Consider the following 115,343-nt stretch of genomic DNA (forward strand, 5'->3'; position numbering starts at 1 on the left):
AGACTACGGCGCTTACGCAATGGGAAATGAAATCGTTGGGATAGAGGCTGCTGTATATGGCGGCCAGCCGCATTTCGTCTGTAGTGAAGGAACCTTCCCAGCCCCGCTCATTGATGACGAGTACAAACTTATGGCCGATGTTTCGCTGAGTTGCTTGCGATCTCTCGGCCTTGGCTGGGGGCCAACCAGTATCCAATTCCGATGGACGACACGTGGTCCAGTCGTTATTGAAGTCAACCCGCGGCTTGGTGGTGGTCCTCAACCGGTTCATCTGGCTTACGGAGTCGACCTCGTCACCGAACACATCAAGCTTGTCATCGGTCGCGAATGTAACCTGCGCAAAAGCCATTCACATATCGCGGCCTGGCGCTCATTGTTTCCTGATCGCGATGGCATCCTCGATTGGATCCATGGCGGCAGTCAGGCTGCTGCTGTACCGGGTGTCGCCGAAGTCAAATTTTATGTTGAGCCCAAGACGCCGATCATCAGGAAGGGCGATTACCGAGACTCCATGGGGTACATTATCGCCGTTTCATCCAACCGTTCTCGGACAAAGTCGATACTCCAGCAAGCCATCGACCTAATCGACTGGTCGATCACACCATTTCCGACTGAACAGGAACAATAATCGGTTCCTCGTCTCTCCGCACCAGCGCAGATGTCCCAGCCAAAGAGTGATCGTTGCCGAACATTGGTGCGATTGAGAGCACGAAAGAGATGCGGAGCCATAGCTATACTTTGCGATCCGTGGCGAATCGCGATCGGTTGATTTTTGCTGATTCACAGAAGCCTCGTGCTTTGCTTTCCGCGACACGATCGTGAGTGGCGACTGATTACCTGCGCTCCAAAGGGGCTTTGCGCGAGCTAGGCTTCGCTTGATCAGGCGGCCGCCACCTGCTGAACAAGTCTCTCGGAGACATCTTGCAGCCAGATGACGTCGATATGGAAACTGCATTTGACCATGGCCGCTGGGCGTTCAATCGTCTGACTTCTCTAGCCGCGAGTTGAACAACAAGCACAGGACGATCAAGCCTCAGCGACCGGATTGTGCTGGCCAGTCTTAGCGGAGGCTGTGTCATTGTTGCGCGAATGCAAACCTCAAAAATCAATGGAGTAGACTCATGACGATCCCAAAGGGTGTACAGGCATTTCCACGCACTGAATACCTGCGCCGGCTGTCCGCCGTGAAGGCTGAAATGGAGGGACGCGACGTGGACGTACTGCTCGTTTTGGACGCTTCCAATATCACTTATCTTTCAGGCTATACCACGCCGTCCGGATATGTTCCTCAGGCGCTTGTGATTGACGGGGTGGCTGAGGAGCCGACATTCATCCTTCGTCGTTGCGATGCGCCGGCGGCCATGTACGAATGTTTCATGGAACAGGATAAGATCATCGGCTACCCGGAAGCGCTCATTGGCAATCTAGCCAACGACGGATACGATGCCGTCATCGACTTCCTGAATGAAGCTGGTCTCGCGAAACGGGGGCTGGGTATCGAGATGTCGAGCCTGCCTGCAGCGACATCGGAAAAGTTCAAGTCACGGCTGCCTGAGGCTCGCGTTGTAGACTGCACCAAGCTTGTCAGCTGGCTCCGCCTAGTCAAATCCGATCTCGAAATAGAAGTCATGCGGGAAGCCGCCGCCATTTCCGACGCCGCGATGAAGCGCGCCAGCGAAGTCATACGTGCCGGTGTAGCGGAAGCCGACGCGGCGGCAGAGATCGCGGCGGCGTTAATCCGGGGAGCGAATGGAAAGCCGGGAACGGCGCTGAAGGCCTTCTATCTCTGCGCCTCGCCTCGGATAGGTACCTGTCACATTCCGTGGACGGGGGACGTGTTCCGCGACGGGTCCCAGATCAATCTCGAACTCGGCGGCACTCGCCATGGATATTCCGCGGGCCTCATGCGTACTTTCTCGATCGGCGCCCCGTCCGAACGCCTGCGCCGCATTCATGAGGCCCAGGTCGAAGGCCTTGAGGCGGCACTCGCCGCAGTCCGGCCGGGATCAACGTGCAGCGAAGTGGCCAACGCGTTCTACAAGACGCTCCGCAAACACGGTTTCGAAAAGGAAACGCGCTGCGGCTACGCGCACGGCATTGGCTGGCTCGAACCGACTGCAAGCCTCCGGGATGGCGACACGACTGAGCTGAAGCCGAACATGACCTTTCATTTGATGCTGGGCAACTGGATTGAGGACGACTTCGGTTACGTGATCAGCGAGACATTCCGGGTCGCCGGCACCGGCGCTGAGGTAATCACAAACACGCCGCGGAAGATCTTCGAAATCTGAACGGGCAATCGTGTCCGGTCGCCTATCTATTCGATCGTGTTGATGTCAGGCGCTTCTAAGTTGTCCGAATCGCCGGCGTTTTGATGTCCTCCGGAGGGTCTTGCTTCTCTCCGGATTGGCTCTTGGGATTAGAAGAATGGCGGAAAGATCTGTTCGGCGTCTGATTCAATGATGCGATCAGCACGTGGACCGTAGCGAACTCCCTCCGAAGGACTTCTGTCCGCCAGTTGGCGGATTTGAGGTGACACTAGTTGCGATGGCTTCTGGAGCGATTGCGGTCAAGCTTGTTAGTGCTTCATGTCCTATTCGATTGTTCGATCGGTTGGCGACCATCTCCTCGTCCTGACTTGGCTTCGGCTGTGCCGCGGGGGACTGGCCGGTCGTGTTGGCCGGCAGGTCATCGCGTGCGCGACGTGGCTTTGATGGAGCTACGAGCCCGATGGCTGCGATCGCGGCTGGTCTCGCGGCGCACCGCGACGATTTCCAGATCCGTGCCTTCCTCATCGAACAGGCGCATGGCTTGGCCTCGTGCCACGGCAATACAGTACCGGAGGGAAGCCGACTGTCCGCCGCATCTCAAAACCAGGAAGCCGCTTATCTGCGAATTCTGTTAATCCAGGCGGCCAGCTTCGGCGCATGGCTGCAGAATGCCGCGCCGCGGCTTCATCGCAGCAAGCTCGCCACGGCACTGGCTATCGCTGAAGCGCCAAAGTCCCGACAGCGATCGAAGGCTTCGCTGTGCCGATCGCCGCGACCAGGAGATCATCGGCGCGACGCCGGCACGCTCATCAGGCGACGGCAGTTCGCCTCGTTCTGGCTGATCTCCTCGATCTCCTGGCTGACCGTTTCGATGAGCTCGTCGAGCCACAGCCAGTCCTCGTAGAGTCCAACGATCGGATCGCTCATGCGCGGCGATATCTCGTCGGCACGGTTCTCCAGGATTGCGAACTGCGAGTTGCGAAGTGCTCTCGCGCCGGGCAGCACGGCAATACCGTGCTGCGCAATGGCTGGACATTCGGCAGCACCGAAACGAGGTGACGGCCATCTAAACCGCCACCCCCCAGTGCGCGAGAAGCATGGAGCGAATATGAACGCACCCGGAATCTGTTTGACCCAAATGGTTGCCTGGCAACCTATCCGCTAATGAGATTAACGGTGCGTGCGAATTCCCCATCAAGGCCATGACACGCGAGCCGACCAAAAGGGCCGGATACATATGAGCGACTTCCGCTATCCTCCACGCCTCACTTGCGATCAGCAGCCGGTCCATACAATTGGGTCAGGTGGCCGCAAGCATGGTGTCTTGCCGTTTCCAGCGAAGTTCGGTGGCGTCCAGCCACGTGCGAGGCATGATCACCGCCAGTCTTCTGGCAAGCGCGACAATGGCTTTTTGCGTCCCTCGCCGATTGGCGACGTTCTTCGCCCCGGCCTTAAACCACGACCAATTTGCCAACGCGTCAGCGGGACTGGGCGGCCTCGAAGGCAACGACCTCTTCATGCCTAGGCCCGCAGGGGGACATGCATTCAACGCGCTCCCTTTCTCCCTGCTGAAATTACCCGGTCATGGCCGACTTCATTATCTCCGGAGGGACAACCCCGGTCGCCTACGAAACAAGATCGATCACGACCAAACAATTGCCCTAGCCACCTGACGGCGATCATCGATGCTGTGATTTGCGACAATGACGCTGCTTCCCGGACCCTTTTTCGATCGCAGCCTGATTATGCTCGATGTCGGAGGGAAATCCTAGCTTCCGCCGCCCCGTGACTAGTGCCATCGCCGAGGCCGCGGTCCACGCTGTCATGGATGATCTGGTCAGAGAGGGCCTCACGATCTTAATTCGGTGGGCCGGGCCGACGCGCGAGGACGCAGACATCCAAGGGTCAGTTCCGTAACCGACTTGCCCCACGGCGACCTAGCATGTGCTGGCCGGGACCGACCTCTGTGCTGAAAAGCGAGCCTCGGGTCCATCTCGTTACTAGATGTCGATGATACACAAAAGGCATTTGACGAAATCGTGCTGCGGAATGATGCTCGCTTAAATAAGGCACTAGGACAGAAAAAGCTGGGAACTAATAGATGTACAGCGTCGACACTTTCCGACATCTCCAGGAAGAAGCCACGCAATGGCGCCGCTACCTGCACCAGAATCCGGAACTGGGATACGAGGTGCACAATACGGCGAAGTTCGTTGCTGAGAAGCTGGCCTCCTTCGGTATCAATCACATCGAGACGGGCATCGCCGAGACCGGCGTGGTTGCCCTGATCCAGGGTGAGGGCGGGGAGGGGCCGACGATCGGACTGCGCGCCGATATGGATGCCCTGCCGATCCTGGAAGCGTCGAACAAGGCCTGGTCCTCGCGGATACCCGGCAAGATGCACGCGTGCGGCCATGACGGCCACACCGCGATGCTATTGGCGGCTGCAAAACACCTCGCCGCGACGCGCAACTTCAAAGGCTCAGCGGCTTTGATCTTCCAGCCCGCCGAGGAAGATGGACGAGGTGCTTTGAAGATGGTCCAGGAAGGAATCATGGAGCGCTTCAACATCTCCCAGGTCTACGGCCTGCACAACTCACCCGGCACTGACATTGGCCAGTTCGCCATCCGGGAGGGCGGTATGATGGCGGCGCTTGACGAGTTTGACATCATCGTCAAGGGGAGGGGCGGGCATGCAGCTTCGCCCCACAGGACTGTCGACCCTGTGGTCACCGCCGCACAAATCATCGTTGCCCTCCAGACCGTGGTGTCCCGCAACACCGACCCCACTGACGCCCTCGTCGTTTCTGTCACGAAGTTCACGGCGAGCCAAGCCTACAACGTCATCGCGGACCAGGTCGAAATGGGTGGGACTGTCAGGAGTCTGACCTCCGCCGTGCGCGATCTGGCGCAGCGGCAGATCAGGTTATGCGCCGAGGGCGTGGCCCACGGGATGGGCGCGGAAATTGAGTTCAGGCATCGGCGGCTCGAACCCCTTACATTCAATCACACGGCCGGAACACATTTCGCGATCACCGCAGCCCGCGGCCTCGTGGGCCATGACGCCGTAAACGACAACGTCAAGCCTTCGATGGGATCCGAAGACTTTGCCTACATGCTGGAAGCGCGGCCGGGCGCGATCATCCTCTTGGGGAACGGCTCGACGCCGGGCTTGCACAATCCCGCTTACGATTTCGACGACGAGGCGATCCCGTATGGCGTGGGCTATTGGGTAACCCTCGTCGAGAAGATTCTGGCGGCCTGACTTGTCGGGTTACGGCTCGTGAACCGGGCTGAACGGCGAGAGATGCTTCAGTTGACCGTGAAACGCGCAGGACAGGACCGCGTCGGCACCGCCACGTAGATCACTTCGCGAAGTCTCGATTGCGGCCGTCCGCTGGGTCGGCGAAAATTGCATATTCAATTATGCTCAACATTAAAAAAGGGGAATGGCCATGAGCTTCTCTATTATCATTAACCGCAGGCGTTTCCTGCAGGCAGCATCAACCGCCTTGGCTGCCGGCGCACTTCCTTCCATTGCCAGTAACAAGGCATCGGCGCAGACTCCTGGCGAACTGCGCGTCCTTGTCTACGGTGGCGATACCGGAAAGGCGATGATTGAGGCCTATGTAAAACCATTTGAAGCCGAAACAGGCATTAAGATGACCCCGATTACCGATCAGGGCGACCGGGCATCGATCGAGATGATGGTTGCGCAGAATAACGTCACCGTCGATGTTGTCACCGCTAACCAGGGATCTTCGTTCGAGTTGTCCCAAAAGGGTCTTTTTGAGCCGATCGATTATTCTATTTACAGGAATGAAGACCTAGACGGGCTCGCCGACTTCGCAAAGCAGCCGTTTGGCGTAGCTAACGTAGTTTATGCGTTCGTCATGGTCTACAATACCGAAAAATTCCCAGCGGGTAAGCTGCGGCCGACCACATGGGCGGAATTCTGGGACGTGAACAGTTTCCCGGGTGTCCGCAGTCTTGTCAGCGGCCAATATGGTTCAGAAGGCCCTTGGGAGGAAGCCCTTCTCGCCGATGGCGTAAATCCAAAGGATATATATCCTATGGACCTAGATCGTGTTTTCAAAAGTTTGGACAGAATAAAGCCCGATATTCGCAAATGGTGGGGAACAGGGTCCGAAATCCAGCAGATGATGCATGACAAGGCAGTAGATCTTGTAAATGCCTATGATGGTAGGGCCGGCACGTTGATCAAGCAGGGAGCACCGCTTGAAATTAATCGTAACCAGGCGAAAATAACTTGGGACTACTGGCAGATTGTGAAGGGGTCTCCTAACGCGCACGCTGCGCAACAGTTTGTCGCATTTACCGCGCGCGCCGACCGTCAGGCAGCATTTTCACAACTCATGCCGTTCGGCCCGAGCAACCTCAACGCGTTCAAGGTTCTACCGGAAGATATTGGGCGCTCGCTGGCCAGCCACCCCGACTACCTGAGGTCAAGTGTGCTAATCGACTCGAAATGGTACGCCGAGAAGGGATCGGACGGGCTCACGAACACCGAAAAGCTGGTCCAGCGCTGGAACGAGTGGATCCTGCTTTAAGCCCCTGTCGGCCTTTTGCGACGGCATTTACCGATGACGTGCCGCACCGAACCAGCACGTCATCGTTCGGCTTGGAGTGACGAACATGAATGCACCAGTCAGAACGCTGCATCCGCTAGCTAAGGATAGACCATTGGAGAAACTCGCTCTTTCCGAGCAAATCGAATTTCGGAACGTCACCAAATTATACGGTCAGGTCATTGCGGTCAGGAGCCTGTCGTTGACCGTTGGGCGCGGCGAGTTCCTCACGATCCTTGGTCCGAGCGGTTCTGGCAAGACGACGACACTCATGCTGCTGGCGGGGTTCGAGGCGCCTACCGAAGGTGATATCCGCATCGCTGGGAAGTCCGTCGCCTCGGTACCTTCCTATCGGCGCGATCAGGGCGTCGTCTTCCAAAGCTATGCGCTCTTCCCGCACCTCACCGTTCGCCGCAACCTTGAATTTCCGCTCGAGATGCGCGGCATCAGGTCGGCTGAGCGGGCCGCGAGAGCCGAACGCATCCTGTCACGTGTCCATTTGGACGGCTTGGGTGACCGCATGCCATCACAGCTCAGCGGTGGGCAGCAGCAGCGCGTGGCGCTCGCCCGGGCCCTCATAGCCGACCCTCCAATCTTGTTGCTAGACGAGCCGTTGGGAGCACTAGACCGTAACTTGCGTGAGCAAATGCAGGGTGAGATCAAGGGGCTTCACAAAGAGTTCGGAATCACTACGGTGTGTGTCACACACGACCAGGAGGAGGCGCTCACGCTTTCCGATCGGATCGTGGTGATGAACGCTGGACGAATTGAGCAAACTGACACGCCTGAGGCGCTATATGACCGTCCTGTCTCCCGGTTTGTCGCGAATTTCCTTGGGGACGCCAACATCCTCGATGATCCGTCATTCGCTGTTGAGTCGGATACGCCGCAACCGGACGGCACCGTCGCGATGATCCGGCCGGAACGTATACGGATCTCCGCCCCTGGCGCCACGAAGAGTGCCGACGCCGATCAGCGCCAGCATGTCGCCGGCACCGTGACCGATATGATCTATGCCGGCCCGCTGCGAAGATACCATGTGGCTGTCGGCGATAACGACGTGGTCATACGCGAACACGTCGCCGCGGGGCGTCAGATCTTCCAGATCGGGGACACCATTCAGCTCGACTGGTTGAGATCGGACATCCGCTTCGTCACGACGTGATCTCAGGGGACTCGCAGATGTTGACTTTACAAAAGCTTACGCGGGCCTCTGTTGTGCTGACCTTTCCGGCGCTCTGCCTCCTGCTACTCGTCTTTGCCATACCGATCGTCCAGCTCTTCTTAAACAGCATCAACGCCCCCGCGCTCTCCCTCGTCAATTACGTGACGTTCTTCGTGCATCCTGCGAACGTTCGCGTCCTCATCCAGACCATCGAGGTAAGCATCGTAGCCACGGTCATCTGCGCTATCATCGGCTACCCGACGGCCTACCTGATCACGGCTGCTTCGAAGCAGGTCCGGTCTGTCTTGGTCATCCTCGTCCTGATCCCGTATCTCACGAGTTCGCTGGCCCGAACCTACGCCTGGGTCATGATCCTAGGTGACCGCGGCCTTATCAATAACCTGCTGCTCGATCTGCGCGTCATCACCAGTCCTCTGCCTCTGATTTACAACCGTATGGCCATGTATATCGGCATGGTCCACATCATGTTGCCGATCATGATCCTGCCGCTAGTGAGCGTGATGCTCGGCATCGATAAGTCGCAAGTGGCAGCCGCGCGCAGCATGGGCGCGCGTCCGTTCTCGGCCTTCTGGCGCGTGTTCTTACCGCTCAGTCTGCCCGGCTTACGCAGTGGTGCGTTGCTCGTCTTCATCCTGAGCCTCGGATTCTACATCACGCCCGCAGCCCTTGGTGGCCTGCGCGATGCCATGCTCTCGACTTTCATCGCGGCTGAGGTGCAAAGCTCATTCAATCTCGGCCGGATAGGGGCAGCGTCATTTATTCTCCTCGCGATCGCGATGACGGTGCTCGCCGTCCTCAGACTCAATCCGGCCGGCCCCAAAGGCAATGCTGCGTCGGATCGGCGAAACCGTTTTCCCGCAGCGGGGGCCTTGGTGCGACATCTCACTGAGCTCGGCACGCTTCGGCGGGCGCGTCGCTGGAACATGCATCTTTACCGCGCTGGCGACGCCACCCATGTGTGGAGGTTCATAGGGATCACGGTAGTCATATTCACCCTACTCTTTCTCCTCTTCCCGGGCGTGGTGGTGATCATCGTGTCTTTTAGCGCCGGAACGCAGTTGGAATTCCCTCCATCCGGCTTTTCCGTGCAATGGTATCGTTCGTTTTTTGCCGATCCGTCGTGGAACGGGGCCGCGCTGAGCAGTTTCGAAATTGCAATCTCGGTAACCATAATCTCGACCATACTCGGCACGCTGGCCGCCTATGGACTCAGTCGCAGCGCGCCAATGCTGCGCAACGTGCTCACGTTGGTCCTCCTAGCACCGATCACCTTTCCGGTGATCGTGGTCGGCATCGCAGCCTACCTTGGTCTGGTATCCTTCGGCCTAGTCGGATCGAAGACAGGCATCGTCTTGGCGCACAGCATTGGCGCTATGAGCTATGTCGTAGTTGTCGTCGCGGCAACGCTGGCCAACTTTGACATTAGTCTTGAGCAAGCCGCTAAGAGCATGCGGGCCGGGCCGTTCCGGACATTCATGAGGGTGACTCTGCCTTTGATCCGGCCAGGCATCCTCGGCGGGGCGGTTTTTGCGTTCCTCCATTCGTTCGACGAAGTGGTCATATCCTTGCTCGTCAGCGGTCTATCCATACGCACGCTTCCCTTAAAGATGTGGGAAAACATCCGGCATGAAATCGACCCCACCGTCGCCGCGGTGGCGTCGCTGCTGATGCTTCTGCCCGTGCTCTGGCTCGTCGCCATGTACTTCATCTGGTGGCGGTCAAGATCCAGAATGCAAGCTGCCTCAGCCCGCATGCTCGCCGCGGTCTGAATCCGCACTACTCGTTAGGGCTCCCGGGCAGTGCCAGCGTGTCAACCGCACGGCATGTTACGCGCCTTGGGGCCGCGGTCACTCTGCGCCTGACCATTCAGAACTCTATAGGAAGAAACACGATGACAGAAATCGAACCTACCGTTGCCGTAACAATCGCTCGTGCGTTGTCGCGCCACGGCGTGAAGTTCATATTCGGTCAGAGCCTTCCTTCCGCCGTGATCCTCGCTGCGGAGGAAATCGGAATCCGTCAAATCGCCTACCGCCAGGAGAATATGGGTGGTGCGATGGCCGATGGTTTCGCGAGGGCCTCGGGACAGGTCGCGGTGGTCACCGCCCAGAACGGTCCAGCAGCGGCACTGCTCGTTGCACCGCTGGCCGAGGCCCTGAAGGCCAGCATCCCCGTGGTGGCTCTCATTCAGGAGGTAGAGCGACTGCAGGTGGATAAGAATGCCTTTCAGGAACTCGATCACCTGGCGCTTTTCGCATCCTGCGCCAAGTGGACGCGCCGTATTGGCACCGCGGATCGGGTTGACGACTACGTGGACGCCGCGTTCGTGGCTGCGGCGAGTGGCCGGCCGGGGCCTGCCGTCCTTTTACTGCCGGCTGACCTGCTCCGCGAGACAGCCCAGCCCAGCGCCCACAAGCGCGAGGCATGCCTCAGCGCCTGGCCCCTCGACCGGACCCGGCCGTCGGATGCCAGCATTGCCGAAGCGGCTTTCCTAATCGCGAAAGCCCATTGCCCGGTGGTCATGGCGGGTGGGGGCGCCCTTTCCACCGGCGCGCCATCGGCTCTGGCGAACCTTCAGGAATTTGCCTCGCTCCCTGTATTCACGACGAACATGGGGAAGGGTGCCGTCAATGAATTCCACCCCCTTTCATTCGGCGTGCTCGGATCCCTCGTAGGGCCAACATCGCTTGGCCGCTTCACGCGGAGCTTGGTCGAGGATGCCGACCTGATCCTGCAAGTTGGAACACGAAACAACCAGAACGGCACCGACAGCTGGCGCCTCATTCGTCCGGGTACAAGGATCATCCAGATCGACCTTGACCCGCAGGAGATCGGGCGCAACTACGAGGCAGTCCGCCTCGTCGGGGATGCAGCAGAAACCCTCAAAGCACTCACGCAGGCCCTCAAGACCCAAGATCTCAAGGCAAGGTCACAGGCGCGCCCCGGTCTGGCCGAGCGGATTGCCGATGCCTGGCGCCAGTTCGAGACGGTCAGGGCACCCCTTCTAAAGCAGGCAACCGCAGGGATCAGGCCAGAACGCGTGATGGCGGAACTGCAGAATCTGCTCCAGCCAGAGATGATCATCACTGCTGATGCAAGCTACTCATCGATGTGGGTCGTCGGTCATCTGCGAGCGCCACGGGAAGGGACGCGCTTCCTCACACCCCGTGGGCTCGCCGGGCTCGGATGGGGCCTTCCGCTCGCCATTGGAGCAAAAGTCGCGCGGCCTTCGGCACCTGTTGTGGCGCTTGTCGGGGACGGCGGCTTTGCCCATTCCTGGGCCGAATTGGAGACGATGGTCCGCATGGGAATTCCGGTGACGGTCGTCGTCCTGAACAACGGCATCCTCGGCTTCCAGAAGGACGCAGAAACCGTGAAGTTTGGGGCCTATACCACAGCCTGCCATTTTGCAGCGGTTGATCACGCGGCGATTGCGCGCGCCTGTGGCTGCGAAGGGATAAGAGTCGAGGACGCTGCGGCTCTGCCGGAGGTCCTCAAGCGAGCCCTCGTCGCCGAGCGGCCGACACTCATCGAGGTGATGACGGATCCCGATGCGCATCCTCCGATTTCGCTGTTTGCCGGGACCCTGGATCACTGAGCGGAATGGCGTTACGTGGGCAACCGATGGAACAATAAGCCGGAAGGCGCAAACCGGGGCCTGTTCGGCGCCGACGACGAAGTCGGGCGCCTCAACCTGATCACGGATGACATCCGACTGAAAGCGGCCGCCGAGATCAGGACCGGCCGGGCTTTCTGCCTCAGCTTGCCACTGGATCTCCCCGGCGGGACTGCGCTCAATCCGAACCGCAAGCCGCCGCGTCGTCATGTGGCGATACGCAAGCAGGGACTGCCGGCGGTGAACTATCCCCTATATCTGGAGAACACTCATTACATTGACGCGTCCTGCGATGACAGCGTGACACTATTCACACAATATTCGACGCAGTGGGACGCCCTTAGCCACATCGGGCAGCATTTCAACACCGACGATGACGGCACCGCTGAGATCGTCTATTATAATGGCTTCAGGGGCGGCACGGATGTTCTTGGACCCGATGCCGAAGGCGGAGCTCGCGCGCGCCGATTAGGCATCGACAAGTTCGCCGAGACCTGCGTCCAAGGTTGGGGCGTGCTGCTTGACCTAGGCAGGATCTATGGACGGGACCGAACCCTGGTCGGCTACGATGCCCTAGTGCGTGCTATGCAGACTCAGTCCGTTAAAGTCGAGGCGGGCGACATACTGTGCGTTCACACCGGATTCGCCAAACTTGTTGTCGACATGGACGGCAGCCCGGATCCGCGTGTTCTGCACAATGCCTGCGCCGTACTAGAGGGGCGGGACGACAGGCTGCTCCGGTGGATCGACGACTGCGGTATCGCCGCGCTGGTTGCCGACAACTTCGCGGTGGAGGCGTATCCGAATCGCGTACCGGACGGCTGCGACCACTGCGCCGGCCTGCCGCTGCACCAGCATTGTCTATTCAAGCTTGGCCTTGACGAGCTCTGGTATCTATCGGACTTGGCTGCGTGGCTAAGAGATCATAACCTTAGCCGGTTTTTCCTTACCGCTCCGCCTCTGCGCCTGCCCGGCTCGTTCGGCTTGCCGCTGACACCCGTCGCCACAGTGTAGGAGAAGTAGGTCGTGGACCAGGTTTCGCACGCGACCGCATTCGCCGGCAAGGTGGCTCTGGTGACAGGCGCCGCGCGGGGCATCGGACTTTCGATCGCCACCCGGTTTCTCAACGCCGGCGCCAATGTTGTGCTGGCGGACCTCTCCGAGAGTGACCTGAACGCCAGCATTTCGACCCTGTCTTCGGACTGTACTGGGCGGGCCTTGGCGGTGCGCGTTGATGTGTCCACAGACGCTGATGTCACGCGAATGGTCCAGGCTACATCGGCTCGATTCGGGCGGGTCGACATCCTGGTCAACAACGCGGGAATCTCTCCGAAACACGGCGGACGGAAGGCAACGGTTGAGGAGATGCTCGCCGTGGAGTGGCGTCAGGTTCTCGAAGTAAATCTGACAGGCGCCTTCCTCTGCTGCCGGGCTTGTCTTCCCCACATGCGGGCGGCGAAATGGGGCCGGATCATCAACATCGCATCGGTGGCCGGCCGAACGAAAACCGAGATTGCAGGAGCACACTATGCCGCGTCAAAGGCCGGCATGATGGCCCTTGCCCGCACCCTTGCGGTTGAAGTCGGCTCAGCGAACATCACGGTGAATTCCATTGCGCCGGGTCGCATCGAAACTCCGATGGCTGCCGCGGCTGGTGCCGAACTTAACCAGGCCTACGTCGCCAGCATTCCTGTCGGCCGACTGGGCACCGGTGACGACATCGCCGCTGCGGTCGCCTACCTGGCATCTGAAGACGCTGCCTTCCTCACGGGTGTCACGCTCGACGTTAACGGCGGCTCATTCATGATCTGATCCGCCTGGCGGCTGAATACTTACAAGACTTGAAAGTGGAGCTCTGGGTATGGGTGTACTTACCATGATGCCGGAGGGACTGGCCGTTCCTTCTCTTCTGATCGAACGCGCCTATGTCGCCGGCGAATGGATTTCGGGCGGACGTCGCTTTGACATGACCAATCCCCTCGACCGGCGCGGTCGTTTCGTCGGTCCCCGATGTCGGAAGGGATACGGTGGAGCAGGCCATCGACCCCGCGCACCGCGCGTAACGGGAATGGACCCGACGCACAGGCAAGGAGAGAGCTGGGGTCCTGCGCGCCCTCCATGACCTCATGGTCGCGAATGCCAACGATCTCGCGGCCGTCCTCACCGCCGAGATGGGCAAACCGTTCGCCGAAGCGCGCAGCGAGATCCTGTACGGCGCGTCCTACGTCGAGTGGTTCGCCGAGGAAGCAAGCGTCCTACGGCGACGTCATTCCCGGACATCAGGACGACAAGCGCATTATGGTAATACGCCAGCCGGTCGGCGTGGTCGGTGCGATCACCCCGTGGAACTCCCCGGATGAGATGCTAGCGAGGAAGGTGGCGCCAGCGCTTGCTGCGGCTGCGCCATCGTCTCCAAGCCCGCCGCCCAGACACCGCTCTCGGCGCTGGCACTGGCGCTGCTCGCCGAGCGCGCGGGACTGCCGGGCGGACTGTTCTCGGTGATCACTTCGAAGGACGCGGTCATGGTGGGCAAGGCGTTCTGCGAGAACACCAAGGTTCGCAAGATCACGTTCACAGGCTCTATGCAGGTTGGCCGCACGCTGATGCGGCAGGCTTCCGGCCGGATCAAGAACCTTGGCCTCGAACTCGGCGGCAACGCCCCTTTCATCGTCTTCAACGACGCGGACCTGGATGCTGCCGTCGAAGGCGCGATCCTGTCGAAACTCCGCAATGCCGGGCAGACCTGTGTGTGCGCCAACCGCCTCTACGTGCAGTCCGGGATCAATGATGCCGCCGCGGCGGCGTTGACGAAGCGCGTCAGGAGCCTCAAGGTCGGCGACGGCTTCGAGAAAGGCGTGGCGATCGGACCGCTCATCGAGGAGAAGGCCGCCGCCAAGTGAAGGAGCACATTGCCGACGCATGTGCAATGGGTGCTCAAGTCGTCGCCGGCGGCGAACCGCACGAAAGAGGTGGGCTGTTCTTCACGCCGACGATCCTGACCGATGTAACGCAGGAGATGAAGGTCGCGCGCGAAGAGACATTTGGGCCGGTCGCGCCTCTCTTCCGATTTGATACGGAAGAAGAGGTCATCAAGCGCGCAAACGCTACCGAGTTCGGTCTCGCGTCCTACATCTACACCCGCGATGCATCCCGGATCTTCCGTGTCTCCGAGGCGCTGGAATAGGGCATGGTCGTCATCAACACGGGGCTCATCTCCACCGAGGTTGCGCCGTTCGGTGGCATCAAGCAGTCCGGCATCGGCCGCGAAGGTTCGAGTACGGCCTCGAGGACTACACCGAGTTGAAGTATCTATGCCTGTCCCTCCAGGATCCCGGGCAGAGAGTTATCTCCTGCACTAAGCCGGGTAGGGACCGCGTTGCTGCAGGTCATGAGCGGTCTGGATGATCCCAAGCTGTCGACCTCGAGCGCGGGACGCTTGTTGCCGGTCCGGCCGGATTGCGTCTCCTCGAAGATCTACTCGCAGCCGGCGCGCATCAGAGCATCAGAGCATTGCAGGTCCAAGTTCTGGCCGTCGAAACGTGCGCGTAGCCGATCTGCATGTCCGGATTGAATCACAGAATTACAGAATCGATTCCGTAAGAGCTCACGTCCGGACATACAGACGTTATTTCGGCCGGATGCCGCCAACGCGCATGACGCTCCGCAGATGCCGGGAAACGGTCGCTATGCAGATATGCGGCTGGTTTGCTGCGGGGAGACAGCCGCGACGTCGCCGGGAAAGCCATCTGGCCTCACGATGGTGCCGCCTGCATTCGATATTTGACCGGCCGGCACAAGTGCGATCACATGGGCACGTGACCACCCGCAAGGGCGGCGCTGCCTCCGATGATGATGATATAGAATACTGCTCGAGGTTCCCCGCGTGACATCACATAGACCTCCTGCCTCCTTAGGCTTTCTCGAGCTTGAGCGCGGGCTCGCGCCGGGCGAGAAACCTCCGCAAACGTATCCCGGTTCCCTGCTCAATCCAGATACTTACGACTTTCCGATCATCATCGAGACAGTGGAGGGTGCTTGGGCGGATCGCGTCATCCGAGGCGATCCGTCGCTTGAACCGGCCTACGTCACGTCAGCGCAACGCTTGGTCGAACGGGGCGCCGTTGCCGTGATCGCCAACTGTGGGTTCGCCATCCGACATCAGGCAGCGGTGGCCGCGTCGGTGAACGTACCCGTGGCGCTGTCAAGTCTCCTGCTTATACCGACCCTGCTACGTCAGCTTCCACCCGGCGCCAAGCTCGCGGTACTGACTGCCGATTCCACGCATTGCAGCGAAGGCCTATTCGGGATCGACGACCCGGCCGAGCGTGCGCGGATAGTGGTCGGCGGTATCGAAGGTGGAAAGCTCCTGGATAACGAAATGCAGCGCCCGCCGCGGCGCACGCTAGTGTCTGAAATCGAGGACGATGTCACGGCGTGCGTCACGCGACTGAGAAGGAGATATCCGCACATCGCGGCTTTTCTGTGTGAATGTACCGCATTCCCTCTGGTGTCCCCGATCATACGCCGGTTGACTGGGCTGCCTGTTTTCGACACGGTGATGCTGAGCCGAATGTTATTCACCAGCGCGGCGTGGACCGAATCATTCGAAACCAATCAGCGGACCCTCGCAGAAATAGTGAAGGACCGGGATGAAGGCGCTTATCTGGATAGGCGAGTGAAAGTCTTCACGGCGTCGCGATGGGCACCAGCGGCCGGGTCGCCAGCTCCCTCAAGCGACGCCTGTCAGTCGACGTCGACCATGAGCGATGGCAAGACATCGTAGTTATAGCGTCACCTTTAAGCGTTGGCCGTGCAGGAAAATCTGTCGGGCGAGACGCTGCACATTTGGGGGAACGGCATGACATCACCCGCACCCTGATCCTTGTCTGGATTGGCAGAGGCAGGTGGAGTGGTTCGATGAACATACGGCTTCGGCCGCTCTGATCACGGAAATGAGGCGCGAATCGCCGCAGCTGATCGGCAAGCAGGCTCAGGAGCTGGAATTTCTAGGGCGATCACGGCCTGCAACCGAAGGTCAGACGCCGGTTCGTCGCCGCGACCGACAGCATTCATAGCAGTCCGATCTACTCCAATCTGGCAAAAGGACATTGTCCCGACCTGCCAACCAACTCTAGGTCGGCGATATCACCTATGCCGCGCTACCGGCCCGCTTCGTCTACGTCGCCGTCATTCTCGACGTCTGGTCGCGCATGATCGTCGGCTACGCCATCGCCCGCGCGATCGATGCCCCCCGACGGTCGCCGTTGCGCCGCAATCGAGCGCAGAAAGCCGCCGCCAGGCCGCGTCCAGCGGCTCCCGGCCCGCAACGATCGAGGATTAACACATCCGGCAGACGAGCAAAACCGTAGCCCGATCGGTGTAACCCTAGAGCGCACTCCAGATCGCGGTCAGTTTCTGCAGTCGAGCATTGCGACCAACATCTCATGTCGACCGCCGTCATCACCGCCGCCTCGCACTCGGCGCAGCACCGAAATCGGTTGGCGACGTCTCGGCTGCCACGCTGATGGGGCACCGAGTGGGCGCCGACTCGACGCGTGACCGGCTACGGGATGCCGATCCCGAAATACCGCTTGTGGGCCACATCAAGGATGCGATTGATCAAGCTCGAATAGCTGTGCCCAGCGGCGATTGCGGCTAGGACATATTCGGATTGCATACTGAGCCCAGGCATCGTGTTGATCTCCAGCACAAAGGGTTGGCCGGAGCGGTCGATCCGGACGTCGAGGCGTGCATAGTCCCGGCACTCGCAGGCACGGAAGGTTGCAATCGAAATATCCCGCAGCAAAGTCGCAAGACTGCTCCCGACTCGCGCCGGGCAAATCGTCGACGCCTGCTCGGCAGGCAGGTACTTCGCTTCCCAAGTCAAAAGGCCAATTTCGCGTTCGCCGAAGTCGATCTCTGCGAAGGGCAACACCTCGGGTTTTCCGTTTCCCAGCAGCGCGACATGGATTTCCCGCCCATCGATGTATTCTTCCACTAGCGCATCCTGCCCATATTGCCCAATGATCATTTCGACGGCTTGCGCCAGCTGAGAGGGCTCATGCACGAGTTGCAAACCGAAGCTGTTGTCTTCACGGCGCGGCTTCACCACAAGTGGGAATCGCAAATCGCCGGTGCTGTCGGTGCCGCAGCGCATGATGCGAAAGTTCGGCGTCGGCACGCCGCAACTGCGCATGAGCGTCTTGCTGATAACTTTGTCGTCCGTCAGTCCATGCCCGAGTGGGCTCGATCCGGTGTATGGAACGCCGGCCATCTCAAGCATGCCCGGAACGTGCGTGAAACGGTAATCTCCTTGAATCCCCTCCGCCAGGTTGAAAACAAATCCTGAAGGGCGGGCTTGCGGATCGGGTGGCATGAAGCGCTCGAGCGTATTGAGCAGTCCTTTGTCGCCTTCACACAAAAGCGTTTCATGGCCGCCATCTTGCAGTGCCGCCACCGCCCTTTCGACTGTCTCGCCGGGCGGCCAAGGCTGCGGGGGCTGTGGATAAGGCTGACCGAATCGGTTGATCACGCCTGTAAAATCACGATTCCGGACGACGGCTACTCGCATGACGTACTCCTTGATGGTTCGGTTCTGCACTTCATTCGCTCGGATTTGTTTTCTCGAGGGAACAGCCCGCTTTATCCGCGCTCGCCTTCACGGAGTCCTATGCAATCCGCGTGCCACCAAGAGACGGTGCGAATAAAGGGGCAAGCGCTATGTGTCTCGCGGCGCGCCCGCGCGGGACACTTGTGCCTATGCCGCCGCTTGACTTCTGCCGAGGGACCCAGCCCGAGCCAGGCGGCGAAATCGCGACCGCACTTGAAGGGTTCCATCGGTGGCGAAAATGCCAAGGGCAGCAATAGGGCCGACACCGGGCATGGTTTGCAAGCGCCGAGATGTTGCAGCTTGCTTGGACAGCATGTCGATCGTCTTCTTCAATGCCGCGAAACGGCTGCTCAACTGTTTGATTTGGTCAAGAGCGCTGCAGATGTCGCGGACCAGATCCGGCAGGTCTGCACTCTCGTCCTCGACGATCTCTGCCAGACGTGGCAGGTGGCCGATGCCTTGCGGAACAACATAACCGAACTCCTAGAGGTGCGCGCGCAACGCATTCACCCATTCGGTTCTCTGATTCACGAACTGCTCTCTGGTGCGAAACACGATAGCCCGGGACTGCTACTCCTTGGTCTTCGGTTCGACAAAGCGCGTTGTCGGTCGTTGCGCTGCTTCGACGATCGCCTCCGCTTCGGCGACGTCGTTCTTCTGCCGCTTGACGGACGGTTTGGGACATAGGCCGGGACAATCAGTCTTGGCTCATGGCCAAGCCGAGCCATCTGACAGGTCTGTAGTGGGAGCTGCCGCACGCTTCCATTGCCACGACACATGCCGGTTGACTCGCCATGAACTTGCAAAACTGCAGGCGCGACAGCTTCTTGCGGAATACAACCGATCCATCAGCTGCCGCCCCCTGCAGCTGAATGCCGTTCTTTCCCAGATCGACCCCAATGATAGTAACTTTTCCATCGATGCCTGCCTCTCCTTTGCGTGGCGCTAACACCACCAAGTTGGCACATTGCGATGCCGTCGGAGAAGGCTGGCATCCACCCCATCAGTAAAATGGGACAGCCATGGTGCTGGTCGCGCGGCTTGGCGCAGAGCATGTTTCTTGTGCTCACGCAGATCGTCCATGTTGATCTAGCGGTTGGCGCCATCCGTTTTCGTTGGTTTCGACAGCCAATGTCCTGACGGGGGCGGCATCTCTATGTTTTGGAAAGATGAGCACGACACAGGTGCGCCGGCGGATTTCCTCGTTGAGGCCGCCCTCGTCCATCTCGGCCTCGAGCACCTCCTGCATCCGCACGGATCACTTCGTGCGGACCTGCGGGGCTGGAAGCAGAATGTCTTTGGCGGCAGCGCTGGTCGATTACCGGGGAATCAACAGGTGCGATTTTCAGAGCTGCACCGTCGACAGAAAGCGTCCATCTGGGCGGGGAGAGTCGTTAGCCATCTACTTATTAGATGGCGATTATATCGAGTCTCTATTTGCCAATTCAGCAGCTGTCGAAGAAATCTAACTTAAGACTATAAAGGGGAACCGCCACACCAATTACCTTGTGCACGCGCTGGCCATCAGTTCCAAATGGGCGCGACGAGGTGCGGGAATGCGGCGTGGCGAGGCTTAAAGGAGGACCAGAATGAATGATTGGTCTATGAATCGCCGTGCGGTCGTCAAAGCAATGCTGGTGGGATCGGTTGCCCCGTGGGTCATTAACTCAAGGGCGTTCGCTTCGTCTTGTAGCGACCATATTGTGCGTGTCGGCTCGATGGGTGCTCCCGATTCCATGAATCCATTCGCCACCTGGAGTTCGTTCTGGCCGCTTGTCTTGTCCTACGATTCGCTGGTCGGCGTTGACGCCCAGCGACACCCTGACCGGAGGGGGTTTGCGAAGGCGTGGGCCGTTGCTGATGACGGGCTCACTTGGACAATCAAGGTATGGCCCGGCATGAAGTGGTCGGACGGCCAACCCGCCACCGCCAGAGACGCCGCGTTCACCTATAATTATCTGCTTGGCTCCGTGGGCAAGCCAGACGAGCTGAATATTGGCCAAAACAGCACAGACGGCATGGAACAAGTCGCATCCGTTACGGCCATTGATGACGAAACTCTGCGGATCGTGACCAAGGCTCCTACGCGCTGGCCAATTGACAACTTCGTTCTAATGGTCCCTGAGCACGTTTGGAAGGACATCGGCTACGCGGATGCGCGCAGCACTTTTCGCAACGACCCGCCGCTGGTGGGAACTGGGCCTATGATCGTTGCGGAGTTTCAGCAAGGCCAATTTGTGCGCCTTACGCCAAACGCGTATTTTCGCACTGAGCAGCCGAAGACGGCCGGGATGATTATCCACTTCTTCACCACGCAGGATCCAATTGCCCAGGGTCTGAAGAGTGGGAGCTTCGATTGTGGGGGCGTGACAACCGCACAGTGGGCTGCCTTCTCGAAGGAGAGCGATATCGGGGTCTATGAATCTCGCGTGGAGCAGCGGGACTATCTGGCATTTAATACGGCCTCCGGGAAGGGGGCGGGCAGCACCAAGGCCCTGCAGGATCCAGCGTTTCGCGACGCGATCGGCTATGCGATCGATCAGAAAGCGATCGTGGATCGCGCCTACCGCGGGCACGCAGACCCTGGTGTCGGAATTGTGATGCCGGTAGCCGCCGACTATTACTCAGACCTAAGCGACATCAGGCGCCGCTTCGATCTAGCCGAGGCGGGTCGTCGGCTAGACGCGGCCGGATATCGGGACACGAACGGCGATGGTGTCCGGGAGGACAAGGAGGGAAAGAGCTTACAGCTTGAGCTAATCACAGGAAAGGCTTCGGGTGTGAGCGAGATTCCGATTGCAGCCGTGCAGCTTGTTGCGGGCTGGCTGGGACAAATTGGCATTCCCGTGTCGGTGACCCAGCTCGATTCCGGTGCGCTCACAGCCCGCACGACAGCGCCGACGGACGGCGGCGGAAGCTGGGATCTGCTAATCGCCAGCAACTGGCTGTCTTCCTCGCCTCACGACCTGCTCGTCTTGGGCAGTAGCAAGTCCATCGGCCTCACTAACAGATCGTACTGGACAAATGAGAAGTTCGACGCGCTCCTGACTGAGGTCGACCGTACCGTCGACCTGAAGAGGAGCCAGGAGCTGGTCGATCAGGCAGCGCGCCTCATCTATGCTGAGGCGCCGTATATCATTCTGAGTCACCCCTTAACGCTCGGTGCCTATCGTAAGGACTGCTTCCAGGGCTGGGGACCGGAGGACGCGATATCGGATTGGAGCTATTTCCCGTTCGATCGGTTGAGGCCGATCTAACGTGGCTGGCAACGCACAGGAAGGGCGAACAAGCCGCATTGGGAATGTCCTGATCAGGGCGGCCATAACTCTTTCGATGGTGGCCACACTGAACTTCGTCCTGTTCAGGGTCATTCCCGGTGACCCTGCAGCGCTTCTGCTTGGCGGTGCTCGGATGAGCGTGTCCGCTGAACGGATCGAGGCGCAGCGCCAGAACTGGGGACTCGACCGGCCGCTTTTCCCGGACCAGATACTTGACTACCTGTCGGCAACTCTACATGGCGATCTCGGCTACAGCTTCAAGTTCAGGGGTAGACTTGTCTCTGACCTTATTTGGGAGCGCTTGCCGGCCACCATCGCCCTGGTTGGCTTGGCCCAATTAATCGCCATGCTATGCGGTGTCATGCTTGGGCTCTATGCGGGTTGGCGCAGAGGAGGAGCTGTCGACCGTATCGCCATGGGAGCATCTCTAGCGCTCTATTCTACGCCGTCTTTCTGGCTTGCTATGGTACTAGTAGTCATTTTTAGCACGGCATTGGGGTGGTTTCCGGGTTATGGCATCTATTCACCCGGCGCTAGCATAGGTTCAACTGATAAGATCCTAGACTACTTGCGACATCTCGCACTTCCGGTCGCCGCGGTAGCCCTTGGGCTGATCGGGCAATACGTTGTGGTCGCGCGTGCAGCGATGAGTGACGTCGTTACTGAGGACTACATGGTGACCGCACGCGCCAAGGGACTTACCAACGGTCAGATGCTGATGCGCCATGCATTTCGTAACGCAATGCTGCCGCTCGTGACCTTGATTACTCTCAATCTTGGCTACGTGGTCGCTGGTGCGATCACCGTCGAAGCCGTCTTCGCCTGGCCGGGAATTGGTGGTCTCACGGTCGAAGCGCTCAACGCGCGGGACTACCCAGTTCTTCAAGGGATATTCCTGTTGCTTGGTGTATCGATCGTTGTCGCGAACCTCCTAGCCGATCTTGCCTACGGCATTCTTGATCCGCGAATCCGGCAATGAGTGAAAGTATCGTGCGATATTCCTCGCGTAGCCGGGCGAGAGCGATCAAGAGCTTTCTATCCAATCTTCTTGGTCACGCCGGGGCTCAGCTCGGCCTGTTGTGTCTGGTGTTTTTCCTTGTCCTCTCTGCTGTGCCCAATATCCTCGTAGGTCCACTTGAGACCGTAGCCACCGCAACTGGTGATTTCCTCGTTCCACCATCAAGCCAGCATCTGCTGGGGACCGATGAGGTGGGGCGTGACGTGCTCAATCTGGTCGTCCATGGTGCCCGGATATCGCTCACGATCGCGCTGCTGGCGACCGTCATCAGCCTCGTCGTCGGCACTACGGTTGGTATCATTGCTGGCTACTACGGTGGCAGAGTTGACGTCTGGCTGATGCGGCTGACGGATTTCTTTTTCGTCATGCCGTCCTTCGTCCTTGCGCTGGTCATCACACCCGTGGTGCTCGAAGTAATGGGGCGGGGCAGAGAAATCCTCGGCTTCCGTCCTTCCCTCTTCGTGATCCTTGTCGTCATCGGCATAACAAGCTGGGCGTTTGTCGCCCGTATCGTTCGCAGTCAGACACTATCGCTTAAGGAGCGAACATTCATTGATCGCGCACGAGTTGTGGGCAGCAGCAATTTGAGCATCATGGTGCGGCATATCCTCCCCAATCTCGTTCCGCAAATCGCAGCGAATGGTGCGCTGGTCGTCGCTGGCGCAATCTATGTCGAGACGTCGCTCTCGTTCCTCGGGCTTGGCGACCCATTGCAGCCTTCATGGGGCACTTTGCTTTCGCTCGCTCAGCGCGCCGGTGCGGCCAGTACCGGAGCTTGGTGGTACCTCGGCGCCCCCGGGCTGTGCGCCCTCGCGGTTTCCCTTAGCTTCGTCCTGGTCGGCAATGCCCTCGACGACACGTTCAATCCACGGCAGAGGGTGATCCCATGACAAACCTCTCCCAAGACAAGGCATCGCTTTTGGAAGTCGACGGGCTTTCTGTTGAGTATCGGCTCAAGGGCGTTTCATTGCGAGCGATCGACCGCGTGAGCTTCGCGCTCCAGGCTGGAGAGGCCGTTGGCCTCGTCGGTGAATCGGGCAGTGGCAAGACTACCACCGCCATGGCGATCGCTGGTCTACTATCGCCCAATGCACGGGTCAGCGGCGGCCAAGTGCGCTATCGTGGTAACCTGCTGTCGATCGACAATGATGCGGCGATGCGGCCACATCGCTGGACCGAGACGTCCGTCGTTTTCCAGGGCGCGATGAATGCGCTCAATCCCGTTCACCGCATTATCAAGCAAATCGCCGAGCCATGCATCCTGAAGCTCGGCATGTCGCGTGCCGAGGCGACCGCGCGGGCACGGGAGGTTCTAGAACTCGTCGGCATTCCGACGGATCGCGGCACTGCCTATCCCCACGAGTTGTCGGGCGGTATGCGTCAAAGAGTGATGATTGCCATGGCGCTCGCATGTCGCCCCTCGATCATCATCGGTGACGAGCCGACCACGGCGCTCGACGTCATCACACAGGCTCAGATCCTCAAGCTGTTGGGGAAGTTGCGATCGCAGCTTAACCTAGCGCTCATTTTAATCACCCACGACCTGTCTGTCGTCGCTGAGTCGTGTGATCGCGTGATGATCATGTACGCCGGCCGGATAGTCGAGGATGGAACCGTCGCGGAGATCTTCGCTAAGCCCAAACATCCCTACACTCGCCTGCTGATCGAATCGATCCCCAACCCGGCGAGCGGCATACGGATAATTCGCCCTATCCCCGGTGATCCTCCCAACTTAATGAATCGACCGTCAGGCTGCGCCTTCCATCCACGTTGCCCGTCAGCAACGGGGGTCTGCACGACCGAAGTTCCCAGCCTCGAAAAGTTCGGGTGGGGACGCGTCGCCTGTCACCTTCACCGTTCCTCGCAAGAAGGCAGGGTTGCAGTTCATGCCTGACACCTCCGACATCCTGAGTCTCGAGAGCCTGAAGGTCCATTTTCCTATCCAGGGCGGACTGTTCGACCGGGTCCTGGGGCGATCTGCCGGGGCGGTGCGTGCGGCGGATGGAGTCGACCTCAACATTGGACGAGGTGAAATCGTCGCCCTGGTTGGAGAATCCGGAAGCGGCAAGACGACAGTGGGCCGCGTCATCACCAAGCTAGCCCAGCCCACAGGAGGCAGGTTGCTGTTTGAGGGCCGCGATATGACGTCTGCAAAGGGCTTCTCGGCTCTGCGTCCCTACCGGCGACGCGTGCAAATGATCTTTCAGGATGCTTATCAGGCGCTCAACCCGCGACACACCGTGTTCGACAGTGTGGCAGAGCCGTTGCGCTCCCTGCGGCTGGTCAAGAACCATGCTCAACTCACAGAAAGGGTCAGCGAAGCGCTTTCGGCGGCCGGGCTCAATCCTCCCGGTGATTTCTTCGCCCGCTTCCCACACGAACTCTCCGGCGGCCAGCGCCAGCGCGTCGTGATTGCCGGAGCGCTTGCCGTGAAGCCGGAGCTCATCGTTGCCGACGAGCCCGTGTCGATGCTCGATGTATCGATACGCGCACAAATTCTTCAGGTCCTGGTTGACCTGCGCGCCAAGCACAACATGGCGCTACTGTTCATCACCCACGACCTGCCGCTCGCCTGGCTGATCGCCGACCGGATTGCAGTCTTATATCTTGGGAGATTGGTCGAGATCGGCAGCGCCGATGACATCACATTCAACCCCCGGCATCCCTATACGGTCGCGTTGCGCAACGCCACGCCGCAGATTCGCAGCGACGCAAGTCGCTTCGAGCTGCCGGCGTTGCAAGGAGAGGTTCCAAGCGCCGCACGCGTGCCGAAGGGCTGTCGTTTCCATCCTCGCTGCCCGCTTGCTTTCGACCGGTGCAAGGAGGAGGAGCCGCCGGCCATCGAAGTCGGGCCGCAGCATATGTCCGCATGCTGGCTGCCGACGTCAGGTGCGAAAGCAGAATTGTCGACACCCAACCTGAAAAGTGCCGACCATGGTTCCGTCTGACAGTAAGTAATAATAGGGCACTCGAAGCGCTATTCTGCCAGAACGGAATTAACGGATGTTGGTAATAACGCACCGTGGCTCGTTAAACGGTTTACACTATATCGCCTAGGAGCAACATTGATGCACAAACTGTCTGCTCGCGGACTGCCGCGCCAATTCCTTGCTCTTTTTTCCTGAGGGCCTTGTGATGGTAGACAAGCACCTGCAGCCACCGCTTCCTCGTTCCGAGGCACGGATCCGGGTCCTTCATGGCGACGTCACGATAGACTCGTATGGCTGGCTCAGGGACTGGGAGAATCCCGACGTCCGCGCGTATCTTGAAGCCGAGAACAGCTACGCGGAGCAAGCGACAGCCCACCTGGAAGGGCTCAAGGCGGAACTTATCGCCGAGATCGAAGGGCGTCACACCTGCGAGGGCGCCCCACCAACCTTCCAGGTTGGGCCTTTCGAGTACTTCGAAAGACACGGGCGGGGCCTGTCTCATCCTGCGTGGTGGCGCCGGCCGGTGACCGGAGGCTCGGCCGAGCTTGTTCTCGACCCGAACGCGATCCCGGGGGCCGAGATCTTCTATTCGCTCGGTGTCTTCGAGCCGAGTGACGACGGGCGTTACGTGGCGTTCAGCTTCGATGTCATCGGGGACGAGAACTTCGAGCTTAGGGTGCGGGACATAGAGACCGGCCATGACGTCTGGACGGGCTCGAGGCGGGCTGGGATGGTTACTTGGACCGCGGACGGCAACACGCTCTTTTTCACGCGGGAGCGGGCGGACCGGCGGCGGCAACGCCATGAGCTTATACGCCTGGACGTCAACGATTCGCACTCTGAGGTAGTGTTCGAGGAGGCGGACGAGCGACTGAACTTGCGGATTTGGCGCTCTGATAGCGGCGCCTGGCTGCTTTTGGACGTTATGGACAACGCCGGGGCGGTGGAGGTGTGGTGCCTTCCTGCCGACCAGCCGGGCGTTGGGTGGCGCCGGATTGTGGCGCGTGATCTTGGCCACCATGTCTTTGCCGAGCACTGGGGCGACAGGTTCTTGTTTCGGGTAAACGACGCTGGACCCTACTGGCGGCTCGTGTGTGCGCCGATAGGTGACCCGTCACCATCGTGCTGGGAGGAGGTCATCCCGCATCGAGCGGGCGTGACGCTTGAGGAGGTCCACGTGCTCGACCAGCACCTGGTTGTCCTGGAACGAGAGGGCCTTCGTCCTCGCCTCGTCTCGCATAACCGAAGCGGGGGGGTCGCCGCCACGATCGTTCCCGACGAGCCGAGCTGCACTCTTAAGGTCGGCTTGTCTGCAGGGGGTAGCTATTCGGTCGCACGGCATCCGTTCCGAAGCTCGAAGTTGGTCTACTCGGTTAGCTCATTCGTGACGCCCGACACGTTTGTAGAGCATGATCTCGCCGACGACCGATCGGCAGTCCTGTACCAGGCCCGCGTTCCCGGATATGACCCGGCTCAATACGTGGCGACGGTCGTCATGGCGCAGGCGGAAGACGGGGTGGATATACCAATTTCGCTCGTCGCGCGGCGCGATCGAACCACCCCAGGGCCGGTGTTATTGAATGTCTACGGCTGTTATGGAAAACCGAGATGGCCCTCGTTTTTCACTTGGCCCTCATCCATGACCAAACGTTTGAGCCTGCTCGATCGCGGAGTTGCTTTCGGCATCGTGCACGTACGGGGAGGCGGGGAGCTTGGACGTCCGTGGCACGAGGCGGCTACCCGCGATCGAAAACGTATCACCCACACAGATCTGATCGTCGCTGTCGAGGCGCTTGTTAGGCAGGGGGTCGCCACCGGCGACGGCATCGTCATTGAGGGAGCGAGCGCTGGCGGGGGTACCGTGCTTGCCACGGCCGACTTGCGGCCCGACTTGTTCCGCGCCGTACTCGCCGAGGTTCCGCTCGCCGACATCATAGATACCGAGCTGGACTTCACGATGCCGTACGCGCTGCCGGAAATAGCGGAGTACGGCGATCCCCACATAGCCGACGAATATCGGCACCTGCGCAGCTACGATCCTTACTACAACCTCAGTGCCGATCGCCCGCGCCCGCCAACTTACGTCGACGCCGCGCTCGACGACAGCCAGGTGCTCTACTACCAGCCTGCTCGGTACGTTGCCCAGCGACGTTCCTTTACGGCCGGTCGAGACCCAGGTCTTGTTTTCCACATGCGTATGGTCGGTGGCCACGGCGGCGCTTCACATGGGCCTAGTGTAGCCGAAGAAGCAGCACTTCGTATGGCTTGGATTCTAGACCAGGTCCGATGCTCGGGCAATTAGGCATTTCTATGTTACAATCGGAATCAAAGCTAGGGTCAGGACCCATAATCTATTGAGTTGATATCTGTTTGGTGATTCAGGGTGGCAGGAGGTGCTGCCTTGAGTGATTTGCTGATGTTGACGCCGGAGCAGATGCGCCGGATCGAGTCCTATTTTCCTTTGTCGCATGGTGTTCCGCGTGTGGATGACCGCCGGGTGCTGAGCGGCATCCTGTTCGTGATCCGAAATGGCCTTCGCTGGCGAGATGTCCCTTCCGACTACGGTCCGTACAAGACCATCTACAACCGCTTCATCCGCTGGAGTCGGCTGGGTGTGTTCAACCGCATCCTAGCGGAACTGGCCGCGCAGGGCGGCGAAACGGACAATCTGATGATCGATGCCACCCATCTCAAAGCGCACCGCACTGCCGCCAGCCTCCTTAAAAAACTCTATCCCGATGTATCGGACGCAGCCGAGGCGGACTGACCACCAAGGGACGTCCGCGGCTGCTGCATCTGAGCGAAGGGCAGACCAATGATCACAAGACTGCTGCGGCCGTGATCGAGGATTTGCCCGCCGCCAACGCCCTGCTGGCCGATCGGGCCTACAGTTCAGCGGCCTTCCGCCAGGCGCTCGTCGAGCGCGGTATCAGGCCATGCATCCCACCCCATGCCAAGCATCGTGTTCAGCACAGCTATGATCCTGTCCGATACCGGCAACGTCACAGGATCGAGAACATGTTCGCACGCCTCAAAGACTGGCGACGCATCCACACCAGATACGACCGATGTGCTCACACCTTCCTGTCGGCTATCGCCTTCGCTGCAGCCTTCATCTTCTGGATCAATGAGTCCTGACCTAGCTACATGTTTGATCCGGGGCTTTGATGGGGCATCCTTATCTTTCGAATCAAAGGATGCCCTATGGACCAAGTTCTCCATGGGAGCGCCATAACGAAATCAAAGGCGTGCCTTGCCATCATTCATCTCGCTGCTGCCATCAAAGTCTAACGCCTTATTCCTAGGGGTCGTAGGTAACAAGGAAGAATTCAGATACCGTCTTGTGCAACCAGCACCTAGGCGGGTTAAGACTTCGTGTGGGCTGAGGCCCACAGCTTCTGCAAGGTCATCTAAGGTAAAATCATTTCCCAGTAATTCCACAAAGTTACCTGGCCCACAAAGCGCTTCTGGAACATCTGTTATATCAATTGTCATGTTCTCCATGCATATTGTTCCGATTAGAGGGGCCGAATAACCTGCGAACCGAGCTGATATCTTGTTCGCGCAGGCCCATGGAAGGCCATGTGTGTAGCCGATCCCGACGGTCGCTACGCGGGTAGCTCGACCCGTACGAAATGTCGCACCGTAGCCAACAGCCTCCCGCCTAGCGACATTGCGCACGTCGAGTATTTTCGCTCGGAGCCTTGCAACCGCTTGCAGCGGATTTGGTCGAATGCCAGCATCGTTGAGCCCGTACAGGGCTGAGCCCACCCGTACCATGTCGAAATGATAGGATTTACCTAGCCAGATACCGGCGGACGCTGCGAGACTGCCGCAGGTGGGCTTAATCAGATCGTAGATCGCCCGGAAGCGGTTCCGTTGCAACACATTAGTTGGGTCCGCAACGGTTTCGCTGCACGCTAGATGGCTGAGTACGACCGAAGGGGGATACATGTCGAACGTACCAGAAAAATACGCGCGACGCACGTCCGCAATGGCGAGCCCAAAGCGGGAAAATCCCGTTTCCACGTTAAGAAAATATGTCTTCGTTCCTGTTGCAATAACGGCTTCCAATTCGGCGCAATTGTTCACAACCGGTATGAGGTTATTGGATTGGTAGAATCTACCAAATTTCGCGAAATCATCGCAAAAAACCGCGATTGCCTCGTCTACATGGGACGATCTTAGAAGCAGCGCTTCCTCAAGATTGCCGACGAAGAGCAGATCGCAGCCGACATGAATAAGCGCCCTTGCAATCTCTACAACACCAAGTCCATAGGCGTCGCTCTTGACGACAGCGGCGACCCTTACGCCTAACCCAACGAGGGCCGTGATGGCCCGGAAGTTCGCCTGAATAGCCCCAAGATTGATTTCAAATATAGCATTTCTGGGGCGAACTAACGGCAACATCTTTTGCTCTCCAACAGTCCCGTTTTTTATAAACCTCGCCGCCCCGCGATGCAGCCTACTATCCTAGGTAGGCGCGCGAGCTGAGATTGCCGTTTAAAAAGGGGCGCCGTCGAAGCACGGATTAGACACTGGTTAAAGCGGACTGAGACGCAAGCAGTCGCTTCGGCAGGGCACTTGCACGCAGATGACAAAGCATAGTCGTTCAACTGACTAGTAAGCTGTGTTCTGGATAGGGCAGTTGCTGCGCAGCTCTTCGTGCCAAAATCCGCCACAAGCTACTGCTGGTTTCACGCAGTCAGGGCGAAAATCTCGGCACCGGCTGCGAATACAAGGTATTGCGTAAGCTTAGATCAATCAATTTTTGTTAAGGGGTTGGCATGAGCGAACAATCTGAGATCCTTTACGTTAGTGAGCCGAACCTTGACCCGGCCGAATTCTGCCGCGTGTTGGCCGAATCCGGCTTCGGGGCGACCCATGGCGAGCTTCGGCTGCATGCGATGCTCCGCCAAGCCGACTTGGTGCTGACGGCCCGGCTCCATCGGCCGGGGCGGAAGCTGGTCGGAGTACTTCGATGCGTTACTGACTTTTCCTGGATCTGCTACGTCTCCGAGCTTGCCGTATCGGCGTCGGCGCAAGGCCTCGGCATCGGCAAGGGCCTCCTGTATGAAGCCCGCCGGCAACTCGGGCCTGCTGTGGCCATAGCTTTGATCTCTACACCCAACTCTGTCGGCTTCTATGAAGGGATTGGATTGACGCGCATTTCAGACGCATTCTGGTTAATGCGCGAATGCTAACCCAAATGAGGTGAGTACGACGTTGCAATGTCCACCTATACAATAATTCGACGTTCGTCGAATGCTTGCCGGAATACGGGGTGCATGTGTCTGACGCCGGCCATCTGAAAACGCGATGGGACCGTCCGGGACATTATGTTGGCGAACTCAAGATCAAGTGGTGCATAGTCGGCGCAGCAAATCCAACTGCCATCAACGATGTCCGAAAATCGAGCGAAGTGAAATGCAGATCAAAGACGTCCTCCTTGCGCCTGGCAATGGCGCTTTTTTCTATGACGATCAGGGTGCCATCAGGGCCGGCGCGCCCCAGGACGGTTTCGTCTATAGCGGCGAGGCGACAGCGATTGGGTTCACGTCCATCCGCGTTCCGGCATCTTCGCTCAGCATCGGGCTTGCTCTCACCGACGGGGCCGTGGTTTGGGGTGACATGATGAGCGTTCAATATTCTGGTGCTGGAGGACGAGATCCTTTGTTTGAGAGTGCTCAAATCTCGGAGTTAACCTCGCGTATAGTCGTGCCCCGGCTTCTCAATGTCGACGTATCTCGTTATCTCGATGCCTGTGCAAAGGTTTTTGAGCCTCTCCAGCACCAGCGGTTACCTCTCGCGATTGAGTATGGCGTTAGCCAGGCGCTCCTTCGCGCCTCGGCCCATCTTCAAAGTACCACGATGGCGGAAGTCGTTTGCAGTGAATTTAACCTGCCGCTGCCAATTCGCAGGGTTCCGATCTACTGCCAAAGCGGCGATGCTCGCGAAATCAACGTCGACAAAATGATCTTGAAAGCGGTAGATATACTTCCCCACGGCCTGATCAACTCACGGCAGAAATTCGGCGTCGAGGGCCAGGCCTTCATGGAGTTCGTGAAGTGGGTTGCGGCGCGGACGCGCGAAATTGGCCGCCCGGGGTATCATCCGGTGCTGCATTTCGATGTGTATGGCTGGATCGGCCAGGAAATCAGCCTGGAGCCGCAACTCATCGCCGACTTTATCTGCAGGGTCGCCGACGCTGTTCCGGGTTTCACCCTCAATGTCGAGTCCCCGGCGGATTTTGGTTCGACGCAAGCTCAAATTGAGAACTACGCCAAGATCGTATCAATTTTGGACAACCGGGGTTCCACCGCTCGCATTGTCGTGGACGAAAGGTGCAACACGCTCGAGGATATTCGGCTCTTTGCCGAAGCGAAGGCCGCGCATCTCATTCAAATCAAGACGCCTGATGTCGGCTCATTGGCTGACACGGCACGTGCAGTGCTCCTGTGTAAGGAGAACAAGGTAGGCGCGTACGTTGGAGGAAGCTGTACCGAGACAGATCTCTCTGCCCAGGCTTCCGTCCACATATCGATGGCGACCCAGGCAGACATGATGCTTGCGAAGCCTGGAATGGGAGTCGACGAGGCATTCTCGATCGTGGGCAATGAACAGAATCGGTTGCTTGCGATGCTGAATCGTCGTCGGGCTCAAAACGAAAATGTTGGATGAAGAGCGCGGTGTTGCATGCAGAACTCTCTTGAGGGGATCACTGTCGTAGCTGTGGAGCAGGCCGTTGCTGCACCGTATGCATCGTCTCGTCTTGCCGATGCAGGCGCCCGGGTGATCAAGGTTGAGAGGCCTGAGGGAGACTTTGCCCGGAAATACGATAAGTTGGTGCGGGGGCAAAGCGCCTATTTCGTTTGGCTCAACCGGGGTAAGGAGTCAGTATGCTTGGATTTGAGGTTGGAGGCGGACCGTGCTGTGCTGGACACGCTTGTTGCTGCTGCTGACGTCTTTATCCAGAATCTGAAGCCAGGCAGCATCGAAAAACTCGGCTTCGGATCTGCGGATCTGCGTCGCCGTTTTCCGCGGCTAATCACCTGCGACATTTCGGGATTTGGGGAGGGGGGGCCATTTTCTCACCTCAAGGCCTATGATCTCATCGTCCAAGCCGAAACCGGTCTGTGTGCGATCACCGGGACGCAACAGGGACCCGCCCGTGTGGGTGTGTCGGTTTGCGACATCTCGGCAGGCATGACGGCACATAGCGCCATACTTCAGGCGCTGTATCATCGCGAGGTCACTGGCGAAGGGGCTAGCATTCAGGTGTCCCTGTTCGATGCCGTCGCCGATTGGATGAACGTGCCGGTCCTGCAACACGACTACAGCAGCTACCACACGGTACGCGCGGGCGTGAAACACCCCTCGCTGGCGCCTTATGGCGCCTATCGCTGCGCCGATGGCAAGGACGTCATCTTTTCCGTGCAGAATGACCGGGAATGGGTGAATTTCTGCGAGAAATTCCTGAAGCGGCCTGAGCTCACGCGTGCACTTGGTTTCGCCGACAACATGGAGCGCCTCGGCCACCGTCCTCAACTTGATGAGATAATTGAGCTGCGGTTTTCCGAGCTGTCCTGCCACGAAGCGATGCAGGAGCTTGAGGCGGCCGGTTTGGCATATGGGCGACTGAACGAAGTGGCGGACATTTCAAAGCATCCACACGTTCGCAGGGTTGAGATTGGCACACCTGAAGGAACAGTAGAGACGATCGCCCCGGCGGCGATCTTCAACTCTGAGCGCCCCTCGCTGCGCCCAGTTCCGGGCCTTGGTGCGCATACGGAGGCTGTCCGCGAGGAGGTTCGAGCAGGTTTGCGCGCAAGAGCCGCGTCAGCATGAGCGTGCCTGTTGTCGGGAAGGAAGCGCGATCGCGATTCACAGAGTGCATGCCTAGTCCTGGCCCCTCTGGGTGCCACGGCCGCCCAGCAAACTCACTGACAGCGCCCACGCTAGAATCGACCGCAGAGGCGACTTCATGAATGACGCCGTTCAGGCCGTTGAAAGCCCGATGTCTGTTCCCCGCTGGAGATCTCTGCTCTTTGTTCCCGCTCATGTTCCGCGCTTTGTGGAGGCGGCTCATGAGCGCGGGGCAGATGGCGTCATACTCGACCTTGAGGACTCCGTTCCCCAGGATCAAAAAGGTGAGTCACGGCGCCAGCTTTCTGCATCCGTGGCAAAGGTGGGCCGCAGGGGCGCTTATGTTTTAGTTCGCGTGAATCGCGGTTTGCGTGCCTTGGCGGCCGATCTCGATGCAGCCGTAGTAGCGGGTGTTGATGCACTTGTCCTTCCGAAGACGGATTCGGCAGCGTGGGTAATAGAGATCGCAAATGCGGTATCGGAACTTGAACGAGAAAGAAATCTTGCGGTGGGTCGAATCCGGTTCCTTGCCTTGATCGAGACCCCGGCAGCATTACAAAGTCTCTCAGCCATTGCGTCGGCCCATCCCAGGATGGTTGCAATGGCGCTGGGTCCTGAAGACTTCAGTGCCTCCGTTGGCGGTGCCCCGGAACTCGACCTTCTTTTGACACCGAACCTTTCTGTTCTGTTTGCCGCTCGCGCCGCTGGCTTGCTACCGCTTGGTTTCATAGGAAGTATCAGCGAGTTCTCAGACAATGATAGACTTCGTGAGGCCGCGGCCCATGCGCGGCGGCTTGGCTTTACCGGGGCTTTGGCGATCCATCCAAATCAGGTTGCCATATTCAATGAGGCTTTCTCACCAAGCCCACAGGAACTCGAGTGGGCCCGTCGTGTCCTCGCGGCGGAAAAAGATGCGACGGCGCAAGGCAGAGGCGCGTTCGCATTGGACGGAAAGATGGTCGATCCACCGGTTATTCGAAGGGCCCGAGAAATCATCGCGACGGATCCGGGCGCCGAGTTGGCCGTTTGAGTCCTCAGCGGGTTGATCAACAAGACTGGGACGACGACAGCAAGCGTCAGCAGCTCGGCACAATTATTGCTGTCGTGCCATCACATTTTAAGATAGATTACGTCAATTGCAGTCCGCCCTCGGAAGAGTACCCGTGGAAATCAGGCAGTTAAGATACTTCGTCGGCGTGGTCGAAGCAGGCAGTTTCACGAAGGCCGCTGGCTTTCTGAATGTCGCCCAGAGTGCGCTGAGTCTGCATGTACGCCAATTGGAGGAAGGCTTCGGCACTCAGCTGCTGATACGCGACAGAACCGGCGTGAGCGTGACGGCGTCAGGAGCCAAACTGCTCGAGCGGGCGCGGGCAATTCTCAAAGAAATTCGACTTACCGAGGTGGAATTGACCAACACAGCCGCTTCCCCTGCCGGGGAGGTGACTATTGGGATTCCGTCTGGAGCTGCTCGCGTCCTGAGCGGTCCGCTGCTTGAGGCGGTGAGACACGAACTGCCCAAGGTGTCCCTCAAGATGGTCGAGGGTATGACGGGACCGCTAGAGGAATGGATGGCGGCTGGACGCTTCAATCTGGCGGTTCTGTACCGCACAGCAGACAGTGTGGGGCGAATGACGGTGCTAGCGCGCGAAGACCTTTGTCTGGTGGTTCCGTCCGGCGAGCCACCGTTTGAAGATGCGATATCGCTGGTCGACCTGCATGAATTCCCCCTGGCGGTTCCCATGCGCAACAACAATGTCAGGCGTTCGGTGGCTGATGTCGTCGCACAACACGGTTGCGCGCTGGACGTCAGGTTTGAAGTGGACTCCCTCTCAACGATCATCAACATGGTCGTAGAGGGAAAAGCGCATTCTATTCTCGCCCCGTCTGCGGTTCAGAAAGAAGCCTCCCAAGGGCTGGTCCGGACTGTCAAGATCGTCGATCCGGTGATTACTCGGTCCGTGGTGCTCGCTGTAAATCCCAAAGATGAGCGTTCTGCGGCCGTTTCTGCGGTCTGCAAGCTCATTCCGAAGGTCGCCAGAAAATTGATTGAAATCCGGGACTGGGCGGCGGTGGCGCCTGAGGCGACCTGACAAACTAACCTGTAAAGCTGGGCATGATCTTTTGCGGCCATAAGGACCAGCCCGATCTGGATTCCAGATGGATTTCGGCAATATTCGATATTTGACCCGCCGCGACCATCGCGATGAAACTGGCTCAAGCGAGTTCAGCAGTTTCGATATCGAAACTGCGCTCGTATGCAAGAATTCAGTCAAGTGGAGCCCGTGATGTCCGACGCCAAGAGCTACGAGCTCTTCATTAATGGCAAATGGCGAGCCGGTGGTAGCCGAGCCACTTTGCCGGTGATCAACCCGGCGACGGAGAAGGTATTTGCCTCAGTGGCCTCGGCTACGGTTTCAGACTTGGATGAAGCTCTTGCCTCGGCAGAACGCAGCCGCAAGGCGTGGTCCTCACGACCCGCCAAAGAGCGTGGCGAGATCCTCGTCTCTGCCGCCAGCATTCTGGCAGAGAAAGCTGGCGCCGCAGCCAGGGACCTGTCGTCCGAACAGGGAAAGACGATTGCCGAAGCGACAGGAGAATACGCGCGCGCAGTCGAAACGCTGGAATGGAATGGCCGGCATGCCGATGAGTTGTCGGCCCCGATTCCGTTGGGCTCGAACAGGATGATAGCCCCCGAGCCGCTCGGTGTCGTCGCTGCATTTACGCCATGGAACTATCCGGCCGTTCTTATCGCCCGCAAGCTCGCCCCCGCGCTGGCGGCAGGCTGCCCGGTGATCCTCAAAGGGGCCGAGGAGACGCCAAGTGTGGCTGTCCATATCGTGGAATCTTTGCGTCAAGCAGGGATACCAGAAGGCGTGGTCAACCTGGTGTTCGGTGTTCCTGTGCATATATCGCGGCATCTGCTCAGTTCGCCAATTGTGAAAGTCTTGACGTTCACGGGGTCGACGGCTGTTGGAAAACAGCTAGCCACGCTGGCCGCGAATAATCTGCAGCGTTGCATCCTTGAGCTCGGTGGACATTCCCCGGTTATTGTGTGCGAAGATGCGGATCTGGCAAGGGCGATACCGGCTATTTCGGAATACAAATTCGAGTGCGCGGGCCAGAGCTGTAATGCGCCCAGCAGGATTCTTGTCGCCCGGTCCCGCTATGAGGAACTCCTGTTCCGGATGACGGAGGCGGTCCGAAGAATCAGGATCGGACCACCGGATGACCCTGCAACGCAAATGGGGCCAATGGCAAACGCGCGGCGAATAGAGGCCATGCAGCGCCTGACCAAGGATGCGGTAGAAGGCGGCGCCCGCATCGAGACCGGTGGCATCCCCCTTGACCGACCGGGGTTTTACTGGCCGCCAACCATCCTGACGGGCGTACCGAAGCAAGCGAGAGTGCTTCATGAAGAGCCGTTCGGACCGATTCTCACCGTGGCGCCTTTCGATACGATCGAAGAGGCGATCGAGGAAGCCAACGCCACCGAGTACGGTCTGGCCGCCTACTTGTTTACTGGCGCGGCCGATACGCAACAGAAGCTTATCAATGGTCTCTCTGCGGGCGCAGTTAGTGTGAATTACCTGAAAGGGGTTTCCGCGGATGCGCCTTATGGGGGCGTCAAGCAAAGCGGCTATGGATATGAAGGCGGCGAGCAGGGGGTGCGAAGCTTCCAGATTTTGAAAATGGTCAATGGCCTCGGTTCGTTTGGATAAAATCCGGTGGGAAACAGAACACGGACCATCGCCGGTAGCGACATCACAAGGAGCGTCGCCGACGCCCTTCAGTACATCTCGTACTATCATCCTCCAGATTATATCCGGTCTCTTTCTCACGCATACACGCGAGAACAGAGCCCGTCGGCGAAGAATGCCATAGGTCAGATTCTGCTGAACTCCCGCATGGCGGCCTTTGGGCGGCGCCCGATTTGTCAGGACACCGGACTTGTGGTTGTCTTCGCAAAGGTCGGCATGGATGCCCGCATTAAGTCAACGGCCAGTTTCGCTGATCTTGTGAATGAGGGCGTACGTCAAGCCTATCTCGATCCGGACAATCCCCTTCGGGCATCGATCGTTGCGGATCCCCTCGCTAGACGGGTCAACACCCGCGACAACACACCGGCAGTTGTCCATGTCGACCTGGTGCAAGGTAACCAGATTGAGATCACCATCGCCGCGAAAGGCGGCGGGTCGGAGAACAAGGCACGTTTTACCACCCTCAATCCCAGCGCCTCCGTTTCCGACTGGGTGGTCAATACCGTTTCGACTCTTGGCAGCGGGTGGTGTCCACCTGGACTGATCTCTGTCGGCATCGGTGGTAGCGCTGAAAAGGCGATGCTGCTGGCCAAGGAGGCCATGAACGAGCCCATCGATATGGCGGAACTGATCGCAAGGGGGGCGTCAGGCGCAGAGGAGGGGCTGCGGATTGAGCTTTATGAGCGGATCAACGCGCTTGGTATCGGCGCCCAAGGCCTTGGTGGTCTGACGACAGTCGTTGACATCAAGGTTGCGACCTATCCTACTCATGCAGCGTCCAAGCCTGTGGCGCTCATCCCGCAATGCGCAGCCAACCGGCACCTGAAGTTCACTTTGGACGGCTCTGGACCCATCAGCCTCCAGCCGCCCGATTTGCGCGAATGGCCCGACATCGGAACCGACGAATTGAACCCAGCCGGCGTCCGGCGGGTCAATTTAGATACGCTGACGAAGGAAGAGACGGCATCGTGGCGCTGCGGTGAAACGCTCCTGCTGTCTGGAAAGTTGCTGACGGGCCGTGACGCTGCCCACAAACGAATGGTCGAACTGATCGATGCCGGCAAGCCGCTTCCAGTCGATCTGCGGGGACGCGTGATCTACTACGTCGGTCCCGTCCGGGCAGTGAGGAATGAAGTCGTTGGACCCGCCGGTCCAACAACCTCCAGCCGCTTGGACGATTTTACGGACAAGGTGCTCGCCGAAACCGGCCTTTTCGCGATGGTGGGCAAAGCGGAGAGGGGACCGGCGGCCATCGCGTCGATTGTAAGACACAGAACGCCATACCTTGCTGCAGTGGGTGGCGCTGCGTACCTGATTTCAAAGTCGATTAAGGCGGCGCGGATTGTCGCCTTTGAAGACCTGGGCATGGAAGCCATCTATGAATTCGATGTGCAGGACATGCCCGTCGTCATGGCTGTCGATGTTGAGGGAAACTCCATTCACAATTCCGGGCCTCTTGAGTGGCGTAAGCGTATGGCGGCCGACAGCATCGCACGCAACATCGGTGTTTGAGTCTTTCCGGTTGGGCGATTTCGGCCAGACCCGAGCGCCAAATTATCGGGCAAGCCATAAGACGAGCGGCATTTGCGGTGCCCTGCGCCTCGGCGAGCCGGCCAAGCAAGGCCTTCAATTCACCCTAATAGTTGAATGTGCGAGTGAATACTGCATTGAGTATGCCGTCCATGCGATCGAGGGTCGAATGCAGTCGCGCGTCTATCAAGTACGGCAGCGAGATTCAAGAAAATCGGTTATCTATTTATCATGGTCTCCGCCGCGGCCGGCTATCCTCTCCAGCTGCATCATTGCCCCGTTAGGCGTCGGGGCGATAGCCAAACTACTTCTGCAGCTTTTCTCAGCTGATCGCTCTCCCTCAGCTGATTTTCGTACCCCATTCTGGCACATCTCGGGCCTGGAACGGATGCCTTCCACTGCTACATTCGCTCGTTTCAATTGATGATAGAATTGATCGGCACACAACGCGATGTCGATCGCTGAGAGCATAGGTTATGAAGTCGAAACCCGATCCCGTGCAACTCGACAGTTGGGACGTCCGGATTCTCTCCGAAATTCAGGCAGACGGTCGGATTTCAAAAAGTGAGCTTGCAAAACGAGTTCATCTTTCGGCATCGGCCTGTTCGGAGCGGCTCCGAGCACTCAAGGCCGCAGGGATTATTGAGGGATTCTATGCGCGACTGAGTCCTGCCCTCATTGGCGGCATGATCTTTGTGATGGTAGAGGTCGTGCTGGATCGTCATCGTCTTGAGGACCAACGACACTTCGAAACTGCAATCCAAGAGATTCCGGAAATCCTGGACTGCTGGGCAATTGGGGGGCGCGTCGATTATCTGATGCGGGTCGCATCTCCTTCTATGGCCGCCTATCAGGATTTCATGGAGGGACTGCTGCAGGCAGGCTTGGGGATTGATCAATACTATAGCCTTGTCGTCACGAAACCAGTGAAGTCCAATTCACCGATACCTTTGTCCGCACTGAGGCAACGGTGAAACCGAAAGTTTAAGTTTCAACGGCGTTTGGCACGGATCCCGTAGATTCGTCGGCAAAAGGCGCCCATTCCGACGAAACTCAAGGGACATTTGCGGTATACTATTTGCTGGAAAAAGGTGGCCGAGCGCTATCCGCCAGTTGATGGCGAGGAAGGACGATGCGCTTGAGCAATCTGGAACCGATCATTCCAGGAGACGGATCGAAGCAGCCATCGGACGCACTTGCCCAGCACGGTTACGGCGAGAAGCCAAACCGGATCGTGCCTGGTTGAGGAGGCGTCCATATCTAAGATGCGAAGTGCCGAAAAATGCCTCTACCGCTACTTCAAGGGGGGAACTTTCGCCCTGGATTGGCGATCAGTGGCGATTGAGCTTAGTCGCGGTCAGCGCATCCGTGTAGGGGGCGAAATCTACAGCGAGGGTTTGGCAAGCCGACGGGTAGCGGGAGTGCAAGCTGGCCCGCTCGGCCTTGGCGACCAACCCGGCCCTCGACGCCTGCGGACATTCGGAGATCGCGTTTTTACGTCCTAAGTTCGTTGCTGTTCGAGATTAGGAGATCGTCTGTCCTGTTTGACATTGCTGGTCTCCGCAGCCTTCTAAGCGAGGAGCATGGCTGTGCCGGGATCGCGTAGGTGGGTGACAAGGCCGGTCACTCCTGCCACCCGACGTGGTCTTTGAGAAGGTGGAGGTTGCGCTACCGGCTGGAGAGCATGGTGCCAGTTTTCACAAGACAAGGGTCGCTTAATCGAATGGGCGTCAAGTTCATAGATTGCGAACAGATCATGGGGGGATTTGAATAGTGCTACTGACCGAGGCAGAGCTGAAAAGAGTTGCGAATGCCAGTCGAGGACATAGAGCCGCATCGATCGTTCTAAAGGAAGAGACGGCCGCAGCTACAGCCAGATCGTCATTCGACGTTTTTCTGTCACATTCTTTCAAGGACGCAGAGATCGTTCTCGGTGTGAAGCGAATTTTCGAGGAGCTTGGGTTCACTGCTTACGTAGATTGGGTCGAAGATTCACAACTGGACCGCACAAAGGTCTCCTCGGCCACCGCCGAGTTGCTGCGGACCCGTATGAGGCAGTCAAAGACGCTAATCTATGTGCATTCAAACAATTCTCCAGGATCCAGATGGATGCCTTGGGAGCTTGGCTTTTTCGATGGGTTTCGGACCGCGGTAGCGGTTCTGCCCGTGGCAAAAAATTCTTCGGAAACATTCTCCGGGCAAGAATTTTTGGGCCTATACCCTTACATTGATGGGACAGGACCTGCATTCCTGTTTATGAACAGAGGGACCGCGCCTCGCTCAAGAGTAGGCTCTGTAAGCTCGACTGCTAACCTCACGTTTGCCAAATCCTGGCTTAAAGAATTTACCGCCACAAAATAGACTGGTGTGCTTCAAAAATGAAATATCCTGGACTCTATAATAGCGCCGACGTGGCATCCAACGAGCAGCAGGCGACGTTTCTCCGCCTGATCCGGGCAGAGTACGTTCTTCTTTTTTTAGCGTCGGTGCTCTCTTTGGACTTGTCGCCATCAAAAGCCTATTTCGGTGTCTATGCTGCGGTATTTCTTTGCTCAATGGGAGTCCTCATTTTCCGGTCGGTCACAAAGCCCGAGCAGGTCTGGTATCAGGCTCGAGCTCTTGCAGAGTCGGTGAAGACATTGACTTGGCGCTTCGCGATGCGAGCACAGCCGTTCGATGACGCGCGCGCCGCTGACGCCAGAGCTGATTTTCGAAAGCTCATGGAAGGTATCCTTGATAGCAATCGTCACCTTGGTAGCGCGTTGAGCGGCACCGATTCAGCATCCCCCCAAACAACCGACCAGATGATGTCGATAAGGGACTCCCCGCTAAAAGAAAGAAAAGACCTATATCTGCAGAGACGAATCTGCGACCAACGGAAGTGGTACGAGAAGAAGGCGCGCTCGAACAAGAGGTCCGCGAAAGTCTGGATGGGCCTTGGTATTTTTGCATACGCTCTGGGATTCTCGTTCATCGTAGTACGCATCGCTGACCCCGCGATGCCTGGCTGGCCGACCGAGCCGCTAATTGTCATCGCCGCCTCGCTTATCGGGTGGACCCAGATCAAGAAATTTAACGAATTGGCATCGGCTTACACGTTGACAGCTCACGAGATCGGCTTGACTGCCGACCTTATTACGGACGCCAACTCGGATGAGGCATTCTCCGCCGCGGTGAACGAAGCCGAACTGGCTTTCTCACGGGAGCACACCCAGTGGGTTGCTCGTCAAAACAACTAAGAGACAACAATGGCATACAGCGATCCGACCTATGTAATATTTGACGGCGATGAAGACGCTTGGGCATACCGCTTTATGAAAGGGTGGAATGCCAGCGAGAATGTGAGTTTTGAATTCGCGAACGCTCACGATCTGGACAATATGACGAGCCGAGCACAGGACGAAGATTATGTTAAACGCAATCTTCGCAACAGAATGAATGGATCGAGCCAGGTACTTGTCCTGATCGGTGAGAAAACGAAAAACCTTTTTCGCTTCGTGCGCTGGGAAATGGAATTGGCCCTTGATCTAGGTCTGCCGATAATCGCAGCAAACCTTAACGGCTCGCGGCAACAAGATGCGAGCTGTCCGCCTATCATCAGGGACAAATGTGTTGTGCACGTGCCGTTCAAGATGAAGGCCATCAAGCACGCGCTAGCCAATTGGCCCAGCGAATTTCATCGGCTTTCAAACGCTCAGCGTGGCGATGGCGCCAGGAGCTATGGCGAAAGCACCTATCGCGATCTCGGCTTATAATCGCCCACCTAAAAGCACTTAGCCGCCAAAACATCCTCGCCATCCGCTGGCGGCGACTAGCCTTAGCAACGTCCCCCAGCGTGTTCCGAGCTTGCCGAGCGATGATAAGAAGAGACGTCCGATTTGCTGAGTTTGGCTGAAAGCTGCAGGTCATGTGCAACCTATTAGAGGAGCCCCGCTCGAAGCGTCGGATCGTCAGACAAGATCATGTCGCGCGAGGGCGCTGGTTTCGCGAGGAAAAGGAGCGGCTGTTCGATGTTTGAGGCTTGATCCAGCGTTTCGAGACTGCACGAGCGGCCAGCATTGATGGAGGCAGCTTTTCAGGCCGCGCAATTCTGTCGGCTCGCCCCCTCCTGCGAGCCGCAGCTCGGCTCGCCCTGCGCAGCAACCACGAATTTGCGATCGCAAGAAAGGCAACACGCTGACGATAGAACTTGGCGGCGCTGGTCGGCTGCGAATCAAGATGTCAATGGCAAGGAGCTCTCGCCGCGCGTCTTTGCCGGGCCGAACCTTCTGGCTATGCTCCTTCGAGAAGTCTGCCGAGCACCAGCCGCCGCACCGCCAAAGCGATCAATATGCGCGAGGGCACGACCTCAGCCTCTCAGCGCTGGCCAACCAGGTTGGAGCCTGTGCCGCGGCACGGAACCCGCTGCCTGCTGATCGAGGCGAATGTGCTTTGCCCCTGATCACCTGCATTACCACCCTTGGGAACGGCAAGACCGATCCGGACCGTCAGAATGTAAGGGATGACCGGCAGTTCGGCGGAACATGGCCGCCGGCGCTCTATCGTGCCTCGCGCGGCCGGCGGGAACAGCGTCCCGAGCGCTATTCATCCGTCAATATCGCCCGCTAATCGGGCACTATGCTGGGCGCATGCGCGTCGTAAGCTGTTCGTGTTTGCATGACGCGCCCCCGACCCTCGGCTAAGGCGAACGTGACGCCTTAGTTTTCACGGCAATTCGGGCCGATCCCGCGAATTTCACGGCGAATAACCTGCATTCCCGAGAAACTCAAGGGACGTTTCCGGTATGCTATTTGCTAAACAGGTGGCTGGCCGAGTGCCCTCCGCCAATTTATCGCGAGGAGAGGGACATGCGCTTGAGCAATCTGGGAACCGAGCAACTCCGGGAGAAGGATAGAAGCTTCGTCTTCCATCCTTCTACGCATTTGGCCAAGCACAGCCGAGGCGAAACGCCAAATAGGATTATGGCCGGTGCGGAAGGCGTCTATATCTGGGACACCGAAGGCCGAAGGAGCCTCGACGGTTTCGGAGGACTCTACTGCGTCAACATGGGATATGGATGCACGGAGATCGCCGAGGCCATTGCCAGGCAAGCACACGAATTGCCGTTCGCACACGTCTATGCCAGCCAAGGTACGGAGCCGGTCGCCCTGTTGGCAGAGGCCGTGGTCGAGTATTTCGGTCAGAACATGCGAAGGGTCTATTTCGGCCTCTCCGGTTCCGATGCCAACGAAACCAACATCAAGCTGGTCTGGTACTATAATAACATTCTTGGCCGGCCCGAAAAGAAAAAGATCATCTCGCGAAATCGCGGCTATCACGGGTCTGGATTGGTCACGGGTAGCCTAACTGGCCTTCCCTTCTTTCACAATTTCTTCGACCTGCCTCTGGATTTGGTGCGCCATACAACCACGCCGCACTATTACCGCCAGGCGCGTGTCGAGGAGAGCGAGGAAGCGTTCTCCCGGCGCTGTGCCGATGAGCTTGAAGCCTTGATCCTGGCCGAAGGACCGGAAACGGTTGCAGCTTTTATCGGAGAGCCGGTACTTGGGACAGGAGGTATTGTGCCGCCCCCCAAAGGGTACTGGACGTCCATTCAAGCGGTGCTCGACAAATACGATATCCTTCTAATCGCGGATGAAGTGGTCTGTGGCTTCGCGCGAACCGGCGAGAAGTTCGGTTCCCACCTGTATAACATGCGTCCGGATTTCGTGACCATCGCAAAGGGTTTGAGTTCCGCCTACCTCCCCATCTCCGGGTCAATCATTGGCGACCGTGTCTGGTCGGTTTTGGAACAAGGAACTGAGAAGCACGGCGCACTCGGCCACGGCTGGACATATTCGGGGCACACGCTTTGTGCCGCAGCCGCGCTCGCCAATATTCGACTGCTTAAAGAAAAAAATATTCTGGAGCATGTCCGCGATGTTGGACCGTATTGGCAAGACCGGATGAAGGCCGAGCTGGCGGGACATCCCATCGTTGGTGAAGTTCGCGGAGTGGGTATCCTGTCGGCCGTGGAGATGATGCGGGACCCAAAACAAAGGATACCATTCGAACCCGACCTTCAGGTCGGGGTGCGCACTGCAGCTGCTCTGTTTGAGAATGGCGTCATCGGACGGGCCATGCCGCATGGCGACATCCTCGGTTATGCCCCCCCCCTGATCATTACCCGAAAAGAGATCGACATCATTGTCGACGCGACGGTAAAGTCGGTCGATACCACCTACCGCGCGCTGAAGGCCGAGGGTGCCGTATGATTTTGCGATCGCGAAGGAGCGAGTCCGGAGGCAGGCATGTCCCTGCGCGCTACTGCGCCGAGCAGACCCAAAACTGTTGAATTCCAGATATCTGATCTTGAGCATGCTCCGGGCTATTTCAGTCACGATTTGTAACCGAATCAGTTCTGCCGCCGCTGTCCTGTTGCCCAACGACCAGGACCTCTGTGCGGCGCGCCCTGCGGGTGTACCTCCCCGCCGGCAGGGCGCCCTTTTTGACCCACGTACTCAGTATCATTATGGCCCGTGCGGAATCGAGGGTCTGGTAAAGGTCATCTGCACGTTCCGATGCAGATTGAGCTTAGACGTGCCCTTTACATCATTGCAGCGGGCCACGGTCGCCGGTTCCAAAGTGCGGCAATGCCGAAGATTATCTTCCTTCACATCACAAAGAGCAGAATAATCATTGCGGTGAATTTTATCACGTCAGGTATATAAAAGGACGATACTCACACGCTACCCCGTTCACAAGGAAAGGCATTTTAATATTGTTGAGACGATTTCCTATCAAAGAAAAGAAAGCATCGTAACACTTCTTTGCGGATCACGGCGCCCCGGGTGGGGGATGAGCGGCTATCCGAATTGTTATGCTAATGCCGACCCAAATTCCTGCAAAAGCTGGGGTCAATGATGGCTTTTGGTCAGCGCAGGATGATTTCTCCTGATTTGGTCGGTGCAGGGGCGGTCATGACTTAATGCATGGCAGCATTCTGGAGCCCGGTCAGCCCAGCGACGCCCGCGAATTCAATCGCGTTTGTCGGACATACACGACGCAGCCGGAAGGCGTGCAGAAAGAGGAAGAATCGAGCGCGACGATGACGAGGGACATGCCACTTGTTTTCGAGACATTCCTTGAAAGACTGTCACAGAGTATCGATGAGGCAGATTTCCGGGATGCCATGGCTGAGGCGGCCGGACGACTTGACCTAATCTTCTTTGCCTACCTCTCCTTGCCAGCACGGCCTTCCGGCAAACCGAGGTTAATTTCGAACTATCCAACCCGCTGGACCAGACAGTATCTGGAAAATCAGTATGAGAAACTCGATCCTGTGGTCTTGCGTGCTCGAAATGGCGGCTGCCCGTTTCACTGGGGATCGAATTTGGGAGGCGATAAAATGTCGCCGGCTCAACAGCAGCTATTCGATGAGGCGGCTCAATTCAGCATCTGCTGCGGTTTGACGATCCCAATTGTCGATCTCCGCGGCCGCATCGCTGCGGTTACTTTTGCCGCCGATGAGCCTCGTCCAGTATTTCTTCGGGTCGCTGAGCGGTACGAACAAGCTCTTCAACTGATGGCGGCCTGCTTTCATCGTTGCGTTCGCCGCAAATTGCCGAGCGATCGAACAGTGGATGGGATTTCGCTGACATCCCGCGAATATGAGTGCCTGAGGTGGGCAGCGCGGGGTAATTCAGCCTGGGTGACCGGCCGCATCTTGGGTATCAAGCCACGCACGATCGCTTTTCATTTGGACAATGCCAAGAAGAAGCTAGGCGTGCGAACCCAAAATCAGGCTATAGCCCTTTTGGGGTCCGAAGGGTCCTCAATTCTCTGAGAAGCTTTTTGATCCCCTTGTGCTCGGGCCATTCGATCGCGCGCTTTGTATCGAGCGTTGACTGGATGCCGAGATCTTCTGTTCCGCCGGCTCGGGCGATGCAGCCGTATTCTTCCAGTCCGCGCCGGTGATCATAGTCTATGGGTGCTCGAGCGGGTGTTTCGTCGCTGACGAGCTAGTCGTGCGGTTATATAGTTTCCGAGGATGGCCCGCTTGCATACCTGCCTGCCGGTAATCTCTAACCCTTGACTTAGGGCGATGGCTATCGGTTATGCGGCTTGAAAGCGAAGAGGTGGACCCTTCGTCGAGCGCCGGTACGATATGGAGTGCTGCTCCGGGCTAATACCCATCCAGACAGAGCGGAACCTTCTATCACGTCAGACGCTCGGACAATTGCCAAAACCCGATTTCCTGGGAACTGAATTGTGCTCGCCACCGGGTCCATTTTGCCGGCGCGTCTATGGTGCAGGCCCCGATCAGCCTGACCAATGGCACAGGAACTGCCTGCTTCTATGACCGAGCACTGCGAATTTGTCAGCTGGCGAACAATTCCTTGTAGCCGCTCGTCACCATCCAGTTCGCACGGTCGAGATGACTACGAAGCGCCTTCCTGGCGCGCTCCGGTTCAAGTGCCGGATCAATGCCGAGGATCAGTTGGGCCATTTCCTCTTCGGGCGCCTCATCGGCTGAGGCGTCCAGGAGCCTCATATAGATGGTAAAGTGCGCCCTGTCGTAGGCGGTAAGACGGTCAGACCAAGGGACTTCGTCGAGCAGTGTTGAGCTTTGAGTCCTATCTGTTCCCGTTGATCGATTCATGTCTGCCGCGAACCTCGCATGTTGATCGCTGGATCCAAGGCAGAATATCCCAAAATGGGATAATCCGAAACGGGGATTAGTCGCTGAGCCGGTCTCTACCTGACCGGTTCACCTAAATGCCCAAATCTCTTCGATCTCCCCGCCACCAGCGGTTTCTGGCCCAGTTGATCTCACTGCGCAATGTCAAAGGGCTGACGCAGGCGCAGGTGGCTGAGAAGCTTGGTCGTCCGCAATCTTTCGTGGCGAAATATGAGGGTGGCGAGCGGCGTCTCGATATCATTGAGTTTCTCGACGTAACTGCGGCCCTCGATGCTGATCCGTGTGAGATTCTATTGAGCCTGCGCACGTAGTGGGCGCCCGCGCCCATCACCGCGCGTGCCGTGTGCCGGTGGGTCGAGCCCCGCTTTTCTTGGCTCTGGCGTCTCGACCATTCCGCTGCGCCTCCTAGCGCGTCGTTAGACTCTCGCAATTCGCTCTATTTGTGCCTTTCCCAGCAGGTGGCGCCGCATCCTTCTAGGCCCGCCGCGGCGTCCCGCAACCCTTAGCCAGCTGTGAGCTTTCAGTAGGTTGTCCATCCGGCCCTTCGGATGCGGTGCGGCTCAGACGGCGGACCCGTTCCTGTCATGATTCGCCGACGCACCCATTCCTGGGAAGCAGCCATTGGCGAGCGGAGGACAAAATGATGAGACAGCGAAGTGCTGGGCATCCGCGCTGTGGTGATACGTCGATGCATGGTGTTACGCGACTTCGTTGCTTGAAGCGAAGCGACCGCACGGCCCATTTCGTCAACTGGCGAACAAATCCTTGTAGCCGCTCGTCACCACCCAGTTTGCACGGTCGAGATGACTGCGAAGAACGTTGCGTGCGCGCTCAGGTTCGCGTGCCGGATCAATGCCGAGGATCACTTTGGCCATTTCCTCTTCAGTGGCGTTGTCTGCCGAGGCGTCCAGGAGCCTCATATAGGTTGTAAAGTGGTCCTTGTCGTAGGCTGTAATGCGGTCCGACCAGGGGACCTCGTCGGCGAACGGCGTGTTCGATCTGGGCTGCAACATCGCTAATTCTATCTCCGGCCAATGGACCCGCGAAGCCCTGTGCCTGCTAAATGTGGATTACATATTATAGTTGATAAACTCAAGCCGCCTGATCCGCTGGCTTGCGTGCATGGATATGCGCAAGTTGGTCGGACGGAATGTGCAGAGGATCAGGCAAAGGAAGCGCCTGACGCAGGAGCAGCTTGCGGAGATTTCCGGGTTCAGTCAGCAGTACATCAGCGGCTTGGAGAAAGGCCGAAGAAATCCGACAATTATCACGATCTATGAACTGGCATTGGCCCTCGGCGTCAGCCACATGGATCTGGTTCGGCCCGACAAACAGGGCTGATGCACCCGCCCTCCAAGTAGCTGGCGGCCTGATGGCGCGCGCCGGATGCTTGTGAACCCACGCTTTTCTTAGGTCCCCCGGCAGCCCCTGCCATTTAGCTCGCCCTCGCGCGGGCGCATCCTATTGGACAGTCGGACGCTGCGTTTTTGTCAGCTTTTCCTGGGACGTGGGGTGGTCGGCATTCCCTTTTAGGCCCGCCGGCCTGCCGCAACCTTCGCTCTCGCTTCAGGGTCCTTCTCTTGTTTACGGTCCTTCGGATGCGGTCCGCCTCTTTCAGCGGGCCTAATCGCTTTCTGTTGCCCGCCCCACGGGGACAGGCACGCGAGACTAGTATGGAGCGTTGCGGTTAGCGCGCGAACAGCAAAGGAACCGAAAAAACAGGCAACTGTCGCAGTATGGCTGAACCAGCCATCGTGTCGGCATCTAGGAGCCGCGTGTTCGCCTTGCGCTGACACGAAGCTCAGACATGACGTCCGGGAGACGATGCTGGCAAATAGTCTGGCTGAAGCATTCCACCCACAATACCAAAGCCCGTCCCGATTCAAAGCGCTTCTGAGCACTCCATCTCAGGCGCGGGGCCAGCTGGCCAGTTCACCTTCTTGGTCCGCCGGAAGAGAGCCCCGCCCTCTCGACAATCGGCTTCATGAGGTCTCGCCCTGCAGTGTCGACCGTAAAAAAGGGCGCGCGAGGCGCCCTTCATTTAAACCGGCAGTCGGGAAGCAGACTTCACTCTGATATTCAAAAGCGGTAGGTGACACCTGCGCCTATCAGCCAGGGATCGAGCTCCGCCTTCCCCGTCAGCTTCGCGCCGGCCACCGTGACGTCGAAGTCCGGCTTCAGGAAAAGCTTCTTCACGTCGAAGTTGAGGCCCCAGTGCTGGTCCACCATGTAGTCGAATCCGACCTGCAGCGCCGTGCCGAACGTGTTCTTCACCTTGAGAGCATCAGCGCTGCCAGTGTCCTGGTTGTAGAAGATCGTGTAGTTCACGCCGGCGCCGACATAAGGCTTGAACGCGCCGAGATCGGTAAAATGGTACTGCAACGTGAGCGTCGGCGGCAGCAGCCAAACTTTGCCGATGTTGCCCAACCCTCCGATCGTCCCTTGGCCCGCGATGTTGGCATAAGTGGTACCGAGTATGAGTTCGGCGGCGATGTTGTCGGTGAAGAAATACGAGATATCGAGTTCCGGCGTCACCGTGTCCGAATACGAAAGACCGGAGCCGGGAAGCGTATCAACGTAGCCCAGATCTTTCGTAACGACGCCCAACGCCCGCAGGCGGACCTGCCAAGGGATTGGCGCTTCGGTGACCGAGGCTCCCGTCTCCGCCAGGACGGTCTCTGCTTGCGCAGGCTCCGCGGCGACGGCCTGCTGTCCCACCATGATCAGGGCCACCGCCGCTGCTGTTGCCCGCGCTACGCCCATTCGCGTTCTCGCCATGAGATTCACTCCTTGATGTTCAGAAAGGATGCACTGCACTATTTCGTCTCCTGCTCGAATGAATTGTTGATGGACCTCAAATGCCCCTCTTGCGTTGCAACGCGTTCCGCCGTCTCCGGAAGGTGATCGTTGAAGCCGATTGCGCTGCGGAGAAAATTGGTGCCTAGACTGATGAATGCGGCTTGCTCCCGATTGTCCTCGCCGCAGCCGTGCCCGCCTGCGCTGGCCTCGTAGAAGTAAGCGGGATAGCCAAGAGCCTGCAGTTTTGCGGCCATCTTGCGCGCATGGCCCGGATGGACGCGGTCGTCGCGTTTCGTGGTGGCGATCAGGATAGGCGGATAGGGCTGTCCCGGCGCTGCGGCGTGATAGGCGGAGATTTCCTTCAGGAAAGCCCAATCGTGAACCTTGTCCGGATCGCCATATTCGTCGATCCAGCTCGCGCCCGCCAAGAGCTTGGTGTAGCGACGCATGTCGATAAGCGGTGCTGTGCAGAACAGAGCCCCGAAATGCTCAGGATAGCGGGTCAGCATGTTTGCGATCAGCAGGCCGCCATTTGAGCCACCCTCGGCGGCAATCCGCCTCGGCAGGGTGATGCCCCTTCGCACGAGGTCGGCGGCAACGGCGGCGAAATCGTCATGGGCGAGACGCTTGCCCTCCCTGCGCCCGGCTTCGTGCCAGCGGGTGCCGAACTCGCCGCCGCCGCGGATGTTCGCCTCGACACACGTGCCGCCGCGCTCGAGCCACAGCTTGCCCAGCGGGGAGTTGTAGTAGGGCAGGAGTGATACGCCGAACCCGCCATAAGCGGAAAGGTGAATCGGAGCATCTCCGTTCCCGTTCGCCGGACCAACCTGCGTATAGGGGATCAGCTCATGATCGATAGAGACTGCCTCGTGGCGCGTGACCACCAGTCCGGATGCATCGAAATTCTCCGGGCTGCGCTTCAGGATTGCTGAAGCGCTGAGAGACGGCGCGGCATTCAGATCGAACAGCAAGAGCTGCGGCGGCGTGATCGGATCCTGAGCACAGATCAGGACCTCTCCATTGGTCTCGTGAACTGCCGCATCGAATGACCAGACGTCGACAGTACCTTCGGCGGGCAGGGTGTTCAGGACTCGGCGCGTCCATTCCTGGTGGCCGGGAGTGAACATCTCGAAACGCGGTGCGAGATTGACGAGGTAAGAGATAATGAGCTTCCCGTCATTCCAGAAGAATGACTGCATGGAGCGCCTTTCCCCTGGTTGAAACAGGGTCTCAAAACGGCGTCCGCCAGCGAGGAAAGAGGAAAGCGAGATGACGATCAGCGCGTCGGCGGGATGGGTGGTGCCTCCCACCGTCCAGGGCTTGCGCGGCCTTACCGCCAGCCAGTCGCCGAAGACCCGCCACGACGCGTCGCGAGGAAGATCGATCTGCCTCCTCGGCCCGCTCCTATCGCCGATCCAGCTGATCTTCTCGAAGAAGGCCGGCTGCTCGATGAACCAAAGGCGCTCGCTGCGGCCGGTGCGGTCCGAATGACCAGAGACTTGGAAGCTTTCGAACCCGGCCTCGAAGATTGCCGGCGTGGTGAGGGGATCCGCGTCACGCTTCCACAGTCGAACGGTGCGCGCATAGCCGGAGCGGGTGGCCATGCCATTACCAAGCGCACTGGAAAGCAGAAGCGTGTCAGGGTCCAGCCAATTAACGTAGCCTTTGGCCTCGGGGAGGTTGAAGCCGTCGGCGACAAAGCTCAGAGAGATCAGGTCGAATTCGCGATGCACGACCGCGTCGCTGCCGCCGCGCGACAGGCGCAGAACGGCTCTTTCCCGTCTCTCCGGCTCGATGGACGCGCCGTCCCAGATCCAGTCCTCTCCGTCGCTAGCCGCGAGAGCATCCAGATCGAGCAGTAGCTCCCATTGGGGATCCGCCTTCATGTAGGCGGCAAGGGTGGTCCGGCGCCACAGTCCGCGTGGATTACCGTCATCTCGCCAGTAATTGTAGAGGTACTGACTACGGCGCGCGATCAGGGGAAGATTGTCGCGATTGTCGAAAATGGCTGTCAGAGCCGCGCGGTCGCGCTCGAACTGCGTTCCACCGAAGTGCTTGAGAGTCCTTGCCGATTGGCCGGCGGCCCAGGCAAGTGCCCGCTCGCCCTCTACATCTTCAAGCCAGACATAGGGATCGTCGTCGGGAGCATCCAGCGTTGGACGGACATCAAATGCGTTCATGTCCGGACAGCCTTCAGAAAGAAGGGATAGAGGCTTCCGTCGGCTCGGGAACGCTCAGTGCTGGTAGCGGCGCCCACATGTTCGAAAAGCGTGATCATTGATGAGTTCTTTCAGTCGGTGCGGCATCGCAGTGCTTTTGCGCATAGGACCGCAACCGTCGTGCCAACTGGGAAAATCGTTTCGGAACAATGCGATCGCTCTGGAAGCGTTGTGTCACATGTCCGACATCGTCGAGAATCCGACAACGAGTGCTCCTCCTAATCACCGATCAACCTCCGGCGCCAGGCGGTGACACCGTGCAGAACTCGAGCAGTGAAGCTCATTGGTGAACCTGGTTGACGCCCAACATCTTCGCTCTGGAGCGCTTCACGCACACGGATTCATCGCAGACACCATGATGCGATCGATGCGGTTAGAGACCAAGCTGGCTGCGCCTGTGAGTTTCAGCCGCCAGCTGGAAGCAGCTGAGTTCTGAGGAGAAGGGTGGGGCACCCCTTGGGCGACCTGATGGTTGCCCAAGCCCTGCCGCAATCTTGGCCTGCACCGTCGCCTGGATTGCTGTCGATCAAGCCAGGAAGCTGCATTCGGGCGAACGCATGGGGCTGGTCCCCATGGCAACTTGGGCTGATGTGGGGCCGTCCGATATGCGATACGAGGGTCTAGGATAGGGGAGCTCGGGCTCGGTAGTATCTCAGCGAGACGGCTAATGGTCGACGAAGTCTTCCTGACGCCACGCATTGGTATGCCGCAGCAACAGGGGCAGTGCGGACGCAAGTCTGGTTGTGAAATCGGCTGCTACAGGGGCATGCCGCGCTTCATCTCCATACCGTCAGCGAAGAAAGCGCGGCGCGAGCATCACCAAAGAGAAGCGGCGCGCCTTTCGTTTTGCGGTCCACTGACCAGTCGGCTTCACCTGTACAACTACGGGCTGGCATAGCGTGAAACTTGGCCCCCAATGGCGGAAATTTCCCCCAGGAGACCTAGATGACTAAGCTTATTGCACCCGGGCTACGACAACCTGCCCACCACCAGCGTCGAAGCCACCGCCACGCCACCAAGTCTTCAGGGAACGTCCTGAACGGAACCCAGCCGGGTACTCCTATCAAAGCGACTCCCTTCGCATGCTCAGGCCGCGCTTGCTGTCGCTGCGCGGGACCGACAGCCTGCTTCTGCCCTGCACAGTGCCGACGACACATGCTTCGACGAAATGGCGTCATCGAGGTCGGGTGGCTTCGGCGCCGGTGCTTTGCCAAATTGCATGTTTGGACGTCCGTGGGGGCGGGCAAGGGGGCACAGTCGTGCCTGCAGTTCTCGTGACTGGCCCAGCAAGTCGAGTTCGCAACCGCGCACCACATTCGGTCGACGAGATGAAGGCTTTTGCCGCCAAGTTCTCTGCCTGGTCCGGCGAAAGCTATACGCTCGCCGCGTAATGGCTGGACATGATAGCCGACGCCCGTCCGAATGGCGGCGGCTTTTTCGTATTATATCGACCTGATCGGCCAGCTTCGCGGGAATGCCGGGGCTACGACTTTGAATGGTCATTTGGCGGCGGAACGGCTATGATGATCCAGATCGGCCATCGTGAAAGCCACGACATCGATATTTTCCTCGACGACCCTCAATTGCTCGGTCATCGACCATCCCAAAAGCCACCTGCACTTTGAAACGATGCCGTCCGACTATTTGGGGGACGGGCTTCGGTTCCAGAAATTCGCCTTCGAAGACGTTGGCGAAATCGACTTCATCGTTGCCGGAGCGCTAACAACGAAGCCGTTCTAGACCCGCGTGGTGGAAGGCAGGACCGTGCGGCTCGAGACCATCCCGGAAATCATCGCCAAGAAGGTCTATTACCGGGGATTTCGGAAGCCAACCCGCGCGACATCTTCGACATCGCCGCCGCAGCCCGGTCGCAATTGGACGAGGTCGTCAACGCTCTGCGTGCGCTCCCAGAACAGGTCGCTCGAACCAGACAGCGGATGGAAAAACTCACCAATGAATTCGTCGGCCGCGCCATTGCACAGCTGATGATCATGCCCTGACTACGAAGCGTCGGCCGCCGACAGTCTGGACGCAGCGTTCGCTGTGCTCGACGAGGTGTTGTCATCACTCAAAGAACCTGACCCCCACGACCTAGCGACCAACCGAGGGAGGGGAGGGGTTTCTCAGAGCCCGGACGCCTTGGTGAGGTTGGTCCGGAATCTGCCGCGCCTCCGCTGATATTTGCGGGTCATCTCGGCCGAGGCATGGCCGAGCTGCTTCTGCACGTAACGCTCCTCGACGTCGGCCGACGAGGCAAGTCCGGCGCGCAGCGACTGGCCCGAGAACAGCAGCGCCCGTTACCCTTCCGGGAGATCGGAGGGGAGGCCGGCGGCGATCGTCACCTGCTTGACCAGGCGGGCGACGTGCTTGTCGGAGAGCCGTTCGACGTCGACGGTCTTGTTGTCCTTGAAAATGCGGCGGAACAGGGGTCCACGTGCGATGCGGCCAAAGCGGATCCAGCTCTCGAGCGCGACTACGGGGTAGGTGTGGTCGCTGGAGCCGCGGCCGACCTCGACCTCGCGCCAGCCGGTCTTGCCGCGCAGGGTGACCAGCAGCCCTTGCCGTCAAAAATCTCGATCCAGCCGGCGCCATCGCTGTTGTCGTCGCGCATGACGTCGAGACCGACGATCTCGGAGCGCCGCAGGCCGCCGCCACAGCCCAGGAGCAAAATAGCGCGGTCGCGTAGGCACCTGAGGTCGTGGCCGAGCGTGGCGATCATCGCCAGGACCGCCTCTTTCTGCCGCGGTGGCTTTTGCGTGCTTGCGCGGCGAATGCCGGCAAGAACCGTATAGATATGCCGCTCCGCGTGGTCCAACGGCCGGCCGCGCTGGGTAAAGTTCCAGGCGAGGCCGGAAAGCCGCCGCTCGATGGTCGCAACCGAAAGGGCAGGGGCGCCACGCTTCGGATCGCCGGCGGCGGTGCCCAAGGCACAGGCGCTGATATTGAGCCTGATCACCTTCGAGCCCGGAGGCAGGGGATCGAAGCCAGCGCGCCGGCACCAGGAGGAAAAATGCCGCCAATCCTTGGGGTAGGCGTCGCGCGTGTTCTCCGAGGTGGCGTTGTAGCCCCTCGCGGTCTCGACCAGTTCCTGGACATGCGCCGGGACTCTTTGAGCCGGGTCTCCATCTCCTTGTAGAGCTTGTCAAGCTCGCCATCGACTGGCTTCAGGTCGTCGATTGAACATTGCGTCATCATAGGCTTTGTGCCTTGTTGTAGCAGGCATCGTCCGTTCGCGCGGCGGACACAGACATCACCGTCGCTGAGCCGAGAACGACGGTAAAAGAAAATGCACTCACTGACTTCATAACCAATCTCTTTTGCGGGTGATTTAGAAACGGACGCCGAGCTTGGCGCTGAACCCGTGTGTCTGGGCATCCGAGGCGATCTGTCCCTGATAGGCGATGCCGAACGTCGCGTTCTCGGTGATGTTTACGTCCAGCCCAGCTTCGAGCAGAGCTGCGTTCTTTGCGATCGGCACGCCCTTGATGGCGAAGGAGGAACCGCCAGCAAAGGCAAGAGCGGTATCCGGCCGAGGGTCAGTACCGTCGACGCACGCAGACCTAGCGTGGTAAACGCCGTGTCGCTCGAGCGATCCCCGCTCGACAAGGCGGCTGCGCCGCCCTTCTCGGTGAAGCCATCGGCGTCAAAATTCACATAAGCGAGATTAGCGTAGGGCTCGAAGGAAGCCGAAGCCGTATTGATACGGTAGCCGAGCTCGCCAAAGGCCTGGAACGTGCCGGCGTCGTAATCGGCCGAAAGGCTGTCGGCGAAGCCTGGAAAGACCACGGACCTGCCGGTCTCGATGCTGTGCCAGGTATAGGCAAGGCCGGAACGAAAACCGAGATTGCCGTTTTGCGTGCCGGCAACAAGACCGAGATGGTAATTCTCGCTCGAGCCCGACGACGCGCGATCGTCCGCCTCCAAGGAGGTATGGCTGTAGCCGCTGATGAGGCCGAGCCGCCAGCTTTCGCCGACAGCCGCGTCACCGCCAGCCAGAAAGCCGCCTGTCGAGTGATCGAGACCGGCGGCATTGCCGTCGCTGTCGAGATGACCCCAGGCGCCGAAGCCACGGCCCCATACGGCGAAATTCTCACTCGTTGCCGGGGCCAGTTCCAGACCACCCAGCCCATAAGTCATCACCGGAACGCTGGAGGCACCGACGCCGTCGAACGCCGCACGGATCCGTTCGCTCGCGGCATCGCGTACAGAATGACTGTCCTCGATGAGGCCGCTATGAATGGAAGCATGAACCTCGCCTGATAGCATATCGAAAGCGTTGCGGGCTTCCGGCGCCGTCAGGAACAGGATGTTGTCCTGGATCGGATTACCGCTTCCAAGCGCCTGAGCCGCTGCGGCGACCGAGCGTTGATTGAAGGTGCTGGCTACATCGGCAAATGCCGTCGATGTGCGGCTGATATCGAGATAGACATTGTTGGCATCGTAGACGAGCTGGAAATCGACGAAGGGCGTCGCGTCTGTCGCCAGAGCCCCCGTCAGCCCGCCATAGGTGCCGCTTACGCCGCCTGCTGCGGAGAGCAGAGTATATCGGGCATCGACCGATAGCGTTCCCTGCCGCAGCAGCTCGATCTGCGCGCCGCTGTCGATCGCCGCTGCTCCGCCAACATCGATGAGATCGGACGACCTTGCGAGGTCGACCTGATAGATCGATCCGGACTGCTGCGCGAAATCGCCCGTGACAGTCAGTGTGGTGACGATCCTGCTCGGATCGGTCGCACTGCCAGGAGCGACCGTGCCGCCCTCGGAAATGGTGACCGCACCGTAGGTGCCGCCGCCTGCGACGACACCGCCGCTGTTTGCGATAGCCGTGCCCCCGATCTGCCCGTCATTCCCGAGAAAGCCGGACGTGGTCGCATCATGGGAAAGCACACCTGTATCGGCAAGCAGCAATCCCGCGCCGGAACCGACCGTCGTCATGCCGGAAAAATTGTTCTTTCCGCTCAGCGTTTGCACGCCACCGGCAACGAATAGTTTGCCGCCCATATTATTGTTATCAACGTCGAGGTCGTTGATGCTGCCGGCGAAAGTGTCGTTCGAAGCCGTTAGCACCAGGGTACGCTTGCCCAGTTCGACCGTTCCGCTGCCACTCAGGCTACGAATACGGGCATCGTTGTAGGCGTCGGAGATTCCCCAATAGTCGCTGCCATTTCCATGTTCGGAGATATCGAACGTGCCGTCTGCAACGACTTTCGCTGACCGTTGGATGTTGCCGAGCCCCGCAAGCGAGAGATAGGCATCCTGAGCAATATTCGTCTCGCCGGTGTAGGTGTTGACATTCGTCATCCGGACCACCGTCTTTGTATCAAGCGTCAGCGATCCGGAGCCGGAGACGACACCCGCTATGCCGAACCCGCCCTCATTCCCCATGCTCGTCGTGATCCTGCTCAGACCGGTCCCTTCGGGTGCGGATGAATCGGTAGAGAAGTTGCTGGCAGTGACGAAATGTGACGTATAAGCGGTATACTTCTTCTCCAGATCGAAAATGACCGATCTGTTTTTGAAGAAGTCAAGACCGGCAACAAAACTGGTCTGGTCATTGGGTTGTTCCGTCGTGCCGCTGGTGTAGGTGAAGTCGATATTGTCCAGCCTTACCGGATCGCCATCCGTTCCTGCGATTGTAACGCTCGGGATGTTGCCCGATGCGCTTACGATCTCGCGTTGCTCATTTCTCCGAACATTTTTAAGTTTGACGCCCGCATCCTGAAATTGCTTCAGCATCGCATCACTGATCTCCAGACTGCCACCGCCCGGTGTGCCGGTGTCGAGCAATACCGCGGTCTTGTTGGGGTCGGTGATTGGTGGGGCTCCATCCTTAACCGTGTACTGCAGATTGTAGCTGCCTTCGTATTCGGTCGAGGCATTGGCGCCAGAGCCAGGAAAATTCTGATAAGAATCCTGATCTTTTTCCTCGGGTTCTCCCCATGGCATGGCATTAGTATATTGGGCCCGGAGGCTTGGATTGAGGTTGACAATCGTGCAGGGGGAACAGCCAGGCGTTTGGTCGCTCTCGGAATCCGGATTCACATTGGCGGAGACCACGTAGCCAGACCTGGTGACACTGCCCATCATGCCCCAGACACTTGTCTTGCCAAGAAAATCGCCGGCCCCGAATGTACCTGCGAAATCGCCGCCTTCGTCTGCCATCTTGCCAGCGGTCATTTTCGCCCGCTGCTCCTTATCGGCGTGATAAGGTTCTTGGAGATCCTGACCATACATATCTTTAAGTCCATCCGTCACGGATCCCGGCGTGCACTTAAGATTGTTGTCCTTGCAATACGCATGGGTATAGACAAAATCGAGAATGCGAGCAGCCCGGTATTTCTTATCGCTTACAGACGGCCCGTCGATTGTTATCTTTTGATCTGGATCGACATATGTAAATTTATCAATTTCCACGTTCTGAAGCTTATTACCATACGTTCCGTCCCCGTACGTATATACGTAAGGCGTGTCGGCAATCGGGCGGACCCCGGTCACCTCTGACCCGATCTGCGTGTTGAGCTGGTCCGAGCCCGTGTCGAATACGTATCGCTGCGCGTTGCCATTGTTGATCTTGGCCCAGATGCCCAGGCGGTCATGGCCTTCCCCGACATACTCCAGCGGGATCGAAATCGGGTCGTCGGCCAACGCTTCTCCAGTTGGAAATGCTACCAGACCCACCCCGAGAGACACAGCCGGCAGGAATACCGTCGTCATCGCGGTGGTTGCCGCCAGAAAGTTCTTTGTCCTGAAACAAGCCTGCATACCTGGTCCTCGAAAAAGTCTCGCAAACTGATTGATCATTGGAACGGCCTCCTGAATTGTTTAACGAGACCCTTTATGGCGGCCCTGGCTGACAACAGCCTGAAAGCTGCAAGCGGCCTGCGAGAATGGGGCGATCCTGAATGACGACAGATGCTGTCAACAATGGATGAGTGCTCGGCCTGAAAGCTGAGCACGCGTTATGCTCAGGCTGCTGACAAGGCCAAAGCAGCGTAAGTGCGGAGTGAAATCCAAGGTCCACATGGGTCGTCGCTCTTCCCGTGCGCCTGGGAAGGCGCCGGCCCGGCCAAGCTTTCCCAGATCGTCCGGATGGCGCACAAGATACCGGTTCAGGTCGATCGAGATGGAGGCCGAGGCGTATGCCAAGGCGGTCGACTGCCTGACGAAAGATCAGAATGCGTCGCTGGCGCTCTACGATTTCCGCCGGCAGCGAGCTCAGTCTCCTGCCGGGCATCCGTGTTTACTGGCGACGAGACACAAGATGTGCCCAAATTGCCACCAGACCGTCACCTGCGATGAGTTTCGGCAACTGATTTTGTCCTTTCAATCATCGCCACTTCCTGGCCGCGGCCAACATGGGCCACTCGAAGGCAGCAGACTGGCGGCTATATGGACGGGCTGTGAGCCCGAACCGGAGACATTGGCGAAATTTACGATCTCTATAGCAACGTCAAGGAGAAGCGCGAGGTGTTGCAGATGTGGTCAAATCACATCGAATGGCTGATCAAGCAGGCTGCGGATGACGCTCTGGCGGCGTAGCTGCTGGCATGGGCGGAAGATGCGGCGCAACAATCGTCAGAGCCTCATCGAATTGGAGATCATGCTTGACCAGCAAATGCGCGGCCAATGCTTCGATGGCCGACCAGTGATCGAGTACTAGCCGGGCCGTGCGATCTTCGATCCGCCCCCAATCGGGGCGGCGCGGCATCAGGAACCGCAACTCACCATAGATTCGCTTGGCATCCGCGTAGTCGCTGCTCCCCTCATTCCCATCGGACGCATTCATCGCCATATCGCGCGGGTCCAGATAGCCTTCGAATGCGGATTCTGCAAAAGGACCTGCCAGACACGCAACTATCACTTGGATCGCTTCATCGCGTTGGAAATGTCGATCCATATCGTCCTCGAAAATCGGCTTTCGCTCCGAGGTGAATCCTTGCGCTGAATAGAAAACCGTGCCTTCGACAAAACCACCGCACTCTCCGTCACCGGCGTGGGGTAAATACTAACACTTGAGAAAGCAGGGAGTTCACGGTCGTCGTCGAACATCTGACGGTGCAAAACGATGGCGGCCACCGCGGGTCCGGCTTCGTGATGCGCCACAAGCGGCAGATATTGGGAGGCTACATTCATGCGGTGCGGCTCTCAGGTCTAGTTTCCATCCAAGCCCTGATATCGGATTCAAGCCATGCGACTCGGCCGGGGGAGATGCGACGCCGCTTAGGGAACAGGCCTGCCTTCAGAGTCGCGCGGTCGCGCTCGAACTGCGTTCCACTGAAGTGCTTCAGGGTCTTTGCCGACTGGCCGGCGGCCCAGGCAAGTGCCCGCTCGCCTTCCACATCTTCAAGCCAAAGATAGAGATCGTCGTCGGGAGCATCCAGCGTTGGACGGACATCAAATGCGTTCATGTCCGGACAGCCTTCAGAAAGAAGGGATAGAGGCTTCCGTTTGATCGGGAACGCTTAGTGTTGGTAGCGGCGCCCACATGTTCGAAAAGCGTGATCATTGATGAGTTCTTCCAGTCGGTGCGGCATCGCAGTGCTTTTGCGCATAGGACCGCAATTGTCGTGCCAACTGGGAAAATCGTTTCGGAAAATGCGATCGCTCTGGCAGCGTTGTGTCAGATGTCCGACATCGTCGAGAATCCGACAACGAGTGCTCCTCCTAATCACCGGATCAACCTCCGGCGCCTGGCGGTGACACCGCATTCCTCTGTCTTTCCAGGAGACGGCGTGGACATCAATGCCGTTCCTCACCGAACCCGCCTCCTAGCCCTTCGCCTGTGTAGCATACGTCACGGCCGCCCCCCGGTTTGGCTTCAACCTGGGATTACGGCGTCCTCTTTCGCAGAGAAGATCGGGTTGTTCGTGGCGCGCGCAGCGGAGCCGAAGGAGCTTTTTCTGGGTTGCGGATACTGGCATGTCGATATTACGACCGTGTGTCCTTCGACAAGCTTGGTGGCTTCTTCAACCAGAATCTCGCCGGGGAGATCGAATCGTTATCTGCGCCGCAAAGTGCGGCCGGTGAGCGGCGTGGCCCTGCGTTCCAGTTGGCCACGGTTCTCGCTGGGACGAGCAAGTAAATGGCTTGCGCAGCAACGGTGCGATCACACCTGGAGCACGGCGTCATCAGGAAAGCGCCATCCTTGTGCGCCCACGACACCCTGGTCGCCATCGGCCGCATCGCGGGGGGGCACTGTGGGCGATAACCATTCATTGATCTGGGCGATTGAGGGTTCTGCCGGGGCGCTATTGCTGCTCGGTAGGGCTGCGGGCTGGCGAGTCTACCAAGGCGAGCAACGACAGGCGAGACGGCAGACATTACGTGACGGAACTTGATATTGCAGTGCAGCAAGCGTAGAGCACCGCGCGCTTATCGGAGTGTCGTCCATGGCCCTTACCAATGCTGGTAACGAGGCAGAACCTGTCGAACAATCGAGCCATTCTGAGGTCGAGCAGCACAGCACCAAGGCGCTGATGTTGGGCGCACTAGGTGTCGTTTATGGCGATATAGGCACCAGCCCGATCTATGCATTTCGCGAGGCGTTGCATGCATCAGCGGGTGGCAACGTCGCCAGCCGTGGCGACATCCTCGGCGTACTCTCGCTGATCATCTGGTCCCTGACGATCACCGTGACGATCAAATACATCATGTTCGTGCTCCGCGCCGACAATCGAGGCGAGGGCGGAGTGCTGTCGCTTATGGCGCTGGCGCGCAACAGTTTCCCGACCCGCTCTGCGGTGATCCTCGGCATCGGCATCGGCATCGTCGGCGCGGCGCTTTTTTTTGGCGACGCCGTCATTACGCCGGCAATCTCGGTACTGTCGGCGGTCGAAGGTATGAATGTCGTCACGCCGACGTTCCAGCCCTATGTGGTGCCGCTGACACTGGCCATCCTGGCGATCGTGTTTGCGGTACAGCGGTTTGGCACCGGCGGCGTAGGATTGGTGTTCGGACCCGTTACCGCGCTGTGGTTCCTGGCCATCGGCCTTTCCGGGCTCAACCACATCATGGACGACCCGGAAATCCTGCTGGCAATCAGCCCGCATTACATCGTGTCGTTCCTGGTCAACTCGCCTGACGTCGCCTTCGTTACGGTTGGTGCAGTCTTCCTCGCCGTCACCGGAGCCGAGGCGCTCTACGCCGACCTCGGCCATTTCGGCCGCAAGCCGATCGTGCTCGCCTGGCTGGCGATCGTGTTCCCTTGTCTGTTGCTCAATTATGTCGGGCAAGGCGCCTTCGTGCTGGCAAATGGCGGCGTTGTCGGTCATCCGTTCTTCGAGATGAACCAGGGCTGGACGCTTATTCCGATGGTCGTGCTTGCCACGGCGGCGACCGTGATCGCCTGCCAGGCGGTGATCTCCGGCGCCTTTTCGCTGACCAGGCAAGCGGTACAGCTCAACATGCTGCCGCGTTTCGTCATCCAGCACACGTCGGAAAAACAGTCGGGCCAGATCTATCTGCCGCGCATCAACCTGATGCTGGCGCTGGTGGTGATGCTGCTGGTGGTCGGCTTCGGCGAATCCAGCCGGCTGGCCTCGGCCTACGGTATTTCGGTGACCGGCAATATGCTGGTGACGAACATACTGCTTTTTGTTGTGATGACGCGCATCTGGAAATGGCCGCTCGGCGTCGCGATAGCCTTAATGGCGGTGTTCGTCTTCATCGATACCGGCTTCTTTGCAGCTAACATCGTCAAGGTATTCGAAGGCGGCTGGGCCTCGCTTGCCATTGCCGCAGTGATCGTGATGACCATGTGGACTTGGATAAGAGGCAGCAGGTATCTATTTGACAAGACGCGCAGGAACCAGATTCCGCTCGATTTCCTTGCGGGCAATCTGTTGAAGAAGAAACCGCAGCTGGTGTCCGGTACGGCCGTGTTCCTGACCAGCGATCCCGCCAGTGCGCCGACCGCGTTGATGCACAGCCTGAAGCACTACAAGGCGCTGCACGAACAGAACGTCATCCTCTCTGTGGTGACGGCGCAGCAGCCCGTGGTGCCCGACAGCGAGCGGATCAAGATGGAAACGATCAATGAGCTGTTCATGCGGGTGACACTGACCTTCGGCTACATGGAACAGCCTAACATCCCGCGTGCGCTGGCGATCTGCCGCAAGCAGGGTTGGAAGTTCGACATCATGACGACGTCCTTCTTCCTGTCGCGTCGCTCGCTCAAGGCGTCACCCAACTCCGGCATGCCGGTGTGGCAGGACAAGCTGTTCATCGGCTTGGCGCGCACGGCCGCCGACGCGACGGAGTATTTCCAGATCCCGACCGGACGTGTGGTCGAGATCGGAACGCAAGTGGCCGTTTAGGCATGCCCGGTTAAGCAGAATCAATTGGCATTTCGCGAGCCGGTGAATGCCTGACCGGGCGGAGGCCACGATGCTTGCGCCAAACTGGGGTCCGGTTCCAGGCCTGAAGCTTCCGGCCCCGAAAGCCGTCCTTTACGCCTGCGATCATTTCCGTTCCGCATTGTCTTGCCGACCCACCAGTCGAGATGCGCTGAAACGACCTCGCCGGGCAGCAACTTATCATTTGAACCTAATCGATGTGCCGCAAGTCCGACCTTCATTCTTCAGTTCACAGGCTAGCGTTGCCAAAATCGGCGTGCCGCCTAACCGGCGCCGCACCGTGACCTGTCAGGATGCTATGCAGGCGCGAGGCAGAAGCTGGCTCGAGGCCGCCGGCCTGGTGCTGGTCCGGCAGCGGCCGGGCTCGGCCAAAGGCTTCATGTTCCTCTGGAGGATGAGACGGGTGCGGCAAACGTCGTCGTCTGGGTCAAGATCTCTCGAGAAATTCCGGCGCGTGCTTCTTGCTTCGGCCATGCTCGGCGTCCGCGGACGCATCCGACGGAAGAGGAGGTGGTGCACCTCGTCGCCCACGAGCTGACCGATCTGTCGGCCGGGCTGGCCAGCGTGGGAAACCGCAAGACGCCGTTTCCGTTGCCGCACGGCCGAGGGACGAGGCTCATCACGGCGGATCGGGCATCGATCCGCGCGGCATGCCGAAGGGGCGCGACATCGTCGATGCAGTATGACCATATCGACCCTATCAAGTTCAAGACGCGTAACTTCCGGTAGCGCTTCCGGAGGCCACTTCAGCAGCATGTTGTGCACACTTTTGTCGGACCCTGTTAACTGCCGATTGGCAGCAGGTCACCCCGTGCCGGATCCCAAATGTCGTCGCTCTCAAGCGCAACGACTGCCCGCACCCTTTTTAAGTCAGCGAGCACCTCCACCGCCGGACGCCGCCCCGTTTCCTGAGCCGCGGCGTAACGGGTGTATTTGTGACTGTCCGGCTCAAACCACTTCAACGATTCCAAAGTAGCCATGGCATCGCCCTTGCGGCTGCGCGTGATGCGAATGATCGTGATCCCATCCTCAGCGCTCGCGTCGAATGGAGACACGCTGCCAACGCTTCATCTGCTCTACCCCATCTTTGTTCCAAGGCGGTCGGATCATCTCAATGAGCCCTGCCTCGGGGTGGCCAAAGCATGCATATTTATCGTTCGGCCCCGCATCGAATTATCATCTGCGATGTGGGACTCGATCTTGGGTTGGCGACGGCTTAGCTCCGGGAGTAGACGTCGGACCACTGATAAGTGCCGGACCTTCTCCACAATTTCTCGGCGGACTCATCGTGAACGCTCGATTGGACGTAAATGCGGTTCGCGGAAACGCAGGTCTGGCCGGCATTGCGGAACTTCGCCTGGACCGCACCGTCAACAGCACCGTCAATGTCGGCATCATCGAAGATGATGAAAGGTGCATTGCCGCCGGTTTCAAGGCTGACCTTCTTGATCTGGTCAGAGCACTGACGCATCAGCAGCCGTCCGGCCTCGTTCGAACCGGTAAAGCTGATCTTTTGAATCTTGAAATTGGTGCAGAGTTCACGGCCCACGCGATCACCTTCGGACGCATAGATCAGGTTGACCACGCCATCGGGAAAGCCGGCCTGATGGCGAGAGCAAACATTGCACCTAGCCACGCCACAATAAGATCGAGCGCGGCTTCGTTGCGTGCGGGTCTGTGGTCAGTGGAGGGCGGAGGAAAAGCGCTCGGCGTGCTCGCCCTCGCGATACCACTGGTTCGCGCCGGCAAGCGCCAGTTTCTGAGGCAAATCGCCGAACAGCTGGTAGAGCCTTACTCTCAGGGCTTGGCATCTATGTCGCCTACGACCGCCACATGCAGCCCGTCGCGTGCGAAAGCGGCTTTGTGGAAGGCGCTTAGATCGGAGGGCGTTACGCTAGTCAGGCTCCCTTGGGCGGTCTCGAATACGGATGCGTGCCGTAGATTCCGCGCCGCCAGGCCAGCTCGGCGATCGCATGAGGTTCGCGCTCATTGGCAATGATTTCGGAGAGAAGCTGGGCGCGTATGCGGTCGAAAAGTGCTGGTGTAGCCGGCTGCGGGTCCCGCCACCGAGAATGTCGGCCAGCAGTCGAGCGCCGCGGCCTCGCACCAGGGACCGCCCATGAATGACTCATGCGAGGCGTCTCAAGGCTGTCCGCGATCCAGCGCCAGATCTCCGCCTCGCCCGAGGGGCGCAGAGCTGGCCGGTTGTGCAGGAGCCGTAGGCAATATCCGCCTTCCTCGTTCGGATGGGTAACGCTTGCGATACGGAGTCTTGACTTTGGCAGTCGCTCTGTGACATTACCTATATAAAGTTCGAAAGAAGGCGATATGGATCATGCATAGGTCACAGAGACCCGAATGAAGGCAACGTATAAACGCACCTATTCGCGCTACGCGATGGAAGCGCTTGGCCTTTTCGGTAAGACCATCCGGCTTGGCCGGATGCAGCACCGGTTAACCGCACAGGAGTTAGCCGAGAGAATCGGTGTTTCACGCAGCACCCTGCAGCGCATCGAGAAGGGCGATCCCAAAGTCGAAATCGGACTGATGTTCGAAGCTGCTGCCATTGTCGGTGTGAAGCTGTTCGATGCCGACGGCAAGGGCATCACAGCCCTCACAGGCCGCATGGACGATCGCATCGCGCTGCTGCCGAAGCACGTCTACAAGGCCAGCAAGCAGATCGTCGATGAGTTCTAAGGTCCCCAAGTACGACGAAGCCTATGTCTGGGTCTGGCTGCCGGGCGAGACCGCGCCGGTTGTCGCCGGGCGGCTATATGCCCATGACGGACTCGTCAGCTTCAACTATGGCAGGAGCTTTCGTGAACTGGGCAGCGCGATCCCGCTTTATCTCCCGGAACTGCCCCTGAAGGCAGGCGAATTGCCTTTGCTTCCTGGCCTAACCATGCCGGGATGCATCCGCGATGCTGCCCCTGATGCCTGGGGACGACGGGTTATCCTAAACCGCAAATTCGGTGTGAAGGGCGATGAAATCGCGCGGCTCGATATTTCAGAACTGACGTTCTTGCTGGAATCAGGCTCGGACCGCATCGGCGCGCTCGATTTTCAGTTTTCGCCCACGCATTACGAGCCGCGCGCACTGGCCAATGCCACTCTCGAAGAGCTTGTCCAATCGGCGGAGCGGGTAGAGAAAGGTATTCCGCTCACCCCCGAATTAGATCAGGCGCTGCATCACGGCAGCTCGATCGGCGGCGCAAGGCCAAAGGCGCTGATCGAGGATGACGCCGTCAAGCATGTCGCGAAATTTTCCTCGTCTGCCGACCTTTACAGCGTCGTCAAAGGAGAATTCATAGCCATGCGGCTTGCCGCCTTGTGCGGCATCAGAGCGGCATCCGTCTCGCTCGTTCGCGCCGCAGGCAACGACGTGTTGCTCGTCGAGCGATTCGACCGGATCAAGGTCACGGGCGGCTGGCAACGCAAATCCATGGTCTCAGCGCTGACGATGCTCGCGCTCGATGAGATGATGGCGCGTTACGCCAGCTACCAGGATTTGGCGGAGATCATTCGCCACCGATTCACCGCGCCGTCGGAAACTCTGCGCGAGTTGTTCAGCCGCATTGTCTTCAACATACTTTGCGGCAACACCGACGATCATGCCCGCAACCATGCGGCATTCTGGGACGGGGCTAAGCTCACCCTCACGCCTGCGTACGATATTTGTCCGCAGGCCCGCAGTGGCCAGGAGGCCAGCCAGGCCATGCTCATCAGCGGCAATAACCGCATGAGCCGGATAGCGTCCTGCCTTGAAGCGGCGCATCACTTCCTGCTCAGCGCGCCGGAAGCTCTTGCGATTGTTGAAGGCCAGCTCCGATGCATTGCGGAGAATTGGCCGCGTGTCAGCGAGGAAGCTACGCTATCCGGCATAGATCGCAATCTGTTCTGGGGCCGACAGTTCCTCAATCCCTACGCTTTTACGGCGCTGGAAGGAAGCGCCGACGTTCTCCGCGCTCTGGCTGACGAACTACGCAACAGTGTTCACGCCTGATCCGGCGCTGGATTTCGGACAAGCTCGGCAAGCGCAAGACGCCACAATATGGACAACCCTTGCCGTGCCAGGACGAAGATTGAACAAACGGCTCTTCAACAGTGACAACGTGCACTGCGGAGAGATGTTGAGCTGACACCGCAAAAGACCAAGACGCGCGACTTCCCGCGATACAACTCCACATAACTGAGCGTCTACAAGCGGTGCAGCCAGCCAAACATCCAGCCATCAAAGCGATGATCGTCTGATCTTTTGCCGATGACATCACGTCGGGGAAGACTTGTTCGAGCGCTTGCCGCTTCATATCGATACCGGCCTGGGCGTAGCGCATCGTTAGTTCAGCCCGAGTGGCCTGGCCATCGACTGATGGTGGCGATGTCAACACCCGCCTTGACGAGGTGGATGGCCGTCGTGTCCCGCAAAGGGCGATGATGGATGCTCTTTTCCGCCATGGTGGTTCCTTCGCCCGCAGCCATGTGTGCGCAGCAAGTATCGAACACCGAACCGGGTGAGCAGTGTGGGGCGGTCGTTGCTTTGCTCGGCGGGACAGGGCGATACCAGACGAAGGTCACAATCGAAGATTCAGGATCCCTGAACTCGTGCATCCGTATTGAACATCAGCGAAAACAGAGCGTAATCCCGCTGTCCAGAAGGCGTGCGGCGGTCGATACGCGCCAGGACGCTCTTGATTTCCGGGCTCATCGAGATATCCGACAGGTGCCACCCACGCGCCCTCTTGAAGGGAAGTGTCACCACCAGTTGCAGCGTATCCTAATATTCGGGGTGCTCCGAAATCAGGAACCGCGCAAAGGCATGCATCGCCGCCAGCCTTGCATTGCGGGTCGCAACTGCCACGCTCGACCTCAAGTGATGTGAGAAAGCTGCCCATCCTGTCGGTATTGATGTCGGAGACCGCTTCTTTCAAGAATATCTTCCCGCTCTCCCGCGGCATGAGCCCGTGGCATGCTTCGGCCCAATGCTGTGGATTGATGTTTCTTCATGCCACAACCTCGCTGACGAGACCGCCGAAAGCCCCTTCAAAGCGGTCGGTGGCGATCTCTCGCAGCTTTGGAAGGTAGTGCATTGATTTTTCGTGGAATGGGGACCCTGTTTAAAGGGTGATTTTCGTCCAAACGGGACCCCTTAACGATGGGGTCATCAAGATGCCTCCGGCTTGATCGGAGGCATTTGTGTTTTGGATGTTGGTTTTAGAGACGATTGCAAAGATACGTCGGCTGTCGCTGGTCCAGGGGAAGTCGATCAAAGCGATCTGCCGTGAGCTGAAGATCTCGCGCAAGGTGGTGCGCAAGGTCCTGCGTTCTGAGGAGACGCAGTTCCGCTACGAGCGCAAGCACCAGCCCTATCCCCGCATGGGAGCTCGGCGTGAGACGCGGGACCGGCTGCTGTCGGCGAATGCGGCCAAGCCGCAGCGGGAGCGGCTGCCGGTCGCTTCGACGGCTTCCATTGCATTCCCCCGTCGGTGTCGAAGACCTGCACGGTGCGCTTCGACAACAACAAATACTCGGTGCTGTCGAGTGCCGTCGGTCGGCCCATCGAGATCCATGCTTATGTCGATCGGATCGCATCCGCCAGAGGATGGCGTGGTCGTGGGAGAACACGTTCGCTCCTTTGGCCGCAACGAGGTCGTCTACGATCCCTGGCACACGGCGCGCGCCGTTCCTTGGCTGGGTCGTGCGGTCGGCAATGGAGAAGGTGCGGCGCAGCTCAAGGCGGTTGATGACGTCGACCGGCAGATGGTGTTGATCCTCACCTGGGTGCTGACCGACGGATTGAGCGCGGTCGAGGCCGCCTGTCAGGAAGCCATCGAGCACGGTGCATCGTCGGCGCCGGTGATTCTCAACATCCTGGCCCGCAGCCGCGATCCGGCGCCGGGCACGATCCTTTCCATTCCCCAAGCGCTGAAGCTAGCTCACGAGCGGTCGCCGACTGCACCCGCTATGACAGTCTCAGGAGGACAAACAGCCATGGAACGCACCGAGGTACTGGAACTTTGGGAGCGCTGAAGCTCTACGGAATGCGCAGAGCCTATGACGAGATCATGGGCGCGTCGCCATCAAGCGACGGCACGAGCCGCCCAGGATTGTCGGTGATCTCTTGCAGGCCGAGATATCGGAGAAGCAGGCCCGCTCCATCAAATACCAGTTCGCTGTCGCCAAGTTGCCGCTGGCCAAGGACATCGACGACTTCGACTTCGCCGACACGCCGGTCACCCCCTGATGCGCGATCTCGCCCGGCCGCGCCTTCGTCGCCGATCAGCGCAACATCGTCCTGGTCGGCCGCCTTCACGGGTCACCCAACTCGCGCGGAAGGTCGACCGCATTGCGACGGGCGCGTGTCGACTTCCCAACAATGTCAGACAGGAGACGCAACGCTATCGGAGCGATCGCATTGCCCGAAACGATTTTCCCAGTTGGCACGACAATTGCGGTCCTATGCGCAAAAGCAAACTAGACCTGAGAGCCGCACCGCATGAATGTAGCCTCCCAATATCTGCCGCTTGTGGCGCATCACGAAGCCGGGCACGCGGTGGCCGCCATCGTTTTGCACCGTCAGACGTTCGACGACGACCGTGAACTCCCTGCTTTCTCAAGTGTTAGTATTTACCCCGACGTCGGTGACGGAGAGTGCGGTGGTGTTGTCGAAGGCGCGGTTTTTATTCAGCGCAAGGATTCACCTCGAAGCGAAAGCCGATTTTCGAGGACGATATGGATCGATGTTTGGAACGCGATGATGCGATCCGGGAGATAGTTGCGTGTCTGGCAGGTCCTTTTGCAGAATCCGCATTCGAAGGCTATCTGGACCCGCGCGATATGGCGATGAATGCGTCCGATGGGAATGAGGGGAGCAGCGACTACGCGGATGCCAAGCGAATCTATGGTGAGTTGCGGTTCCTGATGCCGCGCCGCCCCGATTGGGGGCGGATCGAAGATCGCACGGCCCGGCTAGTACTCGATCACTGGTCGGCCATCGAAGCATTGGCCGCGCATTTGCTGGTCAAGCATGATCTCCAATTCGATGAGGCTCTGACGATTGTTGCGCCGCATCTTCCGCCCATGCCAGCAGCTACGCCGCCAGAGCGTCATCCGCAGCCTGCTTGATCAGCCATTCGATGTGATTTGACCACATCTGCAACACCTCGCGCTTCTCCTTGACGTTGCTATAGAGATCGTAAATTTCGCCAATGTCTGTCAAGGACGCCGCCTTGTGATTCAGTATGTGCTCGATGACGTGTGGCAATACCTGCCGCCTGCCGAGATTTGTCGCGAGCGTCCTGCGCAGATCGTGAAGGGTCCAGTTCTCCAAAGCCACCCCGTCAGTATTGACCTTGCCGTCTAGAGCCTTCTTGCCCTTCGCGTAGCCTGAGAAGTGGCTTCTTTCGTTGCCCCTCGCAGGGAAAAAAACGTGTCATTGGTCTTCGGTACCGTCTGGGGGACCGACACCGCCAGTGTGGACAGCGGAATAAGCGTAGGCTCTTCGTTCTTCGTGCGGTCACCCGATAGTTCCATGTTCCGGCTTCAAGGTTGAGGACCAACGCATCGCGGCAACTTCCGTACGCCTCTGTCCGGTCAGAATGAGCAGCTTGACGATGGAGCCGAACGAATAGCCGATATCGCCCGGTTCGGGCTCACAGCCCGTTCATATAGCCGCCAGTTCGGCATCGTTCACCACTCGCTTGCGCTTGACGATCGGGGCCGGATCCGGATTTTCCAATCCCTCGCGGGGAAACCGCGGATGAGCCGTTGCGGCGGTTTGCGACACCAGTTGAAAAATGCCCGCATACACCAGAAGGCCGTGTTAGCCGCTTGCGGGTGACCCCCGGCGACGATCTTCTTGGTGATGTTAGCAATGTCGGTGTCGATCACATGGTGGATAGAGCGACTCCCGAGGGCAGGCACAAGATACCGGTTCAGGCTGGCCTCGACCAGTGCGGTGTTTTGAGGGTCGTTACTCGGCGGCCTGGAGGTGACCGCCATCGCCGTCCTCGGTATCGTCAGCGCTGATATGCGCCTGATCGGCAAGGAAGGCTGGCAGTTCCGATGGAGCTATGCTGGAATTTGGGTGACGAGGCTGATCAAGCGGCGCTCTGCGGCTTCGTTTCGATGACCTGGATTCCGTCCAGGAACCTGGCACCTGCGATGAGTTTCGGCAACTGATTTTGTCCTTTCAATCGTCGCCACTTCCTGGCCGCGGCCAACAGCTTGAAGACCATCAGCTGGGCGGTTTTCGAGGATAGCGAGCCCTTGGTACGCACCGTGCGATAGCGAACGGTTGCAAAGACGCTTTCGATGGGATTGGACGTTCGCAGATGATCCCAGTGTTGGGCGGGGAAATCGTAGAGCGCCAGCGACGCAATATGATCTTTCGTCAGGCAGTCGACCGCCTTGGCATACGCCTCGGCCTCCATCTCGATCGCATGCGCAAGCAATTTGCGCGCGCCGCTGCGAAGTACATCCGTCAGGGTATCATCGATTTCGTCGGGCTGACGAAGGCGAACAATGTGTTGATAGTCTCGTTCATGGCGTATCACTCTCCTTGAGAGGTACTGGCAGGCTTCATCACCCGCCTCGATACGCCGCTCTCCTCAAGCCGCCATCATCCAGTTTCCGCCATGGCTCCCCCTGATTGATCCGCTTCACCTGTGCAACTGCACAGGCTGCCCTAGCGGGGAGATTGGCCTCCAATGGCGAAAGCTTGCCGCAGGAGACCCTCCGATGACCGTGCCTATGGCGCCGCCGCTACGACAACTTGCCGACAAGCAGCGTGCGATCCACTGCCGCGCTACTGCGCCTTCAAGGGACGTCTGGATCGCGACGCAGGAGCCGATGACTGTTACGGGATCAATTCCAGGTCGCGCTGGCCGTCGCTGTGCCAGTTCGACGGTCTGGTGGCAATTTGGGCACATCTTCTGTCGCCGACAGTGGCGATGGCTGACGCTTCAACGAAACGGGGTCTTCGACGTCTGCTGCCTACGCCGATGCTTTGCGAAGTGGCATAATGTTTCGACGCACGCAGGCGCGGGCAGGGGATGTCAGTCATGAATCTCCTGACTGGCGCGGATCAGGCCGATTGGCGGGATGAAAGATCATACGACTACACCGCTGGCCTGACGCTGCGGGAGTGGGCTTGGGAGTTCTTACGCCGCAATCCAGCGTTCCAGCGCGATCTGACCGCTGCGCGCCAGCATTGCAAGACTTGGTCTCTCCAATCCTTTCTCGATATGGTCGCGTCGGCCGGCGACCTGTCACGCTGGGGTGTTCTGTTTCGCGGAGTCTTGTGGCCGCGCTTCGGTCGTATTCTGGTGTCCGCTCTGGTGCGTCCATGTGCTGCCGGTCATTGCGGAACGGTTGCCTGCCTCGTCGCCGACACCGCCGTTCGAACTCTCGGCATTGCCCTGTCGTGCAATCGTCCTGCTGGCGCCCGACAAGAGCCAGCATGTTCTTCTTCGCAATGCGGACCACGCGCTGCAGCTCGCCGTCTCGGGCGCGAATATCCTCCACCCTGTTTGCCTGCATACGCAAGCCATCTGGCCCGCGGTGCTTTTAAAGCATCGACTGAGGGGACTGGAGTGCCTCAATGCTCTCAGTCTAGGGCAACAGTTGCCCCCCCGCTTGTTTGCGCCGGAAAAGCGCGGCGTTCGTTTGTCCTTCGTTCTTCGTGCGCTCGACGGTTCGCTCGCCGGAGCACCTCATCGCGAGCTCGCCGAAGTTCTCATCGGTCAACGGCGCGTCCATGCCGACTGGGCGGATCCTCGCGATCATCTGCGCGACCGCATCCGTCGGGCCGTCTCGCGTGGCCGCGCGCTCATGAATGGTGGCTACAGAGATTTCCTAATTTGAAAAGCGACAGTCCGCGCTGTGCGTCGGTGGATGAACGTTCGCTCGCAGCTGTACCCGTCACCAACAGTTCGCCCGCCGACAGGACTGCATGGCGCCTTGCAAGTGCGCTCTGGTCTAGCTTGTCGATGCCGAAAATGAGATGGGCGAGGGTGCCAAGGCGGTGGTTCATTAGGGCCGGCCTCGACCTGGACGCACATCATTGGTCGGAAAGCGGCGTGCACCGCAATGTCGCCATAGCAGCCAAGATCCTTTGAGTCCGGACCTGCAGTCCTGTTGGACCGGCGGGTGCAACAATATGGAGGGATTTGAGGCCTCACACCGTTCCCTGGTCGACAGCTCGGTCAGACATAGCACCCACCGCTTGATTATGGAAATGGTGTGCCTGGAGTGCAGCGAGTAGCGGCTTGCTGCGCACTGTCCTAAGAATAGCAGTCATGACCCGTCTGGGGTTCTGCAACACGACGATTCAACCGCTTGGGCATTGTCGCATATCCCACAATGTAGAATGCGCAACAGGGCAAAAGCTGATCCATCGGCGGTTTATCAATGCTTTTTGGCTTGGCACGGCACATGCAACGCAATCGGCAAAAGGCGCACGAACTGAGTGGCCCATCGGCCCTAGGAGCGCTGATTTATGCCCTCCCAAGGCATGTCCGGCCCGGCAGCGAGCTCAGTCTCCTGCCGGGCATCCGTGTTTCAGGTCAACGGCGTTTGGAACTTCCAATTAGGTGGCGGCATTGACCGCAGGCCGCCCCCCGGTGGGGCGGAGAGACAGTGCAGCAGGTTTCAAATCCCGCCCATGCAAAGATATTTCATTTCCAGATAGTCCTCGAGGCCATGACGGGAACCCTCCCGCCCGATGCCGGATTGTTTGATCCCGCCAAACGGTGCCGCCTCCGAGGACATGCGTCCCGTGTTGATGCCAACCATGCCATATTCCAGAGCCTCTGCCACACGCCAGACCCGCTTCAGGTTTGAGGCATAGAAGTATGCGGCGAGGCCGTAGATCGTGTCATTGGCCTCGCGCACGACCTGATCCGCATCGTTGAAGCGAATGATCGGCGCGAGCGGCCCGAATGTCTCCTCTTGCGCGACTGCCATGACGCTGGAAATCTCGGTGAGGACCGTGGGTTCGAAAAACGTGCCATTCTTGCCGATACGCTGGCCCCCGCATCGTATTGTGCCGCCTTTCGCAATGGCATCTGCGATGTGAGACTCGATCTTGGCCAGAGCATGCTTGTCGATGAGCGGTCCGATGTCCACTCCGGCATCGAATCCGTCGCCAACCGACAAGTGCCGGATTCTTTCCACGAATTTCTTGACGAACTCATCGTGAACGCTCGATTGGACGTAAATGCGGTTCGCGGAAACGCAGGTCTGGCCGGCATTGCGGAACTTCGCCTGGACCGCACCGTCAACAGCACCGTCAATGTCGGCATCATCGAAGATGATGAAAGGTGCATTGCCGCCGAGTTCAAGGCTGACCTTCTTGATCTGGTCAGAGCACTGACGCATCAGCAGCCGTCCGACCTCCGTCGAACCGGTGAAGCTGATCTTTCGAATCTTGGAATTGGTGCAGAGTTCACGGCCCACGCGATCACCTTCGGACGCATAGATCAGGTTGACCACGCCATCGGGAAAGCCGGCCTGATGGGCGAGGGCGAACATTGCGCCAGCCACAAGCGGCGTCTGTTCAGCGGGCTTGAGCACGATTGTGCAGCCCGCAGCCAAGGCCGGCGAGATTTTGCGCGCCACCATGGAGGCCGGGAAATTCCATGGCGTGATCGTGCCAACAACGCCGATGGGCTGCTTGATCACTAGCATTCGGCGGTCTGTCGAGGGTGCCGAGATCGTCTCCCCATAGACGCGATTGGCCTCTTCGGCATACCATTGCAGATACGCCGCCGCATGCGATACCTCTGAAATGGCTTCGGCAAGCGGCTTGCCCATTTCCGCAGTCAGAATCGCGGCGAGATCGCCTGCATGGTCGATGATCAGCTGATGCCATCGCCAAAGAACGTCGCTACGTTCTCGGGCCGTCAACGCGGCCCATCCCGACTGCGCAACATAGGCCTTGTCTACCGCAGCACGTGTCTCCTCCACGCCCATATCGGGAAGCTCTGCCAAAACTTCGCCGGTCGACGGATTGACGACCTCGAACGTCTTATTGCCAACTGGTCTGCCGAGTGCCGGCAGGCGGTCGATGGCTCCAAACAGGTGCGGGGATTTCAGGCGACGGATCATCGGCAGGCACAGGGGCAATACCGGATTCCTCCTCAACGCAGCGAACATCCAGGTCGACAGGCCGTCGGTGTGTATTCTGCACCAGCGGGTTCGTCCTAGGGCCTCGGCAAAGCAGTTGGTAGACCAAACATACGACAACAGTTCCGTTAGTTTGAGTGCCCGCGGTTCATCAGTTGATGGATTGAGCAGCCGGATGTTTGCTTCATCCACCCGCTGCCTGCTGGTGGCGTGCGAGTGTATTCTGCAAAAGGCGGCATGCATGCTGAGGAGCGCCTTTTCGGCGAGAGGCCCCTGGACCGCCAATGCCGCGCAAGGCCCGCGAAACGACTCCGCGGGTCTGCATGATCTGCTTGGCCCACCGGCCTCCATATTCGCTCTTCCCACGAGAAGCCCCAAGGAAGAAGGAAGGCGAGATGAGTTTCTTTACTCATCCTTGCCGCCCAGCGGCGGGCCGACCACCAAAATGGCGGGCTCGGCCGAAAGCAGCTTCTTGGCCGCCGCCTTGACCTGTTTGAGCGTCACCCGACCGATGCTGCGGGCGCGACGCTGGTTGTAGTCGACGTCGGCATTTTGAATCTGCAAATCCAGGAGCCGGTCTGCAATCGAGCTGGTCGAGCCCAGACGGTCAATGGCATAGGTGCCGATCAGGTGCTTCTTCGCCGCCTTGAGCTCGGCCCCGGTCGGTCCTTGCTGCGCCATCTGCTTTACCACCTCTCGCACGATGCTCAGCGTTTGGGCGGCGCAATCCGAGCGTGTCTCTGTCGTAACCAGAAGCTTGTCAAGGGTCAGTTCAGAGCTGACGTGATAGGCAAGGCCGCGTTTTTGGCGTACCTCCTCGTAAAGGCGGGAAGTCAAGTATGAGCCGCCAAGGATGTCGTTCATCAGCACGGCGGCGTAGAAATTCGGCGCGCTACGCTTCACGCCAGGCCAGGCCAACGTTAGCGAAGTCTGCGGCAGGTCGTAGTTCTCCTCCACCAGTTGACCGAGTTTCGGCGCGACATCGTAGACGGGGACGAGGGTTTGTTGCTCAGGCAAATCACCAAACAGCTGGTCAAGCCTTTCCCTCAACGTGTTCGCGTCAATGTCACCCACCACGGCAATATGGAGCCCGTCGCGAGCGAAAATGGCCTGGTGGAAGGCGAGAAGGTCGGACGGCGTGATGCCGGCGAGGCTCTCTTTTGTGCCTTCTCCCGGCCTTGAACAAGGATGCGCGCCGTAGATCGCGCGCAGCCATTTGCGCTGAGCGATTGCGCCAGGGTCTCGCTCGCTGCCGACGATGCCGGAGACAATCTCGGCGCGGACGCGATCGATCGGCCCCTGGTCGAAGCGCGGCGCGTTCAGCGCGAGCCGAAGCAGGCCGAACGCGGCGTCCTGCTTTTTGGAAAGCATGCACACCGATCCGTAGATGTCGTCGCTTTGCGCGTCCAAACTCATTTCGGCGCCGGCATCGTCGAGCTTCACCTGGAAGGCATCGCTGTCGTAATGGCCAGCGCCTTCGATGAACAGGCCGGCCATCAGTTTGGCCATCCCCTCCTTCCCGACCGGGTCCTGCGTGGTGCCGCCGTTGAAGGCAAAGCCGATGTTGACGATTTCCACTGTGTGGTCCTCCACCAGCCAGGCGATGATGCCCTTTTCGGACTTCACCTCCTGGATGTTCATCGCAGCATGGGGCTGAGCGCCGAGCGTCATCTCTTGATTCTCCGTCTTGGGCAAGAGATAGCCCGTGGTCGAACGGTCGAACGCGAGATAGCGGGCGGCAACTGCTTTGATTTGCGCGGCGGTAACCCTGCGGATGCGAGACGGCCGTTCCTCGACATCTTTCACGGTGCCGCCGGTGGCCAGCGTCGAGCCGTAGATGCAGGCGAGGTCGTCCTGGTCGTCTTCGGCAAAGATCATATCGCGCACAAAGCGCTCCTTGGCCTTGCCCAGTTCCTCGCTGCTGACACCATCCTTGGCAATGCGAGCGACTTCGGCAGCGGCCGCCGCTTCGAGATCGGCCAGCTTGGCATCGCCGCGCGGCGCGCCATAGATGGCGAACCTGGTGTCGTCGAGCATGGTGCCCTGGAAATAGGCGCAGGCGCTGGAAGCGATACCTTGCTGGACAGCGAGCGCCTGGTAAAGCCGGCTGCGGTTACCGCCGCCGAGGATTTCGGACAGCAGGTCGAGCGCTTCGGCCTCGCCCGGCTTGGCGGTATGGTAAGACGGCACCACCCACTGCGTCGAAAAACTGGGCACGCTGACGCGGGCGTCGGAGAGCGTGACGGTGCGCCTGGTGTTCTGCTCGGGCTCAACCGGCCGGATGCGCGGCGGCAGGTCGGGCCCGCGCGCCACCTTGCCATAGGTCTTTTCGGCCAACGCCCGCACCGTGTCCGGCTCGACGTCGCCGGCCACGATCAGCACGGAGTTGTTGGGCCAGTAGTATTTTTCATAGAAGGCGGTGGCGTCGACGCGGTTCAGCTGCTCGATCTCCTGCATCCAGCCGATGATCGGGATGCGATAGGGCTGGTTCTGCCACAGCGTCGCGTCGATCTCCTCATGGAGCACGTCCTGCGGGTTGGTGTCGGTGCTTGAGCGGCGCTCCTCGATGACCACGTCGCGCTCGGTCTTGACGACATCGTCGGTGAGGATGAGGTTTCGCATTCGGTCGGCCTCGAAGCTCATCATCAGCTCGAGCGCCGACGGCGCCACTGTCTGATAGAAGGCGGTGTAGTCGGAGGAGGTGAAGGCGTTGTTGCAGCCGCCGATCTCGAACACTGCGCGGTCGAATTCGCCGCCCGCATGGTTGGTCGTCGCCTTGAACATCAGATGCTCGAAGAAATGGGCGATGCCGGATTTGCCCGGCGGCTCGTCGGCGCTGCCGATCTTGTACCACACCATGTGGGTGACGATCGGCGCCCGGTGGTTGGGAATGACGACCACCTCCATGCCGTTGTCGAGCACGAAATCCCTCGCCTTGCCGTCCTCCCATGCGACGGGGATCGGAGCCGGCCCCGCGCCGACCAACTCGGACGCAACGGACGTCCTGCGAAGCCCATGAGTGCGGGGCTTGCTTGGTAGTTCTGGTAGGGAGAGTGGGGTTATGGGCTGCGTTCCTGGCAAAGTGATCTGTTCCTCATTTTGAAGGATCTATGTCTCCCGAACGCCTATTGGGAGAAAGTGGATCGGCACGCGACGCCGAGCCACAGAGCCGTCAGCGTGTTGCTGGGCCTGACGCGAGCCTCATCTTTGGATGCGTCCGGGAAACTTTCGGCATGGTGAGGCCATGGGAAGTCTGCTCGTTATCCATTGGGTGTTTGCGGATACCTGAGCATGCCCCGTGCCAAGTAAGAAAGCCCCGATTCGCAAGGTTTGATCCAACCTTGATACTTGCGATATCCGACATTGTCGGGCATCCGACAGAAAGCGCCTTTCGCCGGCGCGCCGGCTATGACGCTCGCCTCCTCCGGCGTGACGACGATCCTTTGGCGGGCGCCGCGCACACCGATCTGCCCGCCTATCAGCACCGCGACATCGAAGGACAGCGCGATCGTGACTGGATGGGTCTTACGCAAACATGCAGCAGTGCCACCGCGATCAGGACTTCATCCGCCCCACAAAGACCCGAGCGCGAGGGACGACGTGTAAGGCAACATGTCATCCTCGATAATGATGCCGCGCATAAAGAGGTAAGGTCCCTCGTCGTACCGGCGAGCCCCTTCGCTGGGTCTCGCGAGGGTCTGGTTTGCGAACGTCGACCGACAGCATCACGGCATGGGCGGCCCCATCGGTAGGCAAGCATTGACCGTGCCATCAGCGTTGAGGCAGCGCAGAGCCCAATTTCCCGGTGCCAGCCGGTACGTTGGAGCTTCAACTGTGGCCAGCCAAGCGGGCCGAGGCCGTGAAACTCCTGATACCCTGGACCGTCCGGATTGCAACGCACGACGCCTTGGTCTCGCGCCAACGTCCATTGACGCTCAGCGAAGCATCATGCGGACGAGCTGGGAAAGCTTGGCCGGGCCGGCGCCTTCCCAGGCGCACGGGACGCGCGACGACCCATGTGGACCTTGGATTTCACTACGCACTTACGCTGCTTTGGCCTTGTCAGCAGCCTGAGCATAAAGCGTGCTCAGCTTTCAGGGCGAGCCTCTTTCATGTTGATAGCATCTGTCGTCATTCAGGATCGCCCCATTTTCGCATGCCGCTTGCAGCTTTCAGACTGTTGTCAGCCAGGGCCGCCATAAAGGGTCTCGTTTAACGCATTCGGGAGGCTTCATGACTCGACCACATTAATTTCGGGCGGTTCGCCGGCGCTCCGAATGGCACTTAACACCAGATCCTCTCCAAACCCGTGATGATCCAAGAGGAAAACGAAAAATCCCTAAATCAGAAAAAAGCACCGATACGGTCGGCTCCAGGCTGATGAAATTGCGGTCTCACTGGCCACGCACGATACTTGCGATGGCGATGGCCATTGCAAAGGCCGGTCAAGCACCCAAGACGCTGACAAGCACGCCTCCGACCAAAGCTCGATCGTTGGCAGCCTTTCTAGCCGTATACTTGGGGCATTTTGGGCCGGCGATCCGGACGCCGATTAAAACCTGCCGGTCGTCTAAATGGAATGGTTGGTCCGGGTCCTTACTGGACCTGCGCCAACCCGATCGGGCCGGCGCACAGGGGCACCCAGACAATTGGACACGTCGCCTTTGCGCGGCGGCTTGCACTTTCTCGGATGGCCTTTTTTCTCCCCGGGCGAAATCGAGCGAGCGGTGAGGCGGAGCCTTCGATTTTGCCGATCATGTCGTGTCGCTTCGATCGAACTGCTCAGACGATGATAGCGGCATTGATTGCCGCGGCCGAAATGCGTTGTGTGAAGTACGATTTCTACGCCGTATACATACTGCCGTACAGTTCGCCATGTCAGCAGCCTTGCCAGCAATCCGCCCTGTGTCCAAATGTCGTCGAATTCACCGGTGTCATTGAGGAATTCGTATGATCGCCTCGAAACCATCATTGCGACCGCGGGCGGGCGACGCAAGCTCTAGACTGCCACCGATCCGCTGGATAACCATGTTAGCGATATGTAGACCAAGGCCTGAGCCCGCAGCAGGAGTAGCACCACGACTAAATCGCTTTGTAAGCCCTTCGAGGTCGGGGAGGGGCACCACCGGTCCGGCGTTTGCAATAGCGATGGTTCCATCAGTTTGGACGGAAACTGTTGTCGGAACAGTGGGCAGTCCATGTATCAGCGCATTCTCGATCAGGTTACGAAGGAGGATCCCAAACGCATCGACATCCACTTTGCGCATCAAAGTGGGGCAGCCGTCGACGTTAAGATGCAGGCGTCCGGCATATTGCGGCTTTTTCCTCAGGTCGTCGATTTCCAGCCGAACCGATCGGACAAGATCGATCGCGTGATCCGCCATGCCAACCCCCGATTCGGCTTGAGCGAGCTGAAGCACTTTTTCGACAAGGCGGCCAAGGCTCGACAGCGCTTGCTCGATGCCGCGCGCACGCATTTTGGCCGACCCATTGGGAAGCTCGGCCACTAATCTCTGCATCTGAGCGATTGAACCTGCGATCGGCGTGCGCAGTTCATGCGCACTGTTTGCGGCGAACTCGCGTTCGGCCTCGAGAGCCGCCCGCAGACGATCGAGAAGCCGATTGACGGATGCCGCGATTGGAGCCAACTCTGCCGGGAAATCGCCCAAGTCCATTGGTGACAGATTGCCGCCGTCGCGCGATCCGATCTGCTGTCGCAGTACCTCGATTGGCCGCAGCGAGCGCCGGATCACGATCCACCAAACAGCTAAGCTAAAGGGCAGGAGCACGAGTGTCGGAAGGAAGACAAAAAGTGCGCCCTTCGCGATTGTGGTACGGCGGCCATGAAGCGGTTCGGCCAACTGATGATACACGCCGTCTTGGATCTCCTCTGTGTAGACGCGGTAATCAGCGTTTCCCCAAAAGCCGTTACTCAGGGGAGCATCAGGGAAGGGCTGCTGACCCTCTTCCGGTTCAGAAATAAGCACTATCCCGTACTTATTAATAACCTGCTCACGATAGGTAAAGTACTTTTTGTAAGTGGGAAAGTTGTTATTGTATTGATCAACGTGTTTTCCATTCAAGACCTTGATCAGCTCTGGTTGTCTGTACTTTGCGCTCCCCTGGAGCAAGTCATCCGAACTTTCGTTTACATAATTGCAAAAAATGAACGCAGCCATGGTTGGGGCGGCGATCCAAACCAGGAGCGTTGCCCCGCCTAACCACGATAGCAGCTTTCTCGTCATGCTGTTCGAGTTCGTCATGTGACCACGAGCCTGTATCCGGAGCCACGCACGGTTGCTATTCTATCCCCGCCGATCTTCTTGCGGAGCCGGCTGACATAAACCTCCACTGTGTTGCTCTCGAACTCCGAATTGAATGAATAAAGCGCGTGCTCGATCCTCCCCTTTGAAACGACCGAACCGGGCTGGCGTAGAAGGCAGTCGAGCACCGCCCATTCGCGTCCAGACAGGTGGACCTCCTGCCCGTCGCGGAAGAGGCGTCGCTCGGCTGCCTGTATGGAAAGCGTCCCAACCGAAAATTGCGGCTCCGGAAAATGCCCTTGGCGACGTGCCACTGCACGGATGCGTGCCGAGAGTTCCCCCAGATCGAACGGCTTGACCAAATAGTCGTCGGCGCCAGCGTTGAGCCCCTCGATGCGATGCGAAATCCGATCGCGGGCTGTCAGAATGATGACCGGCGTTGTATCAAGCCCCTTGATCAGCTCCCGCAGATAGTCGATGCCATTGCCGTCCGGCAGGTGAACGTCGAGCAAAATAACGTCGTAGCCGGCCACAGCTGCATGACCGCGCGCTCCGGACAGGCCCTCGGCCCAGTCGACCGCGTGGCCACCAGCCACCAAATGATCGTGCACAGCACTTCTAAGGTCGTCGTCGTCTTCAATGAGCAGTATTCGCATCAGGCTGCCGAGCTCCGGTATGAGGGCAAGGCTCCTGCCTTATTGATCGAAGCTGACAGTAGGCTGAACCGGCGCCAGCGAATATCTGGGGGCTTTCAGGCTGCTGTCAGCTACAATTGCAAGAAAGGGGTCGTTAACAAAGCCAAACGAAGAGCCCCTATGAAACCCCTCCTGATCTCGGCACTTTTGCTCAATGTGACCACCGGCGGCTGTACACTGGTTGGCGGGCAATTCGACGTGGCGGTCAACGAATGGCAGCCGCGCCACGCGTCAATGTCCAGGCTTGAAACTGACAGGTGTCTTAAATACGAGGGCACCGTAGCGGGTGCCTCCAGTTATCGAACAGTGCCTAGCAGGTCAGAAGTGCACTTTGACCATAGGGGTCGTCCGTATTTTCGGCGCTCGCGAACAGAGTCGACGGTCAATCGATGCGCCACTGCCAGAGTCTGGAACGGTCAAGTGTTTGTTATCCCCCGTCCGGGCCATATTCTCTGCCGAGGACCAAGAAGGCCCTATTTTCGGTGCCCACGAACAGAGCCAACGGTCAATCGATGCGCCACTGCCAGGGTCTGGAACGGTCAAGTGTTTGTGATCCCCTGTCCCGGCCGTGTTCTCTGCCGAACTCGCCCTTGTAGTCGGCACACCAAAGATCGTTAGGGCGACAGCCGTTTGAAAGTGGTGTCCCCGTCGCCCTGTTGCGCCTGCGCTTGCGGCGCTCGACCATGCCGTGGCGGTCGAGCACGGCATGCACGGTCGAGATCGCGGGCCGGTGCACATCCGGATACAGCCGGGCCAGCCGCTCGCGTATCTTCGGCGCACCCCATGTCGGCTTGTCTTGCTTGAGGCGCACAATCAGCTTCTCGATTTGAAACGGAAGCTGATTGGCGTGGCGATAGGGCCGCCGCGATCGGTCCGTCAGCCCCTCCAGGCCGCTGTCGTTGTAGCGCGTGAGGATCTTGTAGCCGGTCTTGCGCGAGATATCGAACTCCCGGCAAAGCACCGCCATCTTCTCGCCGTCCAGCAGCCGGGCGACGAACTTCAGCCGCTCTTCCATGACGTTACACTCCTTCCAAGGCACCTTGCTCTCCTTGCAAAGGGCCGAAAGTTTAACCCATCTATCCGGAATGAACTGTCACCCATCTCTCGGGAAGGGCAGTCATGGCCAAGGCAACTGGAAGCCGAATTTTCTTTTAGAGTATGAATCAGCGCCGTCTGCCGAAAAGCGCGTCCACGATCTTCCCTTTTGAAACGACCGTGCAGGGCTGGGGCAGACGGTAGTCGAGCACCGCCCATCCGCGTCAAGTCAGGTAGACCTCCTGCCCCTCGCGGAAGAGGCGTCGCTCGGCTGCCTGTATGGAAAGCGTCCCAACCGAAAATTGCGGCTCCGGAAAATGCCCATGGCGACGTGCCACTGCATGGATACGCGCTGAGAGTTCCCCCAGATCGAACGGCTTGACCAAATAGTCGTCGGCTCCAGCGTTGAAGCCCTCGATGCGATGCGAAATCCGATCGCAGGCTGTCAGAATGATGACCGGTGCCGATTCAAGTTCCTTGATCAGCTCCCGCAGATAGTCGATCCCATTGCCGTCCGGCAGGTGAACGTCGAGCAAAATAAGGTCGTAGCCGACCACAGCTGCATAATCGCGCGCTTCGGACAGGTTCTTGGCCCAGTCGACCGCGTGGCCACCAGCCACCAAATGATCGTGCATAGCACTTCCAAGGTCCTTATCGTCTTCAGTGAGCAGTATTCGCATCATGCTGCCGAGCTCCGGTATGAGGGCAAGGCTCCCATCTTATTGGTCGAAGCTGACAATAGGCTGAACCGGCGGCAGCGAATTATTTGGGGAGCTTTCAGGCTGCTGTCAGCTACAACTTGCAAGAAAGGGGTCGTTAACAAAGCCAAACGAAGAGCCCCTATGAAACCCGTCCTGACCTCGGCACTTTTGCTCAATGTGACCCCCGGCGGCTGCATCAGCAAATTGATTTGGGAAACAGGCGCGCCGGTTCTAATGACCGACGCAGGCCGAGGTCTGGAACAGCTGGACCAGCGAACGGCGTCTTCGGTTTTTCAGGCAACAGCCACATGGAAGAATATGATTGGCTCGACCATGCGCCGAGCTTTGTCGAACGGATTGGTCGCGGGCGCACCACCACAGATTATGGCAGGTTTACGCCCTGGCCTTGACACCCGGGGTGATCGTCACCGGCGGAGCCGCGGCGTACTGATCGGATATCCAACGTCGCTGAGTCTCTCGTCGGTGCAGTGGATCTCTCGGCTTAGCCATCATGCAAAAAACGACGGTTCCGCGACACCACTTTTCAGGTCCGTGACACAGGCTTTGTGAGCCGATCTGTTGTTCTTACCCCAGGCTAATGGCTGAACAGCTCTGTCGCCGGCTCGATGCGCCAGATGGCGCGATGTTTTGAACCCTTTCACGAGGCGACGGCAGCAGCCGACCGGCTCTCCTATCGCGGCTCCCGCGATCCACACACCCAACAAGGGAATCTACCATGGTAAAGAAGGCACCGGTTGCCGACGCTAGGAATGGGTCGGTAGTAGATCGGCTGGTCGGCATCGACCTCGCTCGGGGCCTGGCTGTCTTCGGGATGTATGCCGCCCATCTCGGTCCCGACCCCGGCGAAGGAGGACTAGTCGGGTTTCTGATGGAACTAACCCATGGGCGGCCGTCGGCCCTGTTTGCCGTATTGGCCGGTTTTTCAATCCTCCTGATTACAGGTCGCAAGGCGCCGAAGTCGGGGATAGCCGGTAGACAGGCCATCGCCAGAGTCGCAATTCGTGCCCTTGTTTTGCTCGCGCTTGGCTCAATCCTGGGCTGCCTCGGTACCCAGGTCGAAGTCATCCTAGAATACTACGGAATTTGCTTCTTGTTGGTATTGCCGCTCCATCGGCTCAGCGCATATCAGCTGGGCTTGATCGCTGCCGCTACGGCATTAGTTCTCCCGCAAGTCCGTTCCTCCCTTCTGTCGGTTGCCCCCAACCTCCTCGACCCGGTCTTCAACCTCATGGTCAACGGCTACTATCCCGCGGTGACCTGGGTTCCTTTCCTCATCGCTGGCATGGCCATCGCGCGCCTTAATCTTAATACGCTAGCAGCGCATTGGCGCCTTGGTCTGGCGGGGGTCGCGCTGGCCGTGTTGGGCCATGGGGGATCCTTGCTCGCGCTGAGTTCCCGCGCTTTGACTGAAACCTCCTTGTGGTGGTCTGACGTTGACGGCGCTTTTGAGCCTTCCAAGTCGTCATTTATAGTCAAGTCGTCATGGATAGCCGCACCTCATAGCGAAACGACGCTTTCGATCGTGGGCAGCACCGGTTGCGCAATGATCATCTTGGCGGCTTGCATGCTCGCTGTGGATGCGCTCCCGCGTCTGCGAAAGCTGGTCTGGCCAATAATCGCAGTCGGCTCGATGTCTTTGACGGCCTATGTGCTGCACATTGCGGGAATAGCCTATCTTATGAAGATAAACATTTTCAAAGACGAGAGCCTGTCCACGCTCTTTGGCTTCGTTGTGGTTATCAGCACTTTTGCGGTGCTTTGGCTGCGCGTCTTCCAGCGAGGACCGGTGGAAGTGCTGATGGGTAGGGTCGCAGATCTCGCGCGTCACATCCGCTGAGCACCGCCGCGCCCCGGCCTCCCGATCACATTACGGACAAGGTGGGGCTTTGTCCAAAGCTTGTTCGCGGCAGGGGAGGGTACTTCCTCCCACCCTGCCGCCTTGTTGATGGAAGCTAAAACGGTCGCGCAGGCGCTAGAGTTGAATCGGCATAATCAGCTTAAACTCGCGAAGTTAAACCCGCGGTTGGTCTATCTCGGCCCGCCTCACCTGAAAGGCTAAGGTATCCGTTTCGGTCAAGGGTTTTAGGGGCCATTTTCGCTGCGCCTTGAGGAGAGCGTTTGCTAGGATGAGGAGCTTTCGCAACAAGATGATGACCTTTGCGGGTTTGCCTGCCGCCTTTAGCGCCTGGTATTTTGCCTTGAGGTCGGGGTTGAAGCGCAGGGCGAAGGCCGGGCATGTAGAGGGCCTGGCGAACATTGGCCCGGCCGCCCCGGATGAAGGCGCGGCCGCTCCATTTTGCCGAGGCCGGCGAGGCTTGCGGCCTTTGGTTCCGAGTTCCGGCATGTCGATGGTGAGTGTGCAGGCGGTGGCATCCGATGCGCCATATGCTGGTCAGGATTTCGCGGCGCTGGACAGCGTCGGGATCGGCTTTCATGAGGGTAAGCATCGTCTGATCGATATCGCTGAGTTCACGTGGATCTGCTTCCAGCCACTCGTTGTTGTGGCGCCTGAGCAAGGCAAGCGGTCAAGGTCTGGCTCTGGTGCTGGCTGCGGTGCGATCCCCGCACGGGCCAGGTGCCGATCGTGTCGACGATCCACCTCGCCGCGACCAGAGAGCTGCTACTCTCTTCCGCTGTTCATTCTGGCCTCTTCGCAATGAATGTCATAAAATCACCTGTCGCAATTAATGGTTTTTGATTTGGCTCCAACAGCTGGCAGATATCGCCGAGAGTTCCGCAGAGAGCGTCGAAAGTTTTGGCCGCCTTCTTCCGCAGCCGCGCCTTGAGTTTTGAGCAGACCTGTCTTGATCGGGTTGAGATCGGGCGAGCATGGCGGCAGGATCAGGAGCCAGTGCCCCTTTGGCCAACCAGTGGGCGGCGCGTACCTTGCCGACAATCTGGGGTTCCGAACCCGACAGTTGGTTTTCAACCCGACAGTGGCCCGCCTCAGAGCAGGCTACCGGCAGAAGCTAATCGAGGTTCGCGGGTTCCGGTTTGAATGTGCAGGTCGCTGCGCGCCTGATCTTTCGGTCTGGCGGCACATGACAAAAACCCTCATTTTGGCCGACGATACCCGGTCAGGAGCGGGTATCGCAGTCGAGAAGCGACCCGAGCACGTCCACAAGATGTGCCGAGTTTGCAAGGTGTGTCATTGTTTCTGTCAACGTTCGAGCGACAGGGCACGACGAAACGTCTGGCATACGCCTCGTCTGGCACGCGCCTCGCATATGTTGCAGTTGCTGCTGGAGATCAGGCGATCGAGTGGGCCTTGCAATTTTCCGATTTTGATGCGCCTAAAGTCTCGTGTACAAATCAGGCTGGCGTGAATGGCCTGCCTAAGTTGCGACTTATTACAAAGGAATGGATATGGCGACTGGAACGGTGAAGTGGTTCAACAGCACGAAGGGTTTTGGTTTTATTCAGCCTGACAACGGCGGTCAGGATGTCTTTGTCCACATTTCCGCTGTTGAACGAGCGGGCCTGTCGACCCTTAATGAGGGCCAGAAGATCAACTACGAGGTGGAACAGGATCGCCGCACGGGAAAGTCCTCTGCAGGCAGCCTCAGCAAGGTTGGCTAACGGTCCGGGAAAGCCTTGGCAAGGTTCGTCATCGCCGGAACGCATTGACGGCTCGAAACCCGGGCCGGAGCATGCAAGTTAATGCCGCGGCAGGGATTGCTGGAGCCATCATGAATTACTCTGGAAATGAGGCTCTTGGACGGGAAAGGCGGGGCTCATCCCCGCCCTTTGATTCCGCGCAGATTGGGCCAACGGCTGCTGCGCGTCCGAACGACTGTTGATACGGATTTAGGCTGCGACCTTCTTGCGGGTCCGTTTCGCCGGCGCCGTGGCTGGGGCTTCCGGCTCTTTCGGTTTGCGGCCGAGTCCCATGGTCTTGGCCAAGGCGGAGCGCGCAGCGGCGTAATTCGGCGCCACCATGGGATAATCCGACGGCAGACCCCATTTGGCGCGATATTCGTCTGGGGTCAGACCATAGTGCGTCGCCAGATGGCGCTTTAGCGATTTGAATTTCTTGCCGTCTTCAAGGCTAATGATGTAGTCCGGTTCGATCGACTTTTTGATCGGGACAGCAGGTTTTTTTAAAGGCACAGGCTCTTCTGCCGGTATGAGTCCAGCCGTGCCGTTTAGAGCCCCGTGCACTTGGGCGATCAGGGCAGGAAGCTCCCCCGCCGGGACGGGGTTGTTGGAGACGTAGGCTGATACAACATCGGCAGTGAGCTCGATGAGGATGTCGGTCTTGTGGGGTTCTTCTGTCATAAACTTCTCCGGGCAGCTTGAAACACAGTTGGGCGAAGTGTCGCTTCATAGTGGCGGTTGCCGCTGAAAGCAAATGGATCGACGGGTGCGCTGCTCCTCCACCATTGAAGTCTCGGCGACGCATCCCGTCATCGTCCATCGCTAAAGGCAGCGTATTGAATAGCGTATTGAATTATGGGAGCGGTCGCGCCCGCCCCACCATAGCGATACAGCAAGACAATCAAAAAAGCCGGTCTTTGCTTGGCCCCAAATCTTTTCTCCTTTCGTGAACGCTGAGCTGCCAAGCTGCTACAGTTCACCTCGCGGGGCAACCGTGCACAACACAGGAGTCGCCCGAGCGATACATTCTTCACTTGCCGCTTATCAGCGCTGGTGATTGCACTTTGCAGCCTGCCTCCGGACCCGCAGCGCTCACGCTGTTGGTTTTGCGCCTGCAGGCGTCGGAAGTCGGATCGCCGCAGCTAATTTCCTCAGGCGGACGAATTCAACAAATCGATTGTTTGGATCGAAGGCATCCACACCATCGATGCCTCTAGAATATGATCCAGCTACAATCACCGTGCTGTAATGGCCGGGACGGCCAGCACAAGCGCGACACGATCCGGCGGGTCCATCGCTGCGTTACGTATTCATGGCTACTGCATCGGGCGCTCGGTCGACCGCCTTAAGCCAGGTCGCCGCATTGCGAGACGGTGACCGGCGAGGGAGAGGGCGCTCTGGCAACGAAGCGAGGCGGGTGGCCTTGCGGGTGGCCGCGTGATGTCATCCGGCTCTCCTGCCGATCTCTGCCGGCCAGATCTGGAGCAACTGTTTTGCATAGATATGGCTCTCTTCAGGGGGCCATCTATGATGGGAGCCGAGCGCGTGTTCGAGCCGGGGAACAGGCTGCGCATGCACTGTGCCCACCTATTGCGATCGTGCTAACCTTGGTTGTTCGGACTTGCCGTTAAAGGCAAGCGACAGATTGAAGTTATGCTGCACCATCTGATTGCCTGGCTCGTTTTCGAGAGCTCGCCGATACAGGGCCTGTGCCGCGTCATGCCGCCCCTCAATGTCCAAAATCACGCCCTTCGCATTCAATGCACGTACGTTTCCTGGGGCTGCAACCAAGACGCTGTCGAGCACCTCAACCGCTTCGTGCGGGCGCTTCTGGCCCACCAAGGCATTTGTAAGTCGTATCGCCGCATCAACATTGTCCGGGTGCTGCTTCACCTCATCCCGCAAAGCCCGCTCTTGAACATCCTGACCAACTTCGCGCAAAATGCGTTCGCGCATAGCCGGATCGATTTGATCGGCGCTGAGCAACTCGGGGGAAGATGTCTCCTGCACGGAAAGAGCCGGCTTTTGCCAGCTGGCGCAACCGCCCAAAGGCAGAATGGCGAGTACGGCAAAAAGAAGTGAGTTCCGGCGCAGAAACATAGGCGATGGAGAAACTGTATTACTATTCATGTTATCTCTCAGTTATCGGGGAGGCGCGTGGCGTTCAGTTAGGAAAGGTGGGACTACTCTAACAATCCGCTGTTCGATCCGTGCGGGAGTGTGACGGATCCTGCGGGGCGAATTGTAAAGTCGGAGGCGAGGTCTTGATACGACAGCACGGCGAGATCAACCCCGTTTCGCGTCAGAAAGCCGCGGACGAAACGTCGGACATCCATCGACGTCAACAGAATAGGGCGGGTTTGACCCGGTTCTGCGTTCGAAAGGACCTGACGTATCTGTGATAGCATCGCTTCGCTTTGCCGATCCTCCAGTGCGAGATAGGGGCCTGCATCCGAATCTCGAACCGCGCCACGCATCACATCCTCGCTCTCGCGCTCGACGACCAGGGCGGACACGATGCCCTCCGTGTTGGCATGGCGGTGGCAGATCTGTCGCTTCAAACCAGAACGGACATATTCCGTCAGCAGGGCAACGTTTTGCTCACGCTCGCTCCATTCGGCCAATGCCTCCAACACGAGACGGGTGTGGCGGATTGGGATACCTTCCTCCAGGAGGCGGCGCAGAACATCGGCAATCCGAGGAATCGGCGTCGTGCGTAGCACCTCTTTCACAAGCTCAGAATATTCCTGCTCCATTCGGCCCAGGAAATGTCGGGTCTCTTGGATGCCCACCAATCGCGGTGCGTAGCGGGTCAACGCTGCATGGACGCGCAAGGCGAGGAGTTCGCCGGGAGCCCTATGCTCCGTGCCGGCGCCCGTAAGGGCCTTTGCAGGGGTATGTTCAACCGGGAGTCTGTCCGTTTTCGGCTCACGTCTAAGGGGGACACCGCTCGAGTCGACGTGCGCTACATCGGCTCGGAGCGCCATCTGGTTTGGATCTAAGGCGTCCTGTTCGACTGGCACGCCCTCGACATCAATTCGGAATTGCGATTCAGGCAGCTGCTCGTCAACCAAGACAGGGATGCGAGGAACGATAATGCCCAGATCGGCTGTGACCAGGAGCGAAACGCGCCCAATATGTTTTTGCAATTCGGCTTGATCGACCGCCTGCATAAGATCTGGCGCTAGAAAAAATGCGATCGGGAATTCCTTCGCAGGCGCGGCTTGCTTAGGCTCCGCTGCAGTTCCACCTTTCGCATCGGCAGTGCCGGCGCCCAGCACATCAGCCTTGACAATGCTTACCGCAGCGAACACTGCGGCCAGCATCAGAAAGACGGGGAGGGGAAACCCAGGAACGAACCCCATTACAACCAGGACGCCGGCCGCCAGTCGCAAGGCTCGAGTGCTGGCCGTGAGCTGACTGACCATTTCTGTACCGAGGTTGATCCTCGCCGTCCCAGTCACACGGGTGACGATGGTCGCCGCAGTAATGGAGAGCAGAAGGGCCGGAATCTGCGATATCAATGCATCGCCTATCGTCAGCAGAGTGTAGTGATGCAGTACCTCGCCGAAGGACATGCCCTTGGAGAGCAGGCCGATCGAAATTCCACCCAGCATGTTGATGCAGATAACCACCAGCCCGGCGATGGAATCGCCCTTCACAAATTTCATCGCGCCGTCCATCGCGCCATAGAGTTGGCTTTCCTTCTCCAATTCGGCGCGCCGCCGGCGGGATTCGTTGGCATCGATGTGGCCGTTGCGTAGCTCTGCGTCGACCGCCATTTGCTTGCCCGGCAGAGCATCCAGCGTGAAACGCGCCGCCACTTCTGCCACCCGTTCGGCACCCTTCGCGAGGACCATGAATTGCACCATGGTGACGACCAGAAATATGACGAAACCCACCACGATATTGCCTGAAATGACGAAATCGCCAAAAGTATGAATAATGCTGCCGGCCTCCCCCTCGGCCAGGATCAGTCGCGTCGTTGCGACCGTGAGCGCGAGACGGAATACAGTGGAAATCAAAATAACGCCGGGCAAAGAGGAAAAATCAAGTGGAGTACTGACATACAGGGCAACCATCATCAGCAGTATGGCCAACCCCATATTGAATCCTATCAGGGCGTCGACCACCACGACCGGGATAGGCATGACCATCATCGCGACAGCCAGAAGCAGCATCAACGCAACCATTAAATCCGGGCTGGCCGGCGCACGCTTGATGAAGTCACGCAGGACGTTGGCCATCGAGACACCTTTGCAATCGGTTGAGACTTACACTGCTGTTACGCCATGAAACGTGGCTTTCGAACTCCGAAGGCGCCTCAGCCTTGGCCAGCGCGTGACCCTGCATGAGAGCCACAAGCAGGCGCGAAATGGCTGGGCAGCAAATGTTTCCAACGCAGCCAGCTTGTCAGCACCGAGCGCGGCAGGATGTTTGGCTGGCCATAGAGTGCTGCTTGATGGGGCCTGCGAGCTTTCAATATTGGAGAGCAGCAATGCGGCCATTCCTGCTCAGCAGCACACGGCTGTCCTCAATCCGTTCGACCACCCATCCATCAGCCAAAATGGCGCCGACAAAATACTTCTCGCTGTCGATGACAATATATGGTTGGACCCCATGCCACACAGCTTCGACCGCGATTGCGGATGGCGCCTTCTCCTCTTTGATGAGCACTCCGTTCACCAGTGTTAGAGTACCCTTGGTGCGACGATCGAACGATTGCTGAAGCTTCTGCCAGCTGATGACCGATTCAGACGTGACGGTGCCTTCGGCGGTCACAACACCCTTTGCTGACCCAATCTTGACGTCGAGAAGACCCGCTCGATCGACTTCCTCCTGCAGCTCTTGGGCCGCTGCCTCCGTAAGTTCATTGTCAGCGCGGTGACTGATCGTTCTGGACGCGACTTCAGCCCGAAGTGAATTGGGGCTCGATCCACTTGCATTGCCAAGATAGGAGATCGTGCCTGAAAGCGCGCCGATCCCGAGTGAGCTGATTATGACCATGGCGAGCACACCGATCGGTAGGCGCGGTATGCCGGTCGAACCAGGCGGCTCTGCATCCTGCACGGACAAAGCAATGGACATCTCGCCTACGAGCAGGACGACAGGAAGGGGCACAACAACGGACTGGCCTGCGGCCATATTCCGGTTGCCCTCGATACTGATTCCGGGTGCAAGCGCCTCCAGTTCGATCGACTTGCCAAGAAGAGTTACACGAAGGTGATGCGGTGCCAGTCCCTGCTCGACAAAGACCAAATCGGCATCGAAGCCGCTGCCGATTAAACACTTTTGAAGATCCGTCTTGCCGGTCAGACCGCAATAGTGCCCCGAACGCACTTCGAAACGGAGGGAAACGGCGTCATCCACAGAGCATCTCTCAAACAGGATAGAAGCCGCATGGCAATTGCCATGCGGCTCATTTCGGGACTACGTCGCGTCAATAAGGAGACGCGCTAAGGGGCAGTCTAAAACCCGCCTCCGACATTACGAAACGCGTTCGTCGGCGGCCTTCTTGATGGTCTGGAGATTGGTCGTTAGAGTGCGCAACTGGACACTCCTTTTCGTCGCCTCCAAGCTAACATTGGTTAGTTCCTGCACTTGCGCCTGAAAAGCAGTAGCATCAGCTCCGCTTGTATTGCCGGGAGTGCCACTGTTAGTTTTATCGGTATTGCCGGCGCTACTGGTATTGGTATTGCCTGATTTTTTATTATTATCAACTGCAGCCATGATCATTCCTTTTTCTGTTGGAGTTGTGCCGTCAATAACGGCCTGTATGACCTCACGCCGGATTTTCCCGCGTCAGGCATCTTCTGTGTCATCCAAAGCTTCATCGGCCTCAGCCATCGCATCGTTCGCGAATTGGAACGCGAACGATCGCAGGATACTTTGGAAGGCTTCACTTTGTGCTGCAGACTGTGAGTTGTCTTGAAGTTGATCATTTGAAACGGTTCGGTTATCCGCCCGATCGTTCCCGCCAGCTGCCTTGCCATCATTCCCACCAGCTGGCTTGCCATCATTGCCATCAGCCGGCTTGCCATCACCAGAATGCTCGGATTTCGAATCCCCATGGCCCTTTCGGATCAAGGAAGTCCCGAGGTTGCCAACTCCACTCCCAATTGCTGCTATCATCAGGTACTCCGGCATTTGCCATTGGCGGCGACGTGTTAAAGGTTAACCTCGATCAAGCTAAGCGCGGGAGCTTTCGAGAACCTGACGGCTTTTGACAAAAACCGGCCAGCGCAAAAACCGTATGCTCTGCAGGATGTTGCTCTCGCATCGAACAGTCGACCACGATCTCGGCTGTTCGGCCAATCCCGCCGTCCACGCATGCCGCGACCGAATGGCAGCCGCAGCAGCTCGTTTGCATCTCGATGCTGTGGTGTCGAACAGGAGACGCGGTCCACGTGCTGCATGACCGCAATGACCGTATTCTTGCTGGCTCCACGGGCGCACGCAACGAGCAGGAACTCGGTCTTTGCATCACCATTCTCTCGCCTGCACATCACGGCCCGGCGCGGTGAGCTCATTGGCCTCGAGAAGGTCGGCGACCGTACGAACATGGGATGGTCTGCCGGCTTTGGGAGGCCGGTGCGGATCCTCTTCTCACCATATCGAAAGCTTGAAGCGGTCGGATTTTCTTGCCCTGTTCGTGAGAACTCCCATCGTCAGCTAATCGTCAGCCAAGCGGTCTATCTAGGCCGGCCGTGCCTGACCTTCGGATCCAAAGGTCCCGTCTCGACACTTTTTGTAACTATAGATCGAAATGGTTTCCCGCGCGATACGCAACGCACACGCTTCTCTGAAGCAAATGTGTGACTTTTTCGGTGGCGAACGAGAGGAGTGACGCATCAATAAAATCGTCAGGCACGTGTCTAGGAAGGGCAGCTGGCCGAGTTGGTCTGATTTCATTCGCTGTTCCTGGAAATCGGCGGACTGAAGCGCTGATAATCTCAGGACATCGATGGCAACGTTGCGAAAGTCCTGTGAGCTCGGGCCAATCTTGGCCTGCTACTGAGAAGCACTTTGGCGGGAACATTACGCCGTCGCGGGTCTGGCTGACCGTGACGTTAACCGAAAGATGCCGCTGGTCTCGTCAGCCGCCAGCACAATAGCAGCACATTCTCGCCTACTACGGAGACGCAATATGAAGGGCATTGGCCGACCACGGAAATCGCAGGCTGAAACTGGAGCCAGCCGCGCGGGGCGGGCGAGCAGTTCCCTTTCGCAATCAAGTCTTGCTGCGGGAGAAGGTGGACAGTCATTCGATTCCGTTGTGGAGCAGATGCGCTCTGGGGACGCCGATAGGAGGCCCTCCTCCCTTCCAGTTGCGCGCGGTCCAGGCGATGCCCGCGAAAGTCTGCCAGGCGCCTCGATTGGCGAAGATCAAATCCTGAACACACCGCCACGTGGAGCCGCTGCGCCACCACGCGGAACCGTAGCGCCACGTGGCGCAGCCGCAAGGCGGCGCGGTTCTCCCTCCATGTCTGAGGGCGAAGCCATGGCGCCGGTCGGTAGCCAACTATCAACCGCGCAGGTGGAAGGCACCAGCTCATCGTCAAATGAAGATATCAGTCCGACACAGCTCAGAATGAACAGTCTTGTTCAACAACTGACTGATTGCGAGGCTGCGGCCAGGAAAACCGACGTCCCCGAGGAGGCGGTGGAGCTGATCAGTCGGGTCGTCGGTGCAGCCTCAGCAATTCTGGAGTACCGCGCTAGCCTGCCTGCGGCTGAGGCGCAGACAATTATGCCAGACGACAAGGTGCGTAGATGTTGCCAGATCGTGTGCGACGCCGCGAATGAAGTAGACCAACTTGGCCTGTCGACGATCACGAAATTGGACGAAAAGACCAAGATAGCGGCAGGTATGGTCGATAGACTCTACTCCTACTCCCAGGCGGACCGGCAGGAGCTGTTGATTTTAAATGTGGAGAACCACCATACGGCGGCAATTAAGTGGTGGGAAAAAAAGGCATGGCGCTCCGAACGACAGCGATCCGCCTGCGCTGCCACCGCTAGCCTATCCAGTGGAACGCCCGTGATGCGGGAAGCCGAGCGGTGCGCACTGCGGCTGCGTGCCGGCTCGGTACTGAGTGTCAGGATCTGGCTGGTCCGTGAGCGGATCGGTCTTGCGCGGGCCAAGATTGAACTGCGGGCGAGCAGGTTCGAGCCAGATTTGAAGGAACTCCTCGTCGGTCGAAATGGAGTGGTGCAGCTGATGGCAAGCGCCGCTCAAGAAGCTCTTCGCGCCCTCTCTTTGGCGAAGGGCATAATGGATGGCAAAACACTCAACGCTCATGATTGCGCGGTTGTAGAAAAAATCATGGAGCGGCTTTCGGATTTTGGATTGGCGTTGCACGAGGTGCATACCAAGCTAAGCCATACCTACCCAGATGCCGGCCTCCCATTGAAACTGTTCGAACGGATCGTGGACGATGCATGGATCACTGCGCACGATGCCATGCACTTGTTGAACCTGCAGTCTCCGCCGTCAGCCATCATGGCGCCACAGACCCAGGCGGGCGCTGCGATGCCGGCCAGGGCAGGCGCTGCGATACCGGCTGACACTGCTGGTACGGCTGCAGTGTCAGAAGGCACTACAGCGCGAAGGAAAGGGAAGTCAAAGCATAAGTCGGCAGCTCGCGCCGGGACTTCTGCCGCCGGGCAGCCATCAACACCAGTCGCTGCGAACGCCGGCACAGTGCCAGCAGCCAAGGTTCTCGCGCGCTCGGATCAAGTTGCGAGTACACAGGTGAGAGCGCAAGAGGTGGCTGCGAGTTCGTCGGGGGCAGGCTCGACAATCGGGGGCGCCGCGTTGTCAATGGAGGTATTGACGGAGCGGCTCAAACGATTGGACGAACTTTTGCAGTTCGATCTGGCCGGTCAGCAAAGCGTCGTCTCCCAAGTGCGCCAGATGAAGCCTGAGGAGGCCGGTAAGGTCGTGGACGATGTGGCCCAGTACCTGCGAGCCCAGGCCATTGAGATGCAAACCTGTCTCGCCGGGTTGCAGGGGCGTAATGTACGCCTGCTACTCACCTCCACCCAGCTACCCAAAGTGCACGAACGCACAGACCAGCTCAAAGGGTTGCTGAACATGGTGCTGGGACAGGCCAACGCATTGAATGAAGGAAAAGCCGGCATTACGACTGATTGCATGAAGACCTACGCATTTCCGGCGCAAAAATACCTGGAACATTTGTGCAATGCCGACGAATTGATGCCGCCGGAGGCACCGGTCGCGCTGCGTGGCGAGCCAGGAAAGCTGTTTGAGATGAAGCTGCAGCCCAAGATGCTGGTCAATGGTGCGATGCCGAGCCCGATGTGGGTGCACATCCACACGAGTCGCCCCGTCTTGGCCAGAAACTTAGAAGGGCTGGCTGATTCCGAATTCACCGCTTGCCACGTTAAATCCAACGAACAGCGCGGCTACAATCGAGAGCGAGAGGAAGCCGATGCTAGGTCCGGTCGCGAGAAGGTCATAATTCATCGCGGCAAACTCACCCCCGCTTTCTGTAAGTCTTTGTTGACCTCGGGGCTTGGCCGCCAACCACGCAATTCGCGTGCCGAGCTCCCGTCGGCGCAGGCTGCATGACAGGGCACGTACTTTGGGGTCTAGGGCAGAATGCGGCCGGCCACGCTGTGAGTCAGCGAGCATTTCTCCTGGCCAAACCGCGAATGCCGCTGCGCGAGTTGCGGTCCGGCGATTGGAGTCGATCGGCTACCGTCAGGGCCGATTTGCGATGTCGCGTTACCTGCTGTTGACGTGGCGGCGTATCTTGCCTCCCATCCAACTTATCGCCGAGATCGCGCCGCCAAGATCGAGGCGGAAGGTCTTCCTGCGAGCGCGGAGCAGGCATAGCCGATCCGATCGGGATCGGCGCATCGCAACGACCCAACGGTGTGGTGGAGAAAATTGGATTCGGGAGAGCTCGTATCCAAGAGGCGGAGTTCCGGCCCGAATACAATCCGCTCGCAAGCACCCACGATGCGCATCCGCAGTTTATTGTCTGGGAGATGGGCTGGATTGCTCGGCGGCGCTGGCGCTAAGGCGGGGCTGTCGCCGGACAATTAGCATTCACTGCCAACAGCCTTGCAACCGTCACCAGTTGCAAGGCTCGGCGGCGGGTCGACAAATCACATGAAATCGTCGTCGGACCCGCTATCGCTGCTGTCGCTGTCCTCGGTTTTGTGGAGATAGAGTGGAGGTTTGCCTGCACGCTGCCACTCACCGGCACTGTTCTTCGTCCATTTGTCGGGATGCTGCGTAGGGTCAAGCACCAGGTCGCCATGATCCACTTCAACAAACCCCATCGTCTGCGCGCGCGCTTGTGCTTCCGGATTAGCCGCACGCCAATTCAGCAACGGTCGGTCGCCGTCTATCCGAAGTTGATGCTCCAGCAGAATATCGCCCGCATTTTCGACGAGCGGATGGGCGACTTGAAGATCCACTATGGAAGTGACCTCAGTTCGACCAGGAAATTGTTCCCGCCAACTTTCCGATTCGAACTCGTTCATGCTGAATCCGCCTTCCATTCTCAGCAGTCCGGCACTCCGGTCTCCCAATTGGTAACTGAAATATCGCGCGTGCTCCGTATCTCGACGGATGCCATATTGCTGAGCAACGTCCGCGGTGCGCCTGGCTCGTGACGATACGAACTCCGAATACTCTTGAGGATTGTCGGCGATGTGCGTGATTTCATCACCATGAAATTGCCTCACCTGTCTCCTGAAGGAAGTCCTGTTGATCTCCACCACAGGAGGTCGGGAATTGAGGGAGTATGCTTGGGGAGCCGCCGATGATGAGGCGCCGCTACCTTCCGATCCGGATAAGTGCATTCGGGCGAATGTGTCCGCGAACCCTTCGCTTCCTGCATCCGATTGCTCGCCGGCATTATGCGCGCGGTAACTATCGGATGAGCCACCAATTCGACCATACATGACGATTCGTACTCCTATGTTTCGCAACCGAGCTCAAGTTAGCACGGCTGTTCAACATAGGGCGCTTAGTTGACGACTAGCTGACGAGGGCATTCCAACGGCTGCACCAATCAAATCCGTACTGCCGGCCTCAAAACCTCGGACTGCGCCACGCACCGGCCAGCAGAGGCTGCAAGGTCATGCCCGGAGGACTTGCCGTAGTTGCTGGGTGGCAGATCCGAGGGGAGTGATTGCCCCAGGCCCGCGGTTGCGCGGTTGGCCTGACAGAGACACTGGGGCACGGATGGCCAGCCGACATTTGCCACTAGCATGGAGCCAGGTCAGTTTTGAACTGGCAGTCGTGGACTTCCAATGACTAGGCCAAGCCTGCGGCAAAGAATGCTTTCGCGACAGGCTGGAAATATTGCATAGGAACCGCGTGGCCGAGTTTTGTAGTGCCTATCAGCTGACGCGCTAAGACATGGTCATGGACGATCGTCAGGCGTAGTGCCCGCGCCTCGCTCAACACATGTGAAACGCGCTCACCTTCGGCACGGCAAACTAAGAACGGCACCCCGGTTTCACCGCGAACGTAACGCAGACCGATCAGGACCGCCCTTCCTGTTAAGACCAGCGTGGCGCGATGCACGCCAAGCGCAGGCTCGTCGGCCGCCTCCTCGCGGATGCGACGCTGTTCACCTTTCAACTCTGGCGCTCCTTGCTGATCCTTCGACTCGCGCGTCACTTCGGTATTGGTCATGCGCATTTCGCGCAGATACAACGCGCGCTGGAGCAGGAGATCGATCAGTCCGCCGACCAGCAGTGCGCCGGCGCCAATTCCCATCAGCAATTTTGTCTCCATAAAGATGAGGCCAACACAGCCCATGCCGCAGATCGGCAGAGGGACCATTGTCTTCCACATCCCGAGAAGGACAATGGAAAAGGTTGCGCTGAGAACCAATACCTTGAACATGGTCTTGCAGACTTCGACCATGGAACGAGCAGACCCCAAGCGCTTCAGCCCTTCAAAGGGGTCAATTTTCTTAAAGCTGAGCTTCATCGGCTCCAGAGAGAAGACAAATCCACCATTGGCTAGCAGGCTGGCCAAAATCACCGCGGCGACGAGGGTTCCAAGCAGCGGGCCAACAGCCGCGACGGTGAGTTGGACGAGCACAACCAATGCCTGCGGCACCGCGGTATCGAAAGGTAGGCTCTGCAACTTGGTGGCTAATAGGAGCGCTTCCCGGCATTTGTCCTCGATCACGCTGCCTCTTAGCCAAAGGTAGCCGAGCCCAGCGCAAGTCCCGACCGCGCGGACGAAATCGGAGCTACGTGGCAGCTGTCCTTTTTTGCGCGCTTCACTTAACTTCTTCGGGCTGGCGGCGTGTGTCTTCTCTTCACTTGTGTCGCTCATGGCAGCAATTTGTCGAACCACTCCAGCACGCCGTTGGCACGTGTGACCTCCAGTTTCATGCTCTCCACCAGATAGGCAGCGTAGGTGACCATGAGAACTGGAAAGACAATGTTCTTGATTGCCGGAGACAGTTGGCTCGCCTTAAATTGCGGGGCAAAGCGACGCAGCAGCATCATCGATATATCAATCAGTATCAGGAAGAACACGACAGGCCCCGATACCAATAATGCCGTGCGCATTATGCTGTCGAGAAGCCCCAACAACTCCATTGCTCCTGGCCCGCTCAGTGTCGGGTGAAACTGATACACCGGCCAGATCAAGTAGCTGCGGTACAGGACACTGATCAAAGTTTCCAGGCCTCCTGATCCGACGAATATGGCAATCGCAGTGATCCCCAGAAAAACGCCCATCGCGGAAGCCTGACTGTTCGTCGCGGGATCGGCCGAAGCGGTCGGGCTGCTGATGCCGCGTTGGTTGTCGATAAGCTCCCCGGCAGCCTGAAGGCCCCAAAGCGGAATGCCAAGAAAAGTGCCAAGGAGTACACCGACAAAAACTTCCTTGAATCCGAGCAGGGTTAGCTGGATCAGGCGTGTATCAGGATCCAGCGCCGGCAATCCGCCACTGACATGTGCCAGGCATGGTAGTGCGAAGCCAACAGCCAAACAGCCCCGGATCAGCCCACTGATCTGCGAGCGTGTGAATACGGGAAAGATCAGCATGATGCCCATCGCGCGGGCTGCCCCAAGACCTGCCGCAACGACGAGTTCGAGAGCCGTCTGGATCAGAATTTGAATATCGGCCGATGGCGCGTCCATGGGGCGGACTAGTAGCTAAGTGTCATTGCGGGAAACTCGGTGAAGATCTGATCGGCTAGCTCTATGAGCGGGGCGCTTAGCACAGGAGCAAACAGCCCAATCACCGCGACAACGACCAGAAGCTTCACGGTGAGCGGCAAGCTTTCATCCTGGATCTGCGTCGCCGCCTGGAGGATGCCGATGACGAGGCCGACAACCACTGATGCAATGAGCGGCGGTAGAATCCAGATCATGAAAACCACCAGTGATTGGCTCATAAGAGTAATGATGCTGGATTCAGTGATGATCAGCCTCCCGGTAACGTATAACTCAGCACAAGCCCATGCATCAATTTTGACCAACCATCAATGGCAACAAACAAGAAGATCTTGAACGGGACAGATATAACAGTTGGTGAGACCATCGACATGCCCATCGCCATCAAGATAGTTGTCACTATCAGATCTATAACAATAAAAGGCAGATAAAGTAGAAATCCTATCTCAAATCCACGCTTCAATTCCGATAGCAAGAAAGATGGTACAAGTATTGCAAAGTCATCAGGCGTGGCTGCAGCGTGCATTTCCTCTGGCCAGACCTTTTCTGTCGAAGATAGGAAAAATCGCCGCTGCTCTTCATTTGTGAATTTCTTGAGATGCTCGCGCAAGGGCTCACTTCCGGCTTTAGCGGCGCTTACCCAGTCGTCGAATGTCTGATAGTGGAGCTTGGGATCCGACATGCGGTCATAGGTCTGCTCAGCAACGGGCGCACTAACGAACATAGTGAGGATCATCGCCGCGGCGTACAGCACCACATTGGGTGGTATGGTCTGGGTCCCGAGCGCATTGCGGACGAGGAAAAGAACAATTGATACCTTTACAAAGGCCGTTGTCGTGGCAACTGCTAAAACCAGCAGACCGAGTCCGGCGGTAACCGCAAGAAGCGCCAGGATTGTCGGCTGAGCTTCACTCATTGCATGCAAACCCGCCACGCAGCCTGATGCCCAGCTCTTCTCCGATGCGGACAATGTCGCCACGCCCGATACGCTGACCATTGGCCACTATGTCGACCGGGCCGTCGATCGGCCATCCAAGTTCAAAAATATGCCCTTCGCCGGCACTTCTTAATTCCCCAAGAGAAATAGGCCAGCGGCCGCATTCAAAGACAAGCACGATCTCGACATCGTCGAGATCCTTAGTAAGCTCCAGTTGCGATCCGGGTTGTGTCATATGCGCACTCTCCAAAGGACACGGTCGCGGGCGGAAAGGCCCCCGCAAGATTAATTCATCGCCGTCAAGATCCGCCTCGGCGCACAACTGGCCGACAGCTAGGGTGATCTGGCCGCGGCCGAACGGCGCAATATCGGGCAACAATGCATCACCGACACATGCGCTTCGAAGAAGCGCCGCAGGAAGGCGAAGCGTGCCGACCTCTCCTGCAACAATGAGCGGGAGCTCTGGAGGCAGCCCGCCCAGCTGCCGCGGCAACTGGGCAAGCAGTTCGCCTAGCGCGCGAAACGCAGGCGGTACTAAGCCGTCAAGTGGCGTGAACAGGAATAGACGGCCCTTGCCCTTGACCGCGCCGAAAATGATGTCGAGTTCAAGATGAGGAGCCAGCATCGTGGCTTCGCATACCCGCACGAGTTGCACGTTCAGACGCGTCGTCTCCTCCAGTCGAGTGACAAGCGGCTCCAGAGCGAGTTCGAGAATTAGCGAAGCAGTTGGCTCGGAAGGGAAGGCCAAGCCGTTCTGCACTGTCGTGATGAACTCCTCTACGAGCGGGCGCGACAGTGACAAGATGACCGTTTCGGCTCCCACTCTCCAGACGCAGTCAAGCATCGGAATGGCAGCAGGTTCCTGCTGCCAGACAAGCCCTGCCGTTCGCACCGATAGCGGCACCTCGTTGATCCGGCTTTGAAACGGCGTGCGCGGCGCTGCTGTATCATTGAGCCACGAGACAACCGTGTGGGACAGTTTCAGAACTGGTTCGAACATGGCGGGTGTGACCGCAGCGCCTATCAAAGACTGCACGGTCGTGTCATTCGGACGACCTCTTGCGACCGTCGGATCCGGTTGCGCGGCATTTAGGCAAGCGACCCCCTCGCATATTTCAGCAGTATCTCATCGTCGGCCTCGATCTCGGCTGCGGCCTCCGAATGAGTCTCGACGGCGCGCCGCACGTCGTCCTCGATTTGTTGCCATTTGTCCCTTGCCGCCGAACATATGACCCATAGCTCCCTCGTCCTGGACGCCGCCATCTCAGCCTCCTCTTGAGCGATTTGGGTATCATCAAGCATCTGCCGTCTGGAATTGATCTCAGCGGCAAGCTGTTCAGTGTGAAGGCGGTGACGGTCGAGCGCTGCGCTAGACAAGTTGTCGAGTGACATCAGATGCTGATAGAGCGCTGCTTCTTTTCTTGAACAATGTTGCTGTATCATTGCAAGCTCCCTAGAGGCATTTTGTACGGCTGAGGCGGCCACATCGCGCTGGGCTTCCTTCTTGGACAGCTCGCCAAGGGCACGACGCTCTTGCATTTCCTTCAGAAGCCGTAACCTCGAAGACTGAATCCAGTTTACGCGGTCAGACGCGACATCCATGCGACCGTCTCCTCGAAATCTGACGCGTCATCTTCGCTCTGGCGCAGAAACTCCCTCAGTTCGTCGATTGACGCGACAGCCCGGTCAGTCAGGGGATCTCCACCTGGCTTGTATTCGCCAACATTGATCAAGAACTCGGTCTCGGCATAGCGCGACAGGAGCTCGCGGAAAATGGATGCTGCCTTGCGATGTGTCCCCGAAACGACTGCATCCATGACGCGGCTGCGACTCTGCAGCACATCAATAGCGGGGAAATGCGATCGCGCCGCAATAGCGCGTGAGAGGATGACATGGCCATCGAGAATACCACGCGATTCCTCGGCGATTGGATCACCCGTGCCATCACCCTCTACAAGCACCGTATAGAAGGCCGTGATTGAGCCCCGCTCACCCATGCCGGCGCGCTCGAGCAGGCCTGGCAGCATGCCAAAAACGGAAGGAGGAAAGCCCCGTCGCGTCGGCGGCTCACCCGCAGCAAGGCCTATTTCGCGCATAGCGCGGCAGAAGCGCGTCAGCGAATCCAGCATGAGAGCAACGCGTAGGCCTTGATCTCGGAAATATTCCGCGAGCGCAGTCGCCATTGGAGCGCATTGCGCACGCTCTACCGCCGAGCGGTCGGATGTTTCAACCACGACGACTGTACGGAGAAGGCCCTCTTCACCAAGATTCCTTTCGATGAATTCACGAACTTCCCGTCCACGTTCGCCTATGAGCGCCACTATGACGACGTCAGCGGCGGCACCCTTTACGATCTGTGACAACAGCGTCGACTTGCCACCACCTGGCTCGCCATAAATCCCGATCCGCTGGCCCTCGCCGCACGTCAGCAGACCATCGAGGACACGGACCCCAAGCGGGAATGGCCGCTCAATCATGCGCCTCGTCATCGGATTGGGGGCTCTGCCATGCAGGGGCCGAGTTTCGACGGTCTTGATTTCGCCTTTGCCGTCCAATGGGCGGCAACGACTGTCGATCACGCGACCGAGCAAATCGCCGCCGACGGGCACCTCACGCATTCGGCCAGTGGCCACGACCTCTGCGCGGCTGGATAGGCCCACCAAGTCCCCGATCGGTGTCAGCAATACACCATCACCCGACAGGCCGATCACCTCGGCCTCGAGCGACAGCCCGGTTCGCGGGTCCTCTAGGAGGCAAAGTTCCCCAATACGAGTGTCTGGCAAGACGGCATGAACCAGTGTGCCGATAGCCCGCGTGATCCGACCGCGCACCGCACGCGTGTCAATTCGCTTGGCCGCAGCCCTCAAAGACGAGATTGCTGGAACGAGAGCTCGAGTGTCGGCGTCAGCGTTATGTTCTGGGACGGGCTTTCTCATAGCTCGCCTTTCTCACAGAGCGTCCCGAAACCAAGGCGCAGCGCGCGCATCTGGGCGTCAAGTCCAAGGTCAACATTGCCGTACTCGCTCCACAGCACGCAGCGTTGCGGCGACAATGTCGGGTCGGGCTCGATCCGCACCCTTGGTCGACCATCCTGGCCGTCGCATCGAGCAAACTCTCGTGCAAGCATGTCGACTTGCATGGGAGAAACATGAAGGCAAACGTCGGCGCCGCTGTATTGACACTCTATGGCGTGACGAACAGCCCTCACCAATAGCTCGCCCGGATCGAAAGCGCCGATAAGATCGCTCAATATTTCCATCACGAGCTGCGGCAATTCCTGCTCCAGAGCCGCCTTTCGTCGCGCGATTTCGGAGATTGTCTCCGCAATCAACCCTGCCATCTCCTCGGTGCCTGCATTCGAGCCCTCCATGTGGCCGCGCGCCCACGCCCGCTGGTAAACCGCGCGTGCCCAGTTTCGAACGCGCTGCCGATGCCGTTCTGCCGCGGCAAGGGCTTGCGCGGCGCTGTGCCAGGTTTCGAGCTCGCTCGCGGGTATCAGTGGTCCGACTGGACGCATCTGCGGCGCTATTGGCCCCTCGGAAACTTCGACTGTCATTTCACCGGGGTCTCTGTCTCAAAATGAGCTACTACAAGTGAAAGCAATTGGCCGGCGTCGGTCCAATGCTCAGGTGCTGGAGTCTCCGCGGCAGTCCCCTCGGGCAATCGAAGAAGCACGCGGTTACGCTCGGTAGCTGAACTGTCCTGGAGCCAAGCCCCAAGACATGCGTGTCCATCGTATTCGATTTGCTGAGCGAGTTTTTCTGGGTCCGAGATCAGTCTTTTGTCAACAGCATGCAGCAGGTGTCGGATTCCGAATGCGTGTGCCTCCACGCCGATGCGTTTAACAAGGATGGCAAGCTCAGGCTGAGAGACAAACGCGACCAGCGAACGGGCATGCCAGATACTACCAGCAAGAAGGGCCGCTCGATATGGATCATGCCCGCGTAGAAGGTCCGGCCTGCAGCCGATGTGGTTCAGATCCACGTCATCGTTGCCCAGCAATTCTGCCAGCCTTGGATGCAGTCTGGAACACTTCTGCAACTTCACTAACGTTTCGGCCGATAACGCTGGATCAAGACGCGCCGCAAGACGGGTTGGATGGGCCGAAGCCGCAAGCTCGCTCGCGCCCGGAAAGTGCGGACCATCAGGTCGGGCGGTCTGTATAGGCATTGGCAATGAGATGTCACCCACGTCCAATTGCAGGCATTCTTTTGCGAATGGCCTCGACAGCAGAAGCATCCCGGCGCCCCTCGACCTTGGAAACGCCGGTTGATTGCTTGCGCCGACGCGTAACAACGCCGATCAAGAGATAACAGGCCACGCCGAATACGGCTGCGGCAAAACCTGTTACGGTCGCCAGAAGTGGCGCAGGAAGAGGTAGTGATGCTTGTGGCAAAACAGCAGTCGGATCGGGCCGTTGCTCGTGTGCGGACCGTTCTACCGGCACCAAAACCACTTCCACCTTATCGTAGGACAGGCCTTCGATGCTGTCGGCTACAAGCATCTTTATCTTTGGCAGCAGAGCCGCGACATTTGTTTTTGCGTCGTGCCTGATAAACACCGAGGCCGAGGATGGCGTGGCACCGGCTCGCACAAGGTCGTTATGCGGCAGCACGACGTGAACACGTACAGAAAAAACGCCATCGATATCGCTGATCGTCCGCGACAACTCTTCGCTCAGGGCATACACGTAACGGGCACGCTCTTCGGTCGGCGAGGCAATCAGGCCTGATCCTTGGAATATCTCACCGAGGTTCTTGAAGGATTGGCGCGGCAGCCCCTTGGCGTTCAGAAGGTTGATTGAGAAGGCGAGCAGCTTTTCGTCAACCTGGATCGTGCTGGTTCCATCCTTGGCGACCACCCGGATCGCGGCGACCCCGTTGTCTTCAAGAAGTGCGAGCATTTCATTTGCCTCACGCTCTTGCAATTGCGTGTAGAGGTCGGCTTTGCAAGCAGTGAGGGCGACGAGAACTGGCAGCATGACAAGTCTAACCGACCGCCACCCTGACAGGCCACGCATGATTTCGCCCTCGGCCAAGCCAATCATGCGCGCGGTTCAGCCTTCCTTCAAAAGTTTATTCACGGATGATGTGACGCCGCTGACGCCTTTGGAGATAAGCGCCACCTGGGTGACGCCGTTGTAAACATCCCGAAGACCAGCCATCATCGTTTCGAAGTCTTGCCCTTGTTGGGGAATGCCCGAGATTCCGGTTCCCGCCTCACCTGGAACGGGAAGCTTCTGCGCCGGTCCCGGTAGAGCGCCCTTCGAAAGGGCTATGTCATGGTCGAGCGCGGGGAAGGAAACAGTGTTGTGTGGATATAGGGAGGAAATCGTCTGCAACACGCGATCGCCCATGCCGCTCGTCGGCGCAGCCGCGCGCTGAACATCCATCGCCGCAGCAACTGGCGCCGCACTCGCTGGCCCCGCGGCGGCATCGTTTTTCAGCGAGTCGGCTGCATGCCCTAAGGCGCGCTCAAACTGGGCCTGCTCGACAATCGACGGTGATCCGACCCTGGGGAGGCCAGCCGTTAGAGTGGCAGAGATCGACGTGACAGGCATCATCATGTAAGGACTCGGTTGCTCTCTCTGACCGGGCGAGCCCCGCCCATTCATCACCCGGTGTCGGCGCAACACTCCTAGGGGGGCAAGCTGACAACAAGCTGACTAACGGCGGCGTCATTTCGACAATCTAAAATCTCTTCGGCAATTTAGTCACTTGTGATGATTTCAGCGTTTGGTTTATCAGTGCGACATGCCGAGAACGCTTATCCAACCCGTCACCCTGCATGTTTTGAGACTTCTTTGTGCCGGGTTTTTTCTGTCCACCGGGATTCACCCGGCGCATGCAGTCCCGCTGTCCCTTCCGGCGACACCCTATAGATACACGGTTCTGGATCAGGAGCTCGCTGCAGCGTTGCAGGAATTCGGCAACAACCTGAATATCAGGGTCAACATCAGTCCTGCGGTGAAGGGGCGAATTCGCGGACGTATGCCTGATTTGCCACCGCGCGCGTTCCTCGACCGCTTGACGAACCTTTACGGTCTACAATGGTACTATGACGGCCTTGTGCTCTATGTGTCTGCTGCACAAGAATCGCAAACTCGAATGCTTTTGATGACGTCGATTCGCTTCGATGCGTTCAAGGGGGCTCTCGACAAGCTTGATATCTCCGACGAGCGCTATGTGGTCAAACCCGTGCCAGGCAATGGCCTCGTCTTCGTTTCCGGTCCACCGCGCTTCGTCGCACTCGTGGAGCAGACCTTTAACGGCTTGGTGGCGCAGGCGCAGGCGCAGACTCACATAGCGGCAACGCCAAAGGAATCAGTGCTGATCTTGTTTCGCGGCTCCTCCACTACGGTCGTTCGCGACGGACGACCGGATGCTTCTTATTCTTCTGACATCCCACAACAGGATAGCGTTGGCGGGAAGCCTGAGCTGGGCAAGAAATGAACATTGAGGATTTCCCGCAGCTCTGAAGAACATGACTGCGGCTACCCCTTTGTGAACTCTTCGCAAACTCGTCAGTTTCTCGAAAGCTAATCCGCTCATGATGAGTCCCGGCAGCTCTCGCGGTGACTCCGGCCATTGTGTTGGACCGAACCTTGGAGCCGGCCCGGAACACAGCAATTGAAGGCAGGGCAGGCGCATTCGTGACCTGCCGACGCTTGGAATTGTCGAATTTTGTGAAACGCAAGGGATCTTCTGTCGGGGTCTCTTGTGGGGATTTCAACGTCACGTCTGAGGATGCATAATGTCGGCCAGTAATCTTTCAACTTTCTACCGCTCAAATTCGCTACAGTCCGCAAGGGGTTGGCCGGGCCTGAAAGTTTCCCATTTTGCGACCCAGCATCAGCAAAGTGCATCGTGCTTCGAAGCGATGCTGTCCACTTGTGTGCTGGCAGACAAGCCCGGCTCTTTCGCGCAAGGGGATCTGCCAGCGTCGAATCTTGATTCGACAATGGATAAATTGCGGCAGGACCCTTTGGGCCATATGGCACCGGATGTCTTGACATTGAATGGCTTGGAGCAACACCCACTGGATCTGCTGCCGCCAAATATGAGGGCGGCTCTCAAGGAGGACCAATCGCAACGCTCCAAGGCGACTGAAGCCCAACATCTGCTCGGCGTCACTCCGAAGATCGAGCCGGCTCCCAGGGCGAGCCCCGGAATCACGTGGAACGGTGGGTCGCTGACCACGGCTGAGTTGCAGATTGTTGCGGTACTCAACCGTCACAAGGACCAATGCCCGCTTACTTGGAAGTCGTTGACCGACAAAGCCAATGATCCCTCTACGCCACCGGATCTGAAAGCGGCGATCCAGGGACTGCAGCAGGATTCGGGACTTTTTTATGCGATTGGCTCGCAGGGCGACGGCCGCTGTGGAGGCAAGATCAACGCCAAGGACTTGGCCGGATTTTCAAACCACCACCCACAAGTTGCTGCATTTCAGGAAGCCCAAGCGCGAAGCTACGAGCAGAACTACATACCATCCGACGGCAGCGGAGGTTTGCAGCCTTCGGTCATGACCTTGAGCGATGCCTTGCGGGAGTTTTACCGGTACTCCGAAAATCTGTCCAAGGACCTGAGTCTGGATGAGTTCAAGAAAATGGTCGGCGGCGAATCGAAAAACGGCAAATTTCCGCCCCAGGTCATTGCGGCGGCGCAATATTTCCTCGATCACCCCGATGCTTGGAACCAGTTGTGCGGTGGCTCGAAAGGGAAGATGCACAAAGAGGATTTCCTGCAAGTCGCCTCATCGTCGATGAGCCTCACGCAAACTGAGCTGAATACGGTCGAGATGATCAAGGACCATCAGGACACGTTCTTTGGAAGCGGTGTTCTGACTCGCGACAAACTGGCGAAAATGAAAGACGACAAGAGCCTTGATCCGAAAGTGCGGGAAGCAGCCTCTCAGCTCCTTTCAGATCCTCTTTTGTTTGGCCTCCTGAACAATTCGATCACGGGCTATAAGACCCATCATAAATTCTTCGACTTTGGCGGCGGGCATACGGTTGATTCCGGCAATATCAGCAAAAAAGACTTTGCCCATTTTTGCACAAACATGTCGTCTGCGAACCGCAACGTTCAGCAGCCAATCACCCACGGCGCCCAAACCGCAGAAGAGCAGAATGCCGTCGCGGACATGAAGATGGGCCTGATGGACCAGCCTGACATTAAGTCAGCCAAAAAGAACGGCGGGGCCGTCATGCACGTCGTCGACTCCGTGCTCAAAATCGAGACGAAAGTGCTCGACTTGGCGGCAACGGCGGTGGGACTGCTCAGCTTCATTCCGGGCCTCGGACAAGTAGCCGATCTTGCCTCGATGGTTCTCGAGGCTGAGTCGCAAGCAGCCAATCTCCTGCGTACGGCCATTAACGGAGGCGATATGAAGCGAGCGCTGGAGGAAGCTGGCCTCAATATGGCCGCGCAGGCGATCGGCCTTATCGCAGGCCCCGAGGTCAAGCTGGCCATTCGAAATGGGCTCGTAAAGCACCTGATGGAAGAGGCCTTGGCGGCAGGCATTGATCTTTCGGTCTCGACGGCGCAGGACTACGCAGAAGGCTATGTGAATAACCTCAAAGCGCGCCTTGCAGGCGGCCCTGAGCAAAGCCTAGGCCTTCCGAGCATGCCATCATTCCAGAGTGTGGCAAGCAATGTGCCCTTCGTCGGCATTGCCTTATCCTAGCCGTCGCCTTGCGCGGAAGCTTTGGCTCGCGCGCTGACATAAGGGTCATTGTGGCACAAGCAGGGGTTCATCCGCATCAACGCAAGCGGTGTTCCTGACGCCATCTGGATCGGACTGTGAGGGGGATGTCCGAAGTCTGTGAAGGCTTCGGTATATGACGACTTCAGAGTTACGCTGAGCCCAGCCATCTCGAGCCGGTGCGCCGGGTCGAGGTTTTCACGGGCGCCGGCCGGTAGCGGGAATGGTCTCCGGAAGGCACGGCGCGGATGGTGGCGGAGCGGCGCAGCCGAAGGAACGGCTGTCGCGCGCCCAGGGCGGCCTCCCGAACAGCAGACGATGATCTCCTGCCTTGGGCCTATATCCTTGTGCCCACGCTCAAGGCAGTCGGCTGAAAACAGCGCTGATTTAAAACAGCATTATCCTGCACTGCACCCTCGATCCTTGCGCTCACCGATCGCTCGTCGACACGCACGCGGTCAAGTCGTTATCGGCGCTATGCCGATGGGCTTCGAGAGCAAGGTGGACGCTGAGCGGTGCGTCAGCCTCAGGGCGCGGCTGGCCAGCTTTGGGTCTCACGCTCTATGACGGCAACACCCGGCTGATCCACTTGGCCTGTTCGCGGGCTCCCGGCAGCGGCGCGGAAGCCACGGTCCGCCTTCCTCGGCTTCAGGCCAAAGATACCGCAGCATGCTCCAGAGCTATGTCTGCCGCCTTCGCCCCATCGTCGCTGGTCATGTGGAAAGGACAAGCAGGCTACGCACCCTATAATCCCGTCGGGCAGGATTCGACAGTCGACGGCGAGACATTCGCCAAACCTCCCCCTTGATCTCAGCAACGTTAAAAAAAATTCACATAATGTTCGTGAGTGTAGTCTCCTGTCAGGTGGTACATTAGCCCCAATATCTGGCGTCTTAGTCGTAGAAAGGACTGTGATCTATCTTCCATTAGCATCCATACCAGCGGATTTACAGCAAATGACGAGAGAGGTCTCATGCGGATTGATGGGGATAGAAGGGCTAGCGGCTTGCTGCATCCCGTCCGGGTTGATGCCAACCAATGTTGACACTGGTAAATCGCCTAAGGACGGCAGCGCATCTTGATCGCCTTCGAATCCTGGGCCTTTGCGCGCATGCGGATCTAACCGTCGGCGAGCTGGCCGATATTACCAGTCTGCCTCGCGAGCAGGTTCGACGCCACGTTCGGCGGCTGGTCAGAGCCAACTTTCTTTGCTGCAACGAACAACGTCCGCAGTCTTCGTACCATATGCAAGCAGGAGGCAAGGATGGCGGGCTGGCTCAATTGGTGGTCGATCTCCTGCCCCACGATGATGGCCATCATAAAAGAGACCTACAACGCCTGGAAGCAATACAAGACGCGCGGTTGAAGGGACCGCCTGCTTGATCGTGAAATAGATCAGTCCAAATGGAGCGCGACTACCATGGATAACTCCGCCGGCGGCGCCATCGCGCAGCCCGACACTTACGGGCGGCCTCACTTAGCCGCCGTCGACTCCCGCGTTCACGAACTGCTTCTAAGACAGGAGCGTCAGGAGCGGACAACTCTCAAACTGATCGCCTCCGAGAACTTTGCCTCCTCGGCGGTGTTGGAAGCGACCGGGTCGATTTTCACCAACAAGTATGCCGAGGGATACCCCGGTGCGCGCTACTACGCCGGAAACGAGATCGTCGATGAGCTTGAGACCCTCGCGATCGAGCGCCTGAAAGCGCTATTTGGCAGTGAACACGCCAACGTCCAGCCTTATTCAGGCTCGCCAGCCAACCAGGCTGTCTATCGCGCGCTTTTGAGCCCCCGTGACAAAGTCATGGGCTTGCCTTTACCCGAAGGCGGCCATCTGACTCACGGTTGGTCCGTCAATTTTTCCGGCAGCGATTATCAGCGCGTCCCGTACAGGCTGCACGAAAAGACACAGCAAATTGACTATGACCACTTGCGCGAGACCGCCAAGCGGGAACGCCCGAAGCTAATTTGGGTCGGCGGAACTGCTTATCCGCGTATTTTTGACTACGCGGCAATGGCCGAAATTGCTTCGGAGGTGAACTCGTATCTGGTGGCTGACATCGCCCACATCTGCGGCCTGGTTGTCGCAGGAGTGCATCCGAACCCCGTGTCCCATTGCGATGTGGTCACCAGCACCTCTCACAAGTCGATCCGCGGTCCCCGGGGTGGCTTCATTTTATCAAGGAATGAAGACCGTTATCAGCCCCTCCATCATCCGAAGAGCAAACACAATCTGGCCAAACGTATAGACCGCGCCGTGTTCCCTCTTCTGCAAGGCGGACCGCATATGAATACTATAGCCGCGCTTGCCGTCGCTTTGCAGGAAGCAGCGAACTCGTCCTTTCGTGTCTACGGTCAGCAGATCGTCCACAACGCCAAGGCTCTGGCCCAGGCACTTCTGGAGCGAGGTTATGAACTCGTCACCGGGGGCACTGACAATCACATGCTGATCCTTGATCTTCGGGACCGGTCGCTGTCAGGCAAAGCCTATGCGGAGCGCTTATCGCGTGCAGGCATCATTGCGAATTTCAATATGGTCCCGGGCGACCGGCGGCATCCGGCGCTGACAAGCGGCATCCGCTTAGGGACACCAGCGGTGACGTCCATGGGCATGCGCGAAACGGAGATGGTGCAGATCGCCGCTTTCATCGACTCGGTCTGCCGCCAGCCCGATGACCAGGAAGTTCATGCGAGCGTACGAAGAGACGTTGCCGACTTCTGCACTGCGTTCGATGTTCCCGGCATCCCCGACCGATAAGCCACCCCAATCCAGAAACTCCTCACTAACTCCAGCACTTGAAGCGAGGGCATTTTTATGACCAGGCAGTTCGTGTTCTCTTCCGAATCCGTCGGCGCGGGACACCCCGATAAGATGGCAGACAACATCTCCGATGCCATTCTCGATGCGGTCCTGCGCACCGATCCGAAGGCGCGCGTCGCCTGTGAAGTGTTGGTGAAGACGGGGATGGTCGTTGTGGCTGGCGAGATCACCAGCCATGCCCACATCGATTACAGCCAAGTCGCCCGCGATACGATACTCGATATTGGCTACGACGATGATGCGATTGGCTTTGATGGTCGACGTTGCGCCGTCGTTCTGGCCCTCACCGAGCAGTCGCCCGACATAAGCCAGGGCGTTGATGAAGGACGAGGGCAGGATCTCGGGCAAGGGGCAGGGGATCAGGGCATCATGTTTGGATTCGCATGCAACGAGACGGATACATTGATGCCCCTGCCGATCCAACTCGCTCACCATTTGACGAAAAGACAGGCCGAGGTCCGGAAAGCGGGACAGCTTGGCTGGCTGCGTCCGGACGTGAAATCTCAAGTGTCGGTACGCTACGAAGGGCTCCGCCCGGTGGCGCTGGATACCATAGTCCTGTCAACGCAGCATGACGAAGCGGTCTCACAAGCCACGGTCCGCGAAGGCGTCATTGAGGAGATCATAAAACCGGTCCTGCCGGCCCACCTGGATACTTCGGGGATCAGATTTCTGGTCAACCCAACAGGGCGGTTCGTGGTCGGTGGGCCTGCCGGCGACTGCGGCCTCACAGGACGGAAGATCATCGTCGATTCCTACGGTGGGACCGGGCGTCACGGCGGCGGTGCCTTTTCGGGCAAGGACCCATCCAAGGTTGACCGCTCGGCGGCCTATGCCGCCCGCTATGTCGCGAAGAACATCGTTGCCAGCGGCCTTGCGGAGGTCTGCGAGGTTCAGCTTGCCTACGCGATCGGCGTGGCCAGTCCGGTTTCTGTCATGGTCAATACCTTCGGAACCGCAAGGATCGAGGAAAAAAGGATCGAGCGCCTTGTTATCGAGGTTTTCAATCTCCGACCGAAAGGCATCATCAAGATGCTTGATCTCTTACGGCCGATATACCGCAAGACGGCGACATACGGACACTTCGGGCGTGAAGAGCCTGAGTTCACTTGGGAGAAGACGGACAAAGCTGACGATTTGCTGCGTGAAGCCGGACCGGCAGCTGCGTGAGGGCGGCTGGATCAAGCGCATGCGGCAACCCATTTCAACTCGCGAGACCACGCCCGGCCGGCGTGGCAAGAAGCCGGCTCGGGTTTTGGCGGAGATTTTGATGCCGGATTATGACGTGCTTTGCATCGGCAATGCCATTGTCGACATCATCGCCCAGTGCGACGAGGTATTCCTCGAGACCAACGGCATCATCAAGGGCGCGATGAACCTCATCGACACACAACGCGCCGAACTGCTCTACAGCCGCATGGGCCCGGCGATCGAGGCCTCCGGCGGCAGCGCCGGCAACACGGCGGCCGGCGTCGCCAGCTTTGGCGGCCGCGCCGCCTTCTTCGGCAAGGTCTCCAACGATGCGCTGGGCGAAATCTACGCCCACGACATCCATG

At 58.6% G+C, this 115,343-nt stretch carries 82 protein-coding genes and 14 pseudogenes (1 of these 96 running past the window's edge); 55 read left to right on the top strand and 41 right to left on the bottom strand.

Annotated elements, in window-relative coordinates:
• The 12 genes and pseudogenes from JT360_RS06275 to JT360_RS06330 form a co-directional block, all read left to right on the top strand.
• Positions 1-628: pseudogene (locus tag JT360_RS06275) on the top strand (ATP-grasp domain-containing protein); the annotation flags it as partial.
• 493 nt (positions 629-1,121) lie between these two features.
• Positions 1,122-2,291 (top strand): M24 family metallopeptidase, encoded by a 1,170-nt coding sequence (locus JT360_RS06280; protein ID WP_126080651.1) that lies wholly within the window; start codon positions 1,122-1,124, stop codon positions 2,289-2,291.
• Between the two features lie 513 nt (positions 2,292-2,804).
• Positions 2,805-3,174, top strand: a pseudogene (locus tag JT360_RS33470) (transposase); the annotation flags it as partial.
• A 1,197-nt stretch (positions 3,175-4,371) separates the two neighbouring features.
• A complete protein-coding gene (locus tag JT360_RS06290) occupies positions 4,372-5,535 on the top strand; it encodes a M20 aminoacylase family protein (protein WP_126080652.1) in 1,164 nt (387 codons plus the stop codon).
• Positions 5,536-5,725: 190 nt separating this feature from the next.
• Positions 5,726-6,841 carry an ABC transporter substrate-binding protein gene (locus tag JT360_RS06295; protein WP_126080653.1) on the top strand — a complete coding sequence of 372 codons (1,116 nt, stop codon included), beginning with the start codon at positions 5,726-5,728 and terminating at the stop codon, positions 6,839-6,841.
• Positions 6,842-6,926: 85 nt separating this feature from the next.
• Positions 6,927-8,024: an ABC transporter ATP-binding protein gene (locus tag JT360_RS06300; protein ID WP_126080654.1), complete on the top strand. Its 1,098-nt coding sequence runs from the start codon at positions 6,927-6,929 to the stop codon at positions 8,022-8,024.
• 17 nt (positions 8,025-8,041) lie between these two features.
• Positions 8,042-9,814, top strand: coding sequence for an ABC transporter permease subunit (locus tag JT360_RS06305; protein ID WP_126080655.1), 1,773 nt, complete (start codon positions 8,042-8,044; stop codon positions 9,812-9,814).
• A gap of 122 nt (positions 9,815-9,936) precedes the next feature.
• Positions 9,937-11,643 (top strand): acetolactate synthase catalytic subunit, encoded by a 1,707-nt coding sequence (locus tag JT360_RS06310; RefSeq protein ID WP_126080656.1) that lies wholly within the window; start codon positions 9,937-9,939, stop codon positions 11,641-11,643.
• Between the two features lie 15 nt (positions 11,644-11,658).
• Positions 11,659-12,675, top strand: a complete 1,017-nt coding sequence (locus tag JT360_RS06315; protein WP_126080657.1) for a cyclase family protein — start codon at positions 11,659-11,661, stop codon at positions 12,673-12,675.
• Between the two features lie 12 nt (positions 12,676-12,687).
• The gene (locus tag JT360_RS06320) at positions 12,688-13,473 is read left to right on the top strand and encodes an SDR family oxidoreductase (RefSeq protein WP_126080658.1); all 786 of its coding nucleotides are present in this window, start codon (positions 12,688-12,690) and stop codon (positions 13,471-13,473) included.
• Between the two features lie 49 nt (positions 13,474-13,522).
• Positions 13,523-14,979, top strand: a pseudogene (locus JT360_RS06325) (NAD-dependent succinate-semialdehyde dehydrogenase); the annotation flags it as partial.
• A 565-nt stretch (positions 14,980-15,544) separates the two neighbouring features.
• Entirely contained in the window at positions 15,545-16,444 is a 900-nt protein-coding gene (locus tag JT360_RS06330) for an aspartate/glutamate racemase family protein (protein WP_245466449.1), read from the top strand.
• A gap of 780 nt (positions 16,445-17,224) precedes the next feature.
• On the opposite strand, the gene JT360_RS06335 is transcribed toward JT360_RS06330, so the two are convergent.
• Complete coding sequence (locus tag JT360_RS06335; protein ID WP_126080659.1) at positions 17,225-18,232, bottom strand: D-alanine--D-alanine ligase family protein; 1,008 nt, start codon at positions 18,230-18,232, stop codon at positions 17,225-17,227.
• 252 nt (positions 18,233-18,484) lie between these two features.
• Between JT360_RS06335 and JT360_RS06340 the strand changes: the two genes are divergently transcribed.
• Positions 18,485-18,958: a hypothetical protein gene (locus tag JT360_RS06340; protein ID WP_126080660.1), complete on the top strand. Its 474-nt coding sequence runs from the start codon at positions 18,485-18,487 to the stop codon at positions 18,956-18,958.
• Positions 18,959-19,306: 348 nt separating this feature from the next.
• Here JT360_RS06340 and JT360_RS33475 read toward each other — a convergent pair.
• Positions 19,307-19,481 (bottom strand): annotated as a pseudogene (locus JT360_RS33475) (IS256 family transposase); the annotation flags it as partial.
• A gap of 379 nt (positions 19,482-19,860) precedes the next feature.
• On the opposite strand from JT360_RS33475, the gene JT360_RS06345 reads away from it, so the two are divergent.
• The 7 genes and pseudogenes from JT360_RS06345 (at position 19,861) to JT360_RS06375 (ending at position 28,635) form a co-directional block, all read left to right on the top strand.
• Positions 19,861-21,528, top strand: a complete 1,668-nt coding sequence (locus JT360_RS06345; protein WP_127330822.1) for an ABC transporter substrate-binding protein — start codon at positions 19,861-19,863, stop codon at positions 21,526-21,528.
• A gap of 1 nt (position 21,529) precedes the next feature.
• Positions 21,530-22,528 carry an ABC transporter permease gene (locus tag JT360_RS06350; protein ID WP_281013029.1) on the top strand — a complete coding sequence of 333 codons (999 nt, stop codon included), beginning with the start codon at positions 21,530-21,532 and terminating at the stop codon, positions 22,526-22,528.
• Positions 22,525-23,457, top strand: a complete 933-nt coding sequence (locus JT360_RS06355) for an ABC transporter permease (protein WP_126080661.1) — start codon at positions 22,525-22,527, stop codon at positions 23,455-23,457. The genes JT360_RS06350 and JT360_RS06355 overlap by 4 nt, the downstream gene beginning before the upstream one ends.
• A complete protein-coding gene (locus tag JT360_RS06360; protein ID WP_126080662.1) occupies positions 23,454-24,461 on the top strand; it encodes an ABC transporter ATP-binding protein in 1,008 nt (335 codons plus the stop codon). The genes JT360_RS06355 and JT360_RS06360 overlap by 4 nt, the downstream gene beginning before the upstream one ends.
• The gene (locus tag JT360_RS06365) at positions 24,454-25,515 is read left to right on the top strand and encodes an ABC transporter ATP-binding protein (protein WP_126080663.1); all 1,062 of its coding nucleotides are present in this window, start codon (positions 24,454-24,456) and stop codon (positions 25,513-25,515) included. Before JT360_RS06360 ends, JT360_RS06365 begins: the two co-directional genes overlap by 8 nt.
• Positions 25,516-25,702: 187 nt before the next feature.
• Positions 25,703-27,799 carry a prolyl oligopeptidase family serine peptidase gene (locus JT360_RS06370; RefSeq protein WP_127330820.1) on the top strand — a complete coding sequence of 699 codons (2,097 nt, stop codon included), beginning with the start codon at positions 25,703-25,705 and terminating at the stop codon, positions 27,797-27,799.
• A 99-nt stretch (positions 27,800-27,898) separates the two neighbouring features.
• Positions 27,899-28,635: pseudogene (locus JT360_RS06375) on the top strand (IS5 family transposase).
• Between the two features lie 102 nt (positions 28,636-28,737).
• Here the strand turns inward: JT360_RS06375 and alr are convergent.
• The gene (gene alr, locus JT360_RS06380) at positions 28,738-29,907 is read right to left on the bottom strand and encodes an alanine racemase (RefSeq protein WP_126080665.1); all 1,170 of its coding nucleotides are present in this window, start codon (positions 29,905-29,907) and stop codon (positions 28,738-28,740) included.
• Positions 29,908-30,284: 377 nt separating this feature from the next.
• Here alr and JT360_RS06385 point away from each other — a divergent pair, with 377 nt between their 5' ends.
• The 13 genes from JT360_RS06385 (at position 30,285) to JT360_RS06445 (ending at position 46,476) form a co-directional block, all read left to right on the top strand.
• Complete coding sequence (locus JT360_RS06385) at positions 30,285-30,701, top strand: GNAT family N-acetyltransferase (RefSeq protein WP_126080666.1); 417 nt, start codon at positions 30,285-30,287, stop codon at positions 30,699-30,701.
• A 223-nt stretch (positions 30,702-30,924) separates the two neighbouring features.
• On the top strand, positions 30,925-32,178 hold the full coding sequence (locus tag JT360_RS06390) for a methylaspartate ammonia-lyase (protein ID WP_126080667.1): 1,254 nt from the start codon (positions 30,925-30,927) through the stop codon (positions 32,176-32,178).
• Positions 32,179-32,193: 15 nt separating this feature from the next.
• Positions 32,194-33,345: a CaiB/BaiF CoA transferase family protein gene (locus JT360_RS06395; protein ID WP_126080668.1), complete on the top strand. Its 1,152-nt coding sequence runs from the start codon at positions 32,194-32,196 to the stop codon at positions 33,343-33,345.
• A 136-nt stretch (positions 33,346-33,481) separates the two neighbouring features.
• Positions 33,482-34,393 (top strand): HpcH/HpaI aldolase/citrate lyase family protein, encoded by a 912-nt coding sequence (locus JT360_RS06400; protein ID WP_126080669.1) that lies wholly within the window; start codon positions 33,482-33,484, stop codon positions 34,391-34,393.
• A 133-nt stretch (positions 34,394-34,526) separates the two neighbouring features.
• Complete coding sequence (locus tag JT360_RS06405) at positions 34,527-35,453, top strand: LysR family transcriptional regulator (protein ID WP_126080670.1); 927 nt, start codon at positions 34,527-34,529, stop codon at positions 35,451-35,453.
• Positions 35,454-35,648: 195 nt separating this feature from the next.
• Complete coding sequence (locus JT360_RS06410) at positions 35,649-37,082, top strand: NAD-dependent succinate-semialdehyde dehydrogenase (protein WP_126087044.1); 1,434 nt, start codon at positions 35,649-35,651, stop codon at positions 37,080-37,082.
• Between the two features lie 6 nt (positions 37,083-37,088).
• A complete protein-coding gene (locus JT360_RS06415) occupies positions 37,089-38,633 on the top strand; it encodes a fumarate hydratase (RefSeq protein WP_214470752.1) in 1,545 nt (514 codons plus the stop codon).
• A gap of 494 nt (positions 38,634-39,127) precedes the next feature.
• Positions 39,128-39,625, top strand: coding sequence for an Lrp/AsnC family transcriptional regulator (locus JT360_RS06420; protein WP_095488146.1), 498 nt, complete (start codon positions 39,128-39,130; stop codon positions 39,623-39,625).
• A 1,404-nt stretch (positions 39,626-41,029) separates the two neighbouring features.
• Positions 41,030-41,890, top strand: coding sequence for a DUF4231 domain-containing protein (locus JT360_RS06425; RefSeq protein ID WP_063169305.1), 861 nt, complete (start codon positions 41,030-41,032; stop codon positions 41,888-41,890).
• A 9-nt stretch (positions 41,891-41,899) separates the two neighbouring features.
• Positions 41,900-42,406 carry a TIR domain-containing protein gene (locus JT360_RS06430; protein WP_126080675.1) on the top strand — a complete coding sequence of 169 codons (507 nt, stop codon included), beginning with the start codon at positions 41,900-41,902 and terminating at the stop codon, positions 42,404-42,406.
• A gap of 676 nt (positions 42,407-43,082) precedes the next feature.
• Positions 43,083-43,259 carry a hypothetical protein gene (locus tag JT360_RS06435; RefSeq protein WP_164781893.1) on the top strand — a complete coding sequence of 59 codons (177 nt, stop codon included), beginning with the start codon at positions 43,083-43,085 and terminating at the stop codon, positions 43,257-43,259.
• Between the two features lie 239 nt (positions 43,260-43,498).
• The gene (locus JT360_RS06440) at positions 43,499-44,905 is read left to right on the top strand and encodes an aminotransferase (RefSeq protein WP_063169303.1); all 1,407 of its coding nucleotides are present in this window, start codon (positions 43,499-43,501) and stop codon (positions 44,903-44,905) included.
• An 845-nt stretch (positions 44,906-45,750) separates the two neighbouring features.
• The gene (locus tag JT360_RS06445) at positions 45,751-46,476 is read left to right on the top strand and encodes a helix-turn-helix transcriptional regulator (protein WP_502845457.1); all 726 of its coding nucleotides are present in this window, start codon (positions 45,751-45,753) and stop codon (positions 46,474-46,476) included.
• Between the two features lie 534 nt (positions 46,477-47,010).
• Here the strand turns inward: JT360_RS06445 and JT360_RS06450 are convergent.
• Positions 47,011-47,292, bottom strand: coding sequence for a DNA -binding domain-containing protein (locus tag JT360_RS06450; RefSeq protein ID WP_126105024.1), 282 nt, complete (start codon positions 47,290-47,292; stop codon positions 47,011-47,013).
• A 116-nt stretch (positions 47,293-47,408) separates the two neighbouring features.
• Here JT360_RS06450 and JT360_RS06455 point away from each other — a divergent pair, with 116 nt between their 5' ends.
• On the top strand, positions 47,409-47,642 hold the full coding sequence (locus tag JT360_RS06455) for a helix-turn-helix domain-containing protein (RefSeq protein WP_126097360.1): 234 nt from the start codon (positions 47,409-47,411) through the stop codon (positions 47,640-47,642).
• Between the two features lie 435 nt (positions 47,643-48,077).
• On the opposite strand, the gene JT360_RS06460 is transcribed toward JT360_RS06455, so the two are convergent.
• A complete protein-coding gene (locus JT360_RS06460; protein WP_063169299.1) occupies positions 48,078-48,344 on the bottom strand; it encodes a DNA -binding domain-containing protein in 267 nt (88 codons plus the stop codon).
• A gap of 109 nt (positions 48,345-48,453) precedes the next feature.
• Between JT360_RS06460 and JT360_RS06465 the strand changes: the two genes are divergently transcribed.
• The gene (locus JT360_RS06465) at positions 48,454-48,672 is read left to right on the top strand and encodes a helix-turn-helix transcriptional regulator (RefSeq protein WP_126105025.1); all 219 of its coding nucleotides are present in this window, start codon (positions 48,454-48,456) and stop codon (positions 48,670-48,672) included.
• 738 nt (positions 48,673-49,410) lie between these two features.
• On the opposite strand, the gene JT360_RS06470 is transcribed toward JT360_RS06465, so the two are convergent.
• Both JT360_RS06470 and JT360_RS06475 read right to left on the bottom strand, forming a co-directional pair.
• Complete coding sequence (locus JT360_RS06470; RefSeq protein ID WP_024505687.1) at positions 49,411-50,109, bottom strand: OmpW/AlkL family protein; 699 nt, start codon at positions 50,107-50,109, stop codon at positions 49,411-49,413.
• A gap of 38 nt (positions 50,110-50,147) precedes the next feature.
• Positions 50,148-52,310: a prolyl oligopeptidase family serine peptidase gene (locus JT360_RS06475; RefSeq protein ID WP_127310559.1), complete on the bottom strand. Its 2,163-nt coding sequence runs from the start codon at positions 52,308-52,310 to the stop codon at positions 50,148-50,150.
• A gap of 706 nt (positions 52,311-53,016) precedes the next feature.
• Here JT360_RS06475 and JT360_RS06480 point away from each other — a divergent pair.
• Both JT360_RS06480 and JT360_RS33480 read left to right on the top strand, forming a co-directional pair.
• A complete protein-coding gene (locus JT360_RS06480) occupies positions 53,017-53,247 on the top strand; it encodes a hypothetical protein (protein ID WP_127295339.1) in 231 nt (76 codons plus the stop codon).
• Between the two features lie 625 nt (positions 53,248-53,872).
• Complete coding sequence (locus JT360_RS33480) at positions 53,873-53,974, top strand: hypothetical protein (RefSeq protein ID WP_245463615.1); 102 nt, start codon at positions 53,873-53,875, stop codon at positions 53,972-53,974.
• 498 nt (positions 53,975-54,472) lie between these two features.
• Here JT360_RS33480 and JT360_RS06490 read toward each other — a convergent pair.
• The 5 genes and pseudogenes from JT360_RS06490 to JT360_RS06510 all read right to left on the bottom strand — a co-directional run.
• Positions 54,473-55,467 (bottom strand): annotated as a pseudogene (locus tag JT360_RS06490) (tyrosine-type recombinase/integrase); the annotation flags it as partial.
• A 311-nt stretch (positions 55,468-55,778) separates the two neighbouring features.
• Positions 55,779-59,150 carry an autotransporter outer membrane beta-barrel domain-containing protein gene (locus JT360_RS06495; RefSeq protein WP_127310561.1) on the bottom strand — a complete coding sequence of 1,124 codons (3,372 nt, stop codon included), beginning with the start codon at positions 59,148-59,150 and terminating at the stop codon, positions 55,779-55,781.
• A 703-nt stretch (positions 59,151-59,853) separates the two neighbouring features.
• Positions 59,854-60,246, bottom strand: a complete 393-nt coding sequence (locus tag JT360_RS06500; protein ID WP_214470753.1) for a hypothetical protein — start codon at positions 60,244-60,246, stop codon at positions 59,854-59,856.
• Positions 60,207-60,482: a hypothetical protein gene (locus JT360_RS06505; RefSeq protein ID WP_127322661.1), complete on the bottom strand. Its 276-nt coding sequence runs from the start codon at positions 60,480-60,482 to the stop codon at positions 60,207-60,209. The genes JT360_RS06500 and JT360_RS06505 overlap by 40 nt, the downstream gene beginning before the upstream one ends.
• Positions 60,479-60,757 carry a helix-turn-helix transcriptional regulator gene (locus tag JT360_RS06510; protein ID WP_127309512.1) on the bottom strand — a complete coding sequence of 93 codons (279 nt, stop codon included), beginning with the start codon at positions 60,755-60,757 and terminating at the stop codon, positions 60,479-60,481. The genes JT360_RS06505 and JT360_RS06510 overlap by 4 nt, the downstream gene beginning before the upstream one ends.
• Positions 60,758-61,738: 981 nt before the next feature.
• Here JT360_RS06510 and JT360_RS06515 point away from each other — a divergent pair.
• The gene (locus tag JT360_RS06515) at positions 61,739-63,664 is read left to right on the top strand and encodes a potassium transporter Kup (RefSeq protein ID WP_127332304.1); all 1,926 of its coding nucleotides are present in this window, start codon (positions 61,739-61,741) and stop codon (positions 63,662-63,664) included.
• A gap of 549 nt (positions 63,665-64,213) precedes the next feature.
• Complete coding sequence (locus JT360_RS34210; RefSeq protein WP_063169286.1) at positions 64,214-64,432, top strand: hypothetical protein; 219 nt, start codon at positions 64,214-64,216, stop codon at positions 64,430-64,432.
• A gap of 53 nt (positions 64,433-64,485) precedes the next feature.
• On the opposite strand, the gene JT360_RS06525 is transcribed toward JT360_RS34210, so the two are convergent.
• Together JT360_RS06525 and JT360_RS34215 are read right to left on the bottom strand one after the other, a co-directional pair.
• A complete protein-coding gene (locus tag JT360_RS06525; RefSeq protein ID WP_127266913.1) occupies positions 64,486-64,758 on the bottom strand; it encodes a hypothetical protein in 273 nt (90 codons plus the stop codon).
• 123 nt (positions 64,759-64,881) lie between these two features.
• Positions 64,882-65,458: pseudogene (locus JT360_RS34215) on the bottom strand (aldehyde dehydrogenase family protein); the annotation flags it as partial.
• A gap of 603 nt (positions 65,459-66,061) precedes the next feature.
• Here JT360_RS34215 and JT360_RS06535 point away from each other — a divergent pair.
• The 5 genes and pseudogenes from JT360_RS06535 to JT360_RS06555 all read left to right on the top strand — a co-directional run bounded on the left by JT360_RS06535 (position 66,062) and on the right by JT360_RS06555 (position 70,825).
• Positions 66,062-66,400: a helix-turn-helix transcriptional regulator gene (locus JT360_RS06535; RefSeq protein ID WP_236383572.1), complete on the top strand. Its 339-nt coding sequence runs from the start codon at positions 66,062-66,064 to the stop codon at positions 66,398-66,400.
• Complete coding sequence (locus JT360_RS06540; RefSeq protein ID WP_127206482.1) at positions 66,390-67,706, top strand: type II toxin-antitoxin system HipA family toxin; 1,317 nt, start codon at positions 66,390-66,392, stop codon at positions 67,704-67,706. The genes JT360_RS06535 and JT360_RS06540 overlap by 11 nt, the downstream gene beginning before the upstream one ends.
• 1,441 nt (positions 67,707-69,147) lie before the next feature.
• Positions 69,148-69,684: pseudogene (locus JT360_RS33485) on the top strand (Mu transposase domain-containing protein); the annotation flags it as partial.
• A gap of 7 nt (positions 69,685-69,691) precedes the next feature.
• Positions 69,692-70,004 (top strand): annotated as a pseudogene (locus JT360_RS33490) (ATP-binding protein); the annotation flags it as partial.
• 440 nt (positions 70,005-70,444) lie between these two features.
• Positions 70,445-70,825: a hypothetical protein gene (locus JT360_RS06555; protein WP_214470755.1), complete on the top strand. Its 381-nt coding sequence runs from the start codon at positions 70,445-70,447 to the stop codon at positions 70,823-70,825.
• On the opposite strand, the pseudogene JT360_RS06560 reads toward JT360_RS06555, so the two are convergent.
• A pseudogene (locus tag JT360_RS06560) lies at positions 70,791-71,039 on the bottom strand (site-specific integrase); the annotation flags it as partial. The gene JT360_RS06555 and the pseudogene JT360_RS06560 sit on opposite strands and share 35 nt — an antisense overlap.
• Before the next feature lie 760 nt (positions 71,040-71,799).
• Positions 71,800-72,171 (bottom strand): annotated as a pseudogene (locus JT360_RS06565) (transposase); the annotation flags it as partial.
• Positions 72,172-72,762: 591 nt separating this feature from the next.
• Here JT360_RS06565 and JT360_RS34035 point away from each other — a divergent pair.
• Both JT360_RS34035 and JT360_RS06570 read left to right on the top strand, forming a co-directional pair.
• Positions 72,763-72,933 (top strand): annotated as a pseudogene (locus JT360_RS34035) (transcriptional regulator domain-containing protein); the annotation flags it as partial.
• 115 nt (positions 72,934-73,048) lie between these two features.
• A complete protein-coding gene (locus JT360_RS06570) occupies positions 73,049-73,564 on the top strand; it encodes a DUF2285 domain-containing protein (RefSeq protein WP_224570032.1) in 516 nt (171 codons plus the stop codon).
• A 786-nt stretch (positions 73,565-74,350) separates the two neighbouring features.
• On the opposite strand, the gene JT360_RS06575 is transcribed toward JT360_RS06570, so the two are convergent.
• From JT360_RS06575 to JT360_RS06605, 7 genes and pseudogenes are all read right to left on the bottom strand, one after another.
• On the bottom strand, positions 74,351-75,808 hold the full coding sequence (locus JT360_RS06575; protein WP_376702831.1) for an NAD-dependent succinate-semialdehyde dehydrogenase: 1,458 nt from the start codon (positions 75,806-75,808) through the stop codon (positions 74,351-74,353).
• Positions 75,809-76,231: 423 nt separating this feature from the next.
• A complete protein-coding gene (locus JT360_RS06580) occupies positions 76,232-77,497 on the bottom strand; it encodes a M16 family metallopeptidase (protein WP_335930842.1) in 1,266 nt (421 codons plus the stop codon).
• Between the two features lie 9 nt (positions 77,498-77,506).
• A pseudogene (locus tag JT360_RS06585) lies at positions 77,507-78,811 on the bottom strand (M16 family metallopeptidase); the annotation flags it as partial.
• 1,949 nt (positions 78,812-80,760) lie between these two features.
• Positions 80,761-82,089 (bottom strand): sensor histidine kinase, encoded by a 1,329-nt coding sequence (locus JT360_RS06590; protein WP_214470757.1) that lies wholly within the window; start codon positions 82,087-82,089, stop codon positions 80,761-80,763.
• The gene (locus JT360_RS06595; protein ID WP_126097376.1) at positions 82,086-82,745 is read right to left on the bottom strand and encodes a response regulator transcription factor; all 660 of its coding nucleotides are present in this window, start codon (positions 82,743-82,745) and stop codon (positions 82,086-82,088) included. The genes JT360_RS06590 and JT360_RS06595 overlap by 4 nt, the downstream gene beginning before the upstream one ends.
• Positions 82,746-83,364: 619 nt before the next feature.
• Positions 83,365-83,823, bottom strand: a pseudogene (locus JT360_RS06600) (helix-turn-helix domain-containing protein); the annotation flags it as partial.
• Between the two features lie 220 nt (positions 83,824-84,043).
• Positions 84,044-84,502 carry a response regulator transcription factor gene (locus tag JT360_RS06605; protein WP_245458615.1) on the bottom strand — a complete coding sequence of 153 codons (459 nt, stop codon included), beginning with the start codon at positions 84,500-84,502 and terminating at the stop codon, positions 84,044-84,046.
• 754 nt (positions 84,503-85,256) lie between these two features.
• Between JT360_RS06605 and JT360_RS06610 the strand changes: the two genes are divergently transcribed.
• Both JT360_RS06610 and JT360_RS06615 read left to right on the top strand, forming a co-directional pair.
• Positions 85,257-86,378, top strand: a complete 1,122-nt coding sequence (locus tag JT360_RS06610) for a DUF418 domain-containing protein (RefSeq protein ID WP_214470758.1) — start codon at positions 85,257-85,259, stop codon at positions 86,376-86,378.
• 1,529 nt (positions 86,379-87,907) lie between these two features.
• Positions 87,908-88,120, top strand: a complete 213-nt coding sequence (locus tag JT360_RS06615) for a cold-shock protein (RefSeq protein WP_127249593.1) — start codon at positions 87,908-87,910, stop codon at positions 88,118-88,120.
• A 228-nt stretch (positions 88,121-88,348) separates the two neighbouring features.
• On the opposite strand, the gene JT360_RS06620 is transcribed toward JT360_RS06615, so the two are convergent.
• The 6 genes from JT360_RS06620 to JT360_RS06645 all read right to left on the bottom strand — a co-directional run bounded on the left by JT360_RS06620 (position 88,349) and on the right by JT360_RS06645 (position 94,270).
• Positions 88,349-88,819 carry a Ros/MucR family transcriptional regulator gene (locus JT360_RS06620; RefSeq protein ID WP_127249594.1) on the bottom strand — a complete coding sequence of 157 codons (471 nt, stop codon included), beginning with the start codon at positions 88,817-88,819 and terminating at the stop codon, positions 88,349-88,351.
• Positions 88,820-89,725: 906 nt separating this feature from the next.
• Complete coding sequence (locus JT360_RS06625) at positions 89,726-90,268, bottom strand: tetratricopeptide repeat protein (protein ID WP_082826568.1); 543 nt, start codon at positions 90,266-90,268, stop codon at positions 89,726-89,728.
• A 53-nt stretch (positions 90,269-90,321) separates the two neighbouring features.
• A complete protein-coding gene (gene sctV / locus JT360_RS06630; RefSeq protein WP_063169272.1) occupies positions 90,322-92,385 on the bottom strand; it encodes a type III secretion system export apparatus subunit SctV in 2,064 nt (687 codons plus the stop codon).
• Between the two features lie 232 nt (positions 92,386-92,617).
• A complete protein-coding gene (locus JT360_RS06635) occupies positions 92,618-93,508 on the bottom strand; it encodes a SctD/MshK family protein (RefSeq protein WP_127310091.1) in 891 nt (296 codons plus the stop codon).
• A gap of 117 nt (positions 93,509-93,625) precedes the next feature.
• The gene (locus tag JT360_RS33495) at positions 93,626-93,868 is read right to left on the bottom strand and encodes a nodulation protein NopA (protein ID WP_224570034.1); all 243 of its coding nucleotides are present in this window, start codon (positions 93,866-93,868) and stop codon (positions 93,626-93,628) included.
• Between the two features lie 72 nt (positions 93,869-93,940).
• A complete protein-coding gene (locus tag JT360_RS06645; RefSeq protein WP_081714433.1) occupies positions 93,941-94,270 on the bottom strand; it encodes a hypothetical protein in 330 nt (109 codons plus the stop codon).
• A 1,351-nt stretch (positions 94,271-95,621) separates the two neighbouring features.
• Between JT360_RS06645 and JT360_RS06650 the strand changes: the two genes are divergently transcribed.
• A complete protein-coding gene (locus JT360_RS06650) occupies positions 95,622-97,733 on the top strand; it encodes a T3SS effector XopP-like protein (RefSeq protein ID WP_250888650.1) in 2,112 nt (703 codons plus the stop codon).
• Between the two features lie 542 nt (positions 97,734-98,275).
• On the opposite strand, the gene JT360_RS06655 is transcribed toward JT360_RS06650, so the two are convergent.
• From JT360_RS06655 to JT360_RS06710, 12 genes are all read right to left on the bottom strand, one after another.
• Positions 98,276-99,079 carry a hypothetical protein gene (locus JT360_RS06655; protein ID WP_024505378.1) on the bottom strand — a complete coding sequence of 268 codons (804 nt, stop codon included), beginning with the start codon at positions 99,077-99,079 and terminating at the stop codon, positions 98,276-98,278.
• A 355-nt stretch (positions 99,080-99,434) separates the two neighbouring features.
• Complete coding sequence (locus JT360_RS06660; RefSeq protein ID WP_024505377.1) at positions 99,435-100,472, bottom strand: EscU/YscU/HrcU family type III secretion system export apparatus switch protein; 1,038 nt, start codon at positions 100,470-100,472, stop codon at positions 99,435-99,437.
• A complete protein-coding gene (sctT, locus tag JT360_RS06665) occupies positions 100,469-101,287 on the bottom strand; it encodes a type III secretion system export apparatus subunit SctT (protein WP_024505376.1) in 819 nt (272 codons plus the stop codon). The genes JT360_RS06660 and sctT overlap by 4 nt, the downstream gene beginning before the upstream one ends.
• An 8-nt stretch (positions 101,288-101,295) precedes the next feature.
• Positions 101,296-101,544 (bottom strand): EscS/YscS/HrcS family type III secretion system export apparatus protein, encoded by a 249-nt coding sequence (locus JT360_RS06670; RefSeq protein ID WP_081714428.1) that lies wholly within the window; start codon positions 101,542-101,544, stop codon positions 101,296-101,298.
• 29 nt (positions 101,545-101,573) lie between these two features.
• On the bottom strand, positions 101,574-102,239 hold the full coding sequence (gene sctR / locus JT360_RS06675) for a type III secretion system export apparatus subunit SctR (protein ID WP_029354851.1): 666 nt from the start codon (positions 102,237-102,239) through the stop codon (positions 101,574-101,576).
• A complete protein-coding gene (gene sctQ, locus JT360_RS06680) occupies positions 102,232-103,260 on the bottom strand; it encodes a type III secretion system cytoplasmic ring protein SctQ (RefSeq protein WP_095769044.1) in 1,029 nt (342 codons plus the stop codon). Before sctQ ends, sctR begins: the two co-directional genes overlap by 8 nt.
• Positions 103,261-103,349: 89 nt before the next feature.
• Positions 103,350-103,862 (bottom strand): hypothetical protein, encoded by a 513-nt coding sequence (locus JT360_RS06685; protein WP_032899688.1) that lies wholly within the window; start codon positions 103,860-103,862, stop codon positions 103,350-103,352.
• The gene (sctN, locus tag JT360_RS06690; RefSeq protein ID WP_024505372.1) at positions 103,838-105,196 is read right to left on the bottom strand and encodes a type III secretion system ATPase SctN; all 1,359 of its coding nucleotides are present in this window, start codon (positions 105,194-105,196) and stop codon (positions 103,838-103,840) included. The genes JT360_RS06685 and sctN overlap by 25 nt, the downstream gene beginning before the upstream one ends.
• The gene (gene sctL, locus JT360_RS06695) at positions 105,193-105,816 is read right to left on the bottom strand and encodes a type III secretion system stator protein SctL (protein WP_214470759.1); all 624 of its coding nucleotides are present in this window, start codon (positions 105,814-105,816) and stop codon (positions 105,193-105,195) included. Before sctL ends, sctN begins: the two co-directional genes overlap by 4 nt.
• Positions 105,813-106,499 (bottom strand): nodulation protein NolU, encoded by a 687-nt coding sequence (locus tag JT360_RS06700; RefSeq protein WP_250888651.1) that lies wholly within the window; start codon positions 106,497-106,499, stop codon positions 105,813-105,815. The genes sctL and JT360_RS06700 overlap by 4 nt, the downstream gene beginning before the upstream one ends.
• On the bottom strand, positions 106,444-107,280 hold the full coding sequence (gene sctJ, locus JT360_RS06705) for a type III secretion system inner membrane ring lipoprotein SctJ (RefSeq protein WP_281035262.1): 837 nt from the start codon (positions 107,278-107,280) through the stop codon (positions 106,444-106,446). Before sctJ ends, JT360_RS06700 begins: the two co-directional genes overlap by 56 nt.
• A 36-nt stretch (positions 107,281-107,316) precedes the next feature.
• The gene (locus JT360_RS06710; RefSeq protein WP_024505368.1) at positions 107,317-107,826 is read right to left on the bottom strand and encodes a nodulation protein NolB; all 510 of its coding nucleotides are present in this window, start codon (positions 107,824-107,826) and stop codon (positions 107,317-107,319) included.
• A gap of 187 nt (positions 107,827-108,013) precedes the next feature.
• On the opposite strand from JT360_RS06710, the gene JT360_RS06715 reads away from it, so the two are divergent.
• The 6 genes from JT360_RS06715 to JT360_RS06740 all read left to right on the top strand — a co-directional run.
• A complete protein-coding gene (locus tag JT360_RS06715) occupies positions 108,014-108,712 on the top strand; it encodes a secretin N-terminal domain-containing protein (protein WP_024505367.1) in 699 nt (232 codons plus the stop codon).
• 301 nt (positions 108,713-109,013) lie between these two features.
• On the top strand, positions 109,014-110,948 hold the full coding sequence (locus JT360_RS06720; RefSeq protein ID WP_127317695.1) for an HrpF/NolX family T3SS translocon protein: 1,935 nt from the start codon (positions 109,014-109,016) through the stop codon (positions 110,946-110,948).
• Between the two features lie 1,056 nt (positions 110,949-112,004).
• Positions 112,005-112,349 carry a helix-turn-helix domain-containing protein gene (locus tag JT360_RS06725; RefSeq protein WP_084831489.1) on the top strand — a complete coding sequence of 115 codons (345 nt, stop codon included), beginning with the start codon at positions 112,005-112,007 and terminating at the stop codon, positions 112,347-112,349.
• Between the two features lie 37 nt (positions 112,350-112,386).
• Entirely contained in the window at positions 112,387-113,724 is a 1,338-nt protein-coding gene (glyA, locus tag JT360_RS06730) for a serine hydroxymethyltransferase (RefSeq protein ID WP_063169266.1), read from the top strand.
• Positions 113,725-113,781: 57 nt separating this feature from the next.
• Complete coding sequence (gene metK, locus JT360_RS06735; protein ID WP_214470760.1) at positions 113,782-114,957, top strand: methionine adenosyltransferase; 1,176 nt, start codon at positions 113,782-113,784, stop codon at positions 114,955-114,957.
• A gap of 100 nt (positions 114,958-115,057) precedes the next feature.
• Positions 115,058-115,343, top strand: the 5' portion of a protein-coding gene (locus JT360_RS06740) for an adenosine kinase (protein WP_214470761.1). The gene runs 728 nt beyond the window's last position; 286 of the gene's 1,014 nt are visible here — the first part of the coding sequence; the start codon lies at positions 115,058-115,060; its stop codon lies off the right edge, out of view.

It is taken from the genome of Mesorhizobium sp. dw_380, from assembly GCF_018588885.1.
In the GTDB taxonomy this organism is placed as follows: Bacteria; Pseudomonadota; Alphaproteobacteria; order Rhizobiales; family Rhizobiaceae; genus Mesorhizobium.

What these genes read in the sequence shown, in the direction of transcription:
- JT360_RS33495 (WP_224570034.1), bottom strand. Translation starts at nt 93,868, where the DNA reads ATGGCTGCAGTTGATAATAATAAAAAATCAGGCAATACCAATACCAGT.
- JT360_RS06300 (WP_126080654.1), top strand. Translation starts at nt 6,927, where the DNA reads ATGAATGCACCAGTCAGAACGCTGCATCCGCTAGCTAAGGATAGACCA.
- JT360_RS06360 (WP_126080662.1), top strand. Translation starts at nt 23,454, where the DNA reads ATGACAAACCTCTCCCAAGACAAGGCATCGCTTTTGGAAGTCGACGGG.
- JT360_RS06400 (WP_126080669.1), top strand. Translation starts at nt 33,482, where the DNA reads ATGAATGACGCCGTTCAGGCCGTTGAAAGCCCGATGTCTGTTCCCCGC.
- JT360_RS06295 (WP_126080653.1), top strand. Translation starts at nt 5,726, where the DNA reads ATGAGCTTCTCTATTATCATTAACCGCAGGCGTTTCCTGCAGGCAGCA.
- JT360_RS06595 (WP_126097376.1), bottom strand. Translation starts at nt 82,745, where the DNA reads ATGCGAATACTGCTCATTGAAGACGACGACGACCTTAGAAGTGCTGTG.
- metK (WP_214470760.1), top strand. Translation starts at nt 113,782, where the DNA reads ATGACCAGGCAGTTCGTGTTCTCTTCCGAATCCGTCGGCGCGGGACAC.
- JT360_RS06470 (WP_024505687.1), bottom strand. Translation starts at nt 50,109, where the DNA reads ATGGCGAGAACGCGAATGGGCGTAGCGCGGGCAACAGCAGCGGCGGTG.
- JT360_RS06450 (WP_126105024.1), bottom strand. Translation starts at nt 47,292, where the DNA reads ATGAATCGATCAACGGGAACAGATAGGACTCAAAGCTCAACACTGCTC.
- JT360_RS06535 (WP_236383572.1), top strand. Translation starts at nt 66,062, where the DNA reads ATGAAGGCAACGTATAAACGCACCTATTCGCGCTACGCGATGGAAGCG.
- JT360_RS06390 (WP_126080667.1), top strand. Translation starts at nt 30,925, where the DNA reads ATGCAGATCAAAGACGTCCTCCTTGCGCCTGGCAATGGCGCTTTTTTC.
- JT360_RS06510 (WP_127309512.1), bottom strand. Translation starts at nt 60,757, where the DNA reads ATGAACGCATTTGATGTCCGTCCAACGCTGGATGCTCCCGACGACGAT.
- JT360_RS06670 (WP_081714428.1), bottom strand. Translation starts at nt 101,544, where the DNA reads ATGAGCCAATCACTGGTGGTTTTCATGATCTGGATTCTACCGCCGCTC.
- JT360_RS33480 (WP_245463615.1), top strand. Translation starts at nt 53,873, where the DNA reads ATGATCCAGATCGGCCATCGTGAAAGCCACGACATCGATATTTTCCTC.
- JT360_RS06430 (WP_126080675.1), top strand. Translation starts at nt 41,900, where the DNA reads ATGGCATACAGCGATCCGACCTATGTAATATTTGACGGCGATGAAGAC.
- JT360_RS06310 (WP_126080656.1), top strand. Translation starts at nt 9,937, where the DNA reads ATGACAGAAATCGAACCTACCGTTGCCGTAACAATCGCTCGTGCGTTG.
- JT360_RS06420 (WP_095488146.1), top strand. Translation starts at nt 39,128, where the DNA reads ATGAAGTCGAAACCCGATCCCGTGCAACTCGACAGTTGGGACGTCCGG.
- JT360_RS06650 (WP_250888650.1), top strand. Translation starts at nt 95,622, where the DNA reads ATGTCTGAGGGCGAAGCCATGGCGCCGGTCGGTAGCCAACTATCAACC.
- JT360_RS06455 (WP_126097360.1), top strand. Translation starts at nt 47,409, where the DNA reads ATGCCCAAATCTCTTCGATCTCCCCGCCACCAGCGGTTTCTGGCCCAG.
- JT360_RS06655 (WP_024505378.1), bottom strand. Translation starts at nt 99,079, where the DNA reads ATGTATGGTCGAATTGGTGGCTCATCCGATAGTTACCGCGCGCATAAT.
- JT360_RS06425 (WP_063169305.1), top strand. Translation starts at nt 41,030, where the DNA reads ATGAAATATCCTGGACTCTATAATAGCGCCGACGTGGCATCCAACGAG.
- JT360_RS06345 (WP_127330822.1), top strand. Translation starts at nt 19,861, where the DNA reads ATGAATGATTGGTCTATGAATCGCCGTGCGGTCGTCAAAGCAATGCTG.
- JT360_RS06590 (WP_214470757.1), bottom strand. Translation starts at nt 82,089, where the DNA reads ATGACGAACTCGAACAGCATGACGAGAAAGCTGCTATCGTGGTTAGGC.
- sctR (WP_029354851.1), bottom strand. Translation starts at nt 102,239, where the DNA reads ATGAGTGAAGCTCAGCCGACAATCCTGGCGCTTCTTGCGGTTACCGCC.
- JT360_RS06725 (WP_084831489.1), top strand. Translation starts at nt 112,005, where the DNA reads ATGTTGACACTGGTAAATCGCCTAAGGACGGCAGCGCATCTTGATCGC.
- JT360_RS06465 (WP_126105025.1), top strand. Translation starts at nt 48,454, where the DNA reads ATGGATATGCGCAAGTTGGTCGGACGGAATGTGCAGAGGATCAGGCAA.
- JT360_RS06385 (WP_126080666.1), top strand. Translation starts at nt 30,285, where the DNA reads ATGAGCGAACAATCTGAGATCCTTTACGTTAGTGAGCCGAACCTTGAC.
- JT360_RS06395 (WP_126080668.1), top strand. Translation starts at nt 32,194, where the DNA reads ATGCAGAACTCTCTTGAGGGGATCACTGTCGTAGCTGTGGAGCAGGCC.
- sctN (WP_024505372.1), bottom strand. Translation starts at nt 105,196, where the DNA reads ATGAGAAAGCCCGTCCCAGAACATAACGCTGACGCCGACACTCGAGCT.
- JT360_RS06480 (WP_127295339.1), top strand. Translation starts at nt 53,017, where the DNA reads ATGGTCGACGAAGTCTTCCTGACGCCACGCATTGGTATGCCGCAGCAA.
- JT360_RS06575 (WP_376702831.1), bottom strand. Translation starts at nt 75,808, where the DNA reads ATGATCCGTCGCCTGAAATCCCCGCACCTGTTTGGAGCCATCGACCGC.
- JT360_RS06605 (WP_245458615.1), bottom strand. Translation starts at nt 84,502, where the DNA reads ATGATGCGAATACTGCTCACTGAAGACGATAAGGACCTTGGAAGTGCT.
- JT360_RS06445 (WP_502845457.1), top strand. Translation starts at nt 45,751, where the DNA reads ATGCCACTTGTTTTCGAGACATTCCTTGAAAGACTGTCACAGAGTATC.
- JT360_RS06280 (WP_126080651.1), top strand. Translation starts at nt 1,122, where the DNA reads ATGACGATCCCAAAGGGTGTACAGGCATTTCCACGCACTGAATACCTG.
- JT360_RS06495 (WP_127310561.1), bottom strand. Translation starts at nt 59,150, where the DNA reads ATGATCAATCAGTTTGCGAGACTTTTTCGAGGACCAGGTATGCAGGCT.
- sctQ (WP_095769044.1), bottom strand. Translation starts at nt 103,260, where the DNA reads ATGTTCGAACCAGTTCTGAAACTGTCCCACACGGTTGTCTCGTGGCTC.
- JT360_RS06660 (WP_024505377.1), bottom strand. Translation starts at nt 100,472, where the DNA reads ATGAGCGACACAAGTGAAGAGAAGACACACGCCGCCAGCCCGAAGAAG.
- JT360_RS06715 (WP_024505367.1), top strand. Translation starts at nt 108,014, where the DNA reads ATGCCGAGAACGCTTATCCAACCCGTCACCCTGCATGTTTTGAGACTT.
- JT360_RS06700 (WP_250888651.1), bottom strand. Translation starts at nt 106,499, where the DNA reads ATGCTTCTGCTGTCGAGGCCATTCGCAAAAGAATGCCTGCAATTGGAC.
- JT360_RS06540 (WP_127206482.1), top strand. Translation starts at nt 66,390, where the DNA reads ATGAGTTCTAAGGTCCCCAAGTACGACGAAGCCTATGTCTGGGTCTGG.
- JT360_RS06645 (WP_081714433.1), bottom strand. Translation starts at nt 94,270, where the DNA reads ATGATAGCAGCAATTGGGAGTGGAGTTGGCAACCTCGGGACTTCCTTG.
- JT360_RS06615 (WP_127249593.1), top strand. Translation starts at nt 87,908, where the DNA reads ATGGCGACTGGAACGGTGAAGTGGTTCAACAGCACGAAGGGTTTTGGT.
- JT360_RS06355 (WP_126080661.1), top strand. Translation starts at nt 22,525, where the DNA reads ATGAGTGAAAGTATCGTGCGATATTCCTCGCGTAGCCGGGCGAGAGCG.
- JT360_RS06515 (WP_127332304.1), top strand. Translation starts at nt 61,739, where the DNA reads ATGGCCCTTACCAATGCTGGTAACGAGGCAGAACCTGTCGAACAATCG.
- JT360_RS06370 (WP_127330820.1), top strand. Translation starts at nt 25,703, where the DNA reads ATGGTAGACAAGCACCTGCAGCCACCGCTTCCTCGTTCCGAGGCACGG.
- sctJ (WP_281035262.1), bottom strand. Translation starts at nt 107,280, where the DNA reads ATGCGTGGCCTGTCAGGGTGGCGGTCGGTTAGACTTGTCATGCTGCCA.
- JT360_RS06460 (WP_063169299.1), bottom strand. Translation starts at nt 48,344, where the DNA reads ATGTTGCAGCCCAGATCGAACACGCCGTTCGCCGACGAGGTCCCCTGG.
- JT360_RS06505 (WP_127322661.1), bottom strand. Translation starts at nt 60,482, where the DNA reads ATGAATGTAGCCTCCCAATATCTGCCGCTTGTGGCGCATCACGAAGCC.
- alr (WP_126080665.1), bottom strand. Translation starts at nt 29,907, where the DNA reads ATGTTGCCGTTAGTTCGCCCCAGAAATGCTATATTTGAAATCAATCTT.
- JT360_RS06500 (WP_214470753.1), bottom strand. Translation starts at nt 60,246, where the DNA reads ATGGATCGACATTTCCAACGCGATGAAGCGATCCAAGTGATAGTTGCG.
- sctL (WP_214470759.1), bottom strand. Translation starts at nt 105,816, where the DNA reads ATGACAGTCGAAGTTTCCGAGGGGCCAATAGCGCCGCAGATGCGTCCA.
- JT360_RS06720 (WP_127317695.1), top strand. Translation starts at nt 109,014, where the DNA reads ATGTCGGCCAGTAATCTTTCAACTTTCTACCGCTCAAATTCGCTACAG.
- sctV (WP_063169272.1), bottom strand. Translation starts at nt 92,385, where the DNA reads ATGGCCAACGTCCTGCGTGACTTCATCAAGCGTGCGCCGGCCAGCCCG.
- JT360_RS06290 (WP_126080652.1), top strand. Translation starts at nt 4,372, where the DNA reads ATGTACAGCGTCGACACTTTCCGACATCTCCAGGAAGAAGCCACGCAA.
- JT360_RS06440 (WP_063169303.1), top strand. Translation starts at nt 43,499, where the DNA reads ATGCGCTTGAGCAATCTGGGAACCGAGCAACTCCGGGAGAAGGATAGA.
- JT360_RS06365 (WP_126080663.1), top strand. Translation starts at nt 24,454, where the DNA reads ATGCCTGACACCTCCGACATCCTGAGTCTCGAGAGCCTGAAGGTCCAT.
- JT360_RS06625 (WP_082826568.1), bottom strand. Translation starts at nt 90,268, where the DNA reads ATGAATAGTAATACAGTTTCTCCATCGCCTATGTTTCTGCGCCGGAAC.
- JT360_RS06475 (WP_127310559.1), bottom strand. Translation starts at nt 52,310, where the DNA reads ATGAACGCATTTGATGTCCGTCCAACGCTGGATGCTCCCGACGACGAT.
- JT360_RS06410 (WP_126087044.1), top strand. Translation starts at nt 35,649, where the DNA reads ATGTCCGACGCCAAGAGCTACGAGCTCTTCATTAATGGCAAATGGCGA.
- glyA (WP_063169266.1), top strand. Translation starts at nt 112,387, where the DNA reads ATGGATAACTCCGCCGGCGGCGCCATCGCGCAGCCCGACACTTACGGG.
- JT360_RS06620 (WP_127249594.1), bottom strand. Translation starts at nt 88,819, where the DNA reads ATGACAGAAGAACCCCACAAGACCGACATCCTCATCGAGCTCACTGCC.
- JT360_RS06710 (WP_024505368.1), bottom strand. Translation starts at nt 107,826, where the DNA reads ATGATGATGCCTGTCACGTCGATCTCTGCCACTCTAACGGCTGGCCTC.
- JT360_RS06305 (WP_126080655.1), top strand. Translation starts at nt 8,042, where the DNA reads ATGTTGACTTTACAAAAGCTTACGCGGGCCTCTGTTGTGCTGACCTTT.
- JT360_RS06580 (WP_335930842.1), bottom strand. Translation starts at nt 77,497, where the DNA reads ATGACGCTCGGCGCTCAGCCCCATGCTGCGATGAACATCCAGGAGGTG.
- JT360_RS06685 (WP_032899688.1), bottom strand. Translation starts at nt 103,862, where the DNA reads ATGGATGTCGCGTCTGACCGCGTAAACTGGATTCAGTCTTCGAGGTTA.
- JT360_RS06335 (WP_126080659.1), bottom strand. Translation starts at nt 18,232, where the DNA reads ATGCGAGTAGCCGTCGTCCGGAATCGTGATTTTACAGGCGTGATCAAC.
- JT360_RS06610 (WP_214470758.1), top strand. Translation starts at nt 85,257, where the DNA reads ATGGTAAAGAAGGCACCGGTTGCCGACGCTAGGAATGGGTCGGTAGTA.
- sctT (WP_024505376.1), bottom strand. Translation starts at nt 101,287, where the DNA reads ATGGACGCGCCATCGGCCGATATTCAAATTCTGATCCAGACGGCTCTC.